The following is a 115,343-nucleotide window of genomic DNA, read 5'->3' as shown; positions in this document are numbered from 1 at the left end:
TGGCCCGGCGCTGTTCGGCCATGTTGTAGGCGTATCCGAGCAGCTCGGCATTGGCGGTCATGGAGTCGCCGTACTCGGGATCGTCGTAGTTGAGCAGCGCATTGGACCAGGCGAACAATTTGTGCCGATCGTCCTGCGGCACGCCGAGCAGTTCGGCGATGGCTTGCAGCGGGAGTTCGCTGGCGACCTGTTCGACGAAATCGCCTCCGCCGCTTTCCCTTGCCTCGCGGACGATCTTGGCCGCGCGTTCGGTGAGTTTCTGTCGCAACCCCTCCACCGCACGCGGGGTGAACCCTCTCGACACGATCCGGCGCACCTTGGTGTGCTTGGGCGGATCCATATTCACCAGGAGCGCCTCTTTGGAAAGTTCCATCTGTTCCGGAGTGGCGTCGGCCTTCATCCGGATGATGGAACCCTTGCGATGCGAGGACCAGATATCCGATCGCCGGGATATCTCCTTGACGTCCTCGTGCCGACTGATCACCCAATAGCCGCCGTCGGCCATCGGTGCGGCTTGTTCGGGGGTTTGCGCATTCCACCAGACCGGTGCGGTGCGGCGCAGCGCGGCGAATTCCTCGACCGGACTTCGCTCGGCCCAGAGGGCGGGATCGGTGAAATCGAATCCGGCCGGAAACGACGGAACAGACACTGTTCCTCCTAGGGCAACGCCGCTATGATCACGAAACTGGAACGTGTTTCATGTCGATTGAACCATGCCGGAGGGTGGCCGGACAGGGGTTTCCGCGGACCGATCCCACCTTCACCGGGCCAGCTACCCAGCAGCACCGGTTCTGAAACGTGTTCTTCATGTTCAAGTGCCCCTGAACAGGGGCATAAACCCCTCTTGAAGTCGATCTTGTGACTGGACACAATGTCGGGTGTGTGCGCAGACTAGAACTTGTTCTACAGTGATCGAAGGCACACTCGAGGATGAGGTATCGACATGACTTCTCCGCGCTCCGCGGACGCCGCCACCGAAGCCGATTACGTCGTGGTCGGCGCTGGTAGCGCCGGTGCGGTAATCGCCGGCCGACTCGCCGAGCGCGGCGCCAGCGTGATCCTGTTGGAGGCCGGGCGCAGGGACAACACCCGCCTCGTCACCATGCCCGGGGCGATCAGCATGGTGCACACGGTCCCGCAGCTGAAGAAGCGTGTGACCTGGAAGCAGTTCTCCATCCCGCAGAAGCACGCCAATGACCGCGAGATCCCCATGACGCGCGGCAAGGTGCTCGGCGGATCCAGCTCGGTCAACGGCATGCTCTACGTCCGCGGCAATCGCGCCAACTTCGATTCCTGGGCCGCCGAAGGCAATACGGGCTGGTCCTACGACGACGTCCTGCCCGCCTACAAGCGGCTCGAGAACTGGCAGGACGGCGCGAGCGCGGTGCGCGGCGCGGGCGGCCCGATCGAGGTCACCCGGCAGCAGGACCTGACGCCGATCGCGCAGGAATTCATGATCGCCGCGTCCGAGACCCTCGGCGCGCCCATCATCGAGGACTACAACGGCGAATCGCAGGAAGGCATCTCGATCTTCCAGCAGAGCGTCAAGAACGGCCTGCGCTACAGCTCCTCGCGCGGGTTCATCACCGACCGGCCGAACGCCAACCTGACCGTGCTGACCCACGTGCACGCCACCCGGGTCGTCATCGAGAAGGGCCGCGCCACCGGCGTCGAGATCGCCGAGAAGAACGGCACCCACCGAATCGTCCGCGCCGCCAAGGAAGTCATCGTCTCCGGCGGTGTCATCGGCTCGCCGCAGCTGCTCATGCTGTCCGGCATCGGCCCGGCCGCGCATCTGAAGGAACTCGGCGTCAGCGTGCACGCCGACCTGCCCGTCGGGCAGAACCTGCACGACCACCTGTTCGTGCCGATGACCTTCATCTCCAAAAAGGCTGTCCACCGCGGCATTCCGACCCACTTCGCGTCCGGCATCCTGCAGGAACTGCGCCGCCCGGGCAGCTCCTGGATGGGCCGCACCGTCTTCGAGGCGTGTGGCTTCGTGAAGACCAAGTTCGCCGAGGGCGACTACCCGGACATGCAGATCCACACCCTGCCGTGGAGCTACCCGATCCCCAACCAGGACGAGGACAAGCTGCACCTGGTCGATCGCCGCCCCGGCTTCACCATCTTCCCGAGCCTCATCTACCCGAAGAGCCGCGGCGAACTGAAGCTGGCATCCAACGATCCGTACGCCTCACCGCTCATCGACCCGGGCTACCTGAGCGATCCGCGCGATACCGAATTCCTGGTCGAGGGCATTCGCATGATCCGGGAGATCATGGCGCACAACAGCATCAAGGGCGACTGGACCGAGGAGCTGGCCCCCGGACCCGCCCTGCAGGACGAGGCCGCGCTGCGCGCCGAGCTGCCCAATCGCGTGCATTCGATCTACCACCCGGTCGGCACCTGCCGCATGGGCGTGGACGAGCGGGCCGTGGTCGATCCGACGCTGAAGGTGCGCGGCATCGAGGGGCTGCGCGTCGCCGACGCCTCCATCATGCCGAGCATCACCGGCGGCAATACCAATGCGCCGAGCTACCTGATCGGCGAGAAGTGCGCCGAGTTCATCGACGTGTAGCCGTGGCAGACCGCGGTATCTGAGCGCTGACACTTCCCTGGTTGCTCGGGTACCGCTCGAAGGGGTTTCGGAGGGCAGGCATGCTCCCCGAAACCCCTTCTCCTGTCGGATGACTCAGATGACTCAGATGACTCGGCTAGCTCGACTGGCTCAGCTGACCACGATCGGGCGGTCGAGCTCATAGAGACTTCTGCGGCCCGTCATATCGGTGACGACCAGGCGCGGCAGATTGGGGCCCTTGTCGACATAGGCGTGCGACACCGCCGGTTCGGTGGTGACCTCGTGCTCGCCATCGCCGAAGTACCACTCGTACTGCCGAATCGCGCCGCCCGCCTGCGCCGCATCGAAATTCACGGCGATCCCGGCCGGGGCGGTGGTGCGGGAGACGGTGAAGCCCGCACCGTCCGGGCCGCTGCCGCCGAACCATTGGCGCACACGCGGATTCATCAGGAAGGCGTCGGCATAGCGGCGCGCGCCCTCCACATCCGGATGTCCGGCCGCGGCGGTGCTGCGGCACTGCGGCGGCAGCTCGGCCAATTCCGGACAGGCCAGCAGGCGCAGTGCGGCCGCCTCATTGCCGAGCGGATTCATCCACAGTTCCGCCTCGGCAGGCAGGCCACCCTGGGAGAACAGGCCGTCGGCCGCGGCCGCGTACTGCTCGCCCGCAACGATATTGGCCGAGGCCGCCGCCTGCCGGAACACCTCGGCGGAGGTGCGGACGAATTCCGACCAGCGCTGCACCAAGGTGGATGGCATATTCTCGGTCTCGTAGCCGTAGAAGTAGTTCGCCACCAACACTTTCGGACTGCCAGGCAGGTCATGGGCCTTGGCGATGGCGGATTGCATACCGCGCCCGCCGTAGCCGAGTTTGGCGCCGCTGAAGTAGGGGACATTCGCCGCCGGATTGACGGAATCCGCTCCCACGCCGCCACATTCGCGGCGCACCGCCGCCGTCAGGTCCTGGCTGCCGGGCGTGACGCCGACGGGGATGCCGAAGAGCGGGTCCAGGTCATTGATGCAACCGTCGAGCAGCACCAGGTCCACCTGATAGCCGTCGCCGAGGGCATCGGTTCCGGCCTGCTCGAGCTGACAGAAGGCATCGGGGGTGGGATCGTCCTCGCTGTCGGCACAGAGCGAATCGTCATTGCCGGGATGCAGATCGGGGGCGTCGAGGGCCGCACCGGAGACGGAGTAGTCGTGCACTTGGGTTTTGCGACCCGTTTGTCTGCCGAGGGCTTCCGCGGTGAGATGGGCGAACTTGCGATCGTGGTCGAGGCCCTGGCCCCACATGACCGAGTCGCCGATCGAAACCACATGCAGGGGACGGCAATCGCGGGAGACCCGGAAGTTCCAGGGTTTGCCGTACTCGCCCGGTTCACCGCCCGCCTTGCGCACGCGCGCGTCGACGCGTAGTAGTCCGTCCGGGGGTAGCTCATCCCCGCGTAGGTCGAAGCCGATCAACACCACATCCGCATTGACCGGAGCTATTCCGGAGCGAATCGGCTGCTCCCCGGCCAGGATCCGCCATTCCACATCGGCGTGCTGCGGGACGCCCGGTGGGTAGTACACCGCCGTGGTGCCGCGGAGCGGGCCGTCGCAGGCACCGTCGGCGGGGGTGCTGACATCGATGATCATGGGATTCTCGGGTATCGGATCGGCGTGGGCCGGGACCGGCCCGGCCACCGCCATCGCACCCGCCAGCGCGGGCAGCAGGGCCGCCCCGCGCCGAGGGGATCGCCACAACTTCACATGCTCCTCCTGGGAGTTCCGCTACTTGACAGCAGACATCGTGAAGGGCTGTCGCGTACTGCCCGCCAGGCTCGCCGAATTGGCCGAATTTAGTCCGTTCTACCGGCGTTTCGCCGGACATAGAGGGACGAATGCGACTTGTCGGACATGCGCGTCCGAGTGTGGTTACCGCTCTGAACGATTCGTCCACGCGATCATGAAAATCCACCGCCATCAGCGGTTTTCAAGAATACAAGATCTTGTTAAGGCCGTGCCAAGGGCGGCCGCGCATTGTTGTGTCACCACCGAAACAGACCACCCGCCGAGTGGCAGGAGCTGGAGCACGACCCGTCCACGAGGGGTGTCGGGTCGCGCTTCATCCCAGCAAACCAACCGGACGGTTCATAAATACAGAGCCGACCTGTCGCGAAGGGGGCGGCAGGCCTGCGAAAAACCCGCCGAACCTGTCTACGAGGGGTGTCAGGTCCGGCGGGTTCTTCGTTACCCAGGCTACCGGTCAGCGATCTTGTTCGCCCGAATTCGTGGCAGGTGTCTCAGGGTGCGAGCATGATGGAAGGCAAGAGCGCCAAGGAGATTGGGAGAGACGATGGATACCGTGGTCGTCTTCATACTGGCCTGCCTGGTCTACTGGTTCGGCCTATTGCAGTGAGGCGGGCGTGACCGCCACCGCGACCAGGGCATCCGCGATCCGGCGGCAGTAGCCCTCCGCATCCTCGGTGCCGTGCGTGAGCGCGCGGATCAATGTCGCGCCGCGCAGCAGTTCGAAGACGGCGTCGGCATCGCAATCCACCGCCGCCTGCCCCGCAGCGGCCGCACCGGACAGCAGCTCCCGCAATGCCTCCTTGGTGGGCTGCTCGCCGCGATCCAGTAGGCGGCGATAGCTGTCCTGGTCGTCGTGATACTCCGAGAGCAGACCCGGAATGGCCGAGCGGGCCGCCGGATGCGCGGCCACGGCCAGGAACAGGCGCGTCCACGCCAGCAGGTCCGCCCGCAGATCCCCGGTGGGGACCGGGTGATTCTCGGTGTCCAGGGCCAGGACCGCATCCTCCACCAGGGCCCGCTTGCCCGGCCAGCGGCGATAGATCGAGGTGGTGACCACGCCCGCCCGACGGGCCACCGCGGCGATCGTCGTGGCCTGGTAGCCGTCGCTGACCAGCAGTTCCTGAGTGGCGGCCAGCACCTGGGCATCCAGTTGCGGGTCACGCGGCCGACCGGGGCCGGTGCGGGCGCCTGCGGGTGCGCTCACGGGTGCTCTCCATCGCCTCGAGGGAATTTTCGGATTCAGGGTATCGCGCGCCCAGTTTTCAAATACGCTACGGCCCGTATTCGAATTACGGCCTGATGGCCGTGCGCTCCGAGAGGTACCCGTCGATGCTGACTCCCCAGGACGAACTCCTAGTCCACCAGCTCCCCACCACCTTCGACCATGTCCTGCAGAGCGATCTGCGCTGGACCGAACGCGTCGTGCTCTACGGCTTCGACACCACCGGGTCGGTGAGCGTGATGACCGGCATGGCGCGCTACCCCAACCGGAATGTGATGGACGCGTACGCCATGATCACCATCGACGGGAAGGTGGCGCATGTGGTGCGCATGTCCCGGGAGATCGGCGGGAGGTACGACGGACTCGGCAGCTGGGAGGTCGGGCCCTACAAGTACGAGATCATCGAACCGCTGCGCAAGGTCCGCGCCACCCTCGACGACAATGAGCACGGCATCCGCCTGCAACTCGACTTCGAAGGCGAATTCCCCGCCTACGAACAGGAACCCGCGTTCTTCCGCACCCGCGGGCGCGTGCGCGAGGATGCCCGCCGGTACTACCAGAACGGCCGCGTCTCCGGCTGGATCGAGGTCGAGGGCAAGCGCATCGATATCGACCCGGACACCTGGTGGTTCGGGCGCGACCACTCCTGGGGCACCCGGCACGGCGGAGGTGGAGGCAGCCTTTCGGAGGGAGATGGCCTGCAGCCCAATGAGATTCCCGAGGGCGTGCTCTACTACATGGGCATCTTCGAATTCGACGACGAGCTGGTGCATTTCGCGCAGCGCGAGACCGCCGACGGGCAGCGCTGGCACTTCGAGGGCACCGTCATCCCGCCCATCGACTCGGGCGCGCAACCAATTCCGATCGTCTCCGCCGATCACGACCTGCAATTCCGGGACGACTTCCGGATCGTCAAGGGCGGGACGTTCACCGTGCAGGGCGCGGATGGCAAGTCGCGCGAGTTCACCATCACCCCGGTGTCCGACTTCTGGCCCGGCATCGCAGGTTACGACAACTATCGGGGCTACGCGTCGGGCCTGTGGAAGGGCGAATCGTGGAGCGACGGCTTCACCGCCGATCTCACCGACACCCAGGATCTGCGCCAGGCCAGCATGCTGAGCGAAACCTTCTGCCGCATAGAGCATGCGGGCAAGGTCGGGTACGGACTGGTCGAGATGGTGTTCCTGGGCCGCAATGCGCGGTACGGCTACGAGGGATTCTGAGCGTGAGCGCCACACGACTGCCCGCCGAGCAGCTGGGCGAGGCGCTGGAACCGGTGCTCCGCCAGCGCCTTCCGGGCTCCGGCACGGCGCGGGTGCGCGACTTCGCCCGCACCACACGCGGATTCGCCACCGAGACCTACCTGTTCGAGGTCGAGGATGAGTACGGCACCCTGCCGCTGGTCTTCCGGCGGCCACCGGAGATGTCACTGTTCCCCGACTACGACCTGCTGCGCCAGGTGCTGGTCATGCAGCGGCTGGCCGAGACCCCCATTCCGGTACCCACCGTGGCCTGGCTGGACCGCGACGATTCCACGCTCGGGACACCGTATTTCGTCATGAATCGACTGACCGGCGAAGCCCCCGGCGATTACCCGTCCTATCATGTGGCGGGCAATTACTTCGAGGCCAACCCGGAACAGCGGGCGCGCATGTGGTGGGGCTGCGTCGACACCATTGCCGCCATTCACGAATTGGACTGGCGGGCGCTGCGACTGGATTTCCTCGCCATGCCCCAGCACGGCGCCGGAATCATCGCGCAGGCGGTGAACTATCTGGACGCGGCCTTGACCTGGGCGTGCGATGGCGATCAACCTGCAACGTATCGGCGGGCGATCACCTACCTACGGGACAATGCCTACGAACCGGACCGCGTCTCGCTGTGCTGGGGCGACGCCCGCATGTCGAACATCCTGTACGACGGCGACTTCCGGGTGAGCGGCGTGCTCGATTGGGAGATCGCCCACCTGGGCGACGGCGAGGCCGACCTGGCGTGGCTGCTTTTCCTGGACTGGGCCAGCAGTGAGTTCGAAGGCCACGAACCGCTGCCGGGCACACCGTCCCGGGCGGAAACCATCGAGTACTACGAGAAACTCACGGGCCGCCCCGTCCGTAATCTCCGCTACCACGAGATATTCGCTGCCGCGCTGCTCTCGGTGCCACTCCTGCGCATGGCCAACCGGGTTCAGCTCCCGCCGGAAATGAACATCACCGGCTTCTGCACCACCCGAATCGAACAACTGCTCGAGTGAAATAACCGAGATGCGAACCTTCCCGCGTATGGATATGCTGTCGCGGCATTATTCAGTAATACGTGGGGGGTTCTTCGAATGATTCGTCTCGGCATCTGGCTCATGGTCCTCGGCTTCGGCTCACTGCTGCTCGAGAAGGCCAACATGCATTTCGTCATCCTGTCCTGGGCCGACGATATGCAGCCGGTGTTCGGCATCGGGCTCGGGCTGGTCGGCGTGGTCGTCACGATGGTCGCGGTCGGCCTGAAGGCGGGCGAGAAGTCCGGCGCGTAACGCGGCGGCGCATAAAGCGGACGCGACTCCGGCCCCTGGCGAAATGCCAGGGGCCGGAGTGCTTTTCGGCTGCTTACGGGGTGTCGACCAGCTCGGCCTCCACGGCCGGGGCCTCCTCGCCGGTGGCGGCGTGCGCGCCCTTCATCAGGAAGAAGGCGACCACCGAGGCGATCAGCACCGCGGCCCCGCTCGCCCAGAAGGTGGTCTGCATGGCCGAGGTGAAGGCCTCCCGTGCCGCGTTCGCCAGGGCGTCATTGCCGCTGGCGATGGCCGAGGTGACGTTCTCGCGGATGGCCTCGGGGGCGTCCTCCGGCATGCCGTTCTTGTAGGTGCTCGCCAGGATCGCGCCCAGCACGGCCACACCCAGCGCGCCACCGGTCTGCTGAATGGTGTCGTTCAGCGCCGAACCGACACCGGCCTGCTCCGGCGGGACCGCACCCATGAGCGCACCGATCGCCGCCGGCATGGCCAGACCCGCACCGGCACCGACCAGAGCCATGGCCACGGCGGGCAGCCAGAACGGGGAATCCACCTGCATGACGGCCAGCACCGCGGATCCGGCGGCCAGGATGAGCAGGCCGACCACGGCGACCGAACGGACGCCCAGCTTCTGAGTAAGGCCCGCGCCGACCATATTGAACACCAAGGCGGACAAGGCCATCGGGGTGAAGGCCACCGCGGTCTTGATCGGCGAGTAGTCCAGCACGAACTGCAGGTACTGGGTGAGCACCAGCATCAGACCGGCATTGGCGAAGGTGACCAGCACCAGGGAGAAGCTGGAGGCGGTGAACACCTTGTTGCGGAACAGGTGCATGGGAACCATCGGGTGTTCGGCGGTCAGCTCACGAGCAATGAAAGCGGCGACGCCTGCAATGGCCACGACCAGACCCGGCCAGGTGCCGGAGATACCGGCATGCGGGAATTCGATGATGGTCCAGACGGCGGCAGTGGTGCCCACGATGGACAGCACCATGCCCAGCAGATCCGGCTTGGTCCACGGGCCCTTGGATTCCGGCATGAGTGCCATGGCGGCCAGGATGGCGACGATCGCGATCGGCACGTTCAGCAGGAACACCGAACCCCACCAGAAGTGGTTGAGCATGACGCCGCCGACGATCGGGCCGCCGACCATACCGATCATGGCCACCGCGCTCCACGAGGCGATCGCCTTCGGACGCTCCTGCTCATCGAACACGGTGATCAGGATGGACAGCGTGGACGGCATGATCAGCGCGCCGCCGATGCCCATGACCACGCGACCCGCGATCAGCATTTCCGGATTGCTCGCATAGGCCGCGAGTAGTGAGGCCGCGCCGAAGAGCGCCAGGCCCACGATCATCACCAGCCTGCGGCCGAACCGGTCCGAGAGACTGCCCGAGGTGAGCAGCAGACCGGCGAACACCAGGATGTAGGCGTCGATCACCCACTGGATGTCCTGCGAGGTGGCGTTCAGCTCGGTGGAGATCTGCGGGATCGCCACATTCAGGACCATATTGTCGATGACCAGGACCAGCGAGCTCAGGCAGAGCACGATCAGGATCCACCAGCGCTTCGGATTGCGCTCGGCCACTGGTGAATCCACCGCCGCGGTGTTGTCGGTCTTACTCATTTCAATCCCCTTCGGAAGATCTCTCCGCACACTGTGCGGTGTTGTCGAACACTGTACGGTCAGACGTACACTGTTCGCAAGAGGGAACGGTGTACCGGACTTCGAACGGTGTTCAACCAGCAGTTATGCTCTTCACCAGGCGACGAGAGGACTGGCTATGGCAGCCGAAAAGCAGGAAATCCAATCGGTGTGGACCCGACCCGAGCGCCGACGCCGCGACCAACCGGCACTGAGCCGGGAACAGATCGTGGCCGAGGCCCTCGCGCTACTGGACTCCGAGGGCATCGAAGCGCTGAGCATGCGCAAACTGGGTGCGCGGCTGGGCGCAGGAGCGACCTCGCTCTACACGCACGTCGCCAATAAGGACGAGATCATGGAACTCGTCACCGATGCCGTCTTCTCCGAAATCCCGCCGCCCGCCGCGACACCCGGCGAATGGCGGCCCGCCATGCGCGCCATCGCCCATGACCTGCGTGCCATGATCCTGCGGCACCCATGGCTGTCCTCCGCGCTCGGCGACATCGGCCTGCTCTATCTCGGCCCCGGCGTCATGCAACTCAACGAGAGCATTCTCGAACTCCTGGAGGAAGCCGGACTGGACGAAGACGACGCCGGCACGGCGATAACCGTCCTCTTCGCCTTCGTCATCGGCCTCGCCATCACCGAGGCCGCCTCCCAGCAGACCATCCGGCGCAGCGGAATGAGCGAGCCCGACTGGTACCAGAAGTTCTGGCCCGCAGCCGAACTCGCGGCACGCCCCTACCCCCGCATGCACAAGCGGTACGCGGATATCGGGCCCGTCATCTCCGGGCGAGACCTGGACGTGGAGAAGATTCGTCGCGAATCCTTCGATACCCAGCTGAACTGCATCCTCGACGGCATAGACCCGGAGCTCCGAAAGGGTCGATGAATCAGGCCGTACTGAATCAGGCTGCGGCGCTGGCCATCCGGCGGCGGTGCAGCGGCGTCTCCGCGACCGCCGAGACGCCCAGCAGCACCGCCAAGGCAATCAACACCACCGCCACGGGAACATGGGCGGCCAGCGGCAATGCCACGAATGCCACTGCGGCCGTGACCAATCGGATCAGTACGACACCCTCGCGAATTCCGGTGAAGGCGGCGCGAATCAGCGCCACCGAGACCAGGTAGACCGCGACCCCGCCGACAATGCAGGCGGCGGTGGTGGCGTTCAGGTGTGAGCCGCCGCCCGCCACCGCGATGCCCATCGACGCACCGGCCAGTGCCAAGCCCAATTGCAGTGGGAGATGGCCGAAGACGTAGATGTGCATGAGCTTTCCGGTGTGGGCGAGTTCGGCATGGGCGCCATGTCGCGTGCTGCTCGCATTGAAGTACGACCACCACAGACCGGCAGTCAGGGCGAAGGCGGCGGCGGCCGTCACTGCGGCCCAGCCCGCCGTGCGCGCCCCGGCCAGGCCATTGGTGAAACCGAGCACCACCTCGCCCAGCACGATGATGGTGAAGAGCCCGAACCGTTCCCGCAGATGCTCGGTCTCGTGTTCGACGCGCGCCAGGCGGCTTCCGGCGATGAGCGGGAGCGCGAGTTCCATGAGCATGGCGACGGCCCACGCGCCGTAGCGGAGCGGACCGGACTCGAAAGCCAGTCCGCCCAGCCAGAAGACGGCGCTCGCCGCGGAACCGATCAGGTACGCGCGGAATACCGGTTTCAACTCCCGCTCACGGCGAGAATCCCAGGCGTACAAGGCCGCTACGCCCGCACGAGCCACCAGGTAGGAGAGCACGAACCCGGCATCCGAGCTGTCGCCGTGCCCGACCACGCCCGCGAAGACCGCCATGCCCACCACGCCCGCCAGACCGGCCGTGGTGAGCAATCGATGCGCGACGCTGTCGCGATCGGCCCGATTCGCATGCACCGCATACAAAACCCACGCCCACCACAGCGGAATGAACAGTCCCGCCGCCGCGGCCACCGAACCCGCATCCGGATGCGCACCGACCCGGTGCGTGATCTGCCCGATTCCCGCGACGAAAACCAGATCCCCGAACAGTTCGAACCAGGTGGCCCGCCGAGGCGGAACGATGTCTACCGGTGCCTGAGGGTCGAGCATGCCCCAAAACTAGCGCCCGGTGGCGAGATTCGCGCCGCCGGTGGCGTCCAGGACGAGGCCGGTGATGAAGCCGTTGTTGGCCAGCATGTGGATGGCCTTGGCGATGTCCTCCGGGTGGCCGACGCGGCCCACCGGGGTGGTGGCGGCGAGGCCGTCGAACAGGCTCTGGCGCTGGGCTTCCGGGACGCGGTCCCACCAGGGGGTGTCGATGACGCCCGGCGACACCGCATTGATGCGCAGGGGTGCCAGTTCGACCGCGAGGGGCGGGACCATGGATTCCAGTGCGCCATTGATGGCGGCCAGGCCCGCGGTGCCCGCGAAGGCGGCGCGGGCGGAGGCGGCGGTCACCAGGGTGACCGAGCCGTGCGAATCCAGGTGCGGGAGTGCGGCTTTGAGGATGCGGACCTGGGGCCAGAACTTGCCGGTGAAGCCTTCGGCCAGATGGTCGAGGTCGAGTTCGGCGAAGGGGCCGCTGCCTGCCGAGCCGCTGACGGAGATGACCAGGTGGTCGATGGTGCCGGACTGGGCGAAGAAGGCGTCGATGTCGGCCTGGGAGCCGGCATCCAGCTGGTAGCCGGTGGTCTTGCCGCCGATGCGGAGCACGGCCGCGTCGAGCTTGTCGCGGGTGCGGCCGGTGATGATGACCTCGTGCCCGTCGGCGGCGAAGGCGGCGGCGGTGGCCTCGCCGATGCCGGAGCTGCCACCCATGACGACTACGCGCTGTGTTGTGGTCATTGTCGGAACCTTTCGGTGTGTGTTCCGGATATTCTTTTCGGAACTTACAGTCTCGATAACGCGCTTGCCGAGACTTTTAGTCTCGACAAAGCAGTGAGTTGAGTCACAGGAGGATCGGCATGGAATCCACGGGGCCACAAGGCAATCCGGATCGCCCGCACACCGGGCGACGCCGCAATGAGGCCACCCACCAAGCTATCCTCGATGCCGCATTGCGACTACTCGGCGAGTCCGGCGGCGCGAATATCACCATCGACGCCATAGCCCGCGCGGCGGGCGTCGGAAAGCAGACCGTCTATCGGTGGTGGCCGTCCAAGGGCGCGGTGCTGCTGGAGGCGCTCACCGAACGGTCACTGCGCGAGGTGCCCATGCCGGACTCCGGATCGCTGCGGGACGATCTGCTGGCGGTCGTCGAGTCCACATTCCTCAGTACACAACGCAATCCGACCGGACCCGCATTACGAAGCCTGGTGCGTGAGGCGGCGCGCGATCCACACCTCGCGGAACTGCTGCGGACATTCACGGCACAGCGCCGCACCGCCGTGCGGGAGCTGCTCGCCCGCGGCCTGAAACGCGGCGACCTGCCCGCCGGTGCCGACCTGGACCTCATGGTGGACCAGTTCTACGGGGTGTTCTGGTACCGCTTCCTGCTCGGGCACGCGCCGCTCGACAAGCAATCGGCCGAGCGGCTCACCGACTCGATTCTGCGGGCGGAGTGAGGTTTTCGACGTAGACGGTGACGTGGCGAATGGTCCCGGACAGGCCGGGTAGCTCACGCGGCTTGGACCAGGTCTTGAACCCGTCGTAGCTGTCGCTGTAGAAGTATTTGCCGTCCGTGTAGGCGTCGAAGAATATGCGCCAGCCGCCGTTCGACAGGCGGGTGAGGGATTGCCCCTCGCGGGGTGCACCCCAACCGGCCCAATCATCCTTGGACACAAAGGCATACGGTCCCGCCGGGGAATCGGCGACCGCCAGTTCGACCAGCTTGGTGGACTCGTTCTTGGTGAAGGCGAAATAGCGGCCGCCGAGCCGGGCCACGGTCGTGTCGATATAGCCGTAGGAGACGTCGTCGCCCGGATCGGGTGCCAGGCCCACCATCGGTTCCGGGTCGGTCCACGAGTTCAGCGACGCATCGGTCGCCGTCATCAGGTGCGGGGTGAAGCGGTATCCATCGGATAGCGAAACCAGCACGTGCACACGGCCATTGGCGTCGACCAGCCACTCCGGGGCCCACGCCGAGGTGATCCCGGGCTTGGTGAACTCGTAGTCGTACAGATGCGTCCAGTCGAGCCGGTCCGCACTGCGGGCGAATCCGATGGTGTGGCCGTCCCACGCCGTCGTATACGTCAGGTAGTAGGCCCCGTCGGTGTGCCGGAAGACGCAGGGATCGCGCAGCAAACCGCTCGGCGGCGAGTAGGCCCGGGCCTTCAGGAGCTCGAAGGTCATGGCGTCCGGCGATTCGTAGACGTAGAGGTCGGTCTCGCTGTCATTGGTGAAGGCGGTCATGGTGTAGCGCGGGGACGGCGTCGTCACCGGGACCGCGGGCGAGCGCAGGGAGATCAGCGGGAGACTTGCCCCGGCCGCCAGCAGCGATCTTCGACTCAGCTCCACTCGTCACCTCCGCGTCAACGGGACTCTGAGTGTCATCATGACGCGCGAATCACCGGCAACTTGGTCGCGACACGACGGAGCCCGCATCGCTGTTCGCGATGCGGGCTCCGGAGCGAGTCCTACCGTCAGCCGTTGAGCCCGGCCGAGCGGACGCCTTCCTCGATGCGCTTGCCGATCTCCGAGTCGACGCTCTTCCAGTATTCGAAGACCCGGCTCAGCACCGGCTCCTGCACGCCGCCGAGAATGTGGCCGACCACATTGCCCACCAGGCGATCCCGGGCGGCGTCGTCGTAGACCTCGCGGACGAGGGTGCCCGCCTGGCCGAAGTCGCCGTCCTCGGAGTGCGTGATGTAGCCCGCGCGCACGATGGTCGGGTCGAAGTTCCAGATGCCGTCGTCCCCGGCCTTGTTCTCATCCGCGTGCGGGCCGCCGTACGAATTCGGCGCGTACACAGGCACACTCGCGTCGTTGTAGCTGTAGCGCATCGGCCCCTCCTTGGAGTAGGAGTTCACCTCGGCAGCCTTGGCCTGGTTCGGCGGCAGCTGCGCGTAGTTGGTGCCGATGCGGTAGCGGTGCGCGTCCGCGTAGGCGAAGACGCGGCCGAGCAGCATCTTGTCCGGCGAGAAGCCGATGCCCGGAACCACATTCGAGGGTTCGAAGGCGGCCTGCTCGATCTCGACGAAGTAGTTGCCCGGATTGCGGTTGAGCGTCCACTTGCCGACCTCGATCAGCGGGTAGTCCTTCTGGGACCACACCTTGGTCAGGTCGAACGGGTTGAAGCGGTAACCCTCGGCCTCGGCGACCGGCATGACCTGGACCTTCAGCGTCCAGCTCGGGAAGTCGCCGCGCTCGATGGACTCGTACAGGTCGCGGCGGTGCGCGTCGCCGTCCTTACCGGCCAGCTCGTCGGCCTCGGCCTGGGTCAGGGACTGAACGCCCTGATCGGTCTTGAAGTGGTACTTCACCCAGAAGCGCTCACCCGCGGCATTGACCCACTGATAGGTGTGCGAGCCGTAGCCGTTCATGTGGCGGTAGGTCTTCGGAATGCCGCGGTCACCCATCAGCCAGGTCACCTGGTGCGCGGTCTCCGGGCGCAGGGTCCAGAAGTCCCACTGCATGTTCGCATCGCGAAGTCCGCTGCCGGGCAGGCGCTTCTGCGAACGGATGAAGTCCGGGAACTTGATCGGATCCTTGATGAAGAAGACCGGGGTGTTATTGCCGACCAGGTCGTAATTGCCGTCGGGGGTGTAGAACTTCACCGCGAAACCGCGCGGATCGCGCCAGGTGTCGGGGCTGCCCTGCTCACCGGCCACGGTCGAGAAACGCACCAGCGATTCGGTGCGCGCACCCGGCTGGAACAGCTTGGCCTTGGTGAAGCGGCTGACGTCGCCGGTCACCACCAGTTCGCCGAACGCGCCCGCGCCCTTGGCGTGCACGATGCGCTCCGGCACCCGCTCGCGGTTGAACTGGGCCAGCTTCTCGATCAAGTAATGGTCGTGCAGCAGAATCGGGCCCTGCGTGCCCGCGGTGAGCGACTCATTGTCGCTCTGAACCGGAGCGCCGGAGTTGGTGGTTGTCGGCTTGGTCATGCGAAGCGTCCTTATGGGAGTGAGCAATTTCCCGGGGATCGACGGCCCGGGCTTCAGGATGTGACGCAGTTGGGGCAGCGGCCCCAGAACACGACTTCGGCTTCATCGATCACGAAACCGTGGGACTGATCGGGTTCCAGACAGGGGGCCGCGCCCACGGCACAGTCGACGTCGACCACCGTGCCGCAGTTCCTGCACACCAGATGGTGATGGTTGTCGCCGGTGCGGGATTCATAGAGCGCCGGGGAGCCCGCGGGCTCGATCCGGCGCAGCAATCCGGCGCCCACGCACGCCTTGAGAACGTCATAGACGGCTTGGGTGGAGACCGATCCGAGCGTCTCCCGCACCTTCGCAGCCACCCCGTCGGCATCGGAATGCGGGGCGTCGGCCACCGCATCCAATACCGCGACTCGGGGGGCTGTGATTCGCAGGCCGACGGCCCGCAATCGTTCCCGAGTGTCGTATCCGGAGTGCATGACTAGAGCCTGCCTCCGTTTCTGGAATAAGTCAAGAAAAGGATATTTAGGCAGGTCAGGAGCACCACCCGGACATTGCGGCGCACCACCGTCGCCAGCTTCGGGTCCATGGCCGCGGCGTGCAGGAATCCGCGGGCGGCACTGCCCAACCGGCCGTCCCGCATGCGGCTCAGCGCGAGATTGTGCGCGGCTACCGCATTATCGGGATCCAGGCGGAGGGCGTCGCGAAATGACTTGGCGGCCTTGCCCGTCGTCAAGAGTCCCCGCTTGGATCGGTCCAGCAGAATCGAGCCGCGCACCTGATGCAGGTCCGCGTCGCCGGGATCGAGTTCGATGGCGCGATCTATGGAAGCCAGGGCCGCACCTGGGTCAGCACTCCGCGCGCTTCCGCGCTCCGGCCGACATCGAGCAGCGCACGCGCCCGTTCGACCTGCTAATTCACCGGAACTTCTTGCCGCGCATGTATTTAGCGAGCTCGTCATAGCTGCCGTCGGCATTGCCGAACTCGACGATATTGCGCGCCGCCTCGAACCACGGACCGGCGCTCGGCTTGATCTGGTCCAGCGCGGCCCCGATATCCGGCATGGTGATCGGGCGGACTATGCCGGTGCTGATCGAATCCGCCATGGCCAGCTGTGTCGCCGAATTGCAGACATGCGCCAGGTCCGCGCCCGAGAAGCCTTGGGTGCGTTCGGCTATCGCGCCCAGCTCGATGCCTGCGACCGGGCGGTCCCGCAGGTGATGGCGCAGAATGGCGCGCCGGGCATCGAGGTCGGGCAGGGCCACCAGGATCATGCGGTCGAAGCGGCCCGGGCGGCGCAGGGCCACGTCGATATCCCACGGGTGGTTGGTCGCGCCGAGGACGTAGACGCCGTCATTGCGCGCCGACATCGAATCCATTTCCGCCAGTAGCTGATTCACCACGCCGCGCATGGCCGCGGAGTTCCGGAGCTGACTGCGCTTATGCCCGAGCGCGTCGATCTCGTCGAAGAACAGCACGCACGGGGCATTGCGGCGGGCGGTCTCGAAGATCTCGTGCAGATTCCGTTCGCTGGCCCCGATCCAGATATCGAGGACGTCATTGATCTGCACCGGAACGAAACCCGCACCGAGTTCACCCGCGACCGCGGCGGCTATGAAGGTCTTGCCGCACCCCGGCGGGCCATAGAGCAGCAGACCGCCGCGGGCGCTGGTCCCGTATGCCTTGGCCAGTTCCGGATTGCGCAGCGGTCCGAGCAGGGACAAGCCGAGCTGGCGTTTCACCTCATCCATGCCGCCCACATCGGCCAGGGTGACGCCGGGGCGTTCGACCTCGGCCGCGACCGGCCCCGGCGGGCCGTCATCGACGAAGGCGGGCGCGATTATGTCCGAGACCTGACTCTCGGCGGCCTCCCAGTCATAGTGGCTCACGCTCGACGACGCCGTCGGAAGCTCGGCGATCGCATCGGTGCAACGCTTCAGCAATCGATGCGCCTCGGCATTGACCGGATCCGCACCCAAAACCTTCGCGCAATGCTCGAGAGCCTCAGGCCATCGACCCTGCCCCGCCAACAGCTCGGCCACACGCATACGCACCGGAAGCACGTCGGGAGCCCGACGCAATACCTCCAGCAATTCCGCCAATACCGGATCGTCAGCCATCGAGCCCCTGCCTGTGTCGCTCGATCAATTGCCCTAGATCGTAGCGCCGCGAGGCGATTCAGTTACTTATCGGCAAATGAACAATAATTGCGGCTGGGCACGGAAAGCCGGATGCGGGAAATCCGACGGCACACTCATTGTCGCCGGACAGGGAGTCCATCTCATTCGGACGACGACACATCCCGCGGTTTCGGTTGCGCACATCACAACCGGCTCTGCGGAATAGATGTGGGGGGACGCCGGTTGAGAACCTTTGCCGGCGTCGGAACAGCCCCGGGCCGCACCCTTTGTCGCTACGAGCGACCACTCGCCGAGAGGCGCTTGTTGGGCGTCGGCTCTCACTTCGCAGCTTGCGCTGCGGGCAGATGCCGCCAGGACCCCCCGCTTGGCGGCATTTTGCTGTGTCCGGCAGCTTGCCGCGCGAACATCGGCCGGATTGGCCATGATTGGCGCATGACCAGCGGCAATGCGCTACAACGACGGCTCGGGCTGACCGATTCGGTGGTGATCGGGCTTGGGTCCATGGTAGGGGCGGGGATCTTCGCGGCGCTCGCACCGGCGGCTGCGGCGGCAGGGTCGTGGCTGTTGCTCGCGCTTGGGGTGGCGGCGGTGGTCGCCTACTGCAATGCGACTTCGTCGGCGCGGTTGGCTGCGCTGTATCCGGTGTCAGGGGGGACCTATGTGTATGGGCGGGAACGACTCGGGCCGTTCTGGGGGTATCTCGCGGGGTGGGGGTTTGCGGCCGGGAAGACGGCATCCTGTGCGGCAATGGCTTTGACGGTGGGGAACTATGCGTGGCCGGAGCATGCGCGTGTGGTGGCGGTGGGAACGGTTCTCGTGATCACCGCGATCAACTATGCGGGAGTTCAGAAGTCGGCTTTGGCCACACGGATCATTGTGGCGGCGGTGCTGATTGTGCTCGGTGTGGTCGCGGTCGCCTGTTTCGCCGGAACGCACGATGCCGCAACGGTTCTTCCGGATCGGATCGGGGTGCGCGGGGTGCTGGAGGCGGCGGGACTGTTGTTCTTCGCCTTCGCGGGATACGCGCGGATCGCCACGCTCGGTGAGGAGGTGCGCGAGCCGCGGCGGACCATTCCGCGAGCGGTCGCGCTGGCCTTGGGGATCACGCTGGTGATCTATGCGGTGGTCGCCGTCGCGGTGCTCATGGTGCTCGGTTCCGGCGGGCTGGCGGGGGCGGCCGATCCGCTGGCTCGGGCCGTAACTCTCGCGGGCGCACCGGGACTCGCGCCGGTGGTTCGGGTCGGCGCGGTGCTGGCGGCCGCGGGATCACTGCTGGCATTGCTGCTCGGGGTTTCCCGGACCACGCTGGCGATGGCCCGCGATCGGCATCTTCCGGGTGTGCTGGCGGCGGTGCATCCGCGGTTCGAGGTGCCGCATCGGGCCGAGCTGGCGGTGGGGGTGATCGTCGCGGTGGTGGCGGCGAGTTTCGATATTCGGGCGGCCATCGGATTCTCGTCGTTCGCGGTGCTGATCTATTACCTGATCGCCAATATCGCGGCGGGGACGTTGACCGCGGCGGAAAACCGTCCGGCACGGGCGATTCCGATTATCGGCGCGTCCGGGTGTGTTGTGGTCGGCGTGTCGCTACCGGCGATTTCGGTGATCTCGGGCGTGGCGGTTGTCGGCCTCGGCGCGCTCACCTATGGCGTTCGGCAATTCGCCACGCGGTGAACAGTAATTCGATGCTGGCCGGACCGGTTCGACCGCTAGCCTGAAACGCATGTTGCGCATGCGCAGGGGGTTGGCCCGCGTGATAGCGGTGGCATTGTCAGCGGGCAGCGTGATCTTCGGAGTCGGCTTTGCCGAACCCGGCGCACGGGCCACACCCGACGAATTGCGGTGTTCTCAGCCTAGCGGCCGGGAATTCGAACGGGCCGCGCCCGAACAGGAAGGCCTCGACACGCAGCGACTCGCCGATGCGCTCGCCTTCGCGGCGGATCGGAACCGATTGAATGTGCAGGTTTTCCGGCACAACTGCTTGATCGGAGAGGGTCCCTCCAACGCCGAAACCGGGCGAATTGCGTGGAATGTCTGGAGCGTTACCAAGAGCATTGTGTCACTGCTCGCCGGAATCGCCTGGGATCAAGGAAAACTCGATATCGACGCGCCCATCGACCGGTATCTGCCACCGGGACTCGGCGATCCACAGCACCGCGCCATCACCGTCGAGAACCTGCTCACCGAGACCTCGGGGCTCAAGATCGGCCTGGTCACCGAGGGCATCACCGGCGTCGTCCCCGTCGACCCGTTCAGCGCCGTACAAGCCCTCGCCGTACCGTTCGACGATCCGCCCGGCACCAAATTCACCTACAGCCAGCGCAATGTGGACCTGCTCTCCTACGTGCTCGAACTGGCCGTCGGCGAACCGCTGCAAGAGTTCGCGCAACGAGAACTGTTCGGGCCCATCGGCATCGGGCGCGGCGACTACTACTGGGCGCGCGACCGCACCGGGCACACCTACGGCTACGCCCACCTGTTCATCCCACCGCTGGACCTGGCCCGGCTCGGCATGCTGACCTCGAACGACGGCGCGTGGAACGGGCAGCAGCTCGTCTCGCACGCTTATCTCTCCCGCGCCACCAGCCCCTCGGCCACCTACAACTGCTACGGCTACCTGTTCTGGCTCGGGCCGGGCTGCGCGGAGAATCCCAGTTTCCTGCCAGCCGACATGTATGCCATGTCCGGCCTGGGGCTACAGCATGTATTCATCGTGCCCAGCTTGGATCTCATGGTCGTCTGGACCGGTGTCTTCGGCGTTCACACCACGAAGGGCCTGAGCGGCATCCTGCAATACGGCGGCGAGCCCTCGCACGAGTTCTTCCGCCGCCTCCTGGCGGCGTTCGCGGACAGCCCGATTCCCGATCCGGGCCAGTATGTGGAAGCCCCGCTGCGGATCGACTACAGCAAGTACTTCGATCCGGATATCGCGCTGGCCGTCTTCGGCGTAGGCCCCGACTCCTACTCCGGCTGTAATGTGCTGGCCTGCTTGAACCTTCCGCTGGCCCCGCCGTTCACCGACGCGCCCGCCGGCTGCCTGCTGCTGGCATGCCTGGGCACGGACCCTCGCACACCCGGCATCCGCTGACCCGCACTCGTCGCGGGTCTCCCGCAGCGAGTGCGGGACTTCAGGGGGTGACTGCTGCGCGACCGGCGAGCTCGCGCAGTTCGTCTGCGGGCCTACGGCCCGCGAACTGCAACAGGTCCCGGACGACCTCTCTCGCCCGGTGATCGGTGTGCACGAGTTCGGGAGTTAGTCGCTCGGCATTGAGCAACGCGTCCAGAGCTTCCTGCGCCTGCCGCCGCTGGGCGTGCGCACGGGCGACATCCACCAGGAAGCGGGCTTGCCGCTCCGGAGACAGCACCGAGGCGTCCACCATGCGTGCGGTATCGAGCGCTTCTCCGGCATCACCCAATTCGACAGCCACCGCCACCGCGTGCACGGCGACACTGGTCGGACCGAATTCGGTGTCGAAATCATTGCGGCCCTCGCCGAGCCGCTCGGCCGCGGAGCGCGCGGCGGACAAGCCCGCGCGGGCAGCGGCCCGATTTCCGTCCGTCGCCGCGATCACGCCCAGCATGAGCTGGAGAGATCCGTAGAGCGACAGCACTTCCGGACGGCAGTTGGTCTCATCGGCGACCTGCGCCGCCAGAGCCGCCACCGATACCCGAGCCGCCTGTTCGGCCTGCTCGAGCCTTTGCAATCGTAGGAAAGCCTGTGCCATGCGGTAGGTTCCGGCCACCACGCTGAGCGCGTCGCCGGATTCCTCGGCCGCGGTGAGCGCCCGATCCGCTGCGACCCAGGCCGCGTCGACTTCTTCTTGACGGGTGAAGGCGGTCGCGGCCACCTGGTAGGCGCGTGACAACAGTGACAGCACCTCCGGCCGCTTCGCCGACGGGGATCGAGCCGCGTGCTCGAGATCCGGAATCAGGTCCAGCAGACTGCTGCCGACTTCCACGAGCCGTGACTCGTGCGCCAGCTGCCAAGCCAGATCGACGCGCAATCGCAGTTCCGGCAACTGTTCGGTCGACTCGCGATCGACCGTGTCACCGAAAAGTTGCTCCAGCGCTGGATGTCCGGTGAGCAGCAATCGCAGCTGCTCGAAGACGGCCGAGCCGGGACGATGACCATCGCCGCGGTCGGCGGCCATCGGTTCGGCCGCTTCCGGCCGCAAATCCCGCACTGCCACGCCGAGTACGTCCGCGAGTCTTTGCAGGACCGACAGTCTCTCGACCGGCAGTACATCCCGCTCGACCTGCGACACCCAGCTTTCCGAGCGCCTGATCGCGGCGCCCAACTCTTTCTGCGATAGTCCCCGTCGCCGGCGCAACTCCGCCACCCGTGCCCCAAGGGTACTTTCGGCCACCGGGTCAAACTCCTTCTGCCTGATCGGCTTTCCCGGCCGTCACCGCCCGCTTGTTTCGCCGATGTCTACCATGCCCTTCTCCTTCCCGATGGGATCTGTCGACAAGGATTCCAGACCCGGGGAGCTTACGGCGCACAGTATGGAACATGTATTTTTCTTATTGCACCGCAATTTTTCTGTGTTTAACGTTTGAAGAGGACCCGTCGAACCAATCGGACGACAAGAGGTGGTCATGCCCGGCGAACTCTTCTTCTTCCTACTAGGTGCCGGAATCGGCGGTGCGGCAATGTGGTTCGCAGCATGCGCGGTGGTTTCCATCAAGTATTCCAGCCCCATGCACGGACCGACGGTGCAAAGCATCACCGCCCGGCTCGAACGCGAGGGCATCCGGAACTCACCGGCACTGAAAACCCAGGCGCACGCACATCGAGCGCCCAGATGACCGCCGCCCCGAAAACCGGTGAAGTCCATGTGCGCCTGCGCTTTCCGGGCGGCATGATCCTGGACTACCGCGCTGAACGCACAATAGCGGAACGAGTGGCGGCGCATTTGAGACCGCACAGTATTGAAGTGACCATCAATGGACAGGCCGCGGACGATCTTCCGCCACTCCCCTGCGCCGAACTCTGGGAAGATTGAAGCTTGAATATGAAAACGGACCGTTTGATCCTAAGGATCAAACGGTCCGCGAGATCATTTTCCGGGCTCAGCGGTTAGCGAGCAGAACCTCGGCGATCTGAATCGTGTTGAGCGCCGCGCCCTTGCGAAGGTTGTCACCGGAGATGAACAACGCGAGACCGCGGCCATCCGGGACGCCCGGATCCTGACGGATGCGGCCGACGAGGGATTCATCGCCACCGGCCGCCGCGAGCGGGGTCGGGACGTCGACGAGCTTCACACCGGCCGCGGACGCCAGGAGTTCCTTGGCGCGGGCGGGCGAGATCGGCTCGGCGAATTCGGCATTGATGGACAGCGAGTGGCCGGTGAAGACCGGGACGCGCACGCAGGTGCCGCTGACCAGCAGCTCCGGCAGGCCCAGGATCTTGCGGGACTCATTGCGCAGCTTCTGATCCTCGTCGGTCTCCTCGGAGCCGTCGTCGACCAGCGCACCGGCCAGGGGGATCACGTTGAAGGCGATGGGGGCGACGTACTTGTTCGGGGCCGGGAATTCGACCGCGGAACCGTCGTGCACCAGCTGCTCGGCATCGCCGATCACCGCGCGCACCTGCGACGCCAATTCCTCGACGCCCGCCAGGCCACTACCCGAAACCGCCTGGTAGCTGGACACGATGAGCCGCTGCAGACCGGCCTCGTCGTGCAGCACCTTGAGCACCGGCATGGCGGCCATGGTGGTGCAGTTCGGGTTGGCGATGATGCCCTTGACCAGATTGCGGGTGGCCTCCGGGTTCACCTCGGAGACGACCAGCGGCACGTCGGGGTCCTTGCGCCAGGCCGACGAATTGTCGATGACGGTGACGCCCGCGGCCGCGAAGCGCGGGGCCTGCACCCGGGACATGGTGGCCCCGGCCGAGAACAGCGCGATGTCCAGACCGGTCGGATCGGCGGTCTCGGTGTCCTCGACCACGATCTCTTCACCGCGGAACGGCAGCTTCTTACCGGCCGAGCGGGCGGACGCGAAGAACCGCACCTCATCGGCCGGGAAGTTGCGCTCTTCCAGCAGCTTCCGCATGACGGCGCCGACCTGACCGGTCGCGCCGACGACTCCTACACGCACACCCATGACTTAACGCCCCGTTCCGCCGTGGACGACCGCGACCTCGTCGCCGCCCAGGTCGAAGGCCTTGTGCAGCACCTGCACGGCCTCGTCCAGATCGTTGTCCTTGACCAGCACCGAGATTCGGATCTCGGAGGTGGAGATGAGGTCGATATTGATGCCCGCCTCGGCGAGGGACTCGCAGAAGGTGGCGGTCACGCCCGGATGCGACTTCATGCCCGCACCGACCAGGGAGACCTTGCCGACGTGATCGTCGTAGACCACCTGGGAGAAGCCGATATCGCCCTGCTGCTTGGTGAGCAGTTCCACCGCGCGCGGGCCGTCCAGCTTGGGCAGGGTGAAGGTGATGTCGGTCTTACCCGTCTCCACCTTCGAGATGTTCTGCAGCACCATGTCGATATTGATCTCGGCATCGGCCACAGCGCGGAACACCTTGGCGGCGTAACCCGGCTTGTCCGGAATGCCGACCACGGTCACCTTGGCCTCGCTGCGGTCGTGCGCGACGCCCGTGAGGATTGCTTGCTCCAACGGGATGTCCTCCATCGATCCGGTAATCAGGGTGCCGGTCTTGTCCGTGTACGACGAGCGCACATGAACGGGCACGTTATAGCGGCGCGCGTACTCGACGCAGCGCAGCATGAGAACTTTCGAGCCGCAGGCGGCCATCTCCAGCATTTCCTCGTAGGAGACGGTGTCCAGCTTCTGGGCATCGGAGACGATGCGCGGGTCGGCGCTGAACACGCCGTCCACATCGGTGTAGATCTCGCACACGTCGGCATTGAGCGCGGCGGCCAGCGCGACGGCGGTGGTATCGGAACCACCGCGGCCCAGCGTGGTCACGTCCTTGCTGTCCTGACTCACGCCCTGGAAACCGGCGACCAGCACGATGGTGCCCTCGCCCAGCGCGGCCTGGACCCGGCCCGGTGCGACATCGATGATCTTCGCGTTGCCGTGCGTGCCGGTGGTGATGACACCGGCCTGCGAGCCGGTGAACGAGCGAGCCTCGGCGCCCAGGGAATGAATTGCCATGGCCACCAGCGCATTGGAGATGCGCTCACCCGAGGTGAGCAGCATGTCCATTTCGCGGGCGGGCGGCGCGGGCGCGACCTGCTGAGCCAGATCCAGGAGTTCATCGGTGGTGTCACCCATGGCCGAGCACACGACGACGACGTCGTGCCCCTGCTTCTTGGTCTCGACGATCCGCTCAGCGACGCGCCGGATGCGCTCGGCGGTGGCGACCGAGGATCCTCCGTACTTCTGGACGACGAGAGCCACGGGGGAATCCTCCAAGATCGACAATGCTGCTACCGATGCCCCAGGTTACCGGCCAAGGTCCACGAGATTTCGCCCTACCTCCCCGGCTACCCCGCAGCAGACGCTCGACCGGCCGAATCCTTGCCCGCGAGAGGCAAGGAGCGGCCGATCGGCGCGTGATGGCTCACCGGCGGTAGGCGGAGCCGCTGGAGACACCGCCCCGGCGGCCCTTCACGGCCTTCGGGGTCGGGTGGACGGGGCGATTCGCGAACTGCCGCGCGTTCGGGAGAACGGGGTAGGTGGTGGAGGACTTTCGCATAGGGATACCGCCTTTCGTGAACGAACAAGGTGTGCCGAGCCGGGCCCGGCGGATGCGCGCCTACTCAGGCACGGGTGGCCCAGGTAACCTGCGCTCCGCCGGGGAGGGCCTCGCGCGCGGTGACCTGGAAGTTGGCGGGACGGTAGTTGCCGCCGAACAACCGGACGCCCGCGCCGAGGATCACCGGATAGCTCTTGAGGACCAGTTCGTCGACCTCGTCGATGAGCTGGCCGGCCAGATCGCCGCCGCCGCAGAGCCAGATGCCCTGGCCCTCCTCCTTCTTCAACTGCCGGACCAGCTCGACCGGGTCGGTGTCGACAATCTCCACCTGCGGATTGCTGCTCGGCGGCAAGGTGCGGGAGAAGACGTACTGCTTCAGGTGGTCGAACGGACTCTCCACGCCGGCCGCGAGCCCGGGCTCGTACGTGGCGCGGCCCATGAGGACGGTGTCCCAGGCTTTGTTCGGCTCGTCCAAGGGCACTCCGAGATGCGGGCGGAGGTGCACCGGCACCGTCTCGGGGTAGTGGGAGGTGATCCAGGCGGTGACGTCCTCGGTGACGGGGTACAGGTCGACTTCGCCGTTCGGACCTGCGATGTAACCGTCGAGGGAGACGCCCACGTAGTAAGTAAGCTTTCGCATCTTGTACCGCCTCGTTTGTAGTACTGTGTTCGTAGTGGTTGAAACATAGTACTACGGATGGAGTGGTGTCAAGTGGTTCGGACGAATCCGGAACGACGGAATGCGTTGATCGACGCGGCAATCGAGGTTCTCGCACGTGAGGGGGCTCGCGGGCTGACTTTCCGCGCGGTCGACAAGGAGGCGGCGGTACCCGCGGGGACCTCGTCCAACTACTTCCCCAATCGCGACGAACTATTGATCCAGGCCGGTAACCGGTTCTACGAACGACTCCTGCCCGCCGCCGAAGCCGGCCCCCCGGTCATGGAGGGGCCGCGCACCCGCGAGACCTACGTCGCCCTGATGGCCGCGGTCGTCGAACGCATCACCGACTTCCGCACCGGCTACCTGGCGCTGCTCGAACTGCGGCTCGAGGCCACCCGCCGCCCGGAACTTCAGGCCATCCTGACCAAGCGGGTGCGAACGGATCTCGATTTCAACCTGCGCAGCCACGACGACTCCGGACTCCCCGGCGACGCCGACTCCGTGCACCTGCTGTACCTGGCCTTGAACTGGCTGATTCTCGAACGACTCACGCTCCCGGACCTTTTCACCGAGGAGCAGGCGGCCGAGCTGATCCGCATGGCGGTCGAACGTGCCATCCCCCTTGACAGTTGAGCACTCTTGTGACGCAACTCACGATCGGCGAATAATTCGATCCATGCGAGCGAATGTCGGTGACCGGCTTGTCGTGCACGGCCGCAGTGTCGGGCGGCCCGATCACACTGCGGAGATCATCGAAGTGCGGGGAGCCGACGGGTCGCCGCCGTTCGTGGTCCGCTTCGCCGATGGGCGCGAGAGCCTGGTGTTCCCCGGACCCGATTCGGTGGTCGAACACCGGGACCAGTAGCAAAAAGACCGGTTTTTCCGATTCTCTTGGCGGACAGCGTTATTCGCGAAACCGCCATATCGGGCGGCCGTCATCGGCCTCTGGCATAGTTGACTCGCAGAGCGACGCTGGTCACAATCGGTGCCCAGACTGGAGGCTTTGCATGCGTACTAAGACTGATCACCGCTTCGTCATCGACATCGATCCCGAACAGGTGATGGAGGCGTTGCTCATGGTCGAGCAACTTCCCGACTGGTCGCCCTCGCACACCGACGTCCGGGTCGCCACCCGAGACAAGAACGGACGGCCCAAACGGGTCTATGTGTCGGCCAGCCTGATGGGCCGCCCCGACCGGCAGGTCGTCGAATACAGCTGCACCACGGACCGCATCTCCTGGAACGTGTCCGAGAGCAGCGCCGGAGCTGGCGGCAAGGGCTGGTTCGAAGTGGCCGAACTCGAGGATGGCGCGACCGAGGTCTGGTACCACAGCGAGGTCTACCTGCCGATTCCCGCGCCCGGCATGCTGCTCAAGCGCTCCGCGCGGCGCGAGGGCGAGGCCATGATCGAGAACTTCATCTCCTTCGTGGAATCGGTCACCGGCATCGAGGGCCTGTCCGAACCCGAGCAGTTGCCCTACGCCGAGCCGGTCGCCCCCGAGCCCGCGCCCTACGAGCCCGCGCCGTACCCGCCGCTGCGCTACAACTCGAACTACCAGCCCGGATTCGGAACCGCCTGACGCCCTAGGCGAAACGGCGGCATTTTGCGCTGCCTTTACGCTCCGCACCCTGCAAGATGTCCTCTATGCCCGGTGCGCAACGCTCTCGCGTCACGACCGTGGCGGAGGACGCCTCCGTCACTCAACTGGAACTCTTCTTCGACCTCGTGATCGTCTTCGCCTTCACGATGGTCACCGACCTCGCCGCGCACGAGACCACCGCGGTCAATATGCTGCGCGCGCTCCTGATCCTCATGCTGCTGTGGTGGGCGTGGATCGCCTACTCGTGGCTCGGCAATGTGGTCAAGGCCGATGAGGGCATAGTCCGAGTGGCCATGTTCGTCGCCATGGGCGGCGTTTTCATCATCGCCCTCGCGATTCCCGAAGCCTTCCATGATCTTCCGGGCGGCTGGTACGGACCACTCGTCTTCGTCATCGCCTATCTCCTGGTGCGGGTCGTGCACCTGGGTGTGTTCCTGCTGGCCAGCGCCGAGGACGAACAGCTGCGCGGCCAGGTGGTGCGCTGGTCGGCCGGATCGCTCACCATTGTCGGCAGCCTGCTGCTGCTCGGCTCGTTCAACACCGGAAACCTCCAGATCGCACTGTGGTTCGCGGCATTGGGCGGGGACATGCTGTGGACGTTCTTCGCGGGCAATGACTGGCGGCTCAACTCGGCCTCGCACTTCGCCGAGCGATACGGGCTGATCGTCATCATCGCGCTCGGCGAATCCATCGTCTCGATCGGCGTCGGTGTGGCCGGGCTGCCGATCTCCTGGTCCATCACCGTCGGATCCATGCTGGGGCTGGCCGTCGCGGGCCTGATGTGGTGGGCGTACTTCGATGTGGCGGCGATGGTGGTGGAACACCAGTTGCAGCACGCGAGCGGGGAACGCCGCATCCAGATCGCCCGCAACTGCTACACCTACTGGCACTTCCCGATGATCGCCGGAATCGTGGCCGTGGCACTGGGATTGAAGAAGGTGCTCAGCTATGTGGGTGGGGCACAGGGGCATTCACTGAGCGACGAGCTGCACGGCATCCCGCTGATCGCGCTGTTCGCCGGGCCCGCGGTGTATCTGCTCGCGCTGGTCGGGTTCCGGCACTACGCGAGCGGCAAGGTGCTGACCCCGCGCATCGTGACGGCCGTGGCGCTGCTGGCCGCCATTCCGCTCGCCACCAACCTGCCCGCGCTGGCCGCGCTCGGCATCCTGTGTGGCGTGCTGCTGGTTTTGATCGCCTGGGAGGTGGTCCGGTACGCACAGCCGCGTGAAGCGGTCCGGCATGGGCAGCTGAGCTAGTACTACGGGGCCGGGCGAAATTGCCGGTGGTCCACGGACTCCGGCACTCGCACGCCCTCCTTCACCGCGTCCCGCATCTGATTCACGTTCTCCCGCAGCACATCGGCGACCAGTTCGTCGGTGCGGGGATCGTCGAGGACCTGGAAAACGATGCGGAAGCTGGCATCCGCGATACCGCGAATGATGTCCTCGTGGAACGGGAGATAGCGCACCCGGCCCAGCTGCGGATCCTGGCGAATGAGTTCCAGGATCATCTGGTCCATCTCGCGCCGGTTCTCCTCCAGAGCGGCGGCGATATTGCGGGTGTAGTGGCCGGTGCGCAACACCTCGGCGACCTCGTCCAGGACGGCCATGGTGACCGGGCGCTTGACGGCGTCGACGATCAGGCCGACCGAACGGTTCACGATCGCGGCCGTCACCCGGTCACCGAAGGCGCGGTCGGCCACGCGCGCCAGCCGGACCACGATCACCACGATGCGCAGCAGGCGGAAGCCGCGGAAGAAGGGACTGGTCACCGGGATCATGCCCAGGACCTCGTACCAGTAGACGAAGGGGAAGGTCCAGCTCCAGCCCTCCCGCCGCCAGCGCCAGAGGAATTCGGCCGCGAATACCGCGCAAATGGCGTAGTCGACGTACCGGATGGCTCGATAGGTGTCGCCCGCGACGGGGAAGAAGGTCACCCATGCGACCAGTGCCACCGACACCACGGCCAGCCCGAGCATGACGAAATCGGTCCACAGCGCGGGCGGCTTGCGGGGGTACTCCTCGACCTCCGGCGGACTCACCGCATCTTCATGCTGAACCGGATCGAACAAGAGTCATGGCCCCTTCCACATCGAACGGATTCGCGCCAGCGTAGTTGGGTTTGCTGAACGGCGGCCGGGTCCGAGGCGAATGATGCGAGGTCGAGACGGTATTCCGCGCCGGGACTTTTATCCCGGCGCGGTTTTCCACTCGGCAGAAGTCCCTGCGGCAATTTCATCCACAGGGCAACTATCTGTTTGCCCGCGCTATTTGCCCGCGCGAATGATCGCTTCGATATTGCGTTCCGCGATGGCCGTGATGGTGAGCGATGGATTCACCGTGGCCGTACTGCCGGGGATGCCCGCGCCATCCATCACGTACAGCCCCGGATGCCCGTGCACGCGACCGTACGAATCGGTCGCCTGACCCAGCACCGCGCCGCCGAGCGGATGCGCGGTGAAGAAGGCATTGGCGTCATACCCGATCGGCGAATAGTCCACGCTGGAACCACCGCGACCGCCGATCTTGCCGTCCACGGCCTTGCACGCCGCCAGCACGCGATCCTGCGTCGCCTTCGACCAGGACAGCCCCACCGAATTCGAGGCGCGGTCGTAGCCGAAGCGGGCGCGCGTCGAATCGAGCACCATGCCGAGTGAGGCGATCGCGCCGGTCTCCACGGGAATGCCGGGGACATACCAGTTTTCGAGGGTCAGCGGCATGCCGGAATCATCGAAGATGCGGCTGGCGCTGGGCACGCCGCCGCCGGTCCCGGCCAGCTCACTGGCCGAACGGGCCAGCACCACATCGCCATTGGTGCCCCAGCCGTCGCCCACCGCGCCATTGAGCCGCGACAGGGTTCCGGTGGCCTGGGCGCGCACCAGCAGTTCGGAGGTGCCGACCGAGCCTGCCCCGAGGAACAGCCGATTACACGTGAGGGTGCGGGTATTGAGGACCTGTCCGGTGGGAGCCAGTTTCGTCACGGTGACCACATATTTGCCGGTGCCGTCCTGGCCGATGGCGTCCACGCGATGGCCGGGGAAGATGCCGGTGCGGCCGGTGGCCTCGGCGTAGCGCAGGTAGTTCTGGTTCAGATCGAACTTGGCGCCGTTGGAATTGCCGAGATTACTGCGCGAGGCGGTGGCCGAGGCGCGGGAATTCCCGGCCAGTTCGGCGCGCACCACATCCCAGTTGAAGATCGAATCATTGGGCAGCGGTTCATAACCCGCGGCCCGCACCTGTTGATCCCACATGCGGGAGTGGGTGAACGGCTGTGAGTTGTAGACGTCGGCGGGCATGGGGCTCAGCCGCAGCATTTCCCGCACGCGCGGGTAGTAGACGCGATCGAGTTCGTCGAAGCTCACGATCCCGCCGAACACCGAATCGAACAGGTGCTTGGGCGGCGCGACCATGGCACCGGTGAAGACGATGGAACCGCCGCCCACCGCCGCGGCCCGCCACACATCGATGCCGGGATATTCGGTGACATCCAGGACGCCGCCGAAATCGGCGAACGGCATGGGCACCTTGGTGACGCCGGTGAAGCTGGTCCGATGCCAGAAGCCGCGGCCGTCGGGCAGATCGTCGCCGGTGAAGATCTCCCGCCACGGATCATTGGGCCAGCGCGAGCCGCGCTCGAGCACCGAGTTCTGTATCCCGGCCTGCGCCAGTCGCAAGGCGGTGACGGCCGCGCCGAATCCGGAGCCGATCACGATCGCCTCGGTGTGCTCCGGCGGATCCGGAAGCGGTGCGAAAATCTCCGGCACCCACTTCTCGAACATCGCGTTCCAGAGCGGACTGGCCGACGCGGGACCCGCACCGCGTACAGCGGCACCCGTCCCGACGCCCGCCAGCAGGGCCGCCGAAACGGCAGCCTTCAACACGGCGCGCCTGCGCAAGCGGCCACCTCCCTCATCACGTATGGCCGCGCGCGACACTACCGGGCGGTCGCCACCGCAACAACACGTTCGTCACCGGGCGGCCTGCGACACACCGGCGGCCGGTCGGCGCGGCGGAAATAGCCGCAGATGAGAGACGCCGCCGCACCGTGGGAAGCGGTGCGGCGGCGTCGGTGGCTCGAGCGGTTGCCGATCAGGCGCGGAGGCGTTCCCGGCGCAACTGATCGACCTCCGGGAGGGCAAGGGGAGCAAGGGAATCCACACCGAGCGCCTGGGTCAGCAGATAGTCGGCGAGCTCCGGGTTACGCGCCAGGGCCGGGCCGTGCATGTAGGTGCCGATGCAGGAGCCCTGCACAACGCCCTCGAGATTGTCGCCGACGCCATTGCCGACGCCCCGGGTCACCCGTGCGAGGGCGGCGGCGTCACCACCGAGTTTGGTTCCGCCCCGGTGGTTTTCGAAGCCCGTGAGGGCCTGGGAGAGGCCGGGAATGAGCGGCGTGGTGGCGACTTCACCGATGGCGCGCTTGTCCTGCGGAGACGTGGTGACATCGAAAAGGCCTACGCCGTCCACACGTTCGCCGGAAGAGGTTTCGTACCAGTGGCCGAGAACCTGGATGGCGGCACAGATGGCGAGAACGGGAGCACCGCGCTCGGCGGCTTCCTGCAGGCCCGGATAGCGCTGCAGATGACGGGTCGCCAGGCGCTGCGCGGAATCCTCCGCACCGCCGAGCGTGTAGAGGTCCAGGGAGTTGGGAACCGGGTCGCTCAAGGAGATTTCGACGATTTCGGCGTCATAGCCACGCATGCGCAGACGCTGGCGCAGGATCACGGCATTGCCGCCGTCGCCGTAGGTGCCCATGACGTCGGGGAGGACGAGGCCGATGCGTACGGTCGAGTCACTCATGCCCGCACCCCGTCCTTCTGCTCCAGATCGCGATTGAGGTCGCGGAACGCGGTGTAGTTGGCGAGCACTTCCACCTGACCCGGCGGGCAGGATGCGATGGCGCGCAAGGGATCCGCGACCGTGATGTGCTCGACTCCGGCATAGGTGAGGCGCACGGCCAGATCGGTGGCGCGTTCTCCGGCCGCCACCACCTGGGTGCCCTCGAAGTGCTCGAAGCGCACGTCCCAGAGCCAGGACAAGTCCTCGCCATCGGGCACCTGGCCATTGACGGCGATCACCAAACCCGTTGCGGCGGGATCGATCATGGACAGCGCTTCCTGCCATCCGGCCGGGTTCTTCGCCAGCAGCAGGCGCGCGGAATGGTCGCCGACCTCGACGGTGCGGTAGCGGCCCGCGATCTCGCGCACGGATCCGGCCGCCACGGTGGCCTTCGCGGCGTCCGCGCCCATGGCCACGGCCGCGGCCACGGCCTGCGCCGCGTTACCGCGGTTGGCGCGGCCCGGAAGAGCAAGGGCGAGCGGGAGTTCCAGACCCTCGGGGCCATAGAGCGTGTGCTCGTCCACCCGCCACTGCGGTTCGGGACGCTTGAAGTCCGCGCCGGTGCTGTACCAGTGCTCGCCCTCCCACACGATCGGCTCGCCGCTGCGCGGACAGCTGCTGGCGTCCACCGCCCAGCCGCTACCGGCCGAGACCCACACCACATTCGGGTGGTCGTAGGCGATGGAGGTGATCAGCACATCGTCGCAATTGGCGATGAGCACGGCGTCGGGGTGCCGGGCCATACCGGCGCGCAGGCGGCGTTCGATCATATTGATCTCGCCGACCCGGTCCAGCTGGTCGCGGGAAAGGTTGAGCAGCACCACGGCGGCCGGGTTCAGCGCGTCGGCCACATGCGGCAGGTGCAGTTCGTCCACCTCGATGGCCGCCAGCCGCGCGGTGCGATTCGCGGTGAGTGCGGCCACGATCCCGGCGTCCATATTCGCGCCGTCGGCCTGGGTGGCGACCGGGCCGAGCGTCTGTAGCGCGGCGGTCGTCATGCGGGTGGTGGTGGACTTGCCATTGGTGCCGGTCACCAGCACCGTGCGACGGCCATGACCCAGCTGGGTCATGATCGACGGATCGATCTTCAGGGCGATCAGCCCGCCGATCATCGATCCCTTACCGCGCCCGGCCTTCTGCGAGGCCCAACCGGCGGCGGTTGCCGCCCGCAGCGCCAGCTGTCCGCGCATCGAGATGTCTGCCACGGGACGAGCTTATGGGGATGGCGGGGCGAGCGTGCAGGCGGCATCGGGGGTGTGGGGCGTGAGATACCCCGCAATCAGCTTTGGTAGAGCTTCTTCTCGTAGGTTTCCGGCGCGTAGTAGGCCGCCAGCTCCTCCACCGTTTCGACCATATCGGGCTTGAGAGACTTGGCGATCTGCGCGACACCGGGCAGGTTGTCCTCCGGCCATTTCTCCGGCTGCCACAGCCCGCTGCGCATGAAGGCCTTGGCGCAGTGGTGGAAGATCTGCTCGATCGCGATCTCGACGGCCAGGATCGGGCGATTGCCGCGCACCACCATGTCGTCGAAATACGGTGCGTCGCTGACCAGGCGCGCACGGCCATTAATCCGCAGCGTCTCCTTGCGGCCGGGGATCAGGAAGATCACGCCGACGTGCGGGTTGGACAGGATATTGAGGTAGCCGTCCGCGCGGCGGTTGCCGGGGCGCTCCGGAATCGCAATGGTCTTGTCGTCGAGCACCTTCACGAAACCGGCCGGATCACCCTTCGGGGAGGCATCGCAATTGCCATCGGCGTCACTGGTGGCCAAGACTACGAACGGGGAGGTGGCGATCCACTCCCGGTCGAGAGAGTGCAGCGTGTACCGATCCTTCGTCGCCGCTCGCGGCATCGGTGCACCGAGGAGTTCGCGCAGTTGGTCCGGGTCGGTGATCTCGCTCATGCCTCGATTCAACGCCCCGGACCGGCCGCCGCACCACTTATTTCCGCTGGACTGTGCGGAATTCCACCCGAGCGGATTTTCAGAGCGGGCTATCGAAGAGGTTGGGCTGACCGGCCTGGTAGCGGCCGATATCGAGCTGCCGGAACGGTTCCAGCTCCACCGCGCGATACAGCTGGAAGGTCTTGCAGCGCTGCGCATCCGAACCGGTGACGTCGAGGAGTTTGTTCACGGCCGTGCGCGCCGCCTCCGACGCGCCCTCCATGGTCGCCAGGTCGACATTGGTGCGCACGTAATCGCCTGCCAGGAACAGGTTTTCGAGATCCGGATGGTAGGAGTCCGGGCGCAGCGCCCAGGAGCCCGCGGTATTGATCAGCAGCGGGTCGGTATTGGTGTTGCGCTTCTTGCCCGCGTCCCAGGCGATGCCGGTGTCCAGGAACCAGGAATGCAGGTCATCGTCGTTCAGTAGATCGTGTTTGTCATTCAGGTGCGCCTTGAGCTGAGCCCACACCTCGCGTGCGATCTCGTCCGGACTGCATTCCTTGGCCGGTTTGCCGGACAGCAGGCCGGGGGTGTTCCAGTCCGAGATATCCACCGAGACACAGTCCTGCACGCTGCCATCACCGAAACCGGTGAGCGGCGTGCGATTCCAGAACTGGTTCTGGGCGATGGAGGTCAGCGACCACGGGGAATCCACGTAGGCAGCGTGCCCGCGCGCGATATTCGAGGGCCGTTTCAGGAAGAACTGGATGCCGGTCATCCAATCCACCGTGAGCTGGCTCATGCCCGCCAATTCCGGTCGCAGCTCCAGGATTTCGGGTGTCCACAGGGTGCGGGCGACCTCCACCGGCATGGCGGAGATGAAGTAATCGGCCTCGATCGTCCGTGCGTTCCCGGAGGAGTCGACGACGTGCGCTCCGGAGATGCGGCGGTCGGTCAACTCCAGGCCGCGCACCTCCGCGCTCACGAATTTCACGCCGAGGCTACGTAGTAGATCCGCCCACGGATTGATCCAGGCCTCATTGGTCGCGCCGTTCAGCAGGCGGTCTAGCGCGCCGTCATTGCCGACCTCGAAGGGGTTGCCGAGGAACTGCTCGCCCATATTCCCGATGGTGCGGGTGCTGGCCAGATCGTCCTTGGCCGCCACCAGCAGGGTGGTCAACGTGCGGGAGAGCAGCATGCGGAATTCGGTGGAACGCCGTCCCGCGCCGACGTATTCGCGCCACGACATCTTGTCCCACTGCTCGTAGCGGCGGGCATCGCAGCTGGAGTTGAAGACCAATAGTCGATTGGCGAAGAACAGCGCGTCGGTCTGCGGCATCTTGGCGGTGGTCGCGATGGCGGAGCCGACGGTTTCGCGGAAGTCGTCCGGGGTGGCCCAGATTCGGCCCGCCTTGCCCATCGGAATGATGGTGTCGTCGGCGTCGCGGCGGGAGAAGCGGGCCTCGGGGGCGGCGACCAGGTTGTCCCACACGCCATTGGCATTGCCCGCGAACGGGATTCGACGCATGGTGTCGGGCAGGTGGCGGTAGAAGCCGGGGAAGAAGCGGAAGCCGTGCTCGCCCCAGAGGTCCGGGCGGCCGTCCTTGCCGGTGCCCGGGACGGGAATGCTGCGCGCCTTGCCGCCGAGCGCCCGCCGTTCATAGACGGTGACGTCGAAGCCGCGCTCGGCGAGCTCGTGCGCGGCGGTCATACCGGCCACGCCGCCCCCCAGCACCGCGACCCGGCGGCCCGGGTCCGCGGAGGCCGTATTCGGGCGGACGGCCCCCGCCGTCAATGCCCCCGCCATCGCCCCCGCCGCGACCGCACCGCGCAGTGCCGTCCGCCGCGTGACGGACAAATGCTGTCCCGCCATTTCCCAACCTCCCGAGCCTGAGAGGGATCCTAGGGATCTCTCGCAAACGGGTGGTCGGTTGGGGTGGATTAGTGCGGAATCACTCCCCGGAATCGGACATAGTTCGCGGATGAGTGGTCGGTTCAGGCGGAGACGGGGATGACTGCGTCCGGAACCTGCGCGGGCCGGGTGGACTCCACGGAGACGGCCTTACGACCGGCCGAGGTGGCGGTAAACGCTCCGGCGATCACGATGGCCGCACCCACCAGGGACAGGGCCGACGGATTCTCGTGCAGGAATGTCCAGGAGGCCGCGATGCCCACCACCGGCACCAGCAGCGACAGCGGAGCCACGGTGCCCGCCGGGTAGCGGCTCATCAAATAGGTCCACAAGCCGGAACCGGCGATGGTGCCCAGCAACACGATGTAGGCCAGGGCGGCGAAGGCAGGCAGACCGCTCGGCGCGAAGGAGGCGGTCAGATCATTCCAGCCGGTCGTCGGCCCCTCGGTCAGCATGGACAGCGCGAACAGCGGCAGCGGCGGAATGACGGTCATCCACAAGGTCAGGTGCAGCGGATTCAAGTTCTCGGATTCGGCTGCGGCAAGCCGGGATCCGATATTTCCGAACGCCCAGCCCAGCCCGCCCGCCAGGGTCAGCAGCACCGGCAGCAGTGCCGCCGTATGCGAACGATCCCAGCCGATCACCGCCATACCCGCCATGGCCACCGCGATCCCGGCCAACTGGATCGGCCGCAACCGCTCGCGCAGGAACACCGCCCCGAGCAACACCGTGAACGGCGCGGACGACTGCAATACCAGCGAGGACAACCCGGTCGGCATCCCCTCCCGCATGGCCGTGAACAGGAACGCGAACTGCAGGATCCCGAACCCCACGCCATAGAGCAGCAGCCACCGCACCGGCACCTGCGGCCGCGGCACGAAGATCAGCACCGGAATCGCGATAACGGCGAATCGCAGCCCCGCGAAAAAGAACGGAGGGAAGTGGTCCAGCCCCACCCGGATGGCCAGAAAGTTCAGCCCCCACAGCACCACCACCGTGAGCCCGAGCAGTCGATCGCGATTCGTCATGCCGAAATATTGAAGCCCGCCAATAGGTAAGAACAATCGAATAATTCTGCACCAACAATGTAGTAGAACTTACCTATGCCGCAGGATGACCACCCCCACACCCCGGGCGAAGGCACCGTCCCACCCCGCACGGCCCGCCCACCTCGCCGAATCCCGGCCGACGCCACCTCACAAGGCGGCACACCCCCACCCGGCACACGCCCCTTCGAACAACCCCGCCCGACCACCGAGAACCCCGCCGCACACCGCGCACCCCAACCCCGCCGAGTGAGCGCCGCCGCAACCGGCCACCTCGAATCGAATCCCAGCGGAGGCCACGGACGGCCCGCCGACGACCCGACCCCCCGGCCGATCCCTCAGGGCGAACCGGCAATTCAGGGGCGTGACAGTGCGGGGACAGCGGCCGGGCCGGTCATGTCGATCGAACGGTTGCGGGTTTTGCGGGAGCTGGCGGATCGAGGGACGGTAGCGGCAGTCGCTGAAGCGCTCTCCATGACCCCTTCAGCGGTCTCCCAGCAACTGAAAGTGCTCGCACAGGAAGCGGGAGTGGCGCTACTGGAACCGGACGGTCGTCGAGTCCGACTCACGGACGCCGGTCGCGCACTGGTGGTCCGGGCCGACGAGGTCCTGGCCGCCATGGAGAAGGCCGTACACGAAATGGCCTCCTACCGAGGGTCACCACGGGGTCAGGTACGCGTGGCACTGTTCCCGTCGGGCGCAGCGCTGCTGCTACCGCACGTGCTCGCGGCCCTGAAGGACAGCGGCGTCGAGGTGGTGGCCCGCGATGAGGATGTACCCCCGGTAGAGGTACCCCGCCTACTGGCGGACTACGACGTAGTACTCACCCATCGCGATGAGCGCGGCGCATCCCTGGCCGGGGCCCGCGTGTCCTCACGAGTACTCATGCGAGAGCCGATCGACGTGGTAGTCGCCCCGGGACATCGCCTGGCGCGCAATGGAACCGCAGTCCCAGCAGAACTCTCGGACGAGACCTGGCTGAGCGTCCGCGGCGGATTCCCGGTAGACGACGTCCTCCGCTCAATCGCCACAGTCACCGGCGTACAACCACGAATAGCCCAGCGCCTCAACGATTTCACCGTAATCGAAGCCCTGGTCGCCTCCAGCTACGGCATCGCCCTCATGCCCCGCTACGCCGTCCGCCACCCAGACCTCGTAATGCTCCGCCTCGAGGGAGTCCGAGCAGCCCGAATCTACGACCTGGCCACCCGCCCAGACGCGGAGAAGCGCCCCGCAGTGGCGGCCGTACTGGCCGCCTTCCAGGAGGCAGCCCGCCGAGCAACATCCCCAAATCAGTCCCGACCCTGACCCTTTCCAGCGTCGTCCCGGTCAGTGCTTCCTGTCACCGACCCAGCCACACTGGCAGTGATCAATCCCCCTGCCGGGGAACGAAGCATCGAGGTACCGATGGGAAAGGAAATCCGTCCGGACGATGCAACTACTCACCAGTGACGAGCAAGAACAGCTGTTCCGGGACTGCCGGCGGCGGGCGTTTCATCTGGAGGTCCAGGACAGCTACGCGGTAGAGGACGAAGCCGAAGCGCTGGCGAAGTTCCTCGAAACCGGCGAGTTCGAATACGACCCTGAATGGCAGCACTGGGATGACCTCATGCGAGAGGTCACCGCGTCGAGACGTGCGGTGCAGCGGGTACGCGTGGTCACCGAACCCCATACCGACTACACGCGGTTCCTTTATGCCACTACGGGAAGCAATATCGACTCCGGAGAGGACATCCGTTGGCTGCCGCGCCATTCGATCACCCCTGACGAGCTGACCACCGACGACTGGTGGCTGTTCGATGATGACACGGTAGCCTTCACGGCTTTCCGGCCGGATGAAACCTTGGGAGGGTTTGCCGTCACCTGTGATCCAAAGATTGTCGATCTCTGCCGTATCGTCCGCGATCGGGTGTGGAGCCTGGCGACCCCTCACGCGGAGTACCGAATCAAGCAGTGAGCAGCGTCCAGCAGGCACGAGAAACCCTCGGCGCGCGGCTCCGAGAACTCCGGAAACAGACCGGCCTGACCGGGGTCAAGTCCAAACGCGTGGTGTAACCGGGGTGGTCACCGCTTGATCCGAAATGGTGGTCAGGCAGTGAGTTCTGCCGGTGTAGTGTCCTCCTGTTCGTCGGTGGGTGTGAGCCCGCGTGAGCGCGCGAGCACGTCCAGGCCGAGGTAGCGGCGGCCCTCGATCCATTCGTCGTGCTGCTCGGCCAGCACGGCCCCGACCAGGCGGATGATCGAACCGCGGTCGGGGAAGATTCCGACCACGTCGGTGCGGCGGCGGATCTCCTTGTTCAACCGTTCCTGGGGGTTGTTGCTCCAGATCTGGCGCCAGATCTGCTTGGGGAATCCGGTGAACGCCAGCAGGTCCGCGCGGGCCGCGTCGAGATGGTCGGCGACCTTCGGAAGCTTCTCGGACAAGGCGTCCAGCATCCGATCATATTGGGCGGCAACCGATTCGGTGTCTGCCTGATCGAACACCGAATGCAGCAAGGTCCTCACCCATGGCCACGAGGATTTCGGACAGACCGACATCAGGTTGACCGTGTAGTGGGTGCGGCAACGCTGCCAGGACGCGCCCGGCAGGGTCGCGCCGATCGCGGCCACCAGCCCGGCGTGGGCGTCGCTGGTGACGAGGGCGACCCCGGACAGACCGCGGGCGACCAGGTCCCGGAAGAAAGCCAGCCAACCGGCCCCGTCTTCGCCGGAAACCACTTGCAGCCCAAGGATTTCACGATAGCCGTCGGCGTTGACGCCGGTCGCGATCAGAGCGTGGACGTTGACCACGCGCCCGTTCTCACGAACCTTGAGCACCAGGGCATCGGCAGCGAGGAACGTGTAGGGGCCCTGATCCAAAGGCCGGGTCCGGAACGCTTCGACCTGAGTGTCGAGCTCGGCGGCCATGATCGAGACCTGCGACTTGGAAAGCTTTGTCACACCGAATGATTCGACGAGGCGTTCCATTCGGCGGGTGGACACGCCCAGCAGGTAGCACGTCGCGACCACCGAGGTCAACGCCCGTTCCGCGCGTTTGCGGTGCTCGAGCAGCCAGTCCGGGAAATAGGTGCCTTGGCGGAGTTTGGGGATCGCGATATCGAGGGTGCCGACGCGGGTGTCGAAATCGCGGTGGCGGTAACCGTTGCGGGAGTTGACGCGCTCGTCGCTGCGTTCGCCGTCGCCGGCGCCGCAGACCGCGTCGGCCTCGGCGCCCATCAGGGTCTGCACGAATGTGGACAGCAGCGTGCGCAGCAGATCCGGGCTGGCAGCGGCCAATTGCTCGGACAACACGGTGCTCGGATCGATAGGCTGGATAGCGGTCATCGCGTGACTTCTTCCTTCAGCTGACTTGGTAGGTCTCTTGAAGGATCACGCGGTGACCACCCTCATGTCCGGGGTTCGACACTCATCGGTCGAGCTACGAGCTGGTACACCATCTTGCTGGACTCAACCCTGACCGGCCTGGAGCTCGCTGGGCTCGCTGGCTGGGATAATTCCAAGGTCTCCCGCTACGAGCACGGGAAGCAAACACCGACGGAGCAAGACATCCATACCTGGTGTGCGCTGACCAACGCACCTCTACACGTTGCCGATCTGATCGCGACAGTGCGGAATGTCGAGGCCGCTTGGTTGGAGTGGAAGCGGATTCAGTCCCACAATGCCCAGAAAAAGACGGCCAAGGTAGAGACCGAGTCCAAGCTGATCCGAGGCTACGACCCGGACCTGATCCCCGGGCTGTTGCAGACACGGGAATACGCAACCGAGGTATTGAGGGAGTGCATCCAATTCGTCGGCGGCCCTGACGACCTGACCGCCGCCGTAGCAGTGCGGATCGAGCGTCAGCAGGTTCTGCGCAAGGGCATGAGGCGATTTCACTTCCTGATTGCCGAACAAGCGCTGTACACAACAGTAGGTTCGGACGAAATCATGGTAAGCCAGCTCGAACATCTTGCGGCACAAGTTCGTTCGTCGCGGGTGGCCCTAGGAATCATTCCACGTACTGCGCGGTTCCGGGCTCCGGTAACCAACTTCCTGATGTACGACGTTCGGCAGGTTCAAGTGGAAACAGTGAGCGCCGAACTCACCATCACCCAGCCACGCGAGGTAGCTCTCTACGAGCGAGCGTTTCAGATCCTGATGAAACAGGCCGCAAAAGGTGAAGCCGCCCGCGAGATGATCCAGATAGCCGTCGCGGCACGACCGACATAGGCACGACGGCCTGGGCGTAGCCGCTACCGGCGAACCGCGCCGGCTACTCGGCTGGATCCGAATCAGGCCGAAGTCAGGCCTTGACCTGGAGTGCACTCCAGCCCATAGCGTATGGGCATGAGCATTCGTCTCGGGTATCAGATGCCGAATTTCAGCTATGGGGTTGCGCCGAAGGATCTGTTTGCGGCGGTTGCCGCGCAGGCTCGGGAAGCGGAGGCGGCGGGGTTTGATGCCGCGTTCGTCATGGACCACTTCTATCAGTTGCCGCTGCTCGGCGCGCCGGGTGAGCCGATGCTGGAGGCGTACAGCGCGTTGTCCGGGCTGGCGGCCGTCACCGAGCGAATTCAGTTGTCCGCCTTGGTGACCGGGAATACCTATCGGAATCCGGCGCTTACCGCGAAGACCGTCACCACCCTGGATGTGGTGAGTAGCGGACGAGCCGTGCTCGGCATCGGGGCGGGCTGGTTCGAGCTGGAGCACCAGGCCTACGGATTCGAATTCGGTTCCTTCACCGAGCGTTTCGAACGCCTCGAAGAGGCCCTGGAGATCATTACGCCGATGCTGCGCGGCCAGCACTCCACCTTCGATGGCAAGTGGTATCGCACCAAGGACGCCATGAACGAGCCGCGGGTGCGGGATGATCTGCCGATTCTGCTGGGCGGCGGCGGCGAGAAGAAGACGTTCGCACTGGCGGCTCGCTTCGCCGACCATCTGAACATCATCTGCAATGCGTCGGAGCTGCCGCGCAAGCTGGAGGCCCTGCACGCGCGCCTCGATGAGGCCGGTCGCGATCCGAAGACCCTCGAGACCAGCTTCCTGGCCTTCGTCATCGTGGACGAGGACGGCGACCGCGCCCGCAAGTCGCAGGCCGAACTGCTGCGGCGGCAGGGTATTTCGGATTTGTCGGCCTTGCCGGTGGAGGCATTGCGGCAGTCGCCGGCCGATCGGCAGTTCGTCGGCACGCCCGACGAGGTGGCCGAGCAGCTGCAGACCCGGGTGCTCGACCACGGAATCGACGGCCTGATCGTCAATATGATCACCAATGGCCACGAGGCGGGGTCGGTGGAGCTCGCGGGCCGCGCGCTCGCCCCGCTGGTTCGCGGCTGACTCCTGAACGACGAAGCCCCGCAGCACTTCTGCTGCGGGGCTTCGTACGTCTGATCCAGCCTAGCGCTGCTGGTTCGGGTGCATGCCCTGTTGGGCCGCGTGGTAGCCGAAGTCGTCGGCGACCATGGCGGCCAGTTCGAGAAGGGCGCGGCGGGTGGGCTTGCCGACCAGTTCGAGGTCGATTTCCGCACCCTCGGCGAGGTGGTCGTCGAACGGGACGACCTGAACGGCTCGGGTGCGGTCCAGGAACAGTTTGCGGAGCTGGTCCAGGTCGACCGTGGAGGAACCCTTGCGGGAGGCGTTGACCACCACGACAGTTCGTTCCACCAGCTTGTGGTAGCCGTGGTGGTCGAGCCAGTCCAGGGTTGCCGATGCGCTGCGCGCGCCGTCGATGGCCGGGGACGTGACCAGGACCAGTGAACTGGCCATATCGAGCACGCCCGCCATGGCGGAGTGCATGAGTCCGGTGCCGCAGTCGGTCAGGATGATGTTGTAGAACTGCTGCAGGATGCCGATGGCCTTGCGGTAGTCGGCCTCGCTGAAGGCCTCCGACACTGCCGGATCCTGTTCGCTGGCAAGCACTTCGAGGCGGCTGGGGGCCTGCGAGGTGTGGGCGCGCACATCGGAGTAGCGGGTGATGTGCGTGTCCTCCAGCAGGTTCCGCACCGTGGAGCGGGTCTGCCGGGGTACGCGATGGGCCAGGGTGCCGAGGTCGGGGTTGGCGTCGATGGCGATGACGCGGTCGCCGCGCTCCGAGGCGAAGGTGGAGCCGAGACCGACCGTGGTGGTGGTCTTTCCGACACCGCCCTTGAGCGACAGGATGGCGATCCGGTAGTCGCCGCGCACCGGCTGGTTGACCCGCTCCACCAGCTGCCCGTAGACCACATCGGCCGACGATTCACCGGGATTGATCATGCCGCCGGACGCCTTGTGCACGGCGCGCCGCCAGCCGCCGCGCGGAGACCGGCGGGCCCGCTTCAGCAGATTCAGGTCATTGACCGAATGCCCGGGCGGCGGTTGCTGCCCGTAACCCTGCTGCGGAAAACCCTGCTGCGGCTGGCCATTCCAGCCCGGCGGCGGACCCTGTTGCGGGCCGCCCTGCTGCGGGCCCTGCTGTTGAAAAGAACCCGGCTGCTGCATGGGCGGCTGCGGCTGATGCTGCTGCACCGGCGGCGGGGACCAGCTGTAGATCGGCCCGCCCGGCTGATCATTGGCGGGCGCGAACTGACCCGGCTGGCCGGAGCCGCCGAACTGACCGGGCATACCGGGCTGACCCGGCTGCCCCTGTGCGCCAGGATGTTCCGGCTGCGGTTCGCCACGGTTCTCCGGGAACACGCGGCGGACCATGCCGTCGCTGCCGATCTCCTGCCGGATCTCGCCGTACGGGGTCTCGTCGCGGACTTCGCCGTAACCGCCACCGGGCGGCGGGAACCCGCCGGGCGCACCGGGATTCGGCGGCGGCGCGAACTGCCCCGAATCCGGCATCGGGTAACCGCCGGGGAAGCTCGGCTGTGGACCGGTCGGGAAGGGTCCGTTCGGACCGGCGGGACCGCCGTTCGGACCGCCGGGACCGCCGTACGGACCGGAGGGGGCGAAACCGCCCGGCGCGAACGGATTCGGTCCGCCGGGCGCACCCGCACCGGGAGCGAACGGACCGTTCGGTCCGGGAGCAAAGGGGTTCGGCCCATCACCGGATCCGGCGAACGGACCCTCGGTGGGCTGCTCGATCGAATCAGGGACCGGCGGGAAGAATCCGGCCGGCTGCTCGTCGGCGTCCGGGGCGGGCTCCGCGACCTCGGCGGCCGAGTCCTCCGCGGGTGCGGGGACCTCGGTCAAGTCCTTGATCTTCACCACGCGGGTGGAGTCGTCGGTGTCCCCCGGCTCGCCCGTACCGGGCTGCGAGGTCGAATTCTGATCGTTCGTGGTCACGTGTCCCCCATCTGCTCGACAGCTCGAACAGAGAGCTCGGCGCTAATGCGGCTTCAACGCTAGCAGTAGCGCCGCCTCTCCGAGACGTCAGCGGTTAACGGGCCGCCCGGTTGACCGCCGAGACCACGGCCCGCAGCGAGGCGGTGGTGATCGAGGTCGCGATGCCCACGCCCCAGGTCACCTTGTCGCCGACCGCGACCTCCACGTAGGAGGCGGCCTGCGCATCGTCACCGGCGGACATGGCGTGCTCGCTGTAGTCCAGGATGCGGACGTCGTAGCCGATACCGGCCAGGGCGTCCACGAAGGCCGCGAGCGGGCCATTGCCCTCGCCGGAAATCTCCTGGTCGACGCCGTCCACCTTCACGACCGCCTCGATATGGTCCACGCCGCCATCGATTTCCGAGGCGGTGACCTTCTGGCGGATGCGCTCCAGCGGGCGGATCGGGGTCAGGTACTCCTCGGCGAAGACGTCCCACATCTCCTTCGGGCTGACCTCGCCGCCCTCACCGTCGGTGATCTTCTGGATGGCCTGCGAGAACTCGATCTGCAGGCGGCGCGGCAGCACCAGCCCGTGATCGGTCTTCATGATGTAGGCGACGCCGCCCTTGCCGGACTGCGAGTTGACCCGGATGACGGCCTCGTAGGTGCGACCGACGTCCTTCGGGTCGATGGGCAGGTACGGGACCGCCCAGGTGATGTCGTCGACATCCGCGCCCGCGGCGTCGGCATCGGCCTTCATGGCGTCCAGGCCCTTGTTGATGGCGTCCTGGTGCGACCCGGAGAATGCCGTGTAGACCAGGTCGCCGCCGTACGGGTGGCGCTCGGCCACGGGCAGCTGGTTGCAGTATTCGACCGTGCGGCGGATCTCGTCGATATTGGAGAAGTCGATCTGCGGATCCACGCCACGCGAGAACATATTCATGCCCAGCGTCACCAGGCAGACATTGCCGGTGCGCTCGCCATTGCCGAACAGGCAGCCCTCGATGCGGTCCGCCCCGGCCAGGTAGCCCAGTTCGGCGGCGGCCACGGCGGTGCCGCGGTCATTGTGCGGGTGCAGCGACAGCACGATGGAGTCGCGGCGAGCCAGATTCCGGCTCATCCACTCGATCGAATCGGCGTAGATGTTCGGGGTCGCCATCTCGACGGTCGCCGGCAGGTTGATGATCAGCGGCTTCTGCGGGGTGGGCGCGATGATCTCGGAGACCGCGTCGCACACGTCCAGGGCGTAACCCAGTTCGGTGCCGGTGTAGGACTCGGGGCTGTACTCGTAGCGCCAGTTGGTGTCCGGGTACTTCTTCTCGATCTCCAGGCACAGCGAGGCGGCGTCGGTGGCGATCTTCTTGACGGCCTCGCGGTCCGCGCGGAAGACCACGCGGCGCTGCAGGATCGAGGTCGAGTTGTAGAAGTGCACGATCACATTGGTCGCGCCGTTGCAGGCCTCGAAGGTGCGCTCGATCAGTTCGGCGCGGGCCTGGGTCAGCACCTGAATGGTGACGTCGGCCGGAATCGCGTTGTCCTCGATGATCTCTCGGACGAAGTCGAAGTCGGTCTGCGAGGCGGACGGGAAGCCGACCTCGATCTCCTTGTAGCCCATCCGGACCAGCAGGTCGAACATGCGGCGCTTGCGGGCCGGGCTCATCGGATCGATCAGTGCCTGATTGCCGTCGCGCAGGTCCACGGCACACCAGCCGGGCGCGCGGTCGATGATCTTGCCCGGCCAGGTGCGGTCGGGCAGCTCGATGGCCTCGACCTCTTCGGCGAACGGGCGATACCGGAAGGTCGGCATCGAGGAGTTCTTCTGGGTGTTCCACGCGGGCTGATCAGCCGGGGCGGGCTTGGACGGCACGGTGATGGTGCGCGAACCGGATACGAAGGCATCAGCAGGTGACATGGCGATTTATCTCCGAGAGTGTGGCTGGATCCCAAGGTTGGGGTAGACCGGCACGACTAACACCCGCGACGGGAGCCAGTCTGTATCAGAACCCGTCGCGGCGGTCGAGGAGAAGTAGTACCCGCTGCATGATGATCGAAGTTTACAGGTCCGCAATACCTCGCCGGAAGGCGGGGAGGCGCGGGCCACAGTCCGGGGGCGTGCGCACCCGGGTCAGTACTGCGCCACGCAAAGCTCGTGAATGAATCGCATCTTGGCCAGCACCGGGTCGGCCAGCACGAACGGGTACAGGTCGGGATGACCCATGGAGCGGTTCAGCATATTGAGCGACCAGGCCAGCGGCAGCCACAGGTCGATGATGCGATCGAAGTCGCCGCGGCCGTTCTGGGGACGGTCCAGGGTCGCGCCGGAGGGTGCGAAGCCGAAGGCGGCGGCGGTATCGAGGGTGTCGCGAATGTGCAGGTAGTGGGCGAAGGTCTCGGCCCAGTCCTCGCCCGGGTGCATGGTGGCGTAGGCGGAGACGTAGTCGTCCTCCCAGCCGGGCGGGGTGCCTTCGGCGTAGTGGCGGTCGAGAGCCTCCTGGTAGTCGAGGTCCGGGTCGCCGAACAGTTCCCGGAAGCGGGACCGGTCGGTATCGGTGACGATCAGGGCCTGGAAATAGAAGTGGCCGATCTCGTGCCGGAAGTGGCCGAGCACGGTGCGATACGGCTCGGCCAGCTCGACCCGGAGCTTCTCGCGGTGCGCGTCATCGCCCTCGGCCAGATCGAGGGTGATGACGCCGTCCTCGTAGCCGGTGATCACCCGTTCGGTGCCGCTGGCGAGCAGATCGAAGGTGAGACCGTGCTCGGGATCGGTGTCGCGATCCACCAGGGGCAGGCCGAGTTCGGTGAGTTCCAGGACCAATCGGCGTTTGGCCGCCTCGGCCCGAGCGAAGGCGGGGAGCCATTTGTCATCACCGTCCGCCGGACGGGTGCGGGTGAGGCAGCAGGATTCACACAGGGTATTGCCCCCCTTGGGAACCAACCAGTTACATTGCGCCACATACTGATTGGCGCACTGCACATAGCGCGCCGGTTCCGGTCCGTTCGACAGCACCACCAGCGTGCGTTCGGCCAAGCTGAATCCCAGTGTGCTGCCGCAGTTCAGGCACAGCGTGTTCTCGAAGGCCAATTGCTGGCCGCACTGCGGGCAGGTGAAGTCGCGCATGCTGTTTCACACCTCGATGGGAGCGACGTCGACGGAGACCCGGATGGTGCTCTTCTTGGCGTCGGTGTAGATGATTCCGCGCAGCGGCGGCACGTCGGCGTAGTCCCGGCCCCAGGCCAGGGTGACGTAGCGTTCGTCGGCGAATTTGTCATTGGTGGGGTCGAATCCGATCCAGCGGTCCCCGGACAGGCCGCCGAATTCGCCGGGGAGCCAGACCGCCGCCCAGGCGTGGGTGGCGTCCGCGCCGACCAGGCGGGGTTTGCCGGGCGGCGGATTGGTGGCGAGATAACCGGAGACGTAGCGCGCGGCCAGGCCCTGTGAGCGCAGGCAGGCGAGGCCGAGCCGGGCGAAGTCCTGGCAGACGCCCTCGCGGGCGCGGAAGACATCGGCGACGCGGGTGCTGACGGTGGTGGAACCGGATTCGTAGGTGAAGTCGGCGTGGATGCGGGTGGTCAGTTCGGCCACCGCCGCGAGCAGCGGGCGGCCGGGCGGGAAGGATTCGGCGGCGTAGGCGGCGACCTCCGGAATGATTTCGGGCGGGTTCAGGTCGAGGGCGAATTCGACTGCGAGGGGGCCGTTCCGGTCGGTTGGGCGGGCCTTCTCCCAGGGCATGGAGTCGGTCCGGGCGGGCGGCGGTTCGACTTCGACGGTCGATTCACCGGTCACCTCCAGCCGGGTGTGCTCGGCGGTGACGTGGAAGTAGAGGGTGGTGTTGCCGTACACATCCGCGCCGACCGACCGGTCCGATGGCACCGGGTCGATGTGCACCTCGTGGCCGAGCAGCCGCTGGCCCGGGAATTCGCGCGGCGTCAGAAATGCGCGCCCGTATGAGCTGGTGACCGCGTCGGAGTACCCGTAGATCGTGCTGTGCAGCACCCGATACCGGCGCGCGCCCATGCCCTCACCCCACCACTCGCGTGGAACCCCACAGCGGCTGTGTCTCGCGCGGTACCGAAAGCCTGGTGGCCTCGAAGGATTCGGAGATCTTGCGCAATCGCAGGTGCACGCCGTCCAGGAGTTCGGCCAGTTCGGTGCGGCGACCGTCGGCGTCGACGGCCTCCAGATCGGCCGGGTCCAGGCGGCGCAGCATGCGCTGGGCATCGCTGAGCAGGCGTTGCGGGCGTGAGGATCCGGAGGCGGCGGGCAAGGTCAGGAAGCTCTCCTGGAGGCGTTCCAGCTGATAGATCAGCGAGCGGGGATTGGTGGCGTCGAACAGCAGCAGTCCGGCGACGGCGGCGATGCGCACCGAATCCCGATGGCGGCGACGGTAACTCACCGAGGACACGGTGGCTTGCAGGACGGCATCGGTCACCACCCGCCCGACCTCCGGCGCGTACGTATCGGTGAGCGCCGCCCGCAGCAGCGAGGTGAGCGCCAGCCCGCGTTCGATCCGCCGCCCGATATCCATGACATACCAGCCGGTGTCGCGCACAGTCGATTCCGCGTCGATCCCGGTCAGCGAAAGCAGCGCCGCCAGCGTCCGCGAATGCACAGCGGACAGCGCCGCCACCCGATCCCCGCGCGCACCAACGTATTCCGACAGCGCACGGTCGATCGACCCGAGCACCATCCAGGTATCCGGCGACAACTGATCCCGCACCGCGCGGGCAGCTTTCCCGTACGCCTCCACCGCATACGCCAGCGACCCTCGCACCTCCCGATCCACGGTCAGCGTGACCAGATAATCGTGGTCGCGGCGAGACGCACCCGGCAGCGCGATCGGCACGGTCGGCTCATCGGAGTACTCCCGGCGGCGACCCGCACCGAGCCGCCCACCCGAACCCGGCTGCGGTTCCGCAGACTCCGGCTGCGACGGTCCTTGTCCCTGACGCTGACCGCCTGGGCCCTGGGGCTGGGTACCCCCGCCTTCCGACTGCCCGCCTCCGCCCTGCGACTGTCCACCACCACCCTGCGACTGTCCACCTCCGCCTTGTGACTGCGTGCCGCCGCTTTGCGATTGGCTACCGCCACCCTGCGATTGCGCACCTCCACCTTGCGACTGGGTACCGCCGCTTTGCGATTGGCTACCGCCACCCCGCGACTGCGCACCTCCGTCTTGCGATTGGCTACCCCCACCTTGCGACTGCGCACCGCCACCTTGCGATTGGCTTCCGCCGCCTTGCGATTGCGTGCCGCCGCCCTGGGGTTCGCTCATTCCGCCTTGCGATTGGCCGGTTGGGGCGGCGGGTTCTTCCCCACCGCGGCGAGGGGTGGGGCGGACGGTCGAATCCGGGTGAGCGGCTGTGCGTTTCGGGGCGGGAGCGGTTGTTCCCGTCATGGTGCCGAGGGTGCTCATGAGGATCGGCATGGCGTCCGCGCCCTCCATCCATGGGCGGTAGCGGTAGTCCTGGTGGCGGTCGTGGATGGCGTCGAGGAGGCGGACGGTGGCTTCGGCGCGTTCGCTGTAGCGGCCGAGCCAGAAGAGGTCGTTGAGGACGCGCGGGGAGCTGATGACGTCGAGGGCGGCGAGGACGGGGGCGGGCGCGGGGCGCTCGCGTTCTTCCGGGATCTCGACGGCGGGGACGGCGGCGGGAGTGGCGCGGACCCAGACGTCCTTGGCGGCAGCCTCGCCGAGCATGGTGCCGTCGGGGCCGGTGCGCTGGTGCAGTTGACCGAGTCCGCCTGCCATGACGCGGTATCCGACGCGCCCGGCCAGGGAGAAGAGGCGGAAGGCCACGGGCGCGGCGACGAGACCGCCCGAGCCTCCGGCCACCGCGGGGGCGACGGAGAAGCGGGCGGGTTCCTGGCCCACCCACTTCCAGCCTTCGGTCTCGATGCGGGCCCGCCACTCGCCGCGCTGGGCCGCGGTCAGGACGGGGCCGAAGACGGTGGTGTTGTCGACGGCCGAGCGCAGGATCAGGCGGTGCAGGTTGGCGCACAGGTGACTGCGTTCGGAATCGTCGCCACCCCAATAGGATTGGACGCCGGGCAGTTTCAGATCCTGATCCAGCAGCAGTCGGGACAGGCGCGGCAGGAAGGCCGCGAGAGCGGGGCTTTCCAGCAGTCCGCTGCCGAGGGTGTTCACCACGGTGACCGCGCCGCGCCGCAACACCTCCACCAGCCCGACCACGCCGAGCCGCGAATCCGGCCGCAGATCCAGCGGATCGGAGAATTCGGCGTCGACGCGACGCAGCACCACATCGACCTGCTTCAGGGTGCCGAGCGAACGCATCCACAGCCGCCCGTCGCGCACCACCAGATCAGCGCTCTCCACCAGCGGAAATCCCAGTACCGACGCGAGATACGCCTGATCGAAGGCGGTTTCGGAGTGCACGCCGGGGCTGAGCACGACCACTACGGGTTCCTCGTCGGCGGCGCGCGGCGCGGCCTCGATGAGCATGAGCCGCATGGCGCGAATGAACGGATTGAGCGGTCGCGGGCTGGCCAATTCGAAGGCCTCCGGAATGGCCGCCGACACCACCCGCCGGTCCGCGAGGGCGTATCCGGCCCCGGACGGCGCTTGGGCCCAGTCGGCGAGCACCCGGAATTCCCCGTCGCTCCAGCGGCTGATATCGCAGGCGTGCAGGAACAGCTGATGCCTGCCGGGCAGTGAAATCCCGTGCGCGGCACGCATATACCCGCTGTGCGCGAAAACGATCTGGGGTGGCAGCGCCCCCGAGGTGAGGGTGCGGCGTTCGCCGTAGATATCGGCGAGAATCGCGTCGAGCAGCCGGGAGCGCTGCACCACACCGGCTTCCAGCACGGCCCAGTCGTCGTCGGAGACAAGCAGCGGGATCGGGTCGAGCCGCCAGGCGGTGGCCGTCGCGGTTTCCTCACCGGGCTTGAGTTCGGTGTAGGTGATGCCGTCGTCCTCGATGAGCCGTCGCACCCGGGTGTCGATGCGGTGCAATCCATCGCGGCCCTGGTCCAGGAAGTCGGCGGACAGGTCGGCCCACATATGTCGCAACCGGCCCTCGTGGTCGGCGAGTTCGTCGTAGAAGCCGCTGGTGGGCAGTCCGCAGGCGTCGGTCGCGCCGGTGTCCTGGGCGGCCGCACGGTATTTCGCGAATTCGTCGATCACCTCGCGGCGGGCGGACAGAGTGCTCCAGCGGTCGGGTCCCTCGCCCATGGGTGTTGTGTCGAGCGCTGTCACCGCTACCACTTCCCCGGGTATGCCTACCGGTCGCCGGCCGGGCCCCACACGGTCCGCGCCCGGCGCAGATCGAGTATTCCGGGTGCACCGACGTCGGTGGCCTGAATAGCCATTGTGGCACGCAGTTGCGCGATATCGACGGGTCCGGGCGTATGCCCGAATGGTTCGAAACGCCGGTTGCGCCGCGATTGCGCCACCACCGCATTCACCGGCGGCTCCTCGAAATACATACCGCCCGGATGGGAGACGTAATAGGTGCAGCCGCCGCGCGAGAGCCCGGCCTCCAGATCCACCACGTCGAATACCAGTGGCGCGTCGGGACTGAGCGAGGGGTGCAGTGAGTTCGGCGGCTGCCAGGCCCGATAGCGCACGCCCGCCACCTGCACGTCCTCCTTATCGGTGGACAGCAGCGGTATGGGGAAGCCATTGCAGGTCAGGGCGTATCGGCCGCGGTCCGCACCGACCACCCGGACCTGCAATCGCTCCACCGAGGAGTCGACATAGCGGGCGGTGCCGGTGGCGGCGGTCTGCTCACCCAGGGTGTTCCACGGCTCGATGGCCCCGCGCAGTTCCACTTCCATACCACCGAGTACCACCGTTCCTATCCGGGGAAAACGGAACTCGGAGAACGGTTCGAGCCAGCTGATATCGAATTCGATACCGTGCGAGCGCAGATCGGCCGCGACATCGGCGATATCGGCCATCAGGAAGTGCGGCAGCAGATACCGGCCGTGCAGATTCGCGCCGTGCCGCAGCAGCGGTGCGGTGTAGGGCTCCTCCCAGAACCGCAGCACCAGCGCCCGCACCAGCAGTGACTGCACCATGGCCATGCGGAAGTGCGGCGGCATCTCGAAGCCGCGCAATTCGACCAGGCCGAGGCGGCCGCGCGCGGATTCCGGACTGTACAGCTTGTCGATACAGAATTCGGCGCGATGCGTATTGCCCGTGAGATCGGTCAGCAGATGCCGCAGCGCGCGATCCACTTCCCAAGGGGCCGAAGCCTTCTCACCGGCCTTGCGCCCGCCCGCCAGCCTGGCGATCTCGGCGAAGGCGATCTCCAGCTCGTACAGCGAATCCGCGCGGCCCTCGTCCGCCCTGGGCGCCTGCGAGGTCGGGCCGATGAAACGCCCCGAGAACAGGTACGACAGCGCCGGATGCCGCTGCCAGTAGGTGAGCATGGACACCAGCAGGTCCGGACGCCGCAGCAACGGCGAACGCGCCGGGGTGCGACCGCCGAGCGTGATGTGATTGCCGCCGCCGGTGCCGGAATGCGTGCCGTCGATATCGAAGGATTCGGTGCTGAGGCGGGCCAGGCGAGCCTGCTCGTAAAGCGTGTCGAGAAGTCTCGCCTGGGCCGCGAAACTGCCTGTGGGCTGCACGTTCACCTCGATCACGCCCGGATCGGGGGTGATGGACAGGCTGACCAGGCGGGTGTCGACCGGCGGCGCGTAGCCCTCGAGCACGATCGGCTGCCCGACCGCGACCACCGCGGCCTCGATCCGCCACACCAGGTCATAGAAGGCCTCCAGATCCTGCACGGGCGGCAGGAATAGGAACAGGCGGCCGTTACGGACCTCGGCAACCAGCGCGGTGATGGGCGCGCCATCCGCGGGCTCCACCACGGCGAGGGGTTCGCCGGTGGGTGAGAGCAGCGGTGCGGCAATCGATTCGAGCGGGATCGGCTCCTCCGAGTCATCCTCGGATCGGCCTTCCTCCCACCACAGGAGCTCCTCCCCCGCGTCCGCCTCCAGGCTGGCGAAAACATCCGGAACCCGTTCCGCCGCCCCGGTATCGAACCGCTCGGACGGGCCTGACGACTGCACCTGATGCCCGGCGAGGGGGTCCGCCTCCGGACGGTCCGGCGGCGATTTCCAGGAGATGGAGTGCAGCGGCAAGCGCAGTCCGGCCGGGGAATCGCCTTCGGTCAGGACGATTCGGCCGCGCCGCAGCTGCCAATTCGCACTCCCCCACCCGGAGTCGTCCTCGCGGCGGTACAGCGGGAGCACATAGGCGGCGGGTTCGTCGACGGGATCGTCCAGCCGGGCCAGCATTTCCTTGCGCGCCCGCACCGAATCCTCGTCCGGGGCGAGATCCTCCTCCGGTTCGACCGGTGCGCCCTCCGGCGCACGGGCTTTCGCCGCCATGCGCAATAACGCGTCCTCATAGGCCGGGCGCACCTGCGTCCGAGGCAGGCCGAGGCCGTCCGAGACGTGCTCGATGATCGCCCGCGCGGCCTCACCGTCCGCCCGCCAGGACGATCGGGACGCCGATTCCGGCGGGAGCCAGGGATCGGCCAGGAGTTCCGGGTGATTCCACAGCGGGGTGTCGTCGGCGCGCCAGAGCATTGCTATCTCCCAGCGCGGCAGGACTTCTCCCGGATACCACTTGCCCTGGCGATATTGGGCGAGGCCGCGCGGGGCGTAGATGCGGCGCAGCCGCTGAGCGAGGTCGGCGGCGCGTTCGCGTTTGTGCGCGCCGTCGGCCTCGGTGGTCCATTCCGGGGAGGTCTGGTCGTCGATGGAGACGAAGGTGGGTTCGCCGCCCACGGTGAGGCCGACATCGGCGGCCCGCATGCGAGTGTCCACGCTCGCGCCGATCGCGGTGATGCGCTCCCATTGAATATCGCTGTAGGGCAGCGTGACTCGCGGGTCTTCGTGAATGCGATGCACCGAATTCGAGAACTCGAGGGTGGCGTTCACCGGATCGGTCGCGCCGGTGATCGGCGCGGACGACACCGGATGCGGGGTGGCGGCCAGCGGAATATGACCCTCCCCCGCGAACAGTCCGGACGTGGGATCCAACCCGACCCAGCCCGCCCCGGGCAGGTACACCTCGGTCCAGGCGTGCAGGTCGGTGAAGTCGGCGGGCGGACCGGACGGGCCATCCAGTGAGGGCACGTCCTGCGCCAGCTGAATCAGATAACCGGACACGAACCGTGCGGCCAAACCGTATTCGCGCAGAATCGACACCAGCAGCCAGGCCGAATCCCGGCAGGAGCCGAGCGCGGTATGCAGCGTGTGATCGGGCGACTGCACCCCCGCCTCCATCCGGATCGTGTACCCGACATCCTGGCGCAGCGCGTGATTGAGCGTGACCAGGAAGTCGATGGTCCGCGGATCCCCCTCCACCGGATGCTCCCGCACCCACTCCCGCACCGATTCCCCTGGCCCGGAACCGGATCCGAGCTCATCCACCGGCCGCAGATAGGCCTCCAGATCAGCGGCCAACTCCGGCGTATACGTGAACGGAAAATGCTCCGCGTACTCCTCGACGAAGAAGTCGAACGGATTGATCACATCCAGATCGGCGATCAACCCGACCGTCACGGTCAATTCCTGCGCGGGCTCCGGAAACACCAGGCGTGCAAGGAAATTCCCGAAAGCATCCTGCTGCCAGTTCACGAAGTGGTCCGCGGGCGTCACCCGCATGGAATACGCCTCGATGGCGGTCCGCGTATGCGGCGCGGGCCGCAGCCTGACCACGTGCGGGTGGATCCGCACCGAGTGGTCGAAGGAGTAGGTCGTTCGATGTTCGAGGGAAACCTTGATTCCCATACGTCAAGTGCACCACGCCGGACCCTCGACACGCGGGAGTATTTCGACAGTTCGGACGACACGCGGTGATCTCCCATAGTTGTCGGACGCGGGTGATAGGACGGGAGGGATGGTTCGGGAGGTTTCATGAGCCGGAGGCTTACATGAGCGACTCGGTTTGCTCGTTGTGCGCGGCGGTTTTGGATCACTGTCACGGGACGTTGATCGTGCACGCGGACGGGGCGGTGGAGTGCAGTGCGTTCGAGTGCATCGATTCCGATCATGCGCGGCATGCGTTCGTGGTCGACTGCGGGGACGTGGCGGGCGGGTGCTCCTGCGCGCGGAGTGAGGGCGTGCGTCACGGGCTCACCGGGTAGCAACTAGCCTGGCCGGGTGAGCTACGACCACGTTCTACTGCCCTCCGGTGCCGCCGCGACCACCTCCGAGGTGGACTCGTATCTGATGAGCCAGGATGGGCAGCCGGTGCCGGAGGCCCTGGCCGAGATCGCCGCGGAGCTCAATCGGCTCAATGACAAGCTGCCGGAGGCGGACGCCTTTCTGAGCGACGGGCCGGTCGAGGCCGGGCCCGGATCGGCCTTGCAGGTGGCCAGTCCCTATGACGCCATCGGGCATGTGCGGAACCTGCTGTTCGAGTTGGCGACGCCGCGCGGGTATGCGGTGTACGACCCGCAATTGTTCTGGCTGATCGATCCCGCCGGGCAGGTGCCGGTCGCGGTCTCTCATGGCGGTGCGGGGGACTTCCCTTATCTGACAAAGGAACTCGCGCACAAGTGGGTGCCGGAGCTGGCCGCGCCGGGGCCGTATCTGATTGTCGAGAAGGCGGATGAGATTTACGTCCAGACCTATAGGCATGATGACGGGCATTACGACCTGGAGTATCGGGACGGGTCGGCGGACCGGCATTTCACCGTTTCGCTGAATGATGCGAATCAGGTCGCGGATCTCATCTGGGATTGGGCGAACGGGGATCTCACGCGATTCGATGCGCTGGATTGGCAGAAACTCTCGCTATAAGCGCCGACTGGTCGGTCTCAATATGTGATCGGGCGCATTTCGATTCGGGATATCAAGCCTCAATACACGCTATAACCGCACAGGAAAGCTAACATTTCGCTATTTCCACGCGGTGTACCCCGGCTTGTTCGCGTAACTCACTCCCGAAGCGAGGAGCGATACATGAAGCTACGCCCGAAGATCAGTACCCCGAAGCTGCGCAAAGGCTTGGCGATAGTGGCCGGTCTCGCCGCGACCTTCGCCGTCGCGGTGGCCTTGCACGCCACGGGTGCGGGCGCGGACGTACCCCGCAATAACGACCACATCCCCTGCCCACAGCCGGCGGCGCTCCCAGCACCGCCGACTTGGACGTGACAACTCTCGTGACTCTCAGGGGCTTCGCCCCCGAACCCCCACCACCCTGCGATTACAAAGCGCGGCGGCCGGATAGTGCGCGGCCGAGGGTCAATTCGTCGGCGAATTCCAAGTCGCCACCCATTGGCAGACCCGAGGCGAGTCGCGTGACGGACAGTCCCGGGAAATCGCGGAGCATGCGGACCAGGTAGGTCGCCGTCGCTTCACCCTCGGTGTTCGGGTCGGTGGCGATGATTACCTCGGTGACGTCGATGCCATCTTCCTGGTTTCCGATGCGGGTGAGCAGTTCCCGGATGCGGAGCTGGTCGGGACCGATGCCGGACAAGGGATCGAGTGCGCCGCCGAGTACGTGGTAGCGGCCGCGGAATTCGCGGGTGCGCTCGATGGCCTGCACATCCTTGGGTTCCTCGACCACGCAGATCATGGTGCGGTCGCGGCGCGGGTCGGCGCAGATGCGGCAGAGTTCACCGTCGGACACCGTGCCGCAGACAGCGCAGAATCGCACGCCGTCGCGCACCTTCTGCAATGCCGCTTGCAAGCGGTCGATCTCCGGCGGTTCCACGCCGAGAAGATGAAAAGCGATGCGTTGTGCGCTCTTCGGACCGACACCGGGCAGCTTGCCGAGTTCGTCGATCAAATCCTGAACGGGACCTTCGTACACCTGCGCCTTCCCGGATCAGAAGCCGGGAAGCGCGCCGCCGCCGAGACCGCCCGCGAGCGGTCCCAGTCGGTCGGCGGCCAGCTGCTGGGCGGTGTCCATGGCGTTATTGAGCGCGCCGATGATCAGATCCTGCAGGGTGTCGATGTCCTCCGGATCCACGATCTTCGGATCGATGGTCAGCTCCAGCACCTCGCCGGTGGCCTTGATCTTGGCGCGCACCAGGCCACCGCCCGCCTCGCCCTCGACCTCGGACTCCGCGATCTCCTGCTGTGCGGCCATGACGGCCGCCTGCATCTGCTGGGCCTGAGCCATCAACTGCTGGATATCGAACTCTCCACCGGGCTGCACGGGGTGTGTCCTCTCTGCGGGAATGTGATTCCCGACCAGCCTAGTCGCCCGGCGCGCGGGCGAACCTTGACTCTCCCCCCGCTGGAGGGTGTTCGCTGAGGGCATGACAGCGACAGTGCCGATCGGGGAGTTCTCCCGGCTCAGTTATCTCAGCGTGAAGACGCTGCGGTACTACCACGAGATCGAGCTGCTGGAACCGGCCACGATCGATCCGAGCTCGGGGTACCGGTTCTATTCGACCGCACAGGTGGATCAGGCGCATCTGATCCGGCGGCTGCGGGACCTGAACATGCCGCTGCCCGCGATTCGCGAGGTGCTCGCCGCACCGGATCAGGCAGCGCGGGACAGCGCGATTCGCGTCCATCTGGAACGGATGGAAGCCGAGCTCGCCCGGACCCGGGATGTGGTGGCCTCGCTGCGGTCGCTGCTGACCGTGCCCACGGGCGGAGTCCAGGTCGAATATCGCTCGGTGCCAAGCCTTCCCGTGCTGGCCATGGCCGAGGTGGTAACCCGGGAAGCCTGTGGCGACTGGTGCGAGATCGCCTACCCGAGCCTGTACGAAACCCTGGCCGCCGCCGATCTGACACCGGCCGGACCCGCCGGGGCCACCTACGCGCCGGAGTTCTTCGAGGACGACAAGGGTGAAGTGGTCACCTTCGTGCCGTTCGATCCCCGGTATCGGGAGCGGCTCGCCGAGCGCGGCACCGTACTGGATCTCCCCGCCCGCCGGTTCGCGATCGCCGTGCACAGCGGCGCGTTCACCGACTTCGACCTCACCTACGGCGCATTGGGCAGCCATGTGGCCGAGCACGACACCACGCTCGCGGAGCCGATCCGCGAGATCTACCTGGTCGGACCCGGCGATGCCGAGCCGGCCGATTACCGCACGGAAGTCTGCTGGCCGATCGGCCGGCTCTGAAAAGGAGTAGAACCATGGCTCTCGCCATCGCCCACATCACCTTCGATTGCGCGAATGCGGCCGAGCTGGCCGGATTCTGGGCCCAGCTGCTGGACCGGCCGGTCGATCCGGACGCGAACGAGCAGTTCGCGACCGTCGGCATGAGCGCGCCGCAACGCCCGGCGCTCATGTTCGTTCAGGTTCCCGACAAGACGCCCGGCAAGAATGTCGTGCACCTCGATCTGACCGCCGATGATCTGGCCGCGCAGATCGATCGGGCGGTCGCCCTGGGCGCCAAGCACATCGCCGACTTCGACGAGTACGGCGCCGTCTGGGCGACCCTGTCCGATCCCGAGGGAAACCTCTTCGATATCGCTGTCGACTCGGAATAGCCCGAAAGACTAGGCGAGCTCTTTCTTCAGGTTCTCGAGCACCTCGGCCTGGATCTTCTTCAGGCCGAGCGGCGCGAAGATGCCCTCGAAGATGCCGCCGATACCGCCGGCGCCCTTCCAGCTGGTGCGCACGGTGACCAGCGCGCCGCTGCCGGACGGCGTGACCGTCCAGGTGGTGACCATGGAGGAGTTCGAATCGCGTTCGGTCACCATGGAATCCGACACCGACACCGTCGCGGACACATTCCGGGACCGGCTCTCGGTGGCTTGCAGCGTCCACTCCGCCACGGTGCCCGTGCCCTTGCCGCCCTGGACCACCTTGTAGTCGCGGTAGTGCGAGGAGAGGATGCGCGGCCGCACCGCTTCGTAGTCCGCGATCGCGTCGAGGGTCCGCTTCGGATCTGCCGTCACCACGATCGAACTGGAGGCGCTGACCTGTCCCACCATGTGCTCCTTACTGATTGCACCCATTTACCGGCTCCACCCTGTCGCCGCCCGGTCATGCTACGCCGCGTTCGCGTCCGTCCGGATTCATCCGGTGCCCGCGCGGGCGTCCACCTATCGTGGAGTGATCAGGCGGGGAGGACTCGGGGCGGCGATGAAGCACTTCGCGAAGTGGTTGCAGGTCAATATCGATGGCATCGGGATCGTGCTCATCGCGATCACGGTCGCGATGCTGGCGATCCTCGACGTTCTCGGCTCGGATCAGATCGCCGCGGCGACGCTCGCGGTGCTGGCCCTGGTCGCCGCGACGATTCTGCGGGAGCGGCACGGTCTCTCCCGCGCGGTGCGCGACACTACCGCGGTCCGGCTGCTGTACGGGCCGGAGATCGCCGAGGCGCACACCATGGCGCGCCGCGATACCGACAAGTGGTGCCGCAAGGGCGGAACCGGGACCTACCTGCGCGCGGTGACCCTGCCCGAACTGTTCAACAAGGCCCGCCGCGAGCAGCGCACGGTGCGGCTCCAAGTCGAGATCCTCGATCCGACCAATGAACAGCGCTGCCAGGACGACGCGCACTATCGCTCCACCGTGATCTCACACGGCGGCGCGAGTGGCCCGCAATGGACCGTCGATCGCATCCGCAAGCAGTCCTTCGCCACCGTGCTGGCCGCCTGCTGGTACCGGCAGCAGAGCGATTTCCTGCTCATCGAGATCGCCCTGGCCTCGACCTCCACCACCTACCGCTGGGATCTGTCCGACAGCTGCGTCATCATGACCCAGCGCTATCCGGTCAGCCCGGCCCTGCTGTTCGAACGCGGAAAACCGCACTACCAGGACCTGACTCGCGAATTGGCGCGCAGCTTCAAACAGGCGCGGCCCCTGGCGATCGGCCGCGACGATGAACCGCTCCTGGCCGCGGAACCGACGGTCGAACAGATCCGCCAGCTCTTCGAGCATCTGCGCCTGCCCCTGCCTGGCACTTATACCGATCGGGACATCGTCGATATCGCGCGCTTCGCACTGCGCGCCGACGATCCCTTCAGCCGGTGATCAACAGCCCCGCGACGGCAAGGCCGGTCCCGCTCACGGCGAGCACCAACCCGGTCAGCACGAACTTCCGCATCGGAATCCGCACCGCATGCGTCCGGCAGAACTCCAGGCACAACAGGGTGGCCAGCGAGGCCCACGGCGTCACCACCGGCCCGACATTCGTCCCGATCAGCAAGGCCAGCAGTTGATTCCGCTCGCCCGTGGGAATCACCGCCTCCCCGGCGGTATAGGCGGGCAGGTTGTTCACGACATTGGACAGCCCCGCGCCCGCGGCCGCCGCCCGGAACGCACCCCACGCACCGGAGTCGTCCCCGATGAGCCCGTGCATCACATCCGAAAGCCCATACCGGCTCAGTGTGGGAACCACCAGGAACAGACCGGCCACGAAAACCAGCAGCTGCCAGGGCAATAGCGAGAAACGCAGCGCGGACCGGTCGAGCACCGCGAAGGCGGCCACCACCAGCACCGCGGCTCCCAGGGCGGCGTACCCGATGCTGTCCCCCACGAAGGGAATCGCGGCGACGAAGAGCACGCAGGCACCCGCGCTCGTGTACAGCAATATTCGCTCGCGACCATCGGCCGGGCGCACCGGCTCGGGCACGTCGTACCGCTCGGCTCCCCGCTGCGAGCGCCGCCAGTACCAGCACCACAGGCAGATCATGGTGACGAGAATCGAAAGCAGCTGCGGCAGCCACATTCTGGCCGCGAACCCGGTGGCATCGAGCGCGACCCGATCCGCCGCGAGCAGGTTGGTGAGATTCGACACCGGCAACAACAGACTCGCCGTATTCGCCAGCCACAGCGTGGTCATGGCCAAGGGGATCGGCGCGATCCGCGCGGGCCCGGCCAGCGCCAGCATCACCGGCGTCAGCAACACCGCGGTCGTGTCCAGATTGAGCACCGTGGTCGTGGTCGACGCGAACAACACGCACAGCAGAAACAGCGCCACATAGTTCCCACCGGCGATGATCGCCAGCCGATGCGCGATCACGTCGAAAACCTTCGCCCGCCGAGTCAACTCGGCCAGCACGATCACGCTCCCCAGGAACAGCAGCAGCGGCGCGATCCGGCGCATATTGTCCGCGGCCTCGGCCCGGGGCAGCCAACCGGTTGCCACACACAGCAACCCGGCCGCCAGCAGCCCCAATCGCACAGCGTCGAGGACGCTCACCCTCCTCAGCTGTTCTCGCACTCGATCATGATCTCGCACATCGGAACCCAGGGATCGTTCGACGGCGTAATAATTATGGGGTGACACTGGCGGGAGGGCGGCGGTCGCGGGATTGCTTCATGAGCTATTCCCCGGCCGACGAGCGGTGGTCGACCTGGTTGGCCTGGCAGTTGGAGACCGCGGGATATCGGACGCTGCTATCGGCGTGGGACTTCGCGCCCGAGATGGACTTCGACGATTTCGTCTCGCGAGGCGTGCGGCAGTGCACGATCGTGGTCGCGGTGCTGTCGCGCACCTATATGGCGGCCCGGTACGCGAACGGGGAATGGCAGGCGGCCCTGGATGCCGGGGCGGCGAAGGTGCTCGCGGTCCGGATCGACGACTGCCCGCTGGAGTGGCTGCCCGCCGGGGTGACCGTGCTCGACCTGGCGGACGTGCGCGACGAGGACGAGGTGCGCAGCCGATTCCTGGACGGCGCGGCCCAGGTCGGTGCGGACCGGCCCGCATCGGGCGGCGATCCCCACTCCGCCACAGGCAGTTTCACGAGCAGGCGACGCCGCCCCCTGACCGCGCCGGACTTTCCGGGCAATCCACTGCCGGACCGGCCGCGCACCTCGGTGTCGATACTCCATGTGGCGGGCCCCCGGTTCGGGCGTACCGCGCCCGTCCTGCGAACCTCCGACTATCCGGAGGACGAACCGGTCGATCCGGAGGAATTGCAGGCCAGAATATTCGGCGCGGTCCAGGAACTGATCGATCAGGACGTACCGCCGCCGGACTTGCTGGTGGTGAGCGGCGATCTCACCGAATCCGCGCGCCCCTCCGAATTCCGCAGCGCCCTCTCCTTTCTCGGCGGCCTGCGGACGCTGCTGCGGCTCGGCCCAGATCGGCTGATCGTCGTCCCCGGCAATCACGATGTCTCCACGGCCGCGTGCGCCGCGTACTTCTCCGACTGCGAGGCCAATGAGCGGCGGCCGCAGCACCCGCACTTCCCCAAGCTCGCCCAATTCACGCGCATGTTCGACGAGCTCTACCGCGGCCTGGATCCGCTGGTATTCGCCGCCGGGCAACCGTGGACCCTGTTCCCGATTCCCGAATTGCGGGTGGTCGTCGCGGGTTTGAACTCGACCATGGACATGACCCATCTGCCCGACACGAATTACGGCCAGGTGGGCACCCCGCAGGCGACCTGGTTCGCCACCCAGCTGCGCGAACGCGAACGACAGCGCTGGCTGCGGGTGGGCGTGGTCCGCCACGATCCGCTCCCCGGCGACAGCACCTCACCCGACGATCCCGACCTGCTCCGCGATACGTCCGTGGTCACCCGGCACCTGGACACCCGGCTCAATCTGCTGCTGCACGGGCCGGGTCCGGGCGGCACCCATGCCGGGCAGCTGGGAAACAACCTGCTGGTCCTGCCCGCCGCCGGTCCTGGGCGGGCCGAGCTCATCCACATCACCGCCACCGAACTGACCCGCTACCCGTGCGATGAAACCGTGGGCAGGCCGATCACGCTGACACCCACGTTCGTGAATTGCGAAGCGGCGCTGGGAGATCAGTCACCGCAGGCCCCGCCGCCGAGCATCGAGGTACCCGACGATGATCCCTGGGCGAAACCCGCGGCCGAGGAGGAACCACCCGCCCGCGTCCGCTCACCGCACGAGAAGCTGCTGGAGCGGGTCGCCGAGATCTGCGAAATCCGGTATCCCACAGCCAATATCCGCAAGATCGACGCCGAGCCGCCGTATCTGCTGATCACGGTCCGGGAGGGCCAGGTCATCGATCAGTCGCAGATCGGCGCGCACGCCGGTGAGGTGACCCGGCAGGTGCTGGACCAATTCCAGGCCCAGCAGCCGGAATCCGGCTCGATCCTGGTGTACAGCGGGCCACCGCCCGCCCGCGGCCTGCGCGAGGAGGCGGCCGCCGACGGCGTGCAGGTGCGCAGCTTCACCGACTTCCAAGGGTTGCTGGATCTGCACGAGTACCTGCGCAAGCAGTCGGCGCGGCTGCGCGAGGATCCGCGCTACCCACCCGATCTGTATGTGCCGCAGCGCTTCCGAGTCTTGGAGGAAGGTTCCAAGGAGGTCCGCGACCAGCTCGTCGACGAGCTGATGGACCTGGTCACCTCCGACTCCGGAAAGTTCGTGCTGCTGCTGGGCGACTTCGGGCGGGGCAAGACCTTCGCGCTGCGCGAGCTGGCCCGCCGGATCGGCCAGACCGCCCCCACCCTCATACCGATCTTCATCGAATTGCGCACCCTGGACCGCACCCGATCGGTCGACACCCTGGTCGCCGCGCACCTGGTCAATCACGGTGAGGAACGCATCGACCTCGGCGCGCTCAACTACATGCTCGAGCAGGGCCGAGTCGTGCTGCTGTTCGACGGCTTCGACGAACTGCTCACCAAGCTCAGCTACGACAGCGCCGCCACCCACATGAGCACGCTGTTGCAGGCGGCGCGCGGCAAGGCGAAGGTCGTGGTCGCCGCGCGCACCCAGCATTTCCAGTCCGGCGATCAGGTGTCGAGCGCACTCGGCAAGCGCTTCGATATGCCCCCGGGCCGACACATCCTGAATATCGAGGACTTCACCACCGACCAGGTCCGCGCCTTCCTGGTCAACCGGTATCACGACGATGCCGCCGCGGCCGATGACCGGATGCGCCTGCTGCGCGGCATTCCGGACCTCCTCGAAATGGCCCGCAATCCGCGCATGCTCAGCTTCATCGCGAATCTGGACGAGCAGCGCCTGCGGGCGGCGGCCGGAGCCCAGCGCATTATCGGCCCGACGCGGCTCTACCAGGAGATCCTCACCGCATGGCTGACCTATGAGACCGACCGCTCCCCCGAACAGACGAGTTCGCTACCGGGTCTGAGTTTCGACGAATTGCAGCATGCGGTGACCGCCTTCGCGCTGCGAGTGTGGGAAGCGGGCGAACCGTACCTGCGCATGGACGAATTGACCGAGGTCGCACGCACACTCGTCGAACCGGATGATCTCAGCCGACTCACCGTGCCGCAGTACGCGCACGCGCTCGGCTCGCGCAGCCTGGTCGTGCGCACCGAGGACAATCTGTTCGGATTCATCCATCCGTCGGTCACCGAATGGCTGGTGGCCCGGCAGGTGGCCGCCGAGTTGGACGACCAGATCACCGCGCCCGCACCCCTCGCCCAGGCGGCGCTGAGCCCGCTCGGCGTCGAATTCCTCTGCGATCTGGCCGATATCGCGAGGCTGCGGGTCTGGGCCGAGCAGGCCATCGCCGATCGGGACGGCCACGAGATCGCCCGCCTGAACGCCTCGCGCATCGCCGCCCGGCTGCGGATCACGATCGACACCGACCTGCGCGGCGCGACACTGTCCGGGGAGGACCTGTCCTTCCGCAACCTCCAGCAGGTCGATCTCACCGACGCCGATCTCAGCGGCGCGCGGCTGACCGGCGCGGTCCTGGACGGGGCGGTCCTGCGCGGCACCCGGCTCGTCGGCGCGTACCTGGATCAGGCGTCCCTGATCGGCGCGGACCTGCGCGACGCGGATCTCACCGAGGCCAAACTCATCGGCGCGAACCTGCAACACGCCGACCTGCGCGGCACGAGACTGCATCGCGCACAACTGGATCGGGCCTCCGTCGCGGGAGCCGATCTGCGCCAGGCGGATATGACCGCCGCCCGCTTCGCCCGCGCCGATCTCACCGGGGCGCGCGGCGAGGGCAGCCGCTGGACCCGGGCCGCGATTCTCGACGTCACCGGCCTGCCCACCGGCACCGATCTGGCGGGCTCGGCGCGCGTGCCCGGCACCCCGCCCGATACCGAATTCGCGCCCGCCGCAATCGGTGTCACCTATGGCGTCGACACCCAGCTCGGCCGCCTGCCGCGACCGCTGGCCTACAGTCCGGACGGCGGAGCCATCGCCATCGGCTGCGATTACGGCGCGGTCGTCATCTACGGCACCGAGACCGGGCGGACCCTGCGCACCCTGCAAGGTCATCGGGCCCGCACCTTCGCCGTCTCCTTCACCGAGCAGGTGGTGGTCAGCGGATCGGCCGACGGCACCGTCCGGATCTGGGACGCCACCACGGGCGAGGTCCGAAAGATCCTGTCCGATCACGACCAATGGCCCTGGCCCCTGGAGGTGAACGCCTCCGGCGACCTCCTCGCCACCGGTGACGCCTCCGGCACGCTGCGCCTGCGCTCGCTTCCGGACGGCCTGAACCGGCACGAGTTCCCGCCGCCGGGCGGGCGCAGGCAGCGCATCTTCGCCATCGCCTTCGACGGCGACCGCGTCGCGGCCGCCTACCACGACGGCACCGTCCGCATCTGGGAAGTGCACACCGGCACCGCCGTCGGCACCTTCCAGGCCGCGGACGGCCCACTGCGCCGCCTCGTCTGGGATCCCACCGGGACGCTGCTGGCGGTGGGCGGCGCGAATGGCGAACTGGGACTGTGGGATTCCGCCACTTGCCGCCTGATCCGCATGCTGCCCGGGCATCGGGGCCGGGTGCACACCCTGGCCTTCCATCCCGGCGAACCGATCCTGGCCAGCGGCGACACCTCCGGCAATATCATGCTGTGGGATACCGGCACCGGAGCCTTGCTGCGCCGCTGCGAGGAACACGGGGCCGCGCCCATCCATTGGGTGAGCTTCGATCCGTCCGGTGAGCTGCTGGCGACCGGCGACAGCGCGGGAGTCTTGTTCGTGCGGAACGGCCGCACCGGCGCGCCCCGGCATCGCCTGATCGGGCACGCCGCCTCGCTGTGGCCGTTCGTCTTCCGGCCGGACGGCGGTCAATTGGCCGTCGCCGACGACCAATTCGCCCTGCGCCTCTGGGATCCGGTCGGCGGCACCTGTTCGCACATTCTGTCCGGCCACGGCCGCCATGTCCGGGCGGTCTCGTTCAATGCCGATGGCACCAAGCTCGCCGCGGTCGGCAATGATCACACTGTCCGCCTGTGGAATTCGACCACGGGACGGCTCATCGAACGCCTGCGCGGCAGCACGGACGGCCTGGTCACCCTCGAATCGGCCGCTTTCAATCCGGATCAGCCCAATCAGCTGACCACGGTCGGCAGCAATGGCCGTTTGAATGTGCTCGATGTGGACGCCGGGGCGCTCGAGCGCCGGATCAGCGTGAATGCCGCACCCATCTGGGCGCTCACCTACGACCCGACCGGGCGCTACCTCGCCACCGCCAATGACGATGACACCGTCGCCATCTGGACCCGCAATACCGGCGGCCTGCACGCCCTCTTCCCCGACCACCGGGGCCGCACCCGATCCATCGCGTTCAGCGCAGACGGCACCCGCATGGCCACCGGCTGCGATGACGGCGATATCCGGGTGTGGGAGGTGGACTCCGGTGCGCTGCTCGCCACCCTGTCCGATCACTCGCATCGCCCCTCCGCACAGGAGAAGCGGGTGTACGGCGTGGTCTTCCACGGCGACCGGGTGGCGGGCGTGTCTTGGGACGGCAAGGTCCGGATCTGGAACGTCGGGGGCGGCGAACCGCTGCATCGGCTGACCCAGCATCGCGGCAAACTCTGGTGTGCCGCAGTCGAACCGAGGACGGGCATGCTCGCCACCGCGGGTGATGATCGAGTGATCCACCTGTGGGACATCGCCTCCGGGCGGCACCTGCACACGCTGACCGGTCATCGAAATCGGGTGCGGTCATTGGCCTTCGATCCGGCGGGCGGTCGGCTGGCCAGCGGCGGCAATGACGGTTGCGTGATGGTGTGGTCGATCGGCGAGCCCGGACCCGCACCGGTGCTGCAGGCGACGCTGCTCGGGCTGCCGGAGGGCTGGGTGGCCTGCGCGCCGGATGGGCGATACAAGGCCGAGGGCCTGACCGGCGGCCAGTTCTGGCATGTGATCGGCATGTGCCGGTTCGAGGCGGGCGAGCTCAATCCCTATCTGCCGCAGATTCGGCAGATAGGACTCGATGACCCGTTGTGAAGAGCATTAACCTAATCGTTAGCTGAAGTAACAATCATCACGAGCGGTGCGGGAATAGACTCGATCCAGGGCTGGTGACACGCCCTGACCGGTATGCAAACGCTGCGTGAAAAACCGGCCCGCCGGTGTCATCCTGCTGGCAGGACCGGTCGGTGCACGATAGGTTCCGAGGGTGGCATTGAGTCTGCTGGGGAAGGGCGGCCGCACAGCGGTCGCACAAGAATCAGGGTTCGCCGCGCATCAGGCCGGAGTAGATCGACTGCTGGCCTCCTACCGCGCTATCCCGCCGGACGCGAACGTCCGGTTGGCCAAAAAAACATCGAATCTGTTCCGGGCACGGGCCAAGAGCACCGCGCCCGGGCTGGACGTTTCCGGGTTGACGCAGGTCATCGCGGTGGATCCGGTGGCACGCACCGCCGATGTGGCGGGCATGACCACCTATGAGGATCTGGTCGCGGTCACCCTGCAATACGGGCTGGCACCGCTGGTGGTGCCGCAGCTCAAGACCATCACCCTCGGCGGGGCGGTGACCGGACTGGGGATCGAGTCCACCTCGTTCCGCAATGGGCTGCCGCACGAATCCGTGCTGGAGATGGACGTGCTGACCGGTGCGGGCGAGATCGTCACCGCCACCCGGGACGGGGCGAACGCCGATCTGCTCCGCGGCTTCCCGAATTCCTACGGAACGCTCGGTTACTCCACCCGGCTCAAGATCGAGCTGGAACCGGTCGAACCGTACGTAGCGTTGCGGCACATACGGTTTCATGATCTGCGGGAACTCGAGTCAGCCATGGCTCAGATCATCGCGGACCGCTCATACGCCGGGGAGCAGGTCGACTACCTCGACGGCGTGGTGTTCACTGCCGACGAGTGCTACCTGGTGCTCGGCCGCCAGACCGACGAACCCGGTCCGGTCAGCGACTACACCGGCATGGACATCTTCTACCGTTCCATCCAGCACGACTCGGCCGAACCCAAGCGGGACCGGCTGACCATCAGTGACTACCTGTGGCGCTGGGACACTGATTGGTTCTGGTGTTCGCGGGCATTCGGTACCCAGAACCCCACAATCCGGCGGTTCTGGCCGAAGCGGTACCTGCGCAGCAGCTTCTACTGGAAGCTGATCGCGCTCGACCACAAGTACGACATCGGCGACAAACTCGAGGCCCGCCAGGGCAATCCACCGAGGGAGCGGGTGGTGCAGGACATCGAAGTGCCGCTCGAGCACACCGCGGACTTCATGGAATGGTTCCTGCGCGAAATCCCGATCGAGCCGATCTGGTTGTGCCCCTTGCGATTGCGCGACACCGAGGGCGAACAGCCCTGGCCGCTCTACCCGCTGGAGCCCAACCGCACCTACGTGAACATCGGTTTCTGGTCGGCCGTGCCGACCACGGTGGGACAGCAGGAAGGCGCGGCCAACCGCGCCATCGAACGCCGGGTGTCCGAACTCGACGGGCATAAATCGCTGTATTCGGACTCCTACTACGACCACGATGAATTCGCCGGTTTGTACTACGGCGGCGAGACCTACGCTCAGCTCAAGCAGCACTACGACCCGGATTCTCGTCTACTGGATCTGTATTCGAAGGCGGTGCAACGCAAGTGACCACGTTCAAGGACCGTTCCGACGTATTCGCCGAGCTCGGCAGCAAGCTCAGCATTGCCGAGATCTTCGAGACCCTCATCGACGGCCCGGTGCCGATTCGCTTGACCGCGTATGACGGCAGCAGCACGGGACCGGAGGACTCGGAATTCGGCCTGGAGATCAAGACTCCGCGCGGCGTCAACTACATCGCCACCGCACCCGGCGATCTGGGCATGGCTCGCGCCTACATCTCCGGTGACATGACCGCCACCGGCGTCCACCCCGGCGACCCGTACGAACTTCTGAAGGCCATGGCCTCCATGAAGTTCCGCCGCCCGACCGCCATGCAACTGGTGGTCATAGCGCGCTCGCTGGGCTGGGAACTGCTCAAGCCGGTCGCGCCGCCGCCGCAGGAGACGCTGCCGCGCTGGCGGCGCATCGCCCTGGAAGGCTTGCGGCACTCCAAGACTCGCGATGCCGAGGCCATTCATCATCATTACGACGTCTCCAACACGTTCTACGAGTACGTGCTCGGACCGTCCATGACCTACACCTGCGCGGCCTACGAGAACGAGGAACAGACCCTCGAAGAGGCGCAGGAGAACAAGTACCGCTTGGTCTTCGAGAAGCTGAACCTGAAGGCCGGGGACCGGCTGCTCGATATCGGCTGCGGCTGGGGCGGCATGGTGCGCTACGCCGCCCGGCGCGGGGTCAAGGTGATCGGCGCGACGCTGTCCGCCGAACAGGCCGCCTGGGCGCAGAACAAGATCGCCGAGGAGGGGCTCTCGGAACTCGCCGAGGTGCGCCACTCCGACTACCGCGACGTGCCCGAGGGCGAATTCGACGCCGTGTCGTCCATCGGCCTCACCGAGCACATCGGCGTGGCCAATTACCCGGCCTACTTCGGGTACATCAAGTCCAAGCTGCGCGACGGCGGACTGTTCCTCAATCACTCCATCACCCGCCCGGACAACAAGGCCACCAGCAAGGCGGGCGATTTCATCGACCGCTACGTGTTCCCGGACGGCGAACTGGCAGGCTCCGGCCGCATCATCTCCGAGGCCCAGAACGTGGGGCTCGAGGTGATGCACGAGGAGAACCTCCGGCAGCATTACGCGCTCACCCTCGCTGAATGGTGCGACAACCTGGTGAAGAACTGGGACGCCGCCGTCGACGAGGTCGGCGAGGGCACCGCCAAGGTGTGGGGCCTGTACATGGCCGGATGTCAGCTCGGGTTCGAGAAGAATGTGGTTCAGCTACACCAGGTTCTGGGCGTCAAGCTCGGTGCCGACCAGGCCTGGACGGTGCCGCTGCGCCCGTGGTGGAACGCCTGAACCAGGCTCTACGAGCTCACGAGGTAACGCCGGAAACCGGCAGTCCGAGGCGAGCGGTCAACCACGGCAATGACGACGTGAAGGCCGACGCCGCGAACTGCCAGGTGTGACCACCCTCGGTGGTGTGCACCGTGCAGTCCATGCCGGTCCGGCGGCCCTCCTCGCACAGCGTGGCGGCCGCGCCCTCCTCACCAGTGTCGAAGACATTGTCGTGGCCGCCGAACCCGGCCGACTCGTCCTCGACGGGCTGCTGAGACCGGAAACGATTGCCGCTCTGCCGTTGCGGCGGCTTCAAGTCATCGAAGAGACCGACCATATCGGTGTACGGGCCGTGCTTACCCATGACCGTCATCGGATCGAAGCGCGCCCACGCCTCGGCGTCACCGCCGAACAGCCGCCGCACGGTCTGCTCCTTGGTACCGGCGGTCGGGCCCAGATCACCGGCGATATCGACGAACGTGTGCAGCAACTCCGGATGCATGACGGCCAGATCCACCGCACAGGTGCCGCCCATGGACCAGCCCACCACCGCCCATTGCGCCGGATCCTTCGACGCCCCGAAGGCCGATTCCACATAGTCCGGAACATCATCGGTGAGGTGATCGGCCGCATCACCGCGCGGGCCGTTCACGCATTCGGTGTCATTGTTGAAACTGCCGCCGGAATCCACGAACACCAGCAGCGGGGCCCGACCGCCATTGCCCGCCGCGAAATCATCCACGGCGGGCATGATCTGGCCGCTGCGCACCCAGTCCGCCGGGGTATTGAACTCGCCGCCGATCATCATGACCACCGGCAGCGCGGGCGGCTTGTCGCCCGCGAACCACGCCGGAGGCAGATACACGTACTCGGTGCGATGCTTGAAATGACTGCCGGACTCCGGGATATCCACGGGCACGATCCGCCCCGGCCCCACATTCGTATTCCGCAGCCCATCCAGCGACGCCAAGCTCGTCTGATGCGGTAGCGGCTCCGCCGTCAGCGCATTCCACGCCGCCTGCACCGTCGGGTAGTACCCGACCCACTGATTCAGCACCACAGCGGTATTCACCAGCGCCAGCGGCACCGCGATCACCGCCGCCAACCGCTGCCACAAGGCCCCGGTCCGCCACCCCACCACCGCCGCACCCAGCGCGGCACCGGTCAGCCCGATACACACCCACAACAACACCGGGGCCGGATCATCCGCCAGCCCTTCGTCATTCATGAAGGTCCATGACCCCCACGCCGCCCCCACCCCGAGCACCACGCACATCGGCATCCACACCAGCCACCACCGCCGCGTGAACCGGAGCAGTGCGATCACCAACAGCAAGACCGCCACGAACGCCAATACCTGCGGCACCCACCCGTGCAGCAGCGAAACCCCGTGATGAAACCCCCCGTACCCGGCCCGTGCCGCAGGAGCCTTCGGCGCGGGCGGCGGTCCCACAGGAGCTTGCGGCAGCACGCGATTCACAGGCACGACGGCGATTGTCGATGCCTTTCCTCGAGAAACCCTGTGAATACCCTCCACGAACGCTGGTGACCGGGTCACCGGAGATCTATGGATTGCTCACAAGAGCGCGTCGAGGAAACCCTTCGGCAGTGCGGGCGCATCAGGGTTTCCCGTATCGACCAGCGGCAGTTCGGTGCGCAGGGTGCGCAGGATATTGGTGACGCCTGGCCCTGCGTCCAATAGCGGGCGGGTCCAGCCAAGTTCGGCGCAGCGAATGACCGCGGGGGTCAGGACGGCGATGGATTCGCCCATCCAGCCGGAGGTCGACAGGCATTCGGCTAGCAGCAGGGCGGCATCGAGTTCGGCTCGGGGGCGGTGCTTCTCGCGAATGCGGGCGTGCAGGGCCCGGGCACGCTTCACGGCCGTATCGCTCGCACCGAGGGGGGCACTGTCGTCGGGGCCGCCGCCATTGTCGCCGCGGTGGCTGCGGGCCAGCAGGGCGCGGATGGTGGCGAATTCCTCGGCCTCCACGGCCAGCGCGGCCGCGCCCGAGACGTGCCGGAGGGGCCGGACCATGGGGTCGGTGACCAGGCCGAGGGTGAGCGGATCGGGTGGCAGCTCGAGGCGGAGGCGTTCGGCGCGGACGTGGGCGGCGAGGCGGACGAGCTTGCGATCGGCGGCTATTCGCGCGCCCTCGTCGAGGCGGGCGGTGGCGGTCTCGATATCGCCGCGCACGGCCTTCACGCGTGCGCCGATGACGAAAATGGTGACCAGGAAGTCGACCGGGCCGACATGAGTGGTGAGTTCATGGCTCTGGTCGAGCAGGTGTTCGGCGCTCTCCAGATCGCCCCTGCGGTAAGTGATCTCACCGAGCAGGGCGGCCGCCACCCGCGCCGAATGCGAGCGCGGGCCGGAGCGATCCCGGGCGGTCTGCCAGGCCTGCTCGAAGCAGCGCGTGGCGACCTCCAAATCCAGCTGTTCATAGGCCGCCGCACCCTGACCGCACAGGCCGAACACCTCGCCCAGCGGATCGGCCGAGCGGGCGTGATACGGCGCGGCCCACACCTGCATTTCCTGCGCACCCTTGAAATCGAATTCGCACAGCCGCACGAAGGAGGCCAGATTGGCGGCGGTGGAGACGGTCCAGGCGGGCAGCTCATCGGCCAATTGCAGGCAGTCCGTGAGCTTTTCGAGCACACCCTCGGTGCGATCGCGCGCCACCTGGTCGGCCGCCGCCAGCACGGCGGCCTGACAGCGTTGATTCACCGCCTCGGCATCGGTCGGCGAACTACGGGCCAACATATTGGACAGGCGGCCGAGAGCGGTCCGGGCGGCACCCGACTGCTGCAGGTTCACATTCGCGCGGGCCAGCGCCATCAGCAGCTTGGAGCGCGAAGCCACCTGCTGCACCGGCAGTTTCGACACGGTCCCGAACAAGGTCGCCAGCCGGGAACGGTCGATCAGATCCATGCCGCCGTTCTCGACGAGATCGAGCGCGAACTTGAAATCGGTGGCGGCCAGCGCATGATCCACCGACTGCCGCAGCATGCCCTGCTCGGCGTACCAGCGGGAAGCCTTGCGGTGCAGGATCTTCACCTTGCCCGCCTCTACCCGTTCCAGCCGCGCGCGCAGATGCTCGGCCACCATCGGCTGCATGCGATACCAGTCCGAGTCGTCGGACTTGCGGTGCAGGAACAACTCCCGCTGTTCGGCCTGCTCCAGCAGTTCGGCGGCATCGGACGACCCGGTCAGCGCGTCCGCCAGCGACGCGTTCACGCGCTCGGGAACGGCGATGGCGGACAGGAAGTCGAGCATGCGCGGCTCCAGCGCATCGAGCACGTTCTCGGCCAGGTACTCACGAATCGCCTTGTTGTTCCCGGAAAGTCGCGCGATGAGCTGCTCAGGCTCCTGATCCGCGGCCCGCAGCGACAGCGACGCCAGCTGAATCGCGGCAGGCCAGCCGTCGGTGGCGGTATGGATCTGCTCCACCTGCCGGTCGGTGAGCTCCAGCCCGGTGCGATCGACCAGGATCTGCCGGACCTCGTCGACGGTGAGCCGCAATTGCGCCGCCCCGATCTCGACCAGCTCGTCCGCCACCTGCATCCGGCTCAGCGGCAGCCCGGCCCGTTCCCGGCTGGTGATCACGAAACGCAAATGGTGACAGGAATTGTCGAGCAGCGACTCCATCACCCGCTGCGCACCGGAATCGGTGATCCGATGCCAGTCGTCCACGAACACCACCACGCCCGTGCCGCCCGCATGTACCTCGTCGATGAGCGTCGACACCGCGTACGGCACCGCCTCGGCGGGCCGCTCCTCCAGCACCTGCTCCAGCCCCGCGCCGATCTCCGGGCGCACACTCCGGATGGCCGCGATGATGTGGGCCAGCAGCCACACCGCATTGTCGTCCTCGCTGCCGAGGCCGATCCAGGCCACCGCGACCCCGCGATCGGCGAGCTCGGCCCGCCACTGCGCGGCCAGGGTGCCCTTGCCGAAACCGGCCGGGCCATGGATCAATGCCAGCCGCCGCCGTCCCCCCATCCGCAAGGGTTCCAGCAGCCGAGGCCGCGGCACCGGTTCGCGCGTGGGCTTGGTCGGCCGGAACTTCGTCGCGGCCGTGGGGGGCATGGTGTTTCCGGTGGCCGGGAAGACCCCGCTCGCGGTCCCCCCGGTGGCGTGCAGCGTCAGCGAGAGATTGCGCGGTGCGGTCACCACCGTCCCGGTGCGCTGCCGCGAATACTGCTGGGTGGTAGGGGAATCCAGGCTCTCGGTGCCGGTCGCCGTCTGCCCGCTGTCCAGCAGCGCCATCTCGTCGGTGGCTTGCCCGTGCTCGGCCTGGATACCGCGCAGCAGCTCACCGAATTCCACCGCCGATCCGGGCCGATGGCTCGGATCCGGCGACATGGCGGCCTCGATGGCATCCGCCACGTCCGAGGGGATCTCCTGCTCCCGCAGGTCCGGCAGCGGCGCACTGGTGATGCGCAGGAACTGCGCGATGACCTTCTCCCCCGCCTGCCGCTCATAGGCGGCGTGACCGGTCAGCAATGCGAACAGTGTGGATCCGAGACCGTATACATCGGAACGGACCGTCGGTTCCTCACCCTTCAGCACCTCCGGCGCGGTGAATGCCGGAGACCCGGTGATCATGCTGGTGGAGGTGCGGAAGCCACCGGGTATGCGGGCGATGCCGAAATCGGTGAGCTGGGGTTCGCCATAACGGCTCAGGAGCACGTTCGCCGGTTTCACATCCCGGTGCAGCACCTCGGCCCGGTGCGCGCTCTCGATGGCCCCCGCCAGCTTCACCCCGACCCGCAGCGAATCCGACCAGGTCAGCGGCCCATTATCGCGGACCACCCGCTCGAGGGACCCGTGCGTGCAGAACGGCATGACAATGAACGGCCGCCCGCTCGGCGTCACATCCACCTGCAGGATGTCGACGATATTGGGATGCCCGGAGAGCCGCCCCATGGCGTGCTCCTCGCGCAGGAATCGCTCCAGGCTTTCGTCGTCTATCTCGGTGGACAGCACCTTGACCGCGACATCGCGCTCGAGGGCCCGCTGGGCACAGCGATACACCACACCGAACCCGCCGCGGCCGATCTCCTCGGCGGCGAACAGACCCATGGCCTCCAGCTCATCGGTGATGGCCAGCGGGACGTAGGCCTGCGTCGCTGATTCGGCTCGAGTATCGCTCCGGGGTTCTTCTCCCGGGCGCGCCTGTGGATCCATCTTCTGCCCACCTCGCACTGGAAAGAACGCGTACCGAACGTACGGGCTATTCCGGTGTTCTACCCGCGCATATTCCAAACGTAGCGCGGTCCGCACCCGCGTGTGAACGATTCGCCTCAGCTATGGGTAACCCGTCGTGCCACGTTCATTCCCCGTGTACAGGCACGGCCCGTGTCGCATGTGCGACACGGGCCGTGAGCTTCGGTGATCGAGCCGCCGATTGCTCAGCGGGACAAGCACTTACCTGGTACTACTTCAGCGCAGCGAGGCCGGAACCTGGAAACGGTCGCCGAACTTGGCGGCCAGCTCGTCGGCACGGGCGACGAAGCCCGCCGTGCCACCCGGGTAGCCGACGATGAACTGGTGGGTGCCACCGGTCCAGGCCGGGTAACCGATGCCGAAGATCGAGCCGATATTGGCGTCGGCGGTGGTGGTCAGCACACCCTCGTCGAAGCACTTCTGGGTCTCGATGGCCTCGGAGAACAGCATGCGGTCCTTCAGGTCCTGCAGGGTGACGCCTTCCGGCAGCTCCCGCGAGGTCTTGAAGAGGGTGCGCAGCTCCGACCACAGGCCGGTGGCCTTGCCGTCGACGTACTCGTAGAAGCCCGCGCCGCCGGCCTTACCGGTGCGCTTGTGCTCGTCCACCAGCTTGTCGAGAATGCCGGCGGTCGCGCCCGAGGCGGCGTCGATCGAGCCACCGGCGGCCACGATGGCCTCGGCGGTCTCCTTGTAGATCTTCTGCATGGTGGTGAAGTTCAGCTCATCGCTCAGCTTCAGCGGCGCCGCCGGGTAACCCGCCTGCAGACCGGCCTGCTCGATGGTCGCCGGGTCGATGCCCTCGTCGAGCATCTTGATGGCCTCGTTGATGAACTTGCCGATGACGCGCGAGGTGTAGAAGCCACGCGAGTCATTGACCACGATCGGGGTCTTGCGGATCGCGAGGGTGTAGTCGTACACGCGAGCCAGGGCCTCGTCGGAGGTCTTCTCGCCCTTGATGATCTCGACCAGCGGCATCTTGTCGACCGGGGAGAAGAAGTGGATGCCGATGAAGTCCTCGGCCCGCTTCACGCCATTGGCCAGCAGGGTGATCGGCAGGGTCGAGGTGTTCGAGCCCAGCAGGGCGTCGGCGTCGACGATGTCCTCGATCTCCTGGAAGACCGCGTTCTTCAGCTCCGGCTTCTCGAAGACGGCCTCGATCACGAAGTCGACGCCGGCGAAGTCCTTGGCATCGGCGGTCGGGGTGATCTTGGCGAGCAGCGCGGCCGACTTCTCCGCGGTGGTCTTGCCACGCGAGAGCGCCTTCTCCTCGAGCTTCTCCGAGTAGTTCTTGCCGCGCTCGGCCGCCTCGATGGTGACGTCCTTCAGCACGACGTCGTAACCGGCCTTGGCGGAGACGTACGCGATGCCCGCGCCCATCATGCCCGCGCCGACGACGCCGATCTTCTTGATCTCACGCTTCGGCACGTCCTTGGGACGCGAACCGCCATTGTTGATCGACTGCAGGTCGAAGAAGAACGCCTGGATCATGTTCTTCGCGACCGGGCCGGTCAGCAGCGAGACGAAGTAGCGCGACTCGATGATCGACGCATTGTCGAAGTCGACCTGCGCACCCTCGACCGCGGCGGCCATGATGGCCTGCGGCGCCGGCATGTTCTGGCCCTTGAGCTGCTTGCGCAGGTTGGCCGGGAACGCCGGGAGGTTGGCGGCGAGCGCCGGGGTGGTGGGGGTGCCGCCCGGGATCTTGTAGCCCTTGACGTCCCAGGGCTGAACGCCCTTGTCCGGGTTGGCCTTGATCCACGCCTTGGCGGCGGGGACGAGCTCCTCGATGGAACCGACGACCTCGTTGACCAGGCCGGTGACCTTGGCCTTGGCGGCAGTGAACTCGGTGCCCTGCAGCAGAACACCCATCAGGCCGTTGGCGATGCCCAGCATGCGGGTGACGCGGGTGACGCCGCCACCGGCGGGCAGCAGACCCAGCTTCACCTCGGGCAGGCCGAGCTTGAGGCCCTTCACGTCGGCGGCGATGCGGTAGTGGGTGGCCAGCGTGATCTCCAGGCCGCCACCGAGGGCGGCACCGTTGATCGCGGACACGACGGGCTTGCCCAGCTGCTCGAGACGACGCAGGTCGCTCTTGATGAAGGTCAGCTCGTCCATGATGGCGGCGGCATCGTCCGGGCCGGTCTGCATCATGTTCTTGAGGTCACCGCCGGCGAAGAAGGTCTTCTTCGCGGAGGTGATGACGACACCGGTGATGTCGTCCTTCTCGGCGACCAGGCGGTCCACAGTGGCCCGCATGGAGTCCTTGTAGAGCTGGTTCATGGTGTTGGCGCCCTGGTTGGGGTCGTCCATGGTCAGCACGACGATGCCGTCGGCGTCCTTTTCCCAGCCGATCATGTTCTCAGTCATTGTTTTTCGTTCTCCTGAAAAAAGTCGGTGGGCGTTAGACGCGCTCGATGATGGTGGCGACGCCCATGCCGCCGCCGATGCAGAGGGTGATCAGCGCGTAGCGCGCATTGCGACGGTGCAGCTCGTCGATCATGGTGCCGGTGATCATGGCGCCGGTGGCGCCCAGCGGGTGGCCCATGGCGATGGCGCCACCGTTGACGTTCAGCTTCTCGTCCGGGATCGCCAGATCCTTCTGGAACTTCAGGACGACGGAAGCGAAGGCCTCGTTGATCTCGAACAGGTCGATGTCATCAACGGTCAGGCCCGCCTTGGCGAGAGCCTTGAACGCGGCCGGGGTCGGGCCGGTCAGCATGATGGTGGCGTCCGCACCGGAGGTGGCGGTCGCGACGACGCGGGCACGCGGGGTCAGGCCCGAAGCCTTACCGGCCTCCTCGGAGCCGACCAGCACGAGAGCCGCGCCGTCGACGATGCCGGAGGAGTTACCACCGTGGTGCACGTGGTTGATGGCCTCGACGTAGGTGTAGCGCTGCATGGCGACGGAGTCGAAACCGCCCATGTCGCCGATGCCGGCGAAGGCCGGGTTCAGCTTGCCCAGGTCGGCGGCGGTGGTGCCGGGACGCATGTGCTCGTCGTTGTCGAGCACGGTCAGGCCATTGATGTCCTTGACCGGAACGACGGAGTTGGCGAAGTAGCCGTTCTTCCAGGCGTTGGCGGCCAGGTCCTGCGAGCGGACGGCGTAGGCATCGACGTCATCGCGGGTGAAGCCCTCGATGGTGGCGATCAGGTCGGCCGAGATGCCCTGCGGGACAATGTAAGCCTCGTAGCTGGTCTTCGGGTCCATGAACATGGCGCCGCCGTCGGAGCCCATCGGCACGCGGGACATGGACTCGACGCCACCGGCGATGACCATGTCATCGAAGCCGGAGCGGACCTTCTGGGCGGCCAGGTTGACGGCTTCCAGGCCCGAGGCGCAGAAACGGTTGATCTGGATGCCACCGACGGTGTCGGGCAGCTTGGCGGTGAGGACGGTGGTGCGGGCGATGTCCGCGCCCTGATCACCGACGGGCGAGACGACACCCAGGATGATGTCCGAGATACGGTCCTCATCCAGGTTCGGGAAACGATTCCGCAGCTCCTCGACCAGACCGGTGGTCAGATCGATCGGCTTGACCGAGTGCAGCGAGCCCTTCTTGTTGCGGCCGCGCGGGGTGCGGATGGCCTCGTAAATGTAGGCCTCTGTGGTCATATCGGAGTTTTCCTCTCTTAAGGTGCGCCTGCACCGCAGTGTGCGGGGCGGCCGCTTGTAACCTCGCCGACCCGCTTCTCAGCTGGCCGTCTTGACGCCGTACAAACAGCGGCGCGAGCAGACTCGTAGATGCTCTGGTAGCCCAAACGCCAGGGCATACCTTAGAACCTCTCCGAACCGATACTCACGGCCACCCGATCATAGTACCGCCGAGTGCGAACTCCGGTTAACTTAATCTGGCTCACAGGGTAACTGTCAACCCTCCAGAGGTGTGGCCCCCAACTCCGAGCGCAAAAGATCCAACGCCACCTCATCCGGGTCGCGACGCTCTCCGGCGGGCACCGGCGTGGCCGCCGCCTCCAGCATCTCCCGCTCCTCCTCCGGCGTAGCAGCAGGTGGGACGCCGTCATAACCTACTGACGAGTAGTCCGACGGCCCCGGGTCGTCCGGAAGGTCCGGCCCGTCAGGCAGCGGAATATCGTCCTCCGGCGGCGCCTGCCGCACCCCGGAACCCGTGTCCCCACCCCTGGAATCCCCACCCGTCGAGGGAGCACTCACCGGCTGCGCGGGCGCGGCCACCGCCGCCGTCGGAGCAGTCCCCCACTCCGTCGCGGTGGCAGCCGTATTCACGACCGCCGCCGCAGCACCCCCACCAGCAGCCTTCGACTGGCTCGGCCGCGAGAACTTCGGTGCCGCCTTCTTCTCGGGAGCCGCGGTCGCACCCGCCGCTCCGCGCCCCGCCGCACCGCCCGCCCGCGCCGCGGGCGCCGGACCCGCCCCGCCCACTTCCCACCGCACGTCATGGTCCCGACCCAACACGGCCTTGACCGCCGACCGCACCGCATCCAGATTCTGCGGCTGCGACAACCGCTGCGCCAACGGCCCATTCTGATGCGCGAAAACGATCGTCTGCCCCTCGAGCCGCGAAACGCTCGCCCCATTCATCATGGCCTGCACCGCCACCCCGAACTCCCGAACCTTGGCCCGAATATCAGCCCAGGCCCCCTCGATCTCCCGCAGCACATCGTCCCCGCTGGACGCGGAGTCCTCCGCGGCCACGGCCGGTTCCGGCTCGTCCGCGGGCACCTCGACCGGAGCATCCACGGCAGCAGGCGTTTCCACCGCCGCCGCAGGCTCCGCAACCGCAACCGGCTCGGGCGCGCTCAGCTCAGCCTGAGCCGGGACGTCAGCCATCGACGCGGAGGTCACGTCACCTGGCACGTTCTGCGCTGCGATGGGAGCGTCCTGGCCGAAATCGAGTGCCGCAGCATCGGATTCACCGACCGACGCGAGGTCCGCAGAGTCGCTTTCGCCGGGTTCGGCTGCGGCGCTGGTGGAAATCCGCTGGGCTTCAGCGGCGGGCGGTGCAGCGACCTCGCGGTCGGCGACCTCGGGTACCGCGCTCTCCACGACGGCGGGAGCCGCGCTGCCGGGCAGCTGTTCCACAACCTCGGCATGACTGGGATTCGCGGAAACCTGCTGGGCCACAGCAGCTTCAGCGGCGGACGGCACGGTAGAGGCCTGCGGCGCGGCGGCTGCACGGTCGGCGACTTCGGGCGCTGCCACCTCCACGGCGGAGTCAGCCTCGCTACCCGACAGCCGCCCAGCGCCCCCGGAAGGTGCGGCACTTGCGGAAACCTGCTGGGCCGCTGCGCGTTCCGCGGGATGCGGCGGAGCGGGCGGGACTGCCGGGGCATCTTCGGCGGCGGAAGTGCCTCGCACCGCGTTCATTTCGGGCGGGCGCACCGCTGCCGACTGGGTGGCGGGGGCAGCTGCCGGGGCAACCGTCTGCTGTTGTGGCGTCGCCACTGGTGCGGCGGGTTGAGCCTGAGCCTGTTGCGGGGCGGGGGCAGCGGCGGGGGCGGCGGGCTGTTGCGGGTCGGCGGCCGGGGCCTCGGGGGTGGGTGTCTTTTCGGCGCGCAAGGCCGCGAGAGCCTCTGCTCCTCGGCGGCGGGAGGCTGCGTCAGCGGCCGGAGCCGATGCGGGAGCGGCACTTCGAGGGGCGGACGCGGCAGCTTGGGCGGGCTGAGACGGCGGCGGTGCTCCACCGGCCATGCGACGCTCGAGAGTTTCGAGGCGTTGCAGGGTTGCCGTTTCGGCGTCGGAGACGGCGGGGAGGAGCATGCGGGCGGCGATTACCTCGAGGAGGAGGCGGGGGGCGGTGGCGCCGCGCATATCGCCGAGGCCCTCGTGGAGGAGTTCGGCGTAGCGGGCCAGGGAGGCGGAGCCGAGGCGGGCGGCCTGGTCGCGCATGCGGTCGAGGACATCGCCGGGGCCGGTCACGAGGTTGCGCTCGGTGGCGTCGGGGACCGCGCGCATGAGGATGAGGTCGCGGAGGCGTTCGAGGAAGTCGGTGGCGAAACGGCGGGGGTCGTGGCCCGCTTCGACCACGCGGTCGATGGTGCCGAACAAGGCCGCACCGTCGGAAGCGGCGAGCGCCTCGATCGCGTCGTCGATCAAGGCGACGTCGGTGACGCCGAGGAGGGAGACCGCGCGGGGGTAGGTGACACCCTCGGGGCCCGCGCCTGCCAGGAGTTGGTCGAGGACGCTGAGGCTGTCTCGGGGGGAGCCGCCACCGGCCCGGATGACCAAGGGGTAGACGGCCTCTTCTACCTGGACGTTCTCCTGGTCGCAGATCTTGCCGAGCAGGCCGCGCATGGTGGCGGGGGGCAGCAGGCGGAAGGGGTAGTGGTGGGTGCGGGAGCGGATGGTCGGGAGGACCTTGTCCGGTTCCGTGGTGGCGAACACGAAGATGAGGTGGGCGGGGGGCTCTTCCACGATCTTGAGCAGCGCGTTGAAGCCCGCGGTGGTGACCATGTGCGCCTCATCGATGATGAAGACGCGGTAGCGGGATTCGGCGGGGGCGTAGAAGGCGCGGTCCCGTAGTTCGCGGGTGTCGTCGACGCCGCCGTGGCTCGCGGCGTCGAGTTCGATGACGTCGAGGTTGCCGGGCCCGCCGGGGCCCAGGGCGACACAGGACGAGCAGACGCCGCACGGCTTCGAGGTCGGACCCTCGACGCAGTTCAGCGAGCGCGCGAGGATGCGCGCGGAGGAGGTCTTGCCGCATCCGCGCGGGCCGGAGAAGAGGTAGGCATGACTGATCCGCCCGGTATCGAGCGCGATGCTCAGGGGATCGGTGACGTGCTCCTGCCCCACCACTTCAGCGAACGTTGCCGGTCGGTACTTCCGGTACAGAGCCACGGCCAAAGGGTACCGGCACTAGCCGACATGCCAGTGCGCCTGCTCGCTTCGCCGCCGCATTGGTTGCGTCGACATAGCCAGCCCGGGCTTTCACATAGCCAACCGACCTAAACGGTGATGCATGTCACATACGAACCGCCCGCCCTGTTGCCCTCCATACGACGGAAGCCGGGTGGGCGTTGGGGGCCGAGCAAATTCTCAGCGTGGGAAAGGTCCAGACATTGCCGGATGACGCATCCACCCAAGATCACCATTTACTGATGCGCGTTCGGTTTCAACTCCGCAGAGCGGACATAACGATCCTGTGAACCGATGCAGCAAGATCGCAATCGTTTGGCTACCGTGGACATCGGCAACTTCGGTAGCCAAACCTTCATCAGGTTGGTGGCCCCGGCCGGTCCCTCATCCCGACCGGGGCACAACCAACCAAATCTCCCGGAGGACGCCCAAGTGCCGTCTTATGACGACATCGCCGCAGCCTGGCTCTCCAGTACGGAATTCGCCGGCGACACCGCCGCGGTCGGATTACTGAGTCGAGCCATCAATCCGCAGGACTACGACATCAAGCGCGACTCGCTACCCGTGTCCGCCGCTGCCGATCCGGCCACCGCTAACGCGATTCTCGAACTCTTGCAGCGCGGCCAGGTGCCGACGCTCGCCGCCATCGAAACCCTCACCGTCCAGAACGAGATGCGGGCCGAGGCCGAGCGCATCGAACGATTGGGCCGCCGCGCCCAGCGCAGCGTCGACGATTTCGGCCGGGTGCTGGCCAAGCTCACCGACGAATACTGGGCCGCGCACGGCACCGGCCCGACCCGGCGCGACATTCTGCTGTCGGAACCCGTCATCGCCCTGATCCGGGATCGCGTCGGCGATATCCCGCCGACCGCGATCAAACATCTGTGGCTGATCGAGCGCGCCCAGCGCGCCGGGTGGATCGCCTATAACGCCACGCCCCGATCCCTGTGCGCCGGAAGGCGTTTCCATGCCGCACGGTATGGAAATCGGGTTTCGCTGCGCCCCGTGAATACGATCGGCGCGCTGGTCACCGCCTATCTGCGTGATCAACTGGCCGAGCATGAGCGCCCGCCGCGCTGGTCGGTGCTGGCCTTCGAGCTGCGCGATGATCGCGGGCGGCGTGTGTTCAACGACACGGCGGACGCACGCACCCAGCAGCAGTGGCTGACCACGGCCGAATGGATGGCCCTCGATGACGGCCTCCCCATGCCTGGCCCGCGCGGATTGCGAGTTCTGTCCCGGAAAAACCGGGATCGCCGCAGCTAGTTGAGTTACAACCAGGTATCCAACTCCTCATTTTTGTAACAGCGCCGAAACGTGAGGATTCGGTAACTTCCACGCAACGCAATGTGCGAAGGAGTTACCCCCATGAATCCGACCATCGACCCGGCCGCCACGGCCTGGCTGCTCGCGGCCACGGCCATGGTGCTGCTCATGACGCCGGGCCTGGCGATCTTCTACGGCGGCATGGTGCGCTCCAGCGGTGTGCTCAACATGCTGATGATGAGCTTCATTTCGATCCCGCTGGTCACGGTGGCCTGGCTGGTGTTCGGGTACAGCCTGTCCTTCGGTGATGACGCGGGCGGCGGACTGATCGGCGATCTCGGGCATATCGGGCTCTCGGGCATCGATCCGACGACCGTTCACGTGACCGATGCCGCCGCGAATACCGGTGTGCCGGAACTGCTCTACGTCACCTTCCAGCTGACCTTCGCGATTCTGACGGTGGCGCTGATCTCGGGTGCGATCGCCGATCGCGCCAAGTTCTCCGCGTGGATGATCTTCGTGCCGGTGTGGGCGCTCATCGTGTACGCGCCGATCGCACACTGGGTGTGGACGCCGGACGGCTGGCTGGCCAAGCTCGGCACCCTCGATTACGCGGGCGGCCTGGTGGTCGAGATCGCTTCGGGCGCTTCGGCGCTGGCCATGGCGCTGGTGCTGGGCCCGCGCGTCGGTTTCAAGGTGGATGCCATGCGTCCGCACAATCTGCCGTTCGTGCTGCTGGGTGCGGGCCTGTTGTGGTTCGGCTGGTTCGGGTTCAATGCCGGTTCCGCGCTGAAGGCGGACGGGATCGCGTCGGCGGTCTTCCTGAATACGCTGGTGGCGGGCTGCCTCGGCATGCTGGGCTGGCTGGTCGTGGAGCAGATTCGCGATGGCAAGCCGACCACCTTCGGTGCGGCCTCGGGCGCGGTGGCCGGTCTGGTCGCCATTACGCCGTCGTGTGGGTCGGTGAATACGCTCGGCGCGTTGATCGTGGGCGTGGCGGCCGGTGTGGTGTGTTCGTTCGCGGTGGGCTGGAAGTTCAAGGGCGGCTTCGACGATTCGCTCGATGTGGTGGGCGTGCACTTCATGGGCGGCATCGTGGGCACGCTGCTGATCGGTTTCCTGGCGCACGAGACCATGACCGGGGACAAGAAGGGGCTGCTCTACGGCGGCGGGCTCGGGCAGCTGGGTAAGCAGGCGGTGGGCGTGCTGGTGGTGGCGGCGTTCGCCTTCGGTGTCTCGTTCCTGCTGGGCAAGGTGATCGACAAGACCATCGGCTTCCGGGTGAGCCGGGAGGACGAGATCGGCGGCATCGACTTCGCGCTGCATGCCGAGACCGCGTATGCCGAAGGCGTGCATGGGCATACCCCGCACACGAAGGGGCTGTTCGGCGGGCACTGAGCCGTTGAACGAGAACGGCCGGGCAGTGGATGATCCACTGCCCGGCCGTTCTCATTGATTCGATTCAGCGTTGGTGGGTCTAGCTGACCTTGCTCGCCGAGGCGCTGAACGTATTGCACTGCGCCGTGTGGTTCTTGTCGTAGCCGAGTTCGAACCACGCGCCGCCGTTCTGGGAGGTGCCGTGGTCGCGCATGTCCCCAGAGGAGTCGCCGCGGTGATAGGAGTCGGTGCGGGCGACGCCGACCTGGGCCGAGGTGAGCGAACCGCCGTCCTTGGAGGAGGACAGGTACATGCCGTCGAAGCAGTTGGCCTGCAATTCGGTTCGCCGCGACAGCTCCAGGCCGGTGTCGGAGCGGGCCCCGGCGTCGCGGCGCTGTTGATGGACCTTGCCGAGAATGCCGGACTGGGCCTGGACGTGGTGGCCGTATTCGTGGGCGAAGACGGACAGGTAGACCACCCAGTTGTTCTTGAAGATATCGGTCTGCAACTGGCTGACCGGCATGTAGATGGTCTGGTCGGCGGAGCAGTAGAAGGCGGCGAAGTTCGAGCTGTTGCCGGTGCACAGGGTGGTGATGCCATTGGTGTCGGCCGAGACATTCAGCTTCGGGGCCTCGAACGGCAGCTTGATGTCGTCGAAGAGCGGCTTCCAGGCCTTGGCGAGACAGTCGGCGGCGGATTCGAAGAACTTGCGCGCGGTCTCCACCTCGGTGCTCCAGGCCGAGTACTTGCAGCCCGCCGGGACCAGGGTGAGGTCATCGCCGGTGAGCAGCGGATTGTCGGCGGTCTTGGCCACGCCGGCGTTCTCGCCGCCGGGCGAATTGGTGTAAGTGGTCTGGACGGAATCGCCGGAACCGAAGGCGTGCAGGCCGGTTCGGATGGCGGTATTCACCAGCAGACCGGTCACCAGCAGGACCATGACCACCAGCAAGGTGGTCCAGCGGCGGCGGCGCGGCGGCGCGGGACGCACCTGCGTGGCCGGGGTGAGCTGCGGGAAGGCACCCGTCGGCGGCATGGGCGCGCGATAGGCCGGACGCTGCTGCTGGGGATAACCCGGTTGCTGGTTGTAGCCCGGCGGGCGGCCATAACCCGGGGCCTGACCGTAGCCGGGCGCCTGACCGTAACCGGGTTGCTGCTGCTGGCCGGGTTGCTGAGGGTATCCCGGAGGCGGCGGAAAGCCTTGCCGCTGTGGATAACCGGGGCCTTGCGGCGCACCCGGGCCCTGGGGATAACCGGGACGCTGGGGGTTTCCCGGCGGTGGCTGATTGGGCCGCTGGCCTTGATTCGGCGGTCGTCCACCGGGCGGAATCGGTCCGTTGCCGGACGGTGGGCGAGTCATCCCCCCGCACCCCCTCGTTCCCTCACGTTTGCCGCCGGCTCCATCGGCCTGTGCCTTGCCGCTGAGGAAGAATAGCAAGCTGTCTAAAGTAGCCTTCCATGCAGATTTTTCGGGGGGGCGCCCTCGTGGCGCTGCTGCTCGCCCTTGCGGGTGTGGCCGCGCCGGCCGCCTACGCGAACCCGGACGGGGTGCGGATCACCGCGGACGTGAATCTCGGCGACGATGGTCTGCTGCGGGTCACCGAAACCGTGGAAGTGCCTGCGGGCGGCGAATTCCGGCAGGTGCTGCCCCTGCGCGTGCAGGTGAGCGAGGGCGTGGAGCGAAGTTTCCAGGTCAGCGATGTGAAGGCCACCGGTGACGGGGACGCGACCATTACCGATGACCTGTTCACGGTGAATGCGCGGCCCGGCGCCGCGACCTTCGAGTACACGCTGCACAACACGGTCAGCGATACCGGTGGCGCGCAGGTCTTCCACTGGACCGGGGTGCTGAACACCGATGTGGAGTCGATCAATGTCAGTGTGATCAGCCCCGATTTCCGGATGGGCGTCACCAAGTGCACCATCGGGCCGCCCGGAAAACCGGAGGACTGCGCGGATATTCGGGTCGAGCCGGATGGCGTGGCGCATCTGGAGAAGAAGGATCTGAACAAGGGTGATGTCATCGATGTGACCTTGCAGATGCCGCCGGGCACGGTGCCCGCCAATGCGGATATCCGGGATGACAATGCGCCCGGGGCGTTTTCGCTGACCTGGCCGGTGTACGCGGCGTTCGGCGTGCTGCTGGCGGGGCTGGTGGCGGCGGCCGGGTATGTGGTGTGGTCGCGGCGGGCGACGCCGAGCGGCACCGAGGTGCTGGATCCGCTGGTGCACGAGGGGAATCGGGTGCGCTTCACCTCGCCCGACGGAGTGCTGCCGGGGACGGCCGGACTGCTGCTGGACGGTCATGTGGATGCGCCCGATCTGGCGGCGACCATTGTGGATCTGGCGGTGCGGAGCTATCTGTGGGTGGCGGTCGTCGAGGAATCGGATTGGCGTTTCTCCCGGATGAATCCGGTCGATGAGCACCTGGTCGGGTACGAGCGGGCCGTCTACGCGGCGCTGCTGCCCGAGGGCACGGATTCGGTTCTGCTGTCCGAGCTACGCGGCAAGGTGCCCGCGGCCGCGGTGCGTAGGGCGCTCATCGATGATGCGGTGGAAAGCGGGACCTTCCTCGACCGCACTCGCCGCGGTGTCGAGTTCTGGCTGGGCGCGGCGCTGATCCTGATCGGTGCGCTCACGTTCGCTGGCCTGGCGCTCGGACCGGCTCACCACGCGCTGGTCGGTGTGGCGATCGCACTGGGCGGGGTTGCCACGCTGCTGCTCCCCCGCTATCTGCCGTCTCGCACGGTGCTCGGCCGGGAGCTGACCACCCGTTTGCAGGCCATGCAGCGCGGACTGGACGCGATTGTTCCGCAACGTATTCCGGCCGCCGATCAGGAGATGGTCTTCTCCCGGGCCTTGCCGTACATGGTGGCGGACCGCAAGACCGACCAGTGGGTTCGCACCTTCCGCGACCTCAACCCCTCCGACGACGGCACCCCCGGCGTCTACTGGTTCGGCGGCTTCGAGGGCGACCGCAACCTGCACCGCTTCGCCGCCCACTTCCCCTACTTCATCACCGCCGTGGAGGGCCTGTTCAGCCCGCCGCGCACCAGCGACAGCTGATCCGACGACAAAAGCGCTCGTCATCCCGGCACGCTTGTGACCGGGATCCACATCACCCGAGTGGATTCCGGCCGAGAACACGACGGCCTGACGGAGATCCGGACGAACCTCGCTGATCCGCTACCTCAGTGCCCGGCATGAACGGCGAGGGCGCGGCGGGCGTAGGCGCGGACATCCGCGTCGGTGTCGCCGAGGGCGGTTTCCAGTGCGGTTCGGGCGGATTCGGATTCCGGCCAGGTGCTCAGGGTGAGCACCGCTGCCTTGCGGATGTCGGGGTGGGGGTCGGCTAGGGCGGTGGTCAGGGGTTCGGCGGCCAGTTCCGGGCCGACGGCGGGGAGGCCGCGGGCCGCGCCCTCTCGGATCTGCCAGGCCGAATCCTTCAGGGCCGCGGTCAGGGTGGGGGCGTCCTCGGGTGTGCCGAGTCGGGCCAGGGCCGTGAGGGCGGCGGCTCTGACCAGGGGGTCGCGATCGCCGGTGAGGGTGCGGATGGTTTCGGCTCCGCCGAGGCCGATGGTGGCCAGGCCGCGGGCGGCGGAGATTCGGACTTCCCGATTGTCGTCGTGGGCGGCGGTGGTGAGCGGGGACCAGTCGTCCAGGGAGACCAGGGCATTCACGGCTTCTATGCGAACGCGGTGGTCGGGGTCTACGGCGGCCTTGGCGAACAGCTCGGCGGTGCCGGTTCGCAGGGCTCGGAGCAGGTCGATGACGGTGGCGCGGACGATGGGATCGGGCGAGTCGGCATGCTCGGCGAGTCCGTTTGCGGCGGGCAGGATCTCGACCAGCTCGCGGAGTCCGGCTACGGCTGCCGCCCGGACTTGTACGGCGGAATCGGAGAGGGCCGCGATCAGGCGGTCGTCGAAGCCATCCGGGGTGCCTTCGGTGAGGACGGCCACGGCGGTGGCGCGGACCTGCGGGTCCGGATCATCCAGGAAGGATGCGAGTTCGGCGGTGCCGGGTGAATCCAGGCTCAGCAGTAGCGCGATGCGCGGCGCGACAATCTCTTTCGCGGCCGTGACGGGGGTCGCGGCGTGGGAGGGCAGTTCCGCGCCCAGGTTGGGCGGGGTGCCGACGAGGGCGGGCTGCGCCACCGGGATGACGGCGGTGTCGGAGGTGGGGATCTCGTCCAGGCCGGGGACCGGGACGAAATACGGTGCCACCGGCCGCTTCAGGAATTCCATCTCGCCGTCGGCGGTCTTGCGCAGGTTGAGGTGGTAGCGCCATTCGACGTCGTCGCGCTCGGGCAGGTCGGCGCGCTCGTGGTAGAGCCCCCAGCGGGATTCGGTGCGGGTCAGTGAGGAGCGGGCGGCCATTTCGGCGCAGTCGCGAATGAAGGTGACCTCGGCGCAGCGCATGAGTTCGTGCGGGGTGAGCGCGCCCATGGCGGCGATCTCATCGGCCATGCGGTCGAAGGTTTCGATGGCGAGGGAGAGCTTGGTGGCCGTCTTGGGCGGGGCCACATAGTCATTGACGAAGCGGCGCAGCTTGTATTCGACCTGCTGCTGCGGTGCGCCTTCGGGATTGCGCAGCGGGCGGTAGACGAGTTCGTGGGCGGAGGCCAGCTGGTCGACGGGGAGTTCGGCCGGGGCGGTGACGTCCGCGAGGGTGCCCGCCGCATGTGCTCCGGCCAGATCGCCGTAGACGAATGCGCCGATCATGTAGTTGTGCGGGACGCAGGCCAAGTCACCGGCGGCGTACAGGCCGGGGACGGTCGTTCGGGCGTTCTCGTCCACCCAGACGCCGGAGGCGGAATGCCCACTGCACAAGCCGATTTCGGAAATGTGCATCTCGATATCGTGACTGCGGTAGTCGTGCCCCCGATTGGCGTGGAAGGTGCCGCGGGTGGGGCGTTCGGTGGTGTGCAGGATGCCCTCGAGGGCGTCCAGGGTTTCGGTCGGCAGGTGCGAGACCTTGAGATAGATGGGGCCGCGGGCGGATTCGATCTCCCGCTTGACCTCCGACATCATCGCTCCGGACCAGTAGTCGGAGTCGACGAAGCGTTCACCGAGGGCATTCACCTGGTAGCCGCCGAAGGGATTGGCGACATACGCGCAGGCGGGGCCGTTGTAATCCTTGATGAGCGGGTTGATCTGGAAGCATTCGATGCCGGAAAGCTCCGCACCGGCGTGGTAGGCCATGGCGTAGCCGTCGCCCGCATTGGTGGGGTTCTCGTAGGTGCCGTACAGATATCCCGAAGCGGGCAGGCCGAGCCGCCCGGCGGGCCCGGTCGCGAGGATGACGGCCTTGGCTCCGACGGCCACGAATTCGCCTGTGCGCGTATTCAATGCGGCGGCACCGACCGCTCGCCCGTTCTCGGTGAGCACGCGCACCGGCATGAGGCGGTTCTCGATCTGGATGAGTTCGCGCATCTTCCGTTGCCGCAGTACGCGATACAGCGCCTTCTTGACGTCCTTGCCCTCCGGCATGGGCAGCACATACGAGCCGGAGCGGTGCACGCGCCGCACCGCGTATTCGCCGTAGGCGTCCTTCTCGAATTTCACGCCGTAGCGTTCGAGGCGCTGCACCATGGCGAAGCCGCGGGTGGCGGTCTGATAGATGGTGCGCTGGTTGACGATTCCGTCATTGGCCCGGGTGATCTCGGCGACGTAGTCCTCGGGCTCGGCCTTGCCGGGGATGACGGCATTGTTGACGCCGTCCATTCCCATGGCCAGTGCGCCGGAGTGCCGGACGTGCGCCTTCTCCATGAGGATCACGTTCGCGCCCTGTTCGGCGGCGGTGAGCGCGGCCATGGTGCCCGCGGTGCCGCCGCCGATGACCAGCACATCGCAGTCGAGACGGGTGGTCTCGGCCAGATCGGGAATCTGCATCAGTTCTCCAGGGCAGTAATGATTTTGGCGCGCAGGACGGCACGGTCCACGTCGGGTTCGCGCGGTTGCGGCACCTCCAGGAGTGCGCGCAGCGGTTCGCCCGCGCGGCCGAGGACGGCGACCCGATCGCCCAGCAGCAGTGCCTCGTCCACATCGTGGGTGACGAAGACGACGGTGGTGGGGTGGGTGCGCCAGGTGTCGATGAGCAGGCGTTGCATGGTGGCGCGGGTCTGGGTGTCGAGCGCGCCGAACGGCTCGTCCATGAGGACCGCGCGCGGCGCTCCGGCCAGGCCGCGGGCCAGCTGCACGCGCTGGCGCATGCCGCCGGAGAGGCTTTTGGGCAGGTAGTCGGCGAAGCCGGTGAGGCCGATCTCGTCGATCCATTTGTCGGCCAGGGCCCGTCGTCCCGCGCGGGGTTCGCCGCGCAGTTTCAGGGCGAGTTCGATATTGGATCGTACTGTGCGCCAAGGCAGTAGGGCATTGTCCTGGAAGACGACCGCACGATCACGGGAGGTGCCGGTGACCTCCGTGCCGTCGGCCAGCACGCGGCCGGAGTCCGGTCGTAGTAGTCCGGCCAGGGCGCGCAGGACCGTGGATTTGCCGCAGCCGGAAGGGCCGGTGAGGATCAGGATCTCGCCGGGCCGCACGTCCACGGTCAGGTCGTCGATCACCGGTGTTCCGGTATAGGACAGTTGAATCCGGTCGGTGCGCAGACTCATTCCGGTGGTCATTTCGCGACCTCCTGCACTCGCGGCAGCCAATGCGTGACGCGCCGCCCGATCAGTTCGACGGCGGCCGAGGTGAGGTACCCGAGCGCTCCGATCGTGATGATGCCGACGAACACGCCCGGGTAATCCACGATCGTGTACGCCTGCCAGGTCCGGTAGCCCACGCCGAGCCGACCCGAGATCATTTCCGCCGACACCACGCAGATCCACGCCACGCCGATGCCGACCGACAGTCCGCTGAACACGCCGGGCAGACTGCCCGGCAGGACCACCTGGCACAGCACATCCCAGCGACTGCCGCCGAGGGTGCGCACCGAGTCCTCCCAGATGGTCGGCAGGGCTCGCACGGCATGACGAGTGGACACCATGACCGGGAAGTACGCGGCCAGGAAGGTGATAAAGACGATGCCCGCCTCGTCATCGGGGAACATCAGGATGGCCACCGGCACGATGGCGATGGCCGGTATGGGCCGGGCCAGCTCGGTGAGCGGGCCCAGCACATCGGAGAACCACCGCGAACGGCCCAGCGCCACACCGGTTGTCACGCCGATGACCGCGGCCAGCCCGAATCCGGTGAGTATTCGGATGAGCGACTGGCCGAGATCGAGATAGAACGTGTCGGTGCCCAGCTGATGCCGGAACGCCCGCACGATCTCGGTGACGGTCGGCAGCGTGTCGAACCGCACCCACAGGCGAATATTGTTGGCGGTCAGGAACTGCCAAGCGCCGACAGCGGCCAGCACCGACGCCGTCCGAATCGCGCGCGACCGCCACGCGATTCCGCCCGCACTCGGCCGCCGTCCGGCTCGAGCGCCCCGTTCTGCCGCTCCTCGCTCGGCCGGACCATCCGCGATGTCGACGCGAAGCGCGGTGGTAGTGCTCATCGCCCAGCTCCCCGAACTCGCGGTGACCGGCTCGCCGTCGCGGCTGGTTCGGCCGGGCCTTCGGCTACGTCGATGCGCAGCGCGCTGGTGGTTGTCATCGCCGAGCGGGTCATTGCCGAACCTCGTTTACGGCCTGGTCGTAGGTGACGGTCACGCCCGACGGGTGTCCGGCGAGGTAGCGCTGGGCGGCTGCCGGTGTGGTGAAGGGGAGGTAGGTTTCGCCGTCGCGGACCCAGAGGGCCTTGTCGGCGAACCAGCGGGTGCCGAGTTCGGCGTCGGGGACGTAGGCGACGCGGATCTGTTTGCCTTGGGCGCGGGCTTGTTTGATGGCGCGCAGCAGGCTGGTGGGGTCGGCAGCGGGCTGAGTGGTGTCTTGGCCGGTGAACCAGATCTCGCTCGCCTGAGCCGGATTGGTGATCGACTGGTTGGTGAGGGCATCGGTGCCGGTGATCGGCGCGGGGTTGGCGGTGTTCGCGAGTTCGGCGTCGTAGTTGAGGCCGCGGTCCTTGTAGACCTGTTGCAGGACGGTGGGTTCGACGAATTTGTCGATGTCCAGGTCCGCGAAGTCGCCGATGGACTTCAGGTATTGGACGTCATCTTTGAATGCCGCGATCAGGCCGGGCTTCAGCGTGGGGTCGAAGGAGGTGCCGCCCGGCCCGTTGTACAGGTACACGACCTCCTGGGCCAGCCCGGAGTTGTCGGCGACGATCTTGGCCGCTTCCAGGGGCTGCTTGTGGATGAAATCGGTGGCGTCCACCTGGGCTTGCACAAAGGCATTCAGTACCTCCGGATGCTGTTTCGCGTAGTCACGCCGCGCCACCACACCGTGGAAGGTGGGGACATTCAGTTCCGCACCGTCGTACAGCAGCTTGGCCTTGTTCTGGAAGACCAGCAGTCCGGGCCAGGCCACGAACTGCGACAGGGCCGCCACCTGACCGGATTCCAGTGCGGAGGAACCGATCTGGGGCTGCTGGTTGAGCACCTCGACGCCGGACTTGGGGTCGATGCCCGCGCGGGTCAGCGCCTGCACCAGGGTGCCGTGCCCGGCCGAGCCGACGCTCGCCGAAACCTTCTGTCCCGCGAGATCCTTGATGGACTGCGCGGCAGAGTTCGGCGCGACGACCACCATGTTCAGCGCGCCCTTGGGGTTGTACCCGGTGATGGACACCAGTTCGGTCTTGGCCCGCTCATTGGCCTGGGTACGGGAACCATTGATGAGCAGCGGATAGTCGCCCATCGAGCCGATGTCGATCTTCTCCGCGATCATCTGCGCGGTGATGGGTGCGCCGGTGTCGTAGTCCTGCCATTCCACCTGATACTTCGGTCCGCCGCCCTTGGTGAGTGCCTCGAGGCGCTGTTCCAGGAATCCCTTGGCCTTCAACAGGGTTCCGGCGGTGACGGTATTGATGGTCTTGGATTGGTAGCCGATGACGAGCTTGACGGTGTCGCCGCCACCGGTGTTCTCCAGCGAGCAGCCGGAGACGGTGAGTGCGAGGGCAGCGGCGAGTGCCGCCACGGTGATCCGGGCGGGGCGGTACTTCATGGGGTTCCTAGATATTCAGCGGAGCAGGAAGGGCATGTTCACGGTCACGGCGCCGGTGGGACAGCGGGCGGCGCAGGGCCCGCAGTACCAGCACTCGTCGACGTGCATGAAGGCCTTGCCGTTCTCCGGATTGATCGCCAGCGAGTCGAGCGGGCAGATCTCCACACACAGGGTGCAGCCCGTGATGCACAAGGATTCGTCGATGGTCACCGGGACGTCCGCCCGCTGATTGACCAGAGCCATCTAGATCAGTCTCCAATCGGTGCGCTCCGGCGGCCGGATCAGGCTGCCGCGCATGGTGATCCGGTCGCCGCGCATCCGGATGTATTCGAGGTCCACCGGGCGGCCGTCCTCGAGTTTGGTGAGTCGTTCGAGCAGCAGCAGCGCGCCGCCCTCGGGCATGTGCAGGGTGGCAGCCGAATGGGCGTCCGCCGTAATGGCTTCGACGGCGAGGTCGGCGGAGCCCAGTGGGCCGCCGCTGATCTGTTCGATCAGCGCGAACACGTCATTGGATTCCAGGTCGCGGGTGATCACCTCGTCGCCGATGTCCGGGACCAGGTAGGTGAGGTCCAGGCTCAGCGGGAGGTCGCCGAAGTAACGCAGCCGCTCGATGTAGACGGCCTGCTGCCCGGGTTCCAGCCGCAGTTTGCGGGCGACGGCGGGCGGTGGGGTCACGCGCACCGCGGCGCGCACCTCATTGCGGACCTCGCCGTGGCCGCGCAGGGTCTCCTTGAGCCCGAGCAGCGCGTCCAGGCCGTGGTCGTATTTGCGGCGGGCCACATGGGTGCCGACCTTGGGTGCGCGCTCGATCAGCCCCTCGTCCTTCAGCAGGGCGAGGGCGTCCCGCACGGTATTGCGGGAGACCGCGAACTCGGCGGACAGTTCCTGCTCCGAGGGCAGTGAGCCCTCGAAGGCCTCGGCGTGAATCTGCTGCCGCAGTATGTCCGCCACCTGGCGGGCCCGATCGGCTCGGCGGATCGGGGCGCGCAGCGGTATCGGTTCCGGCGTCACCTCATTCTCCTTTCCGCCGTTGACCTGCGGTTTCAGACTGTAATGGGGACCACCGGCCGGGATCGGAGCTCACTCCTCGCGGGCGCTGGGGCGTGAGGTTATGCGCCGCCTTCGCATGCGCGCGGCCTGCCGATATGGGAGGGATTCGGGGTATTGCGCCACCCCGGTGATCAACTTGGGTCTTGGAATCACGGTGATCGGAATGCGTGTGCCGCGCGGTGCCACGGAGTGGGGTGGGGAGGTGCGGCTTCTCGAGATGTGGGAGGAAGGCGTGGCGTCGATCACTTTTCGGCGGACCGGGGTGTGCGCGCTCGCGGATCGGCAAATCCTTACCAGCACAAAAGATTCAGCAGGAGGCGAGGCTGTTCGAAGGGTTTGAGGTGAGACCGCGCCGGAACCCGCGTAAGGCCGGTGCGGTCGTTCGCGGCTTCCGTTCGGGCTGAGCGGAATGCTAACTTTGATCCCATGTCTTCCAGTCGCCCCACTGCCGCACGGGTCACCTATGTGACCGTCGCGCTGGGTGTGCGGCTGCCGCGGCAACGGGAACTGTGTTGTCCCTGCCGTCGCGCAGCCGAGTACTGACCCCGCATTCGCTCGAATCCGGGCCTCGCTGCATCGCAGAAATTCCTCATTTGTAGGCATTCGTCTCCCTTCACCCAGGTGAGACCGCAGCAAGGACTCCACAGTGTCTAGTCCCACCCTTGAACGTTCCTTCACCTCCGCTTCCGTCGCCACCGCGCGCCTTGCCCCGGCGCGGCCCGCGGTGCCGTCCGAACTGCGGATCACCGACAATCCGGCGGCCGCCGTGCTGCGCGCCGCCACTCGCGGGCCCATCTTCCGCGATGTCGCCGCCCAGACCACGGGTTTGAGCATCGCGACCGTGAATCGCCAAGTGTCATCGCTGCTTTCGGCGGGGCTCCTGCGCGAGCGCGCCGATCTCACCGCGTCCGGCGCGGTCGGGCGGCCGCGCGTGCCCTTCGAGGTGGACACCGACTCGTATGTGACGGTCGGCGTGCACATCGGATTCACGGTCACCCGGATCGTGGCCGCCGATCTGTCCGGCCGGATTCTCGGCGGGCTCGAAATCGCCACTCCCCAAACGGGTCAGGACGCGGCGCTGACCATAGTGGCCCGCAGCGCCAAGGCGTTCCTGGATCGGCTGCCGCGACGCAAGCCGCTGTGGACCGGTGTCGCGCTGGCCGGGCGGGTGGATCCGACGGCCGGTGTCGTCGATCATCCGCGCCTGGATTGGCAGGACGCGCCGGTGGCGGCGATCTTCAGCAGCATTCTCGATCTGCCGGTCTCGGTGTCCGCGCATGTGGAGGCCATGGCAGCGGCCGAGCTGCTGCTCGCCGGGCGCGATCCGGGCGAAGAGTCGCGGCCGGGCAGCAGCCTCTACATCTACGCACGCGAAACCGCCGGTCTGGCAGTGACTTTGCACGATCGCGTGCACACTCCCGCCAATGGCCCGGGTTCCATCGCCCACCTGCCCACCGGCTCGGACGCCGATTGCACCTGCGGCCGCAAGGGCTGCTTCGAGGCCACCATCGGTGAGCGGTCGCTCCTGGAACGCGCTGTGCGCAAGGGCATTCTGCCCAAGCCCGAAGCACCACGGCGGCCGGTGATCGCGGATCTACACCGGCTCGCCGATGCCGGGAACACCCCGGCACGCGACCTGCTCATCGAACGCGCCGAGGCGCTGGGCCGCACCGCCGCGCTGGTCCGGGACATGTTCAACCCGGATCGGGTAGTGCTGGGCGGCCAAGCCTTCACCGGCTACCGACCCGGAATGGAGTGGGTAGCAAAGGCTTTCACCGAGAGCACCACGCTCCCGGCGGCGGATCTGCGAATCAGCCGCTTCGGCGGCCGCGTCCAGGAGTTCGCCGCGGCAGTCACCTCGCTGAGCGTCTTCTACGCCGACCCGCTCTCCGCCATGCGGCGGGCCACCCGCACCACCCGCTGATCCGAATCGACCCTCATCCCAAACAACGAAGCCCCGCCCGGCAGTACCAGGCGGGGCTTCGTCGTTGGTCAGTCGGCGGGACGTTCGAGGGCGTAGACGAGGTGGGCTCGCTTATCCCCGGGTGAAGAGGGGGAAGGGCCGGATCCGGACGGTCCACGGCCCGGATCCGGCCCCTATCCGCACCCGCGCGAGGCCCTGCGCACGGTGCGGTTCCCACGCCGGCTCGCCCTCCGGAGTCCCCTTCCCTCGGCGAGCCGGCGCGAGTTCGAAGCCGCCTGTGGGTCAGGCGGCGCGCACGTGGGTCAGGCCCCACTCCCGGGCCAGCAGGCGATGGGAGTTCACCCGGTCCTCGTGATCGTGGGTGACGCTGGTGATGACGAGTTCGTCCGCACCGGTGAGCTGTTGCAGCGCGGTGAGGCGTTCGGCCACTGAGGCCGGGGAGCCGACGAACTGGGTGGTGATCCGGTCGTCGACCAGGCTGCGATGCTGGTCGGGCAGCGGCGGCGCGGTATCGGGGTCGAGGTATTGGGCCGCCCCGGCTCCGCTGCGAATGCTGTAGACCCAGTGGCCGTAGGTGGAGGCCAGGTGTTGCGCGGTTGAATCATCCTCGGCGACAACCACATCGGCGGATACCACCACGTACGGGCGCGGATGCTGCCGGGAGGGGCGGAAGGCCGAACGGTAGGACTCCACCGTTTCCACGATGGTTCCGGGCGAGACGTGATAGTTGGCGGCGAACGGGAGGCCCAGTCTGCCTGCCAGCTGGGCGCTTTCACCGCCGCTACTGCCGAACAGCCAGAGCTGGATATCCGAGCCCTCGCCGGGGACGGCGTGCAGGTCCACGCCGTCGGCGTCCGTGTAGTTGCCTTCCAGGAGCGCGCGAATCTGCTGTACCTGCTCGGTGTAGGGCAGTGCCTTCGCGCCCGGGAGCAGCAGCGCTTGCAGCCCTGCGGCGAGCCGGGTGGTGTCCAGCCGCTGGCCCGGAATGAACGGGGGCGGAATGACCACGCCGTCGCGCACCTCGGTGGGGCGGACGGGGGCCGGGACGGGTGGCACTCCGGCGGAACGCAATTGGTCGCCGCGATGCCCGGAGCGGCCCAGGCCCAGATCGAGGCGGCCGGGGTAGAGCGCGTCGATGGTGCCGAATGCCTCTACCACCGAGATGGAGGTGTGATGGCCGAGCTGGACGGCGGCCGAACCGACTCGAATGGATTCGGTGGCGGCGGCGATCAGGCCGATCAGGGTGGTCGGCGCGGAGCTGGCGACCTGCACGAAATGATGTTCGGCGACCCAGAAGCGGTGATAGCCGAGGCGTTCGGCCTGGCGTGCGAGATCGATGGTGTTCCGGAGGGCTTGGCGTGCAGTCGATCCCGAACTGATCGGGGACAGGTCCAGAACGGATAGCGGGATGGTCATGCGGTGTGCTCCTTACGCGGGTCCTGCTCTCCTGCCGCGACTGCGAAGGGCAGCCGGTTCTCTGCCGGGGCGACCGGGCAGGTGGCGTAGTCGGTGAAGGCGCAGGGCAGATTGACCGTGCGATTGAAGTCGAGGACGAGGGTGCCGTCGGCGGCGGGACGCGACAGGTCCAGCCTGCGCGCGCCGCCGTAGGTGGTGACGCCGCTGGTGGCATCGGTGATCAGAACGTGCAGGCCCTGCAGGTGGTTGCCGAATACGACCAGCTTGTGTTCGGTGCCGTCGAGTTCGAAAGTGACCGTGCCCGTGGCGGTGTGGTGATGCTGAAGGCCCTCGACCACCGCGCCGGTGGTGACCACGCGCGCCACCTCGAAGGGCTCGAAGCGGCCGGTCACGGTCCACTTCGGATCGGCCTCGTAGGCGGGGATCCCGGTGAAGGCGGCCAAGGTCGGTGCGGCGGGATCGTGGATGCGCAGGGCGAATTGCCCACTGCGGCGGATCACTTCGATGAGACGCTCACCCGTGCGCACTTCGAGGCCGGGCTTGCCCTCGCCGGGCGTGAGCACCGTCGAGCCGGTCAGCGCCTTGCCGTCCAGTCGCAGATCAGCGCCGGATTCGATAGTCACGTAAACGTTTTCGCTATCCGTGTGCCAGCGGCCGGGGAGGCCGGGGATGGTCTCCTCGTCAGCGCCGAGCCAGTGCAGCCCGGTGAGGCTCAGCCAGCCCAGGGGTTGGCGCGCCCAGGCCTCGCGTTCGGTGCGGAAGGTGGCCCACTGCTGGTCGAATTCGGTGACGGTGGCGGTCATGATGCGCGTACTCCTTCGGTGCGGTGGTGGGGGTGACGCAGGCCCAGGTGCTCGCGCAGGGTCGGGCCGGAGTATTCGGTGCGGAAACTGCCCAGTTCCTGGAGTTCGGGGATCACCTTGTCCACGAATTCGTCCAGGCCGGACGGGGTGAGGTGCGGGACCAGGACGAAGCCGTCGGCGGCGTCGGACTGCACGTAGCGGTCGATTTCGGCCGCGACCTGACGCGGGGTGCCGACGAACTGCTGACGCGCGGTGGTTTCGATGATGAGCTCGCGAATGGAGAGGTTCCCGGCCTCGGCCTTGGCCCGCCAGGCGTCGGCGACGGCGCGCGGGTCCTTGGCGTGCCGGACCCGGCCGCGGGTGATGTCGGCATTGTCGACGGGGTCGATGTCCGGCAGCGGGCCTTCCGCGCCGTAGCCGGAAAGGTCACGGCCCCAGACCTGTTCGAGGAAGGCGATGGCGGTCTGTGGGGTCACCTGCTGGCGGCGGATGCGCAGGGCGTTCTCGCGCGCCTCGTCGGGAGTGTCGCCGAGCACGAATCCGGCGGCGGGCAGGATCTTCAGATCGTCGCGGGTGCGGCCGTATTTGGCGAGACGGTCCTTCACATCGGTGTAGAAGCGCTGCCCGTCCTCGAGTTCGCCGTGCGCGCTGAAGATGACATCGGCCTTGGCGGCGGCGAATTCGCGGCCGTCGTCGGAGTCACCCGCCTGAATCTGTACCGGATAGCCCTGCGGGCTGCGCGGCAGCACGAATTCGCCGTCGATCTCGAACTGCTCGCTGGTGAAGTGCACGGTCGGCGCGGGCTGGGCGAAAATGCCGCGTTCCCGATCCACCACCAGGGCGTCGGCGGGCCAGCTGTCCCACAGGGCGCGGGTGGCGTCCACCACCTCGGCGGCACGGGTGTAGCGCTTGGCGTGCTCCAGATAGCCACCACGACGGAAGTTCTCGCCGGTGAAGGCATCCGACGAGGTGACCGCGTTCCAGGCCGCGCGACCGCCGGAGAGATGGTCGAGACTGGCGAATTGCTTTGCCAACTCGAAGGGTTCATTGAAGGTCGTGTTGATGGTGCCCGCCAGCCCCAGATGCGTGGTGACGGCGGCGAGCGCGTTCAACACCGTGAAGGTGTCCGGGCGGCCCACCACATCCAGATCGTGGATGCGGCCCCGGTGCTCACGCAGCCGCAATCCCTCGGCGAGGAAGAAGAAGTCGAACAGCCCGCGCTCGGCGGTGCGGGCCAGGTGCACGAAGGAGTCGAAGTCGATCTGGCTCCCGGAGTCCGGGTCGGTCCATACGGTGTGGTGATTGACGCCCGGGAAGTGGGCGGCGAGGTGAACCTGCTTGCGTATCGGTTGATTCGGCATGCTTCTCCTCAGGCGTGGGCGTAGCGATTGGCGGGGCGCGGCAGGCCGAGTCGCTCGCGCAGGGTCGGGGTGAGCGCGGGCAGATGCGGGAGGGCGGCGGCCAAGGCGAGCGGTCGCAGCACCACACCGTCTGCGGCACAGTCGGTTTCGACCTGGTGCAGAACTTCGCGCAGTTCGGCGGGAGTGCCGATGTGGAAGACGGATTTCGGGGCCTCGGTGGCGATCCAGTCCTCGAGCTGGGCGACCTCGGAAGTCGCCTGATCGACTGTCGCAGCCAGGTGAATATCGATATCGAGAAGTACGCGAACCTGATTCGGATCGCGCCCGGCGGCGGCCACGGCCGAGCGCAGTTCGGTGCGGGTGGCGGCGGCCGCGGCCAGGTCCGGTGCGACGATGCGAATGAGATCGGCGCGGTGCACGGCCACCCGGATGCTGTGCGATTCGGCGGCGCGGACCGCGACGAGGGGTTGCCCCTGCGGCGGACGCGGGGTGATGGACGGGCCTTTCACCGCGAAGTTATCGCCGGTGAAGTCGATGTAGTGCAGTTTCCCGCGATCAATGAAGCGGCCGGTGCCGATATCGCGGACCTCGGCATCGTCCTCCCAGCTGTCCCAGAGCCGGGCCACCACCTCGGTCGCCTCATCGGCCTCGAACCAGCGGGAATGACTGTCCTGCTCCGGTTTACGACCGAACAGCTTCGCCTCACCCGCGGCGACGGTCACCTCCCATCCGGCGCGGCCGTGGGTGGCGAAGTCGAGACTGGCAATGGCCTTGGACAGGTGGAACGGTTCGGTGTGAGTGACGGAGGCCTGCGGAATCAGTCCGATGCGTCGAGTGGCGGCCGCAGTGCGGGCGGCGATCGCAATGGCATCAAGACGTCCGGTCGCGCCGGTCGATTGCAGGGTGAAGGAGTCCGGCAGGAAGGCGAGGTCGATACCCGCGTTCTCCGCCGCCTGCACGGCATCTACCCAATAGCGGGCATCGAACAGTTCCTCGGCGCGGGAATCCGGGCGACGCCAGGACGCCGGGTGCGCACCGGTGCCGGACAGTTCCAGACCCAGCAGCAGTGGTGTGGTGTGCGGCATCAGGCGGTCCTTTCGAGTGGAGCGGAGGGTGCGCCGTGCGGGACGGCGGCGAGCAGCTCACGGGTGTACTCGTTCTGGGGATTCGCGAAAAGAACTGCGGTGGAGGCTGTTTCGACAATGACGCCCTGCCGCATGACGGCGACGCGGTCGGCCAGGCGGCGGACCACCGCCAGGTCGTGGGAGATGAACAGGTAGGCCAGATTCAGTTCGGCGCGCAGTTGTTCGAGCAGGTCCAGGATCTGCGCCTGCACGGAGACGTCCAGCGCGGAGACCGGTTCGTCCAGCACCACCAGTTCGGGACGCAGGGCGAGTGCGCGGGCAATGGCCACCCGTTGCCGTTGGCCGCCGGAGAGTTCGGCGGGGCGGCGGTCCAGGTAGGTGCTCGGCAGGGCGACCTGTTCGAGGAGTTCGGCGACGGTGTCGCGGCGGGACTTGCGGTCTCCTATACCGAAGGCCTGCAAGGGTTCCGCGATGATCTGGCCGATCGTGAGCTTGGGGTTCAGCGAGACGTACGGGTTCTGGTAGACCACCTGGATGCGGCGGCGCAGTTCCCGCAGTTTCGCGCCGCGCAGAGCGCTGATGTCCTGCCCGTCGAAAGTCACTGTGCCGCTGTCCGGTTCGGCCAGCCGCGCGAGAATGCGTGCGGTGGTGGACTTGCCGGAACCGGATTCGCCTACCACCGCCAGGGTTTCGCCCCGTCCGACCTCGAGGGACACATCGTCGACGGCCGTGATGGTCACGCCGCGTGCGATGTGGAAGGTTTTGCGGAGGCCGGTCGCCGACAGCAAGGCGACTCGATCGGAGGCCCGGGATTCCGGGCGCGGGCGCACCTCGGTGTCCAGGCTCGGGGCGGCGGCGACCAGGCGGCGGGTGTACTCGTGCTGTGGATTGGTGAGAACCTCGGTGGCCGTGCCGGTTTCGACGATCCGGCCGCGCTGCATGACCGCGATGCGGTCGGCTCGCTCGGCGGCGACCGCGAGGTCATGGGTAATGAGCAGGACCGCGGTGCCCGACTCCCGGGTGCGGGTGGCCAGGTGATCGAGAATGCGGCGCTGGACCGTGACGTCCAGCGCGCTGGTCGGCTCATCCGCGATGACCAGCTCGGGAGCGCAGGCGAGGGCGATGCCGATCAGCACACGCTGGCGCTGGCCGCCGGAAAGGTCCTGCGGATACTGCCGGGCCCGCAGTTCGGGCCGGTCCAGTCCGGCTTCCTCGAGAATGCGGACGGCTTCCACACGCGCCGTGCGTTTATCGGCGCGGCCGTGGATGCGCAGGACTTCCGCCACCTGATCGCCGATGCGCAGCACCGGATTCAGTGAGGTTCCGGGGTCCTGCGGGACCAGGCCGATGCGTGCGCCCCGAATCCGTTGCAGCACTTTGCGGGAGGCGCGGTCGATCCGGTCCCCGGCGAAGGTGATCTCACCGCCGGTGACCACGCCACCATTGAGCAGTCCGATCACGGCATGCGCGAGTGTGGACTTCCCGGACCCGGATTCACCGACCAACGCAACGGTCTCGCCGCGCCGGACCTCGAGTGCCGCGTCCACGACCGCATCGGTCGTGCCGGTGCTGCCCCGGTATTCGACCCGGAGGCCTTGAATGCTCAGCAGTGCATCGCTCATCGGGCATTGTCCTTGTGCAGGGCCCGGGCAATGCGCTGTGTGGACAGCACCAGGGCGATGATCACCAGACCGGGCATGGTGGTGAACCACCAGGACGTGGCGAGGAAGTTGCGACCCTCGGAGATGAGGGTGCCCCACTCCGGGGTGGGCGGCACCGCGCCGAAACCGAGGAAGCTGAGCGAGGAGACGGCCAGCACGGAAACCCCGAAATCGACCACGACCAGCGCGGCAACCGGGCCGTAGGCATTGCGCAGCACGTGCCGGAAGAGCACGGTGTGCCAGCGCACACCGGAGGCGAAGGCGGCCTCTACATAGGGGGCTTGGCGCACCCGCAACACCTCGCCGCGCATGACGCGGGCGAAGCGCGCGACCAGTGACAGGCCCACGGCGATGGCCACATTGCGGGTTCCGACACCCAGCACGGTGATGGTGGCGAGGGAGAGCAGCAGCTCCGGAATCGACAGCAGCACATCGATGATCCGGCTGATGGCCGCATCCACCAGGCCGCCCGCCATGCCCGCGACCAGGCCGATGAGCGCACCGAACACCAAGCCGAGCAGCACCGCGGACACCGTGGCGGTCAGGGACAGACCCGCACCGTGCACCACGCGGGTGTACAGGTCGCGGCCGAGATTGTCGGTGCCGAACCAGTGTTCGCCACTCGGGCCGCGCAGCTTCTGTGCGGGTACGCCGGACAGTGGATCGCCACTCGCGAAGACCGAAGGTGCGATGGCCCAGCCCAGCACGAGCAGCAGCACCACGCCCGCCGCCACCAGTCCGATATTGGCGCGCAACCAGGTACCGGCGCGCCGCACCGAAATCGACGGCAGTGCGGAGGATTCCCGCAACACCAGGGCTTCAGACATCGAACGGATCCTCCGTCGAGGGCCAATAGGCCAGGCCCGGATCGACCAGTGCGTGCGACAGCATGAGCACCCGCCGCTGCGAGCGGAACTCACCGCCACGGCCGCGCAGCCACTCCCGCACGTGCCTGCCGATTGTCACCGCGTGTGTCTCCAGCTCAGGCATGAGCGCGCTCCTTGGTCGGGCGAATGTGGGCGACGCGGGGATCCAGCAGCGGATGGACCAGGTCGACGAAGAGGTTCACGGTCACGAACACCACGGCGGCGAAGGTGACGACACCCTGCACCACCGGAATGTCTTGGCGCAGCACCGCTTCCTGCGTGAGCCGGCCGATACCGTCGCGGGCGAACACGGTTTCCACCACCACCGAACCGGCCAGCACCGTGCCGACCCAGAGCCCGGCCACGGTGAGCGCCGCACCCGAGGCGGGGCGCAGCACGTGCCGCAGCTGCACCCACCAGCGGGACGCGCCCTTGGCGAAGGCCACCTCCACGAACGGCTGCCGCCAGGTGCCGATGAGGCTGGAATAGAGGACCTGCGCGATGACCGCACCGACCGGGATGGCCAGGGTGATCGCGGGCAGGATGGTGCCGCCGAATCCGGTGCCACCGAAGGCCGGAACCAGGCGCAACTGGAACGAGAACACTTGCAGCAGCAGTAGTCCCACCCAGAAGGTCGGCATGGCCGCGCCCACCGAGGGCAGCGCGGAGAGCAGGCCGCGCAGCCACGGGCGTTCGGTGTAGGCCGCGGCCACCGCCAAGGCCGTGCCGCCGACAATTGCCAGCAGCATGGCCAGGGAGGCGAGGGCCAGGGTCGAGGGCAGGGCGTCGCCGAGCGCGCCCGTGACGGATCGGCCGGTACCGATGGAATGCCCGAGATCGCCGCGCACGGCATGCGTGAGCGCGGTCCAGTACTGCTGCCAGATCGGTTGATCCAGGCCGTATCTGGCCCGCAGTTCCGCCACGGCGGCGGGATCCACCGGCGTGCCGGGGGCGGCGTCGGCGGCAATGGCCACCGGGTCGGAAGGCAGCAGGTAGAGCACGATGAAGGACAGCGTGAAGGCCGCCCACAGCACGCCCACCGCTTGCAGGATCCGTCCGATCACGTACCGGCGCATGGCATTACCGCCGGAGCCAGGTGTCGTGGAATTGCAGGCGCGCGGAGGCCTCGAACTTCACGTCGGAGGTGGACTTGGCGATGCCGATGGCCTGGGAGAGTTCCACGGTCGGAATCCACAGGCCCTCGTCGAGCACCGCGCCCTGCGCCTCGCCGATGATGCGGGCGCGTTCGGCGCTATCGGTGGTGGACAGCTCCGCGGTCAGCAGCGCATCCAGCTTCTCGTTCGGGCCGCGGCCATTGAGATTGCGCTGATCCACACCGAAGGTGGTGCGCAGGATATCGCCGTCGGCGCGGGTGCTGTTGTAGTAGTTGAACTCGAAGTCCTTGGCGTTCTGCCGGGTCGTCCAATCCGGCACCGAGACCGGATCCAGCTTCAGCTCGATACCGACGGCGCGCAGCTGCTGCTGAGTCAGTTCGAGAATCGCCTGATTACCAGCGAATACCGACGCGTACATGACAGAGGCCGACAGGCGCTGCCCGTCCTTGACCCGGATGCCGTCGGCGCCGGGCGTCCAACCGGCCTTGTCGAGGATCTGCTTCGCGGCGTTCTGATCGAATTTGACCCGCGACGACAGATCCACGAATCCGGGCGTGCGGGAGGCCAGCGGGCTGGTCGCGGTCTTGAACTGCGGACCCAGCACGGTGTCCACCAGTTCCTGGCGATTGATGGCGGGCAGGAAGGCCGCCCGCACCGCCGGATCGCGCAGCGGGCCGCGATTCACATTGGGCTGCAAGCCGAATGGAATGCCCGGGTTCGAGGTGAACTGCACGCGACCGCCGGAGCCCTCGATCTGCGCGACATCCTGCGGCAGGGCGTCACTGATCGCATCGAGCTGGCCGGAGCCCAGGCTGCCGGTGCGCACGCCCGACTCCGGGACCACCGTGAACGCGATCTTGTCCAGGTAGGCATCGCCCTGCTTGGCGAAAACCGCTGAGCCCCAGTTGTATCCGGTGCGCTTGGCCAGCGTCACCGAGGCATTCTGCTTCCAGTCGGCGTAGGTGAACGGGCCGCTGCCGATATTCGTGCCGAGGCAGCGGTCGTCGGCGGATTTCGTGACGGTGGAATCGGCTTGGATGCCGAGCTGCGACGTCGAAGTCGCTTGCAGGAACTGGGCATTGGGCACCCCGAAGTCCACTCGCACCGTGCGCGGATCGACCACCGTGCTGCCGGTGTATCCGGCCAGATAGCTCACCGCGAGGGGAGCCTTCGCACCGCCCAGAGCGAGGGTGGCGTCGAAGTTCTTGCGCACCGAGTCTGCGGTGAGCGGGGTGCCGTCACTGAAGGTGATGCCGTCCTTCAAGTGGAAGGTGAACGACTTCGCGTCCGCGCTGACGAACCAGCTGTCGGCCAGCCACGGCTTGATCACCCCGGTCTCCGGGTCCTGATCGACCAGTGAGTCCACCACCTGGCGGGTCACATAGATGGTCTGATTCGTGCTCGACTGCGCCGGATCGGAGCAGGTCGGGGCGGTCGACAGGCCGTAGCGCAGGGTGCCGCCGGGCTGCGGCGGACCGGCATTCTCGGCACCGCCCGAGTCACTGCCGCAAGCGGCGAGCGTGAACGTGGCGGCGAGCGCGCCCACCAGGGCGACGGGTCGCTTCGCGGCGGCAAGGACGGGACTTCTCACTGGGGATCTCCGGAGGGGTAGCGAGCTGCACCGAGCGGACGGCTCGGAATGCGGCGGCGCAGCTCGGGAGCCACCTCCGCCTGGAACAGTTCGAGGCTTTCGCGGTGCTGTTTATCGGTGCGCCCGTCACCGTCCGCGCTGAAATGGACCACCTCGTGGCCGAGCCGCTCGTGGTAGCGGTGCAGCTTGTCGAGGACCTGCTGTGGACTGCCGATCAGCGCGGAGGAGCGCTCGACGAAATCCTCGACGGTGTCGAAGACGATGGGCACATTGAACTTTCGGGCGGTCGCCTGGCGAGCCTCGAAAATGGGGCGGTAGGCATCCACCGCCTCCTGGGAATCGCGGGTGACCAGGAATCCGGCGGTACCCGCACCGACCAGCGCCTCCGCCGGATCGTGCCCGTAGGCCTCCCAGCGTTCGCGATAGTGGGCGACCAGCTCCGCGTACGGTTCCACCGGATTGGTGACATTCGCGGAGAACAGCGGATCCCCGTGCTGCGCCGCGTAATCCGCGGATTCGTGACTGGTGGCGCTGCCGTGCCAGATGCGCAGGCGCGGTTGCAGCGGGCGCGGCAAGGCCTTGGCCTCGGTCAGTGAGGGCCGGAAGCGGCCGCTCCAGGTGACGCTATCGCTCTCCCACAACTGCCGGAAAAGTTCGTAGCCTTCACGATTGCGGTCCCACTGATCGTCGGTGGTGACGTGGAACAGTTGCGCCTGCGCCGCGCCATTGCCCTTGCCGATAATGATTTCGAGGCGGCCATCGGACAGATTGTCGAGGGTCGAGTAATCCTCGAAGGCGCGGACCGGGTCCAGCAGGCTCAGCGTGGTGACACCGGTGAACAACGCGATGCGGTCGGTCACGGCGGCGATATGGCTGAGCACCACGGGCGGGGCGGCCGAGATGAACGGGTCCTCGTGCCGCTCCCCCACCGCGAAACCGTCATAGCCGAGTTCCTCGGCCAGGCGGGCACTGTCGATGACCCGCCGCAGTCGCTGTCGCGGGGATTCGGTGACGCCGGTGACCGGGTCGGGGGTGTGCGTGATGAGGGTGAGTTGCAGGAACTTCATGCGCTCAGCCCTTCTTCTTCGGCAGGCCGGGCGGGTTGATCTGCGACTGCTTGACGGCTTCGCTGCTCAGGCCCCAGCGGTCCAGGACCTTCTGGTAGGTGCCGTGGTCGATGGCGTACTGGACGGCCTGCTGCAAGGCCCCGACCAGGCCGTTGTCCTTGCGGGTGAGAACACCGATCTCGGCCTGGAGCACATCGCCCGCGCCGGAGAGGGTGGTCAGCACCTTGGACTGGCCCACCGACGCGACGTGATACTGCGCCGACGGGTTGGGGCCCAGGTAGCCGTCGATACGGCCGGAGGACAACGCCAGGTAGTAGTCGCTGGCCTGCTGGTAGTAGGTGAGATCCGCCTTGGGCAGTCCCTCGGCGATATTGTCCTCGTTCCACTTCACCAGCAATTGCTCCTGGTTGGTGCCCGCCGTGACGCCGATCCGCTTGCCCGCCACCGACTTACGGTCCTGGAAGGTCCAATCGGCGTTCTTCGGAACCTCGAGGGCGATATTGTCCAGCCGGTAGGTCGCGAAGTCGAACTTCTCCTTGCGCTCCTCGGTGACCGTCACATTGGAGATGAAGACGTCGACCTCACCCGAATCGATCTTCACGAAGTTCTGTGCCCAGTCGGCGTTCCGCCGCTCGACCTTCAGACCCAGGATGTCGCCGATCAGGTTGCCGAAGTCCACCTCGGAGCCGACAACGGTGCGGTCGTCGGTGGCGTAGAAACCCAGCGGCGGCGTCGCGCCGACGGTGCCGGTGACGATCAGCGTGCCGCGCTCGCGAATGGCGGACGGCACCTGTGCCGCAATGGCATCCACCTTCTCGGCGTGCACGCGGCCGGTCTGCTCCGGGGACAGGTCGTAGGTCAGGCCGTTCACGGTCTTCAAGGTGTCGGCACCGCCGTCGCCCTTGCCGCAGCCACTCGCGAACAGACTCAGGACCGCCAATGCGGTCAGGGCCGCGATCCGTCTGCGACGGCTTGCCTTGGACATGAGATGTGGTTCCTTACCTCGAAATAGGCGCGCGTCAAAGGACGTGCGCGAGAAAAGCTTTGGTGCGCGGATGCGCGGGAGCGTCCAGCACTTGATGCGGCGGGCCCTGTTCGACGATGCGGCCCGCGTCCATGAGCACGATGGTGTCGGCGATCTCGCGGGCGAAGCCGACCTCGTGGGTGACGATGACCAGGGTCGCGCCGCCGCGGGCCAGCTCCCGGATCACATCCAGGACCTCACCGACCAGCTCCGGGTCGAGCGCCGACGTGGGCTCGTCGAACAACACCACCTCGGGCCGCAGAGCAAGGGCTCGGGCGATCGCCACCCGCTGCTGCTGACCGCCGGACAATCGGCGCGGATGCTCATCCGCCTTGTCCGCCAAGCCGACTCGGGTGAGCAACTCGAAGGCCTCCGCATGCGCCTCGGCCTTGTGGCGGCCCTGCGCAGCGATCGGAGCGAGCGCCACATTCTCGCGGACCGTCAGATGCGGGAAGAGATTGAAGTTCTGGAAGACGAATCCGATGCGCGAACGCTGCCGCAGGATTTCCCGCTCCGGCAGCTCGTGCAGGCGATTGCCCTTGCGCCGGTAGCCGACCAGCTCGCCGCCCACGCGGACGATTCCGGCGTCCACCTTCTCCAGATGGTTGATGGTGCGCAGCAGCGTGGACTTGCCGGAACCGGAGGGGCCGAGAATGACGGTGACCTCACCGGGACGCACCGCCAGGTCGACCCCGCTCAGCACCTCGTGGGTGCCGAAAGACTTTCGGATACCGCGCAATTCGACCGCGAATTCGCTCATCGTGCCGCCGCCTTCGATCGGATATCGGCAAAGCTGCCACGGACTCGCTGCCACGGCGTCGGCGGCAGGTTCCGCACGCTGCCCTTCGCGAAGTGACGTTCGATGTAGTACTGAATGATCGTCAGCACGGTCGTGAGCAGGATGTACCAGGCCGTGGCCACCATGAGCAGCGGCACCACCCGGCCATTGCGGCCGAAGATCACCTGTACCTGGTAGAACAGCTCCGCGATGGCCATGGTCGAGACGATCGAGGTGCCCTTGAACAGGCTGATCACCTCATTCGCGGCATTCGGCAGAATGCCGCGCATGGCCTGCGGCGCGATGATCGTGAAGAACTGCTTGCGCCACGGCAGGCCGAGCGCCTTGGCGGCCTCCCACTGGCCCTGATCCACCGAGATGATGCCCGCGCGAATGATTTCCGCCGAATACGCGGCCTGATGCAGCGCCAAACCGATGACGGCCGCGGTGAATCCACTGAGCACGCCATTGGTTTCGAACCGCACCAGCTCCGGTCCGAACGGAATGCCCAGCGCCAGAGTCTTGTACAGGTAGGCCAGGTTGAACCAGAACAGCAGCTGCACGATCAGCGGAATGGATCGGAAGGCCCAGATGTAGACCCACGAAATCACTTGCAGCACAGGATTACTGGACAGTCGGCCGATGGCCAGCCAGATGCCGATGAAGAAGCCCAGCAGGGTACCCCACAGCGTCAACTCCAAGGTCACCTTCAAGGCCGCCAGCACCGACGAGGCGGTGATGTACTGCGCGAAAGTGGACCAGTCCCAGCCGGGATTGGTGACCAGGCCGTGCACGAACTGCGCGACCAGCACCAACGCGATGCCGCTCGTCACCCACCGCCACGGATGGCGGGTGCGGGCGACGGGCAGCGCACCGTCGTCGTCTACTTCGGTTATGGAGCCGGCCGCCGCCGACTGCTCGGGGCCCGCTGCGAGGATGCTCATGGATTCGTCCTCCATCGGTCCTGGCGGTAGCACCCGCACCTAAGGTCAGGGGGTTGCTGCGACGTCTGCGAGCCAGGTCTCTCGGTCGCTCTGGATGGTGAAGAAGACGATACGAAGCGGCGGGGCGAGTGTCGCCCCTCACGATCAGCGTGAATTCAATTGCCGCCCCGGGGAATACCGCGCGAGATCAACTTGCTACCTCGCGCGCCTCGGGGGGGTTGTCGAGAGCGCGGAAAGAGCTGCGGTGGAATACCAGCGGTTCCGTGCCGGGATGCGTGCTCAGCCGGTGCACGCGCAGCAGCACCACCGCATGATCACCCGCCGGAACCTGCTCGTAGACCGAGGCTTCCAGCCAGGTCGTCGCACCGGCCACGAAGGCCGCATTGCCATTGCCGGTGTGCAGGCCGACATTGCGGAAGCGATCGCCGGAACGCGAACTCAAAGTGCGTGCAGCCTCCTGCTGATCGCTGCCGAGCAGGCTCAAACCGAGGCGGCTGGCCTGCTCCAGGCGCGGCCAAGTCTCCGACGAGTACTGCACACAGATGGACACCAGCGGCGGATCCAGCGACACCGGCACGAAGGTGCTCACCACCAAACCGTGCGGCACGCCGCCGATCCGGGCACACACCGCCACCACTCCGGACGGAAAGTGCCCGAACGTCTTCCGCAGATCCGTGCCGTCGACGGGCGTCAACGCCGCCGTCTCGCCGTGGATCACCGTGAGCTCACCCATAACCGGACCTTCCGCTCCCCCGGCACCCGCGCCGGGCATCCCATCCAGGACAGCAGGCCGGTGCGGGGCGGGACAGGGTTCGGCTCAGCGCGATCCCAACGCCCCCAGCCGAAATAGACGAACCCGCCCGGTCCCAAGGACCGAGCGGGTTCATCTGTCCCCGCGAGTTTCGCGGAATTACTTGGCCGACGTCTGGAGGGTCGGCTGGTTGATGGTGGTGAAGTAGTTGTACGCCGCGGCGATCGCGACGGGGGCGGTGATGAACAGCTGACCCGCAAGGGTGCCCAGGAAGGCGACGGCAGCCGCGCCACCGAGGCAGCCGAGAATCGGGCCCGCACCGAACAGGGCGGCCAGTGGAGCCGAAGCGACACCCGCGACACCGAAGCCGATGACGCAACCGACGGCCGCGCCGCCGATGCCGCCGACCAGGGTCGCGATGGTGGCGCCCATGGAGATGGTGTCCGTCATGCGCTTCCAGGCGGCCTGCTCACGGTCGTAATCCGACTTCCACGGAGCGGAGTTCTCGAACGGGAGGTTGATCTCCTGAGCGACCGGCTTGTAGACGGCCTTCTCCATATTGAACTCGGGAGTCAGGGTCGCGACGTGATCCTTGATCTCGGCCGCGATCGGGAACTGGAAGTCATCGACATTGAACTTCAGCTCGGTACCGGCGACGACGGTGCCATCGGCGGCCTTGATCTTGAAGATGCCATTGTCGACAACCATCGAACCGGCATCTGTGCGGATGATGGTGTTGGTCTCGGTGGCGGTGGCGGAGTAGTTGATCACGCCGTTGTCGTCGGCGATGGGGGCCGCGCCCGCGGTGCCCGCGGCGATACCGACGGCAGCGATCATCATCGCGGCACTGGCGGCCATTTTCTTAGACAGCATGGAGTTCGATTCCTCATCAGGTGATTCCGCAGGGTGGAACCTGAGGATCGAATCCTGGTCAAACGAACAGAACATAGATCGAGGGTGCCGCACCGATGAACTCTGGCGCGGCACCCTCGATTTCGTGCCGAATGGAATTACTTGGCCGCCACGAAAGGCTGATTGACGGTGGTGAAGTACTGCACGGCAGCCAGAATGGCGACCGGCGCGGTGACGAACAGCTGGCCCGCCAGGGTGCCCAGGAAACCGAAGGCAGCCGCGCCACCGATGCAACCGACGATCGGGCCCGCACCGAACAGAGCCGCCAGCGGAGCCGTCGCGACACCCGCGACACCGAAACCGATGAGGCAACCGAGGCCTGCGCCGCCGATGCCACCGACCAGGGTGCCGATGGTCGCACCCGCGGAAATGGTGCTGGTCAAGCGGTTCCAGGCGGCCAGCTCACGGTCGTACTCGGACTTCCAGGGGGCCACGTTCTCGTAGGGCAGGGCGACTTCCTGAGCGACCGGCTTGTAGACCGCGTGCTCCGCGTCGAACTGCGGGGTCAAAGTCGCGGTGTGATCCTTGATCTCGGCCGCGATCGGGAACTCGAATTCATCGACGCGGAACTTCAATTCGGTTCCGGCGACGGTGGTGCCATTGGCAGCCTTGACCTTGAAAACGCCGCCCTCGACCACGAGCGAACCCGCATCGGTGCGGATGACCGTATTGGTCTCGGTGGTGGTGGCTGTGTAGTTGATCGGGCTGTTATCGGCGGCGGCCGGAGCCGCGCCTGCGGTGCCCGTCGCCGCGCCCAGCGCCGTGATCACGAGCGCCGCAACGCCTGCGAATTTCCTCATCTTCATTAGGTACTGCTTCCCGCTGGGGTACGAACTGAACGCGGCAAGCATTAAGCAAACTCACAGGATATTGGAGGTTAAAAACCAGCTTGATTCGATCCAGACAAGCCGGGCACCCTACTTCGTCTTAGCGGCCGCCTTCGCCTGCTTCTTGAATTCCCTTACCTGCGTGAGGGATTCCGCGTCCGTCACATCCGCCACCGACCGCCGCGAGCCATCCTCGCCGTAAGCGCCCGCGGCTTCCCGCCAGCCCTTCGCTTGCAAACCTTCCTGTTTACCCAAGAGCGCCAAGAAGATTCGCGCCTTCTGATCCCCGAATCCCGGCAGCGCCTTCAACCGCTTCAGCACTTCCTTGCCGTCCGGATCACCCACCGTCCATAACCCCGAGGTCTCGCCGTCGTAGTTCTCGACGATGTACCGCGCCAGCTCTTGCACCCGCCGCCCCATGGACCGCCCATAACGATGGATGGCGGGCGGCGTCGCGGCCAGTTCCTCGAATTCCTCCGGATCCGCGGCCGCTATCTTGCGGATATCGAATCCGCCCATCCGATCGGCGATCTTCTGCGGCCCGCGGAAGGCATGCTCCATCGGAAACTGCTGATCCAGGGTCATACCCACCAAAAGGGCGAAATCATCCGTGGAAAGCAGGGCGTCGGCGTCGGGCTCCTGCGCAATACACAGTTTGCGGCTCACCATGCACCGATCATCCCATTCGCGCGGGAGGGCCGTGACGCGGGTCACGCGGCGGGCTCGAAAAGGTTAGGCTCGGGCCATGCCCGACACCATGGCTAATTCTTCAGTGGGAACCGTGCCACAACCCGGCACCGGGTCCGGACTGCAACCGGACCGTTTCGATCGTGACGGCCAGGATCAACTGGTCGACGTCAATGACCTGCACGCCGCATTACCCGGAATTCGCAGGCTCCGGAATTGGGCGCACGAGGCCCTCGCGGTACAGCCCGGCGAAAGCGCCGTGGAAATCGGCTCCGGCACCGGCTCCGAGGTCATCGCCTTCGCGGATCTGGTCGGCCCGACCGGTAGCGCGATCGGCGTCGAACCCGACCCGAACCTGCTCGCGGCCGCCGAACGGCGCGCCCGGAAGGCCGGATCCACCGCCAAATTCCAGCCCGGCGACGCCTACGGGCTGCCGTTCGGCAATGACACCTTCGACGTCGCACTGTGCGAACGCGTCTTCCAGCATCTGACCGGACCGGCCCGCGCGGCCGGGGAGATCGCCCGCGTGCTCAAGCCGGGCGGGCGCGTGGTCGTCATGGACAGCGACTGGGGCACGGCCATCGTGCATCCCGGCGACCGGCACGTGGTGCACGAGGTCATCGAGACCATGATCGCCGGAACCACCAACCCGTTCGCGGGACGGCGACTGGCCGGACAGCTCACCGCGGCCGGACTGGTCGTCGACGACATCGGCTCGCACGCGCTCATCCAGGACGGCGGCATCGGCGCGGGCGCGCTGGTCGCCCGGATCGCGGATATGGCGGTCGCGCGCGGCTCCATCACCGAGCGGCAGCGGGATCAGCTGATCGCGGATCTGGAGGCCGGTGCGGCCACCGGTGACAGCCACCTGTCGGTGACCATCTTCGCGGTGGCGGCGCACAAGCCCCTCTAAAGGGGTGTGGGGCCCACACCGCCCAATACACCAGAGGCGGGGGGCGGGGGGGTGGGGGGGGGGGCTGTTTTGGGCGGTTTTGTGAAAGCCCGGAGTGGTGAAGTAGTGGGGCCCGTCGAAACCTGGTACGCGGACCTCACTATCGATTATCAACTT

General features: G+C 66.9%; 93 protein-coding genes and 1 riboswitch (1 of these 94 running past the window's edge). Of the genes, 31 read left to right on the top strand and 62 right to left on the bottom strand.

Going from position 1 to position 115,343, the window contains the following annotated elements; translation table 11 throughout:
• Window positions 1-649, bottom strand: partial view of a cytochrome P450 gene (locus tag AB0N05_RS28405; protein WP_364699327.1) — the 5' portion only. 581 nt of this gene lie to the left of the window's left edge; 649 of the gene's 1,230 nt are visible here — the first part of the coding sequence; it begins with the start codon at window positions 647-649; its stop codon lies beyond the left edge, outside the window.
• A gap of 294 nt (window positions 650-943) precedes the next feature.
• On the opposite strand from AB0N05_RS28405, the gene AB0N05_RS28400 reads away from it, so the two are divergent.
• On the top strand, window positions 944-2,578 hold the full coding sequence (locus AB0N05_RS28400) for a GMC family oxidoreductase N-terminal domain-containing protein (RefSeq protein ID WP_364699325.1): 1,635 nt from the start codon (window positions 944-946) through the stop codon (window positions 2,576-2,578).
• A 150-nt stretch (window positions 2,579-2,728) separates the two neighbouring features.
• Here the strand turns inward: AB0N05_RS28400 and AB0N05_RS28395 are convergent, their stop codons facing one another.
• The gene (locus AB0N05_RS28395) at window positions 2,729-4,327 is read right to left on the bottom strand and encodes a PKD domain-containing protein (RefSeq protein WP_364699323.1); all 1,599 of its coding nucleotides are present in this window, start codon (window positions 4,325-4,327) and stop codon (window positions 2,729-2,731) included.
• Window positions 4,328-4,964: 637 nt separating this feature from the next.
• Window positions 4,965-5,573: a TetR/AcrR family transcriptional regulator gene (locus tag AB0N05_RS28390; RefSeq protein ID WP_364699321.1), complete on the bottom strand. Its 609-nt coding sequence runs from the start codon at window positions 5,571-5,573 to the stop codon at window positions 4,965-4,967.
• 125 nt (window positions 5,574-5,698) lie between these two features.
• Between AB0N05_RS28390 and AB0N05_RS28385 the strand changes: the two genes are divergently transcribed.
• From AB0N05_RS28385 to AB0N05_RS28375, 3 genes are all read left to right on the top strand, one after another.
• Window positions 5,699-6,814, top strand: a complete 1,116-nt coding sequence (locus AB0N05_RS28385) for a hypothetical protein (protein ID WP_364699319.1) — start codon at window positions 5,699-5,701, stop codon at window positions 6,812-6,814.
• Window positions 6,815-6,816: 2 nt separating this feature from the next.
• Window positions 6,817-7,842 carry a phosphotransferase family protein gene (locus AB0N05_RS28380; protein ID WP_364699316.1) on the top strand — a complete coding sequence of 342 codons (1,026 nt, stop codon included), beginning with the start codon at window positions 6,817-6,819 and terminating at the stop codon, window positions 7,840-7,842.
• 78 nt (window positions 7,843-7,920) lie between these two features.
• Entirely contained in the window at window positions 7,921-8,115 is a 195-nt protein-coding gene (locus AB0N05_RS28375; RefSeq protein WP_364699314.1) for a hypothetical protein, read from the top strand.
• 73 nt (window positions 8,116-8,188) lie between these two features.
• Here the strand turns inward: AB0N05_RS28375 and AB0N05_RS28370 are convergent, their stop codons facing one another.
• Window positions 8,189-9,724, bottom strand: a complete 1,536-nt coding sequence (locus AB0N05_RS28370) for an MFS transporter (RefSeq protein WP_364699312.1) — start codon at window positions 9,722-9,724, stop codon at window positions 8,189-8,191.
• A 157-nt stretch (window positions 9,725-9,881) separates the two neighbouring features.
• Between AB0N05_RS28370 and AB0N05_RS28365 the strand changes: the two genes are divergently transcribed.
• Entirely contained in the window at window positions 9,882-10,634 is a 753-nt protein-coding gene (locus AB0N05_RS28365; RefSeq protein WP_364699310.1) for a TetR/AcrR family transcriptional regulator C-terminal domain-containing protein, read from the top strand.
• 16 nt (window positions 10,635-10,650) lie between these two features.
• Here AB0N05_RS28365 and AB0N05_RS28360 read toward each other — a convergent pair whose 3' ends face one another.
• Together AB0N05_RS28360 and AB0N05_RS28355 are read right to left on the bottom strand one after the other, a co-directional pair.
• A complete protein-coding gene (locus AB0N05_RS28360; protein ID WP_364699308.1) occupies window positions 10,651-11,811 on the bottom strand; it encodes a low temperature requirement protein A in 1,161 nt (386 codons plus the stop codon).
• A gap of 9 nt (window positions 11,812-11,820) precedes the next feature.
• On the bottom strand, window positions 11,821-12,546 hold the full coding sequence (locus AB0N05_RS28355; protein WP_364699306.1) for an SDR family oxidoreductase: 726 nt from the start codon (window positions 12,544-12,546) through the stop codon (window positions 11,821-11,823).
• 119 nt (window positions 12,547-12,665) lie between these two features.
• Between AB0N05_RS28355 and AB0N05_RS28350 the strand changes: the two genes are divergently transcribed.
• On the top strand, window positions 12,666-13,265 hold the full coding sequence (locus AB0N05_RS28350) for a TetR/AcrR family transcriptional regulator (protein ID WP_364699304.1): 600 nt from the start codon (window positions 12,666-12,668) through the stop codon (window positions 13,263-13,265).
• Here the strand turns inward: AB0N05_RS28350 and AB0N05_RS28345 are convergent.
• The 5 genes from AB0N05_RS28345 to AB0N05_RS28325 form a co-directional block, all read right to left on the bottom strand.
• Window positions 13,237-14,157: a glycoside hydrolase gene (locus AB0N05_RS28345; protein WP_364699302.1), complete on the bottom strand. Its 921-nt coding sequence runs from the start codon at window positions 14,155-14,157 to the stop codon at window positions 13,237-13,239. The genes AB0N05_RS28350 and AB0N05_RS28345 overlap by 29 nt on opposite strands.
• Window positions 14,158-14,282: 125 nt before the next feature.
• Window positions 14,283-15,746: a catalase gene (locus AB0N05_RS28340; protein WP_364699300.1), complete on the bottom strand. Its 1,464-nt coding sequence runs from the start codon at window positions 15,744-15,746 to the stop codon at window positions 14,283-14,285.
• Between the two features lie 53 nt (window positions 15,747-15,799).
• The gene (locus AB0N05_RS28335; RefSeq protein WP_364699298.1) at window positions 15,800-16,222 is read right to left on the bottom strand and encodes a Fur family transcriptional regulator; all 423 of its coding nucleotides are present in this window, start codon (window positions 16,220-16,222) and stop codon (window positions 15,800-15,802) included.
• Window positions 16,223-16,224: 2 nt separating this feature from the next.
• On the bottom strand, window positions 16,225-16,521 hold the full coding sequence (locus AB0N05_RS28330; RefSeq protein WP_364699296.1) for a hypothetical protein: 297 nt from the start codon (window positions 16,519-16,521) through the stop codon (window positions 16,225-16,227).
• Between the two features lie 139 nt (window positions 16,522-16,660).
• Complete coding sequence (locus AB0N05_RS28325; RefSeq protein WP_364699294.1) at window positions 16,661-17,863, bottom strand: AAA family ATPase; 1,203 nt, start codon at window positions 17,861-17,863, stop codon at window positions 16,661-16,663.
• Between the two features lie 453 nt (window positions 17,864-18,316).
• On the opposite strand from AB0N05_RS28325, the gene AB0N05_RS28320 reads away from it, so the two are divergent.
• Together AB0N05_RS28320 and AB0N05_RS28315 are read left to right on the top strand one after the other, a co-directional pair.
• Window positions 18,317-19,555: an APC family permease gene (locus tag AB0N05_RS28320; protein ID WP_364699292.1), complete on the top strand. Its 1,239-nt coding sequence runs from the start codon at window positions 18,317-18,319 to the stop codon at window positions 19,553-19,555.
• A gap of 49 nt (window positions 19,556-19,604) precedes the next feature.
• Window positions 19,605-20,969 (top strand): serine hydrolase domain-containing protein, encoded by a 1,365-nt coding sequence (locus AB0N05_RS28315; protein WP_364699290.1) that lies wholly within the window; start codon window positions 19,605-19,607, stop codon window positions 20,967-20,969.
• 40 nt (window positions 20,970-21,009) lie between these two features.
• On the opposite strand, the gene AB0N05_RS28310 is transcribed toward AB0N05_RS28315, so the two are convergent.
• Entirely contained in the window at window positions 21,010-22,221 is a 1,212-nt protein-coding gene (locus AB0N05_RS28310) for a helix-turn-helix transcriptional regulator (RefSeq protein WP_364700068.1), read from the bottom strand.
• Between the two features lie 259 nt (window positions 22,222-22,480).
• Here AB0N05_RS28310 and AB0N05_RS28305 point away from each other — a divergent pair, with 259 nt between their 5' ends.
• The gene (locus AB0N05_RS28305) at window positions 22,481-22,690 is read left to right on the top strand and encodes a hypothetical protein (protein WP_364699288.1); all 210 of its coding nucleotides are present in this window, start codon (window positions 22,481-22,483) and stop codon (window positions 22,688-22,690) included.
• Window positions 22,687-22,887, top strand: a complete 201-nt coding sequence (locus AB0N05_RS28300) for a hypothetical protein (protein WP_364699286.1) — start codon at window positions 22,687-22,689, stop codon at window positions 22,885-22,887. The genes AB0N05_RS28305 and AB0N05_RS28300 overlap by 4 nt, the downstream gene beginning before the upstream one ends.
• A 67-nt stretch (window positions 22,888-22,954) precedes the next feature.
• Here the strand turns inward: AB0N05_RS28300 and AB0N05_RS28295 are convergent, their stop codons facing one another.
• From AB0N05_RS28295 to AB0N05_RS28285, 3 genes are all read right to left on the bottom strand, one after another.
• Window positions 22,955-23,989, bottom strand: coding sequence for an aspartate-semialdehyde dehydrogenase (locus tag AB0N05_RS28295; protein WP_364699284.1), 1,035 nt, complete (start codon window positions 23,987-23,989; stop codon window positions 22,955-22,957).
• Window positions 23,990-23,992: 3 nt separating this feature from the next.
• Window positions 23,993-25,258 (bottom strand): aspartate kinase, encoded by a 1,266-nt coding sequence (locus AB0N05_RS28290; RefSeq protein ID WP_364699281.1) that lies wholly within the window; start codon window positions 25,256-25,258, stop codon window positions 23,993-23,995.
• Between the two features lie 362 nt (window positions 25,259-25,620).
• A complete protein-coding gene (locus AB0N05_RS28285) occupies window positions 25,621-26,196 on the bottom strand; it encodes a dihydrofolate reductase family protein (protein ID WP_364699279.1) in 576 nt (191 codons plus the stop codon).
• Window positions 26,197-26,253: 57 nt separating this feature from the next.
• Here AB0N05_RS28285 and AB0N05_RS28280 point away from each other — a divergent pair, with 57 nt between their 5' ends.
• The 4 genes from AB0N05_RS28280 to AB0N05_RS28265 all read left to right on the top strand — a co-directional run bounded on the left by AB0N05_RS28280 (window position 26,254) and on the right by AB0N05_RS28265 (window position 29,074).
• Entirely contained in the window at window positions 26,254-26,850 is a 597-nt protein-coding gene (locus AB0N05_RS28280; protein ID WP_364699277.1) for a TetR family transcriptional regulator, read from the top strand.
• A gap of 43 nt (window positions 26,851-26,893) precedes the next feature.
• A complete protein-coding gene (locus tag AB0N05_RS28275; protein ID WP_364699275.1) occupies window positions 26,894-27,082 on the top strand; it encodes a DUF1918 domain-containing protein in 189 nt (62 codons plus the stop codon).
• 142 nt (window positions 27,083-27,224) lie between these two features.
• Window positions 27,225-27,797 (top strand): SRPBCC family protein, encoded by a 573-nt coding sequence (locus AB0N05_RS28270; protein WP_364699273.1) that lies wholly within the window; start codon window positions 27,225-27,227, stop codon window positions 27,795-27,797.
• Between the two features lie 65 nt (window positions 27,798-27,862).
• Window positions 27,863-29,074, top strand: coding sequence for a low temperature requirement protein A (locus AB0N05_RS28265; protein WP_364699271.1), 1,212 nt, complete (start codon window positions 27,863-27,865; stop codon window positions 29,072-29,074).
• A 2-nt stretch (window positions 29,075-29,076) separates the two neighbouring features.
• Here the strand turns inward: AB0N05_RS28265 and AB0N05_RS28260 are convergent, their stop codons facing one another.
• From AB0N05_RS28260 to AB0N05_RS28230, 7 genes are all read right to left on the bottom strand, one after another.
• Window positions 29,077-29,859, bottom strand: a complete 783-nt coding sequence (locus tag AB0N05_RS28260) for an ion transporter (RefSeq protein ID WP_364699269.1) — start codon at window positions 29,857-29,859, stop codon at window positions 29,077-29,079.
• Between the two features lie 225 nt (window positions 29,860-30,084).
• Complete coding sequence (locus AB0N05_RS28255) at window positions 30,085-31,713, bottom strand: GMC oxidoreductase (RefSeq protein WP_364699267.1); 1,629 nt, start codon at window positions 31,711-31,713, stop codon at window positions 30,085-30,087.
• A gap of 193 nt (window positions 31,714-31,906) precedes the next feature.
• Window positions 31,907-32,617: a glutamine amidotransferase gene (locus AB0N05_RS28250; RefSeq protein ID WP_364699265.1), complete on the bottom strand. Its 711-nt coding sequence runs from the start codon at window positions 32,615-32,617 to the stop codon at window positions 31,907-31,909.
• Entirely contained in the window at window positions 32,614-33,846 is a 1,233-nt protein-coding gene (locus AB0N05_RS28245; RefSeq protein ID WP_364700066.1) for a MurT ligase domain-containing protein, read from the bottom strand. The genes AB0N05_RS28250 and AB0N05_RS28245 overlap by 4 nt, the downstream gene beginning before the upstream one ends.
• An 89-nt stretch (window positions 33,847-33,935) precedes the next feature.
• Window positions 33,936-34,559, bottom strand: a complete 624-nt coding sequence (locus tag AB0N05_RS28240) for a pyridoxamine 5'-phosphate oxidase family protein (protein ID WP_364699263.1) — start codon at window positions 34,557-34,559, stop codon at window positions 33,936-33,938.
• Window positions 34,560-34,638: 79 nt separating this feature from the next.
• Window positions 34,639-36,411 (bottom strand): FAD-dependent oxidoreductase, encoded by a 1,773-nt coding sequence (locus AB0N05_RS28235; protein WP_364699261.1) that lies wholly within the window; start codon window positions 36,409-36,411, stop codon window positions 34,639-34,641.
• A gap of 122 nt (window positions 36,412-36,533) precedes the next feature.
• Window positions 36,534-37,478, bottom strand: a complete 945-nt coding sequence (locus AB0N05_RS28230) for an EamA family transporter (RefSeq protein ID WP_364699259.1) — start codon at window positions 37,476-37,478, stop codon at window positions 36,534-36,536.
• Window positions 37,479-37,892: 414 nt separating this feature from the next.
• Between AB0N05_RS28230 and AB0N05_RS28225 the strand changes: the two genes are divergently transcribed.
• Window positions 37,893-38,804, top strand: coding sequence for a LysR family transcriptional regulator (locus tag AB0N05_RS28225; RefSeq protein ID WP_364700064.1), 912 nt, complete (start codon window positions 37,893-37,895; stop codon window positions 38,802-38,804).
• Between the two features lie 124 nt (window positions 38,805-38,928).
• A complete protein-coding gene (locus tag AB0N05_RS28220; RefSeq protein ID WP_364699257.1) occupies window positions 38,929-39,453 on the top strand; it encodes a DUF6879 family protein in 525 nt (174 codons plus the stop codon).
• Window positions 39,454-39,584: 131 nt separating this feature from the next.
• Here AB0N05_RS28220 and AB0N05_RS28215 read toward each other — a convergent pair whose 3' ends face one another.
• Entirely contained in the window at window positions 39,585-40,820 is a 1,236-nt protein-coding gene (locus AB0N05_RS28215; RefSeq protein WP_364699255.1) for an IS256 family transposase, read from the bottom strand.
• A 114-nt stretch (window positions 40,821-40,934) separates the two neighbouring features.
• Here AB0N05_RS28215 and AB0N05_RS28210 point away from each other — a divergent pair, with 114 nt between their 5' ends.
• Both AB0N05_RS28210 and AB0N05_RS28205 read left to right on the top strand, forming a co-directional pair.
• Window positions 40,935-41,705 carry a helix-turn-helix transcriptional regulator gene (locus AB0N05_RS28210; protein WP_364699253.1) on the top strand — a complete coding sequence of 257 codons (771 nt, stop codon included), beginning with the start codon at window positions 40,935-40,937 and terminating at the stop codon, window positions 41,703-41,705.
• 117 nt (window positions 41,706-41,822) lie between these two features.
• Window positions 41,823-42,812: an LLM class F420-dependent oxidoreductase gene (locus AB0N05_RS28205; RefSeq protein WP_364699251.1), complete on the top strand. Its 990-nt coding sequence runs from the start codon at window positions 41,823-41,825 to the stop codon at window positions 42,810-42,812.
• 60 nt (window positions 42,813-42,872) lie between these two features.
• Here AB0N05_RS28205 and AB0N05_RS28200 read toward each other — a convergent pair whose 3' ends face one another.
• From AB0N05_RS28200 to AB0N05_RS28175, 6 genes are all read right to left on the bottom strand, one after another.
• Window positions 42,873-44,741, bottom strand: coding sequence for a MinD/ParA family protein (locus tag AB0N05_RS28200; protein WP_364699249.1), 1,869 nt, complete (start codon window positions 44,739-44,741; stop codon window positions 42,873-42,875).
• A gap of 94 nt (window positions 44,742-44,835) precedes the next feature.
• Window positions 44,836-46,632 carry a 2-isopropylmalate synthase gene (gene leuA / locus AB0N05_RS28195; RefSeq protein ID WP_364699247.1) on the bottom strand — a complete coding sequence of 599 codons (1,797 nt, stop codon included), beginning with the start codon at window positions 46,630-46,632 and terminating at the stop codon, window positions 44,836-44,838.
• Between the two features lie 213 nt (window positions 46,633-46,845).
• Window positions 46,846-47,838, bottom strand: coding sequence for a putative zinc-binding metallopeptidase (locus AB0N05_RS28190; protein WP_364699245.1), 993 nt, complete (start codon window positions 47,836-47,838; stop codon window positions 46,846-46,848).
• Window positions 47,839-47,844: 6 nt separating this feature from the next.
• Window positions 47,845-48,735 carry a transglutaminase family protein gene (locus AB0N05_RS28185; RefSeq protein WP_364699243.1) on the bottom strand — a complete coding sequence of 297 codons (891 nt, stop codon included), beginning with the start codon at window positions 48,733-48,735 and terminating at the stop codon, window positions 47,845-47,847.
• Between the two features lie 4 nt (window positions 48,736-48,739).
• On the bottom strand, window positions 48,740-51,907 hold the full coding sequence (locus AB0N05_RS28180; protein WP_364699241.1) for a circularly permuted type 2 ATP-grasp protein: 3,168 nt from the start codon (window positions 51,905-51,907) through the stop codon (window positions 48,740-48,742).
• A gap of 47 nt (window positions 51,908-51,954) precedes the next feature.
• Window positions 51,955-55,485, bottom strand: a complete 3,531-nt coding sequence (locus AB0N05_RS28175; protein ID WP_364699239.1) for a transglutaminase family protein — start codon at window positions 55,483-55,485, stop codon at window positions 51,955-51,957.
• A 372-nt stretch (window positions 55,486-55,857) separates the two neighbouring features.
• Here AB0N05_RS28175 and AB0N05_RS28170 point away from each other — a divergent pair, with 372 nt between their 5' ends.
• Window positions 55,858-56,499: a hypothetical protein gene (locus AB0N05_RS28170; protein WP_364699237.1), complete on the top strand. Its 642-nt coding sequence runs from the start codon at window positions 55,858-55,860 to the stop codon at window positions 56,497-56,499.
• A 162-nt stretch (window positions 56,500-56,661) separates the two neighbouring features.
• Window positions 56,662-56,853 (top strand): hypothetical protein, encoded by a 192-nt coding sequence (locus AB0N05_RS28165; RefSeq protein WP_364699235.1) that lies wholly within the window; start codon window positions 56,662-56,664, stop codon window positions 56,851-56,853.
• Between the two features lie 52 nt (window positions 56,854-56,905).
• Here the strand turns inward: AB0N05_RS28165 and recR are convergent, their stop codons facing one another.
• Entirely contained in the window at window positions 56,906-57,514 is a 609-nt protein-coding gene (recR, locus tag AB0N05_RS28160) for a recombination mediator RecR (RefSeq protein WP_364699233.1), read from the bottom strand.
• A gap of 15 nt (window positions 57,515-57,529) precedes the next feature.
• Window positions 57,530-57,862, bottom strand: coding sequence for a YbaB/EbfC family nucleoid-associated protein (locus tag AB0N05_RS28155; RefSeq protein ID WP_364699231.1), 333 nt, complete (start codon window positions 57,860-57,862; stop codon window positions 57,530-57,532).
• A gap of 103 nt (window positions 57,863-57,965) precedes the next feature.
• Here AB0N05_RS28155 and AB0N05_RS28150 point away from each other — a divergent pair, with 103 nt between their 5' ends.
• Both AB0N05_RS28150 and AB0N05_RS28145 read left to right on the top strand, forming a co-directional pair.
• Window positions 57,966-58,781, top strand: a complete 816-nt coding sequence (locus tag AB0N05_RS28150; RefSeq protein ID WP_364699229.1) for a MerR family transcriptional regulator — start codon at window positions 57,966-57,968, stop codon at window positions 58,779-58,781.
• A gap of 14 nt (window positions 58,782-58,795) precedes the next feature.
• On the top strand, window positions 58,796-59,152 hold the full coding sequence (locus AB0N05_RS28145) for a VOC family protein (RefSeq protein ID WP_364699227.1): 357 nt from the start codon (window positions 58,796-58,798) through the stop codon (window positions 59,150-59,152).
• 9 nt (window positions 59,153-59,161) lie between these two features.
• Here AB0N05_RS28145 and AB0N05_RS28140 read toward each other — a convergent pair whose 3' ends face one another.
• Window positions 59,162-59,596, bottom strand: coding sequence for an SRPBCC family protein (locus AB0N05_RS28140; protein WP_364700062.1), 435 nt, complete (start codon window positions 59,594-59,596; stop codon window positions 59,162-59,164).
• Between the two features lie 154 nt (window positions 59,597-59,750).
• Between AB0N05_RS28140 and AB0N05_RS28135 the strand changes: the two genes are divergently transcribed.
• Window positions 59,751-60,647 (top strand): hypothetical protein, encoded by an 897-nt coding sequence (locus tag AB0N05_RS28135; RefSeq protein ID WP_364699225.1) that lies wholly within the window; start codon window positions 59,751-59,753, stop codon window positions 60,645-60,647.
• Here the strand turns inward: AB0N05_RS28135 and AB0N05_RS28130 are convergent.
• Window positions 60,637-61,839: an SLC13 family permease gene (locus AB0N05_RS28130; protein ID WP_364699224.1), complete on the bottom strand. Its 1,203-nt coding sequence runs from the start codon at window positions 61,837-61,839 to the stop codon at window positions 60,637-60,639. The two genes, AB0N05_RS28135 and AB0N05_RS28130, sit on opposite strands and share 11 nt — an antisense overlap.
• Before the next feature lie 98 nt (window positions 61,840-61,937).
• Between AB0N05_RS28130 and AB0N05_RS28125 the strand changes: the two genes are divergently transcribed.
• The 3 genes from AB0N05_RS28125 (at window position 61,938) to AB0N05_RS28115 (ending at window position 70,688) form a co-directional block, all read left to right on the top strand.
• Window positions 61,938-67,766, top strand: coding sequence for a pentapeptide repeat-containing protein (locus AB0N05_RS28125; RefSeq protein WP_364699223.1), 5,829 nt, complete (start codon window positions 61,938-61,940; stop codon window positions 67,764-67,766).
• A gap of 178 nt (window positions 67,767-67,944) precedes the next feature.
• Window positions 67,945-69,375, top strand: a complete 1,431-nt coding sequence (locus AB0N05_RS28120; protein WP_364700060.1) for an FAD-binding oxidoreductase — start codon at window positions 67,945-67,947, stop codon at window positions 69,373-69,375.
• The gene (locus tag AB0N05_RS28115; protein ID WP_364699221.1) at window positions 69,372-70,688 is read left to right on the top strand and encodes a class I SAM-dependent methyltransferase; all 1,317 of its coding nucleotides are present in this window, start codon (window positions 69,372-69,374) and stop codon (window positions 70,686-70,688) included. Before AB0N05_RS28120 ends, AB0N05_RS28115 begins: the two co-directional genes overlap by 4 nt.
• Window positions 70,689-70,704: 16 nt before the next feature.
• Here AB0N05_RS28115 and AB0N05_RS28110 read toward each other — a convergent pair whose 3' ends face one another.
• The 5 genes from AB0N05_RS28110 to AB0N05_RS28090 form a co-directional block, all read right to left on the bottom strand.
• Window positions 70,705-72,153, bottom strand: coding sequence for an alpha/beta hydrolase-fold protein (locus AB0N05_RS28110; RefSeq protein WP_364699219.1), 1,449 nt, complete (start codon window positions 72,151-72,153; stop codon window positions 70,705-70,707).
• Between the two features lie 90 nt (window positions 72,154-72,243).
• Complete coding sequence (locus AB0N05_RS28105) at window positions 72,244-75,855, bottom strand: protein kinase (protein WP_364699217.1); 3,612 nt, start codon at window positions 75,853-75,855, stop codon at window positions 72,244-72,246.
• A gap of 255 nt (window positions 75,856-76,110) precedes the next feature.
• Entirely contained in the window at window positions 76,111-78,261 is a 2,151-nt protein-coding gene (locus AB0N05_RS28100) for a 3-hydroxyacyl-CoA dehydrogenase NAD-binding domain-containing protein (RefSeq protein WP_364699215.1), read from the bottom strand.
• A gap of 34 nt (window positions 78,262-78,295) precedes the next feature.
• Window positions 78,296-79,507 (bottom strand): acetyl-CoA C-acetyltransferase, encoded by a 1,212-nt coding sequence (locus tag AB0N05_RS28095; protein WP_364699213.1) that lies wholly within the window; start codon window positions 79,505-79,507, stop codon window positions 78,296-78,298.
• A 255-nt stretch (window positions 79,508-79,762) separates the two neighbouring features.
• Window positions 79,763-82,708 carry a DNA polymerase III subunit gamma and tau gene (locus AB0N05_RS28090; protein ID WP_364699211.1) on the bottom strand — a complete coding sequence of 982 codons (2,946 nt, stop codon included), beginning with the start codon at window positions 82,706-82,708 and terminating at the stop codon, window positions 79,763-79,765.
• A 450-nt stretch (window positions 82,709-83,158) separates the two neighbouring features.
• On the opposite strand from AB0N05_RS28090, the gene AB0N05_RS28085 reads away from it, so the two are divergent.
• Both AB0N05_RS28085 and AB0N05_RS28080 read left to right on the top strand, forming a co-directional pair.
• Window positions 83,159-83,992 (top strand): hypothetical protein, encoded by an 834-nt coding sequence (locus AB0N05_RS28085; RefSeq protein WP_364699209.1) that lies wholly within the window; start codon window positions 83,159-83,161, stop codon window positions 83,990-83,992.
• Window positions 83,993-84,094: 102 nt separating this feature from the next.
• A complete protein-coding gene (locus AB0N05_RS28080) occupies window positions 84,095-85,390 on the top strand; it encodes an ammonium transporter (RefSeq protein WP_364699207.1) in 1,296 nt (431 codons plus the stop codon).
• Window positions 85,391-85,469: 79 nt separating this feature from the next.
• Here the strand turns inward: AB0N05_RS28080 and AB0N05_RS28075 are convergent, their stop codons facing one another.
• Window positions 85,470-86,726, bottom strand: a complete 1,257-nt coding sequence (locus AB0N05_RS28075) for a neutral zinc metallopeptidase (RefSeq protein ID WP_364699205.1) — start codon at window positions 86,724-86,726, stop codon at window positions 85,470-85,472.
• Window positions 86,727-86,824: 98 nt separating this feature from the next.
• On the opposite strand from AB0N05_RS28075, the gene AB0N05_RS28070 reads away from it, so the two are divergent.
• Entirely contained in the window at window positions 86,825-88,432 is a 1,608-nt protein-coding gene (locus AB0N05_RS28070; protein ID WP_364699203.1) for a DUF2207 domain-containing protein, read from the top strand.
• A gap of 125 nt (window positions 88,433-88,557) precedes the next feature.
• On the opposite strand, the gene AB0N05_RS28065 is transcribed toward AB0N05_RS28070, so the two are convergent.
• The 6 genes from AB0N05_RS28065 to AB0N05_RS28040 form a co-directional block, all read right to left on the bottom strand.
• A complete protein-coding gene (locus AB0N05_RS28065) occupies window positions 88,558-91,257 on the bottom strand; it encodes a fumarate reductase/succinate dehydrogenase flavoprotein subunit (protein WP_364699201.1) in 2,700 nt (899 codons plus the stop codon).
• Entirely contained in the window at window positions 91,257-91,988 is a 732-nt protein-coding gene (locus tag AB0N05_RS28060; protein WP_364699199.1) for an ABC transporter ATP-binding protein, read from the bottom strand. The genes AB0N05_RS28065 and AB0N05_RS28060 overlap by 1 nt, the downstream gene beginning before the upstream one ends.
• Entirely contained in the window at window positions 91,985-92,869 is an 885-nt protein-coding gene (locus AB0N05_RS28055; RefSeq protein ID WP_364699197.1) for an ABC transporter permease, read from the bottom strand. The genes AB0N05_RS28060 and AB0N05_RS28055 overlap by 4 nt, the downstream gene beginning before the upstream one ends.
• 109 nt (window positions 92,870-92,978) lie before the next feature.
• Window positions 92,979-94,412 carry an ABC transporter substrate-binding protein gene (locus tag AB0N05_RS28050; RefSeq protein WP_364699195.1) on the bottom strand — a complete coding sequence of 478 codons (1,434 nt, stop codon included), beginning with the start codon at window positions 94,410-94,412 and terminating at the stop codon, window positions 92,979-92,981.
• 15 nt (window positions 94,413-94,427) lie between these two features.
• Window positions 94,428-94,655: a ferredoxin family protein gene (locus tag AB0N05_RS28045; protein ID WP_364699193.1), complete on the bottom strand. Its 228-nt coding sequence runs from the start codon at window positions 94,653-94,655 to the stop codon at window positions 94,428-94,430.
• The gene (locus AB0N05_RS28040) at window positions 94,656-95,423 is read right to left on the bottom strand and encodes a GntR family transcriptional regulator (protein WP_364699191.1); all 768 of its coding nucleotides are present in this window, start codon (window positions 95,421-95,423) and stop codon (window positions 94,656-94,658) included.
• Between the two features lie 685 nt (window positions 95,424-96,108).
• Between AB0N05_RS28040 and AB0N05_RS28035 the strand changes: the two genes are divergently transcribed.
• Window positions 96,109-97,386 carry an ROK family protein gene (locus AB0N05_RS28035; protein ID WP_364699189.1) on the top strand — a complete coding sequence of 426 codons (1,278 nt, stop codon included), beginning with the start codon at window positions 96,109-96,111 and terminating at the stop codon, window positions 97,384-97,386.
• Window positions 97,387-97,668: 282 nt separating this feature from the next.
• On the opposite strand, the gene AB0N05_RS28030 is transcribed toward AB0N05_RS28035, so the two are convergent.
• From AB0N05_RS28030 to AB0N05_RS27950, 17 genes are all read right to left on the bottom strand, one after another.
• The gene (locus tag AB0N05_RS28030) at window positions 97,669-98,802 is read right to left on the bottom strand and encodes an LLM class flavin-dependent oxidoreductase (RefSeq protein WP_364699187.1); all 1,134 of its coding nucleotides are present in this window, start codon (window positions 98,800-98,802) and stop codon (window positions 97,669-97,671) included.
• Window positions 98,799-99,605, bottom strand: a complete 807-nt coding sequence (locus AB0N05_RS28025; protein WP_364699185.1) for a DUF1684 domain-containing protein — start codon at window positions 99,603-99,605, stop codon at window positions 98,799-98,801. The genes AB0N05_RS28030 and AB0N05_RS28025 overlap by 4 nt, the downstream gene beginning before the upstream one ends.
• Window positions 99,602-100,966: an NtaA/DmoA family FMN-dependent monooxygenase gene (locus AB0N05_RS28020; protein WP_364699183.1), complete on the bottom strand. Its 1,365-nt coding sequence runs from the start codon at window positions 100,964-100,966 to the stop codon at window positions 99,602-99,604. The genes AB0N05_RS28025 and AB0N05_RS28020 overlap by 4 nt, the downstream gene beginning before the upstream one ends.
• Window positions 100,967-100,974: 8 nt before the next feature.
• Window positions 100,975-102,051 (bottom strand): LLM class flavin-dependent oxidoreductase, encoded by a 1,077-nt coding sequence (locus AB0N05_RS28015; RefSeq protein ID WP_364699181.1) that lies wholly within the window; start codon window positions 102,049-102,051, stop codon window positions 100,975-100,977.
• The gene (locus AB0N05_RS28010) at window positions 102,051-103,673 is read right to left on the bottom strand and encodes an ABC transporter ATP-binding protein (RefSeq protein WP_364699179.1); all 1,623 of its coding nucleotides are present in this window, start codon (window positions 103,671-103,673) and stop codon (window positions 102,051-102,053) included. The genes AB0N05_RS28015 and AB0N05_RS28010 overlap by 1 nt, the downstream gene beginning before the upstream one ends.
• Entirely contained in the window at window positions 103,670-104,539 is an 870-nt protein-coding gene (locus tag AB0N05_RS28005; protein ID WP_364699177.1) for an ABC transporter permease, read from the bottom strand. The genes AB0N05_RS28010 and AB0N05_RS28005 overlap by 4 nt, the downstream gene beginning before the upstream one ends.
• Window positions 104,532-104,702 carry a hypothetical protein gene (locus AB0N05_RS28000; RefSeq protein ID WP_364699175.1) on the bottom strand — a complete coding sequence of 57 codons (171 nt, stop codon included), beginning with the start codon at window positions 104,700-104,702 and terminating at the stop codon, window positions 104,532-104,534. The genes AB0N05_RS28005 and AB0N05_RS28000 overlap by 8 nt, the downstream gene beginning before the upstream one ends.
• Window positions 104,695-105,654 carry an ABC transporter permease gene (locus AB0N05_RS27995; RefSeq protein WP_364699173.1) on the bottom strand — a complete coding sequence of 320 codons (960 nt, stop codon included), beginning with the start codon at window positions 105,652-105,654 and terminating at the stop codon, window positions 104,695-104,697. The genes AB0N05_RS28000 and AB0N05_RS27995 overlap by 8 nt, the downstream gene beginning before the upstream one ends.
• Window positions 105,655-105,658: 4 nt before the next feature.
• The gene (locus AB0N05_RS27990) at window positions 105,659-107,284 is read right to left on the bottom strand and encodes an ABC transporter substrate-binding protein (RefSeq protein ID WP_364699171.1); all 1,626 of its coding nucleotides are present in this window, start codon (window positions 107,282-107,284) and stop codon (window positions 105,659-105,661) included.
• Window positions 107,281-108,351: an LLM class flavin-dependent oxidoreductase gene (locus AB0N05_RS27985; RefSeq protein WP_364699168.1), complete on the bottom strand. Its 1,071-nt coding sequence runs from the start codon at window positions 108,349-108,351 to the stop codon at window positions 107,281-107,283. Before AB0N05_RS27985 ends, AB0N05_RS27990 begins: the two co-directional genes overlap by 4 nt.
• Before the next feature lie 4 nt (window positions 108,352-108,355).
• Window positions 108,356-109,336, bottom strand: a complete 981-nt coding sequence (locus tag AB0N05_RS27980) for an ABC transporter substrate-binding protein (RefSeq protein ID WP_364699166.1) — start codon at window positions 109,334-109,336, stop codon at window positions 108,356-108,358.
• A 34-nt stretch (window positions 109,337-109,370) separates the two neighbouring features.
• On the bottom strand, window positions 109,371-110,135 hold the full coding sequence (locus AB0N05_RS27975; RefSeq protein WP_364699164.1) for an amino acid ABC transporter ATP-binding protein: 765 nt from the start codon (window positions 110,133-110,135) through the stop codon (window positions 109,371-109,373).
• Window positions 110,132-111,097: an amino acid ABC transporter permease gene (locus AB0N05_RS27970; protein WP_364699162.1), complete on the bottom strand. Its 966-nt coding sequence runs from the start codon at window positions 111,095-111,097 to the stop codon at window positions 110,132-110,134. The genes AB0N05_RS27975 and AB0N05_RS27970 overlap by 4 nt, the downstream gene beginning before the upstream one ends.
• An 8-nt stretch (window positions 111,098-111,105) precedes the next feature.
• Window positions 111,106-111,198: riboswitch (SAM riboswitch) on the bottom strand.
• Between the two features lie 86 nt (window positions 111,199-111,284).
• Window positions 111,285-111,830 carry a flavin reductase family protein gene (locus AB0N05_RS27965; RefSeq protein WP_364699160.1) on the bottom strand — a complete coding sequence of 182 codons (546 nt, stop codon included), beginning with the start codon at window positions 111,828-111,830 and terminating at the stop codon, window positions 111,285-111,287.
• A 177-nt stretch (window positions 111,831-112,007) separates the two neighbouring features.
• Complete coding sequence (locus tag AB0N05_RS27960; protein WP_364699158.1) at window positions 112,008-112,721, bottom strand: hypothetical protein; 714 nt, start codon at window positions 112,719-112,721, stop codon at window positions 112,008-112,010.
• Window positions 112,722-112,858: 137 nt separating this feature from the next.
• On the bottom strand, window positions 112,859-113,566 hold the full coding sequence (locus tag AB0N05_RS27955) for a hypothetical protein (protein WP_364699156.1): 708 nt from the start codon (window positions 113,564-113,566) through the stop codon (window positions 112,859-112,861).
• Window positions 113,567-113,677: 111 nt separating this feature from the next.
• The gene (locus tag AB0N05_RS27950) at window positions 113,678-114,253 is read right to left on the bottom strand and encodes an HhH-GPD-type base excision DNA repair protein (protein WP_364700058.1); all 576 of its coding nucleotides are present in this window, start codon (window positions 114,251-114,253) and stop codon (window positions 113,678-113,680) included.
• Window positions 114,254-114,332: 79 nt separating this feature from the next.
• Between AB0N05_RS27950 and AB0N05_RS27945 the strand changes: the two genes are divergently transcribed.
• Window positions 114,333-115,187 carry a methyltransferase domain-containing protein gene (locus tag AB0N05_RS27945; RefSeq protein WP_364699154.1) on the top strand — a complete coding sequence of 285 codons (855 nt, stop codon included), beginning with the start codon at window positions 114,333-114,335 and terminating at the stop codon, window positions 115,185-115,187.
• Window positions 115,188-115,343 lie beyond the last annotated feature (156 nt).

The organism is Nocardia sp. NPDC051030, assembly GCF_040683015.1.
In the GTDB taxonomy this organism is placed as follows: Bacteria; Actinomycetota; Actinomycetes; order Mycobacteriales; family Mycobacteriaceae; genus Nocardia.
The sequence above is the reverse complement of the archived record's forward strand: the minus strand, read 5'-3'. Positions and strand labels throughout refer to the sequence as shown.

Coding starts and splice junctions, on each gene's coding strand:
- AB0N05_RS28235 (WP_364699261.1), bottom strand. CDS start 36,411: ATGGCGGGACAGCATTTGTCCGTCACGCGGCGGACGGCACTGCGCGGT.
- AB0N05_RS28215 (WP_364699255.1), bottom strand. CDS start 40,820: ATGACCGCTATCCAGCCTATCGATCCGAGCACCGTGTTGTCCGAGCAA.
- AB0N05_RS28295 (WP_364699284.1), bottom strand. CDS start 23,989: ATGGGTGTGCGTGTAGGAGTCGTCGGCGCGACCGGTCAGGTCGGCGCC.
- AB0N05_RS28020 (WP_364699183.1), bottom strand. CDS start 100,966: ATGCCGAATCAACCGATACGCAAGCAGGTTCACCTCGCCGCCCACTTC.
- AB0N05_RS28165 (WP_364699235.1), top strand. CDS start 56,662: ATGAAGCTACGCCCGAAGATCAGTACCCCGAAGCTGCGCAAAGGCTTG.
- AB0N05_RS28070 (WP_364699203.1), top strand. CDS start 86,825: ATGCAGATTTTTCGGGGGGGCGCCCTCGTGGCGCTGCTGCTCGCCCTT.
- AB0N05_RS28180 (WP_364699241.1), bottom strand. CDS start 51,907: ATGGGCGAGGGACCCGACCGCTGGAGCACTCTGTCCGCCCGCCGCGAG.
- AB0N05_RS28400 (WP_364699325.1), top strand. CDS start 944: ATGACTTCTCCGCGCTCCGCGGACGCCGCCACCGAAGCCGATTACGTC.
- AB0N05_RS28105 (WP_364699217.1), bottom strand. CDS start 75,855: ATGGATCCACAGGCGCGCCCGGGAGAAGAACCCCGGAGCGATACTCGA.
- AB0N05_RS28300 (WP_364699286.1), top strand. CDS start 22,687: ATGACCGCCGCCCCGAAAACCGGTGAAGTCCATGTGCGCCTGCGCTTT.
- AB0N05_RS28280 (WP_364699277.1), top strand. CDS start 26,254: ATGGAGTGGTGTCAAGTGGTTCGGACGAATCCGGAACGACGGAATGCG.
- AB0N05_RS27975 (WP_364699164.1), bottom strand. CDS start 110,135: ATGAGCGAATTCGCGGTCGAATTGCGCGGTATCCGAAAGTCTTTCGGC.
- AB0N05_RS28060 (WP_364699199.1), bottom strand. CDS start 91,988: ATGACCACCGGAATGAGTCTGCGCACCGACCGGATTCAACTGTCCTAT.
- AB0N05_RS28305 (WP_364699288.1), top strand. CDS start 22,481: ATGCCCGGCGAACTCTTCTTCTTCCTACTAGGTGCCGGAATCGGCGGT.
- AB0N05_RS28220 (WP_364699257.1), top strand. CDS start 38,929: ATGCAACTACTCACCAGTGACGAGCAAGAACAGCTGTTCCGGGACTGC.
- AB0N05_RS28350 (WP_364699304.1), top strand. CDS start 12,666: ATGGAATCCACGGGGCCACAAGGCAATCCGGATCGCCCGCACACCGGG.
- AB0N05_RS28010 (WP_364699179.1), bottom strand. CDS start 103,673: ATGAGCGATGCACTGCTGAGCATTCAAGGCCTCCGGGTCGAATACCGG.
- AB0N05_RS28375 (WP_364699314.1), top strand. CDS start 7,921: ATGATTCGTCTCGGCATCTGGCTCATGGTCCTCGGCTTCGGCTCACTG.
- AB0N05_RS28135 (WP_364699225.1), top strand. CDS start 59,751: ATGAAGCACTTCGCGAAGTGGTTGCAGGTCAATATCGATGGCATCGGG.
- AB0N05_RS28240 (WP_364699263.1), bottom strand. CDS start 34,559: ATGAGCGAGATCACCGACCCGGACCAACTGCGCGAACTCCTCGGTGCA.
- AB0N05_RS28175 (WP_364699239.1), bottom strand. CDS start 55,485: ATGGGAATCAAGGTTTCCCTCGAACATCGAACGACCTACTCCTTCGAC.
- AB0N05_RS28005 (WP_364699177.1), bottom strand. CDS start 104,539: ATGTCTGAAGCCCTGGTGTTGCGGGAATCCTCCGCACTGCCGTCGATT.
- AB0N05_RS28025 (WP_364699185.1), bottom strand. CDS start 99,605: ATGACCGCCACCGTCACCGAATTCGACCAGCAGTGGGCCACCTTCCGC.
- AB0N05_RS28190 (WP_364699245.1), bottom strand. CDS start 47,838: ATGCGCGACTTCACCTGCCCGCAGTGCGGCCAGCAATTGGCCTTCGAG.
- AB0N05_RS27980 (WP_364699166.1), bottom strand. CDS start 109,336: ATGTCCAAGGCAAGCCGTCGCAGACGGATCGCGGCCCTGACCGCATTG.
- AB0N05_RS28225 (WP_364700064.1), top strand. CDS start 37,893: ATGTCGATCGAACGGTTGCGGGTTTTGCGGGAGCTGGCGGATCGAGGG.
- AB0N05_RS27945 (WP_364699154.1), top strand. CDS start 114,333: ATGCCCGACACCATGGCTAATTCTTCAGTGGGAACCGTGCCACAACCC.
- AB0N05_RS28080 (WP_364699207.1), top strand. CDS start 84,095: ATGAATCCGACCATCGACCCGGCCGCCACGGCCTGGCTGCTCGCGGCC.
- AB0N05_RS28065 (WP_364699201.1), bottom strand. CDS start 91,257: ATGCAGATTCCCGATCTGGCCGAGACCACCCGTCTCGACTGCGATGTG.
- AB0N05_RS27965 (WP_364699160.1), bottom strand. CDS start 111,830: ATGGGTGAGCTCACGGTGATCCACGGCGAGACGGCGGCGTTGACGCCC.
- AB0N05_RS28050 (WP_364699195.1), bottom strand. CDS start 94,412: ATGAAGTACCGCCCCGCCCGGATCACCGTGGCGGCACTCGCCGCTGCC.
- AB0N05_RS28325 (WP_364699294.1), bottom strand. CDS start 17,863: ATGGCTGACGATCCGGTATTGGCGGAATTGCTGGAGGTATTGCGTCGG.
- AB0N05_RS28315 (WP_364699290.1), top strand. CDS start 19,605: ATGTTGCGCATGCGCAGGGGGTTGGCCCGCGTGATAGCGGTGGCATTG.
- AB0N05_RS28055 (WP_364699197.1), bottom strand. CDS start 92,869: ATGAGCACTACCACCGCGCTTCGCGTCGACATCGCGGATGGTCCGGCC.
- AB0N05_RS28340 (WP_364699300.1), bottom strand. CDS start 15,746: ATGACCAAGCCGACAACCACCAACTCCGGCGCTCCGGTTCAGAGCGAC.
- AB0N05_RS28270 (WP_364699273.1), top strand. CDS start 27,225: ATGCGTACTAAGACTGATCACCGCTTCGTCATCGACATCGATCCCGAA.
- AB0N05_RS28230 (WP_364699259.1), bottom strand. CDS start 37,478: ATGACGAATCGCGATCGACTGCTCGGGCTCACGGTGGTGGTGCTGTGG.
- AB0N05_RS27995 (WP_364699173.1), bottom strand. CDS start 105,654: ATGCGCCGGTACGTGATCGGACGGATCCTGCAAGCGGTGGGCGTGCTG.
- AB0N05_RS28365 (WP_364699310.1), top strand. CDS start 9,882: ATGGCAGCCGAAAAGCAGGAAATCCAATCGGTGTGGACCCGACCCGAG.
- AB0N05_RS28360 (WP_364699308.1), bottom strand. CDS start 11,811: ATGCTCGACCCTCAGGCACCGGTAGACATCGTTCCGCCTCGGCGGGCC.
- AB0N05_RS27985 (WP_364699168.1), bottom strand. CDS start 108,351: ATGAAGTTCCTGCAACTCACCCTCATCACGCACACCCCCGACCCGGTC.
- AB0N05_RS27955 (WP_364699156.1), bottom strand. CDS start 113,566: ATGAAGATGAGGAAATTCGCAGGCGTTGCGGCGCTCGTGATCACGGCG.
- AB0N05_RS28320 (WP_364699292.1), top strand. CDS start 18,317: ATGACCAGCGGCAATGCGCTACAACGACGGCTCGGGCTGACCGATTCG.
- AB0N05_RS28145 (WP_364699227.1), top strand. CDS start 58,796: ATGGCTCTCGCCATCGCCCACATCACCTTCGATTGCGCGAATGCGGCC.
- AB0N05_RS28370 (WP_364699312.1), bottom strand. CDS start 9,724: ATGAGTAAGACCGACAACACCGCGGCGGTGGATTCACCAGTGGCCGAG.
- leuA (WP_364699247.1), bottom strand. CDS start 46,632: ATGTCACCTGCTGATGCCTTCGTATCCGGTTCGCGCACCATCACCGTG.
- AB0N05_RS27960 (WP_364699158.1), bottom strand. CDS start 112,721: ATGCTGTCTAAGAAAATGGCCGCCAGTGCCGCGATGATGATCGCTGCC.
- AB0N05_RS28385 (WP_364699319.1), top strand. CDS start 5,699: ATGCTGACTCCCCAGGACGAACTCCTAGTCCACCAGCTCCCCACCACC.
- AB0N05_RS28030 (WP_364699187.1), bottom strand. CDS start 98,802: ATGACCATCCCGCTATCCGTTCTGGACCTGTCCCCGATCAGTTCGGGA.
- AB0N05_RS28285 (WP_364699279.1), bottom strand. CDS start 26,196: ATGCGAAAGCTTACTTACTACGTGGGCGTCTCCCTCGACGGTTACATC.
- AB0N05_RS28355 (WP_364699306.1), bottom strand. CDS start 12,546: ATGACCACAACACAGCGCGTAGTCGTCATGGGTGGCAGCTCCGGCATC.
- AB0N05_RS28185 (WP_364699243.1), bottom strand. CDS start 48,735: ATGGGCGCGCGCCGGTATCGGGTGCTGCACAGCACGATCTACGGGTAC.
- AB0N05_RS28015 (WP_364699181.1), bottom strand. CDS start 102,051: ATGCCGCACACCACACCACTGCTGCTGGGTCTGGAACTGTCCGGCACC.
- AB0N05_RS28250 (WP_364699265.1), bottom strand. CDS start 32,617: ATGAGTGACTCGACCGTACGCATCGGCCTCGTCCTCCCCGACGTCATG.
- AB0N05_RS28205 (WP_364699251.1), top strand. CDS start 41,823: ATGAGCATTCGTCTCGGGTATCAGATGCCGAATTTCAGCTATGGGGTT.
- AB0N05_RS28150 (WP_364699229.1), top strand. CDS start 57,966: ATGACAGCGACAGTGCCGATCGGGGAGTTCTCCCGGCTCAGTTATCTC.
- AB0N05_RS28075 (WP_364699205.1), bottom strand. CDS start 86,726: ATGACTCGCCCACCGTCCGGCAACGGACCGATTCCGCCCGGTGGACGA.
- AB0N05_RS28045 (WP_364699193.1), bottom strand. CDS start 94,655: ATGGCTCTGGTCAATCAGCGGGCGGACGTCCCGGTGACCATCGACGAA.
- AB0N05_RS28000 (WP_364699175.1), bottom strand. CDS start 104,702: ATGCCTGAGCTGGAGACACACGCGGTGACAATCGGCAGGCACGTGCGG.
- AB0N05_RS28125 (WP_364699223.1), top strand. CDS start 61,938: ATGAGCTATTCCCCGGCCGACGAGCGGTGGTCGACCTGGTTGGCCTGG.
- AB0N05_RS28335 (WP_364699298.1), bottom strand. CDS start 16,222: ATGCACTCCGGATACGACACTCGGGAACGATTGCGGGCCGTCGGCCTG.
- AB0N05_RS28245 (WP_364700066.1), bottom strand. CDS start 33,846: ATGCGCGGACAGCTGGCGCTGCGGGCGGCAACCGCCGCCGGTTGGGCC.
- AB0N05_RS27970 (WP_364699162.1), bottom strand. CDS start 111,097: ATGAGCATCCTCGCAGCGGGCCCCGAGCAGTCGGCGGCGGCCGGCTCC.
- AB0N05_RS28265 (WP_364699271.1), top strand. CDS start 27,863: ATGCCCGGTGCGCAACGCTCTCGCGTCACGACCGTGGCGGAGGACGCC.
- AB0N05_RS28100 (WP_364699215.1), bottom strand. CDS start 78,261: ATGACTGAGAACATGATCGGCTGGGAAAAGGACGCCGACGGCATCGTC.
- AB0N05_RS28275 (WP_364699275.1), top strand. CDS start 26,894: ATGCGAGCGAATGTCGGTGACCGGCTTGTCGTGCACGGCCGCAGTGTC.
- AB0N05_RS28095 (WP_364699213.1), bottom strand. CDS start 79,507: ATGACCACAGAGGCCTACATTTACGAGGCCATCCGCACCCCGCGCGGC.